This window comes from Streptomyces sp. MGP-BFMKR1, assembly GCF_057766585.1.
The window spans coordinates 7,325,827-7,441,169 of the sequence record NZ_CM173408.1 but is presented as its reverse complement, the minus strand read 5'-3'; the positions used below and the strand labels follow the sequence as shown (position 1 = coordinate 7,441,169).

The window sequence follows — 115,343 nt, the reverse complement described above, 5'->3', positions numbered from 1 at the left end:
GCTGACCGGTTCGGGCGCCGGCTGCGGGGCCGGGGCCGGTGAGCTGACCGGGGCGGGGGCCGCGTCCGCGAGCGCCGCCGCCAGACTGCGCACGGTCGGGCACTGGTAGATGTCTTTCATCGACGCCGCGGGAAGGTCCGGCCGCTTCCTGACGCGTGCACAGAAATGTGCCATCACCAGCGAGTCCGCGCCGAGATCATCGAAAAAGTGGCTGTCGAGCGGCACGCTTTCGACCTGCACGACCTCGGCCAGCAGCTCGGCGAAGATCTCCGCTATACGATTCTCCGGACTTGCCCATTCCTGTGAAGTTGTGCCGACTTCTTCCGGATCGCCGCTCGCTGATTTGGCGGGTTCTCGCGCCACATGAACTCCCTGAGAGTCAGACGCCACTAGCCGACGACTAAATACGGACCACGGTGCCTCGCGTATCTTCGGGCCGCGGAGATCAAAAGGGCACGCGACGCTTTGCCGGCTGTCGGACGGAATGGATCTTCTCCGTTCCATCGCGACCTGGCCGATGGACCTGTCGACATGGACGTTGACCTCACACTTCTACGCCCCCGGGCGCTTTCGTGATCCTTTCCGGCGCCGCGATCTTTCCCCTTCCATAAAGATCGCATCCGTATGCACCGGTCGAACTACCGCGCCCCCGAAAGAAGCGATACGGGCATTGCCGAACGCCCGACAAATCCGGTTTTCCGGCGCCCCACGCACCCCACCTCGACCGACGTTTCCGCAGGTGGCAAGCTCGCCAGAAGACGCAGCGGTCGGACCGAGAGCGGGTGCGGCCGTGCCGGGCCATGCTTCATATCCCCTCCGCGAGCCAGAACCATAAAGCACTCCAGCGGCTCCGGCAAGGCGCCACAATGCCGGCCGATCATTCCGGTTGCCGCCCCCGCGAGTGGCTTAGCCATTCACATGGAACTGATAGGCAGGTGTGCGACTTCCGCACGAGATCTATTAACTTGCTGTGCGCCATCTACGCCCCGAGCTGGCGTTATAGCCCAGGCGTCCCACCGTGCCGTATGCCGCTCAGCGCCATGACACACGATGGCCGATGTCAATCGCCCACGACAACGTGGGGCGTTTCGCCGCGTCGACATCGGAGCGCGAGATACCGGTACGCGGAAACCACAGGTCGCCACCGTCGTGCTGGACATTGCGCCCGGGTGGGGTGACGGTTGATCCGTCGGGACGCTGGGCGGATTTAGCAGTCATATCCACTGCATCGGCCATTTGTCCGCGAAAGCGCCTCGAATATCGACGGCGGTGTGCGCATTCTAACCGCTCGGTAACCTCATGCCCATGGGCTCGGACGCGGGGCTCGCGGGTCCCGTCCCGTGACCGGGAGGGATATCGTCCGGGCCGTGCGTGAGACGTCCGCACGGGGCCGCCCGCACCTGGTCAACCGGCCAGGGTGGGAACGCCGTCGCGCGACCGGCGCCCCCGGGCCCAGGGCCGCCCCGGCGCGGCTTCGCCGCCGCCGGTGTCGCCCTCCGCGCGGCACCGACGAGGCGCCCGGCGCGCCGTCACCCGCGTCGACGGCTTCCGGCCACGGCGGGAGGGGCGTTCGCGCGCCAGGCGCGGGTCACTTCGTCGGGTCGTGTCCCCAGTTCATGAGGGAGTAGCGCCACTTGGTACGCGTGACATCGCCCTTGGGGCGTTGGGCCGTGTGCCGGTGCACGTAGCCGACGACCTTCCGCATGTGGGCCAGGTCGTCGTCGCTGAGGTCGGCCTTCTTCGTGTGCAACAACTCGACGATGCGGCGCCCCGAGGCGTGGCCGACGCTCTCGCCCCCGTCGTCCGACCAGCCCACGCTCTTCGACTCGTCCGTCGCCAGCCACGCTTCGAGGTCGCCGGCCTTCATGTTGACGGCCTCGCCGAACTCGCGCCGCGTCTCCTCGCGGTCCGCGTCGCTCGCGCCGCTCACGCCCCGTCTCCCCGCTTTCGCAGGGACTGCGGCTTGTGTACGGCCCTGCGTCCGGTCTTGTCGCTCTCGACCTCGTACTGCGGTTCCTCCTCGGAGGCGGCCACGGTGCGCCCCGCCGCCTCGGTGCGCTTCGTGATCTTCTTCTTGACCTTCCCGTGGACGGACTGTCCGTGACTGTTCCAGGAGACGTGGTCTCCCTTGCCGAACTCTTGGTCTTTCGCCATGGGGCACCTCTTACGCCGCAGGCCGCAGGTCTCTTCCACTGTGCTCCGCCCCCGGCCATCCCGCCATTCGTCCCGGCCCGGCCCAACCCGGGGTGACCGCCCTGCCGCGCGGGGTCACCGTCTCGGCGCGGGGTGATCGTCTGGACGCGCGGGTGGCTGTCTCGGCGCGGGGTGACGTCCGGACGTCGCGGGTGGCTGTCTCGGCGCGCGGTGACCGTCTCGCCACGGGTGGTCGGCCGGTCGGTCCGGTCCGTCAGGGCCGCGGCTCCAAGCGGACGACGATGCCCTTGGAGGTCGGCGTGTTGCTGGTGTCGGCCACGCTGTCGAGCGGCACCAGGACGTTGGTCTCCGGGTAGTAGGCCGCGGCACAGCCGGCGGTGGTGGGGTAGGAGACGAGCCGGAAGTCCTCGGCGCGGCGTTCGGTGCCGTCCTGCCAGACGCTGACCACGTCCACCCGCGCGCCGTCGGCCAACCCGAGGGCGGCCAGGTCGGCGGGGTGAACGAGGACGATCCGGCGGGAGCCGTGGATGCCGCGGTACCGGTCGTTGGTGGTGTAGGGGACGGTGTTCCACTGGTCGTGGGAGCGCAGCGTCTGCAACAGCAGGTGCCCCTCGGGGGCACGCAGCATCGTGAAGTCGTTGCGGGTGAACTGCGCCTTGCCGCTGGGGGCGGGGAACACCCCCTCGTTGACCGGGTTGGGCAGGGCGAAGCCACCCGGTTTCCGCGCCCTGGTGTTGAAGTTCTCGAAGCCCGGGACGACCCGCGCGATGCGGTCGCGGATGTTCCCGTAGTCCGCCTCGAAGTCCTCCCAGGGCACGGGCACCCTGTCGCCGAGCGTCTGGCGAGCCAGCCGGCTCAGGATCGCGACCTCGCTGAGCAGGTGGCTGGAGACGGGCTCCAGGCGTCCGGACGACGCGTGCACCTCGCTCATGGAGTCCTCGACGGTGATGAACTGCTCCTGACCTCCCTGGCGGTCCCGCTCACTGCGGCCGAGGGTCGGCAGGATCAGGGCCGTGTCGCCGCAGACCGCGTGCGAGCGGTTGAGCTTGGTGGAGATGTGCGCGGTGAGCCGGCAGCGGCGCATCGCCTCCTCAGTGCGCTCGCTGTCGGGGGCGGCGCGTACGAAGTTGCCCGCGAGGCCGAGGAAGACCTTGACGCGGCCTTCGAGCATGGCCCGGATGGAGTCCACCGTGTCCAGGCCGTGCCGGGTGGGCGGGGTGAAGGAGAACTCGCGCTCCAGCGCGTCGAGGAAGTCCTGGGGCATCTTCTCCCAGATGCCCATGGTCCGATCGCCCTGGACGTTGCTGTGCCCGCGTACGGGGCACACGCCGGCGCCCGGCCGGCCGATGTTTCCCCGCAGGAGTTGGAAGTTGACCAGCTCGCGGATGGTGGGCACGCCGTGCTTCTGCTGGGTGAGCCCCATCGCCCAGCACACCACGATCCGCTCGCTGGCCAGCACCCGGTCCCGCAACTCCTCGATCTGCCGGCGGGTCAGGCCGGTCGCCGCCAGCACCTCCGGCCAGGAGACGGTGGCGCGCAGGTGCTCCGCGAACTCCTCGAACCCGGCGGTGCGCTGGTCGATGAAGGCGCGGTCGAGGACCGTGCCGGGCGCGGCGTCCTCGGCCTCCAGCAGGAGCAGGTTCAGGGCCTGGAAGAGGGCGAGGTCGCCGCCGAGGCGGATCTGGAGGAACTGGTCGGCGATGTTGGTGCCCCGGCCGATCACACCCCGGGGCTTCTGCGGGTTCTTGAACCGCATCAGGCCCGCCTCGGGGAGCGGGTTGACGGCCACGATCTGCCCGCCGCCGCGCTTGGTCTCCTCCAGCGCGGACAGCATGCGGGGGTGGTTGCTGCCGGGGTTCTGCCCCACGGTGAGCACCAGGTCGGCGTGGTGGATGTCGAGGAGGCTGACGTCACCCTTGCCGATCCCGAGCGTCTCGTGCAGCGCCGCGCCGCTGGACTCGTGACACATGTTGGAGCAGTCCGGCAGGTTGTTGGTGCCGAGCGCCCGCGCGAAGAGTTGGAGCACGAAGGCGGGCTCGTTGCCGGCCCGGCCCGAGGTGTAGAAGACCGCCTCGTCCGGCGAGTCCATGGCGCGCAGCTCGTCGGCCAGCAGCGACAGGGCGGCACTCCAACTGATCGGCTCGTAGTGGTCCGCGCCCGGCCGCTTCACCATGGGCTGGGTGAGCCGACCCTGTTGGTTCAGCCACCGGTCCGAGCTGCGCGCGAGTTCGCTCACCGAGTACCGGCGGAAGAACTCGGGTGTGACGCGCCGCGTGGTGGCGTCGTCGTTGGCGTGCTTGGCGCCGTTCTCGCAGTACTCGTTCGTGTGCCGTCGGCCCGGGGCGGGGTCGGGCCAGGCACACCCGGGGCAGTCGAACCCCTTGGTCTGGTTGATGTCGAGCAGGTTCAGCGCCGTACGACGGGGAGAGGTCTCCGCGAGCGAGTACTGGAGCGCGTGCGCGACGGCCGGAACGCCGGCCGCCCACGTCTTGGGCGGGGTGATCCTCGCCTGCTCGCCGCCGGGATCGTCGTTCACTGAGTCTCGCACCGCATCGGCCTTCCACTCCGCGCCCCCGGCCTCCGCGTCCTGCCGCGCGCGAAGCACCGGGGTGAATAATGGACAGAACTTACCTGAAATACCCCGTTATGCATCATCACCGTCTAGGCAGCCTCACCGTCGTTGATGCCGTCGATGCCATCGCTGTCATCGTCGTCACGGCGTCGCCGCCGGCCCCACCCCCTGGTCCCATCGGCCGACCGTGGCTCAACCCGTCGGCCAGTGCGGCACCCGCGGCGGCAGGTGGTCGGCGTCGGGCCTGACGTGGCCGCCGCTGATCGTTCCCCGCCACTGCCCGGTCTCCCGGCCCTGCCCCTCGATGTACTCCTTGAAGCGTTCGAGGTCCGCCAGCACCTGTCGCCGGACCACGCCCAGGGCGTCCCCGACCCGCTCGGTGACGCCGCGCGGCGTGAAGTCGATGCGCAGCGCGACCCGGCAGCGGGACTCCCCCAGCGCGTGGAAGTCCACCGCTCCGGTCAGCCGGGGCGTCCGCACGGTGCGCCACACCACGCGCTCGTCGGGCCGCTGCTCGGTGATCGCCGCGTCGAACTCGCGCGTCACGCCGCCGAACCTGGTCACCCAGTGCGTCATGGCCGACCGTGAGCGGTCCACCTCGCGCACGCCGCGCATGAACCGGGGGAAGCACTCGAACTGGGTCCACTGGTTGTACGCCATGTGGACCGGGACATCGACGTCGACGGCGCCCTCGATGACGCTCATACTGTCCTGCCTCCTCCGCATCGGGCCGGGGCGCGCGAGTCCGTACACGCCAGCCCAGGACACACCTGATCGCCGCCGAGTGCCCACTCCGCGCGCTTCCAACCACCCCGACGGCGGACCCCGCGCGGGCGACCCGACCGCCTCGGCGCAGCACGAAGCCGCTGGTCGCCAGGGGTGTGTCAGCGGGCCGGCGAACTCCTGCGGGCCCGCGACCGGCCCTGCGCCCAACCGGGCCACGCGCGCGGGCGCGGGTGGCCCGGGCGCGGGCGTGCCGGACACGGGCGTGCCGGACGCGGGTGTGCCGGACACGGGTGCCGGGGACAGGCGCCGGGCACGGGTGCCGGGTACGCGGGCCCGGCCGGCGCGCCGCCGGAGAGCGTGAAGGTCGTGAGGCGGGCTCGGCGCCGCGCGGGGCGGTTACGCCGCGTCGGCGGCGCGCCGCGCCGGCTCCGTGGCGCGCTCCGCCGTCGGCGTGGGCGCGGTTCGGGCCCTCGGCACCAGGGAGAGATGGCGCCTGGCGCGCGCGTGCCGTGGTGGGTGCGCGGGCGCTCCGAGCAGCCACTCCTCGTAGCGTCCCAGCGCCAGGACCAGGCACAGCAGGCCAGGCGGCAGCAAGATGGCGACGAAGACCACGACAGCTCCTCGGGACGGCGGCTCGTCCCCACCGAGTAACCCGATTCGGTCAAGTGCCACCCACGGCGGACAACCCGTGCCCATCCGTCAGCCGGACGCGGCAACAACCGCCGGTCGGGGGCGCGCCACGTACCCCCGAAAACCGGACAGGCCAGGTGGCCAACCGGACAGGCCAGGTGGCCAACCTGGCCGCCACCCTCGCCAGCCTGACCGCTGTCCTCGCCGCCCCAGCCGACGCCCCCGGCCGCCGCCCCGGCCGTCCGCTGGCGAACCCTTCCAGGCCGGTGCGGGCCTGGAAGGGTTCGAGCCCGGAAAGGTCGGGCCCGCGACAGCGCCCCGCTCCCGAGGGGCAGGCGGGCAGGGAGCAGGGGTCAGAGCTGCTGGGCTCCGGGGCGGCCGGCCCGGACCACGAACGACGCGGCGGTCTCCACCGGCGCGTCCGGCTTGGTCACGAAGGGCAGCACGCGGTAGTCGGCGCGCAGTTCGCGGTGGTTCAGCCGTACGCGGGTGTAGCCGCGCTGGGCGTTGTGCCACTTCAGGTGCGGGTTGACGCCCTCGGTCATCCAGTCGCGACCCACCTTGTCCATGGCGGCGCCGTCCTTGCCCGAGCTGATGGACGTGCCGGCGAACTCCGTGCCGACGGTGGGCGACTTCGGGTTGTCGAAGTCCAACCTGAGGTCGGAGACCACGCTGCGGTGGATGTCGCCGGTGATCACCACCGGGTTGTTCACACCCCGCTGGTAGAAGCCGGTGAGCAGCCGGTCGCGGGCGGCCGTGTAGCCGTCCCACATGTCCAGGCCGGAGGAGAGGACGTCGGGGTTGGGGTCCTGGTCGACCTGGGAGACGAGGGTCTGGTTGGCGAGCACGTTCCACGTGGCGTGGGACCGGCCGGCGCCGTTCAGCAACCAGCGCTCCTGCTGGGCACCGAGCATGGTGCGCGACTTCTCGCGCCGCTCCTTGTCGTAGCCGGGCTTGGTGCCGTCGCCGCCGACCTGGTCGTCGCGGTACGAGCGGGTGTCCAGGACGTGCAGGTCGAGGACGGAGCCGAAGTTCAGCCGCCGGTACAGGCGCATGCGGTCGCCCCGTGGCTTCTGCGGCAGGCGCAGTGGCTGGTGCTCGTAGTACGCCTGTGCCGCGCGCGCCTTGCGGGCCCGGAAGGCGGCGATGTCGTCGTCGGGGAAGCCGTCCTTGTCGACCTGGGCGGTGTCGCGGGCCCAGTTGTTCTCGATCTCGTGGTCGTCCCAGGTGACGATCCAGGCGAAGGCGGCGTGCGCGGCCTGGAGGTCGGTGTCCAGCTTGGTGAGGGCGTAGCGGTTGCGGTACTCGGCGAGGGTGTACGTCTCGCGCTGGTACGAGGGGTCCAACCGCATGTTGCGGACACCGGCGTTGGCGCCGACACCACCCTCGTAGAGGTAGTCGCCGAGGAAGGCGACGAAGTCCAGGTCCTCGTTGGCCATGTGGCGGTAGGCCGTGTAGAAGCCCTCGTACCAGCACTGGCAGGAGGCGAAGGCGAAGCTCACGTCGGAGGCCCAGCCGCCGTGGCCGTGCGGGGCGGGGGCGGTGCGGGCGCGGCCGACCGGGCTGATCGCGCCGCCGGTGCGGAAGCGGTAGAAGTACTCGCGGCCCGGGCGCAGCCCGTGGACCTCGGCGTGTACGGAGTGGGCGAGTTCGGGCACGGCCCAGGCGCGGCCGTGGCGGACGACGTGGCGGAACCGTTCGTCGGTGGCCACCTGCCACTCGACCGCGACCTTGCGCTCGGGCATGCCGCCGCGGCTGTCGACGGCCAGCGGGTCGGGTGCCAGCCGGGTCCACAGGACGAAGCCGTCGGCGGCCGGGTCGCCGGAGGCGACGCCGAGGCGGTAGGGGTCGTCCTCGTAACGCGGCGCGGCCCAGGCCGAGCCGCTGCTGAGGCCGGCGCTGAACAGGCCGAGTGCGGCGCCGGTCACGCCGGCGGCGCCGATCAGGCGGCGTCTGCTGATGTCCATGGATCAGGTCCCTTCGATGACAGGCGAGAGGTCGGCCGGAGGGGGCGTCGGAACGCACGCCACCCGCGGTTCCGGTACGGGGACTCACCCGTTCACGCGCGTGCGTCCCCACGGTTCCCCGCACCGCCGACGGACTGGCCCACGATCACGGGGGCAGGTTGCGGTGGCGGGTGGAACAGAACTCCAGCGGGCCACATAGGTGCGAACTACAGCTATCGCGGCGGCAGTTCGACCGCTATGCCCCCTTCGCCGCGCTCCCGGGGGCGACCACGCGTCTCGCTCGCGGGCCGGCCCCTCTCCGATATGGCGTCTGACCTGGCACGACGGGCCGGAACCGGGCCCGGGCTCGGGCGGGTTCCAGCCGTGACGCGTGGTGCGTCGATGCATGGGTGGGTGAGTGCGTGGGCGCACGGGTGGGTGAGTGCGTGGGCGCGTTGGTGCATGGATGCGTCGACACGGTCAACGCAGGGGGCATAGGAGAACGAGCCGTCGGCGCGTCGCTCCGTACGCGGCGTGGCGGTCACCGTGGCCCTCTTCAGCAATACCCACGGTCGCGCCGGCCGATCCGGGTCGTCCCTATTGCTCATCTTCGCGGCTCCTTTCGGCGGACCGCAGCCCGGGAGCGCCCCTTTCCCATCCGTCACAGAACACACCACCCGCCCCACAGACCCCATTGGGAACTACCGTCGGTAACTTCAGTTTCAAAAGCCGAGCACAAGTCGCACACATCCTCTCCTCATAGCGGCTCCAGTGGTCTAGATTGACCGTGCTTCGGCGGTTCGGAGGCGAGGCGGGCCAGTAACGATCTATTGGTCCCGCGCCACGAACGGCCAGCGGTCCCACCCTCGACGCGGGGCGTCGAGGTGATCCAATTCCTGAAGCCCCATCGGGCGCCGCGGGTGTGGGGAGCACCCGAGGACGTTCCGACGGGCTTCCACGCACCTCGAAGGTCTGGCGGACCAGGCGAATGCGGTTGCCGCCGGGGCGGGTTGTTCACGTAGCGCCGTGACAACGGCGACGCCATGCGCGGGAGGTGGGGGCCTCCCGTGGAGAGGAACGGTCTGAGGAGAGGCACCTCGATTCTTTGGGGACCTGGGGGGGTTCTGTGCAGCAGGGGGAATTAGTCAGCCCGTTTCCGCCGGCGCACCGGCGTCTGGGGAACGGGACCACCAACCAACCCGCGACGGAATGGGAGCAGCGGTACCGCCGTACCGTGATCACCAGCGACACCGTGACCACCGCCTTCGTGGTGGCGGCGATCGGCAATTTCTTCGGGGCCCGGGACGCGGCCAACTGGCACGAGAAATGGGGAATTCTCGCCTTCGGCACCGAACTTCTGGTGCTGGCCGCCCTCGCGGTGAGCCGGGCGTGGAATCCGGCCGTTCTCGGCCAGGGCGCCGAGGAATTCCGCCGGCTGGGGCGCGCTTTGTTCACGGCGACCGTCGTCCTGGCGCTCGGCGGAATCGCGCTCACCTCACGCAACATCAAGCTCTGGATCTTCGTCGCGGTTCCCGCGATCGCGCTCACCACCCTCACCGCGCGCTATCTGCTGCGCCTTTGGCTGCACAGGCAGCGCAAGGAGGGGCGCTGTCTGCGACCGGTGCTCGCGGCCGGGAGTCCGGCCACCGTGCGCGACCTGATCGCGCGCACCCGGAAGTTGCCGCACCTGGGCTGGCGGGTGGACGCGGTGTGTACGACCGATGGTCGCGGGCTCGACGGGGGCCACGTGGACGGCGTACCGGTCGTCGGCCGGCTGGCGGACGTCGCGGACCACGTCCACCGCGACGGCTACCGCGTCGTCGCGGTCACGCCCGACCCCCACTGGTCGCCGGACCGGCTCCAGCGGCTGGCGTGGAACCTCGAAGGCGGCGACGCCGAGATGGTCGTGGCGCCCGTGCTGATGGAGGTGGCGGGACCGAGGCTGCACGTCGACACGGTCCTCGGGCTTCCGCTGCTGCGGGTCAGCATGCCGACCTTCACGGGCGGCCGGCGCGTGGTCAAGGAGGTCGTCGACCGGCTGGGCGCCGCGGTCCTGCTGCTGCTGTTCGCGCCGCTGATGGTGCTCGTCGGGCTGCTCGTCCTGCTGGACAGCCGGGGCGGCGCGTTCTACAGCCAGCGCAGGGTGGGCAAGGACGGCCGCGAGTTCACGATCCTCAAGTTCCGCACCATGGTCGTCAGCGCCGACCGGGTGCGCGCCGAGTTGACCGAGCGCAACGAGGGCGCGGGGCTGCTGTTCAAGCTCCGCCGGGACCCGCGGGTGACCCGGGTGGGGGCCGTGCTGCGCCGCTACTCGATCGACGAGCTGCCGCAGCTCCTCAACGTCCTCACCGGCTCGATGTCGCTCGTCGGCCCGCGGCCCCCGCTACCGGAGGAATGCGCCGCGTACGGCCCGGACATCCGGCGGCGGCTGCTGGTCAAGCCCGGACTCACCGGCCTGTGGCAGATCAGCGGGCGCAGTGACCTGCCGTGGGAGGAGGCGGTCCGGCTCGACCTGCGGTACGTGGAGGACTGGTCGCTCGCGCTGGACACGGTGATCTTGTGGAAGACCCTGCGCGCGGTGCTGCACGGGCAGGGGGCCTACTGATGCGCGGGGGCCAGCCGGCCGGCGCGCGGACCGCAGGCCGCAGCGGCCTGCCTGGGGGGAGGGACGGGTCATGAGGATCAGCGTTTTCGGGCTCGGTTACGTGGGCTGCGTGTCGGCGGCGTGCCTGGCCAGCATGGGGCACGAGGTCGTCGGGGTGGACGTCAACCCGGTCAAGGTCGACCTGGTCAACGACGGCCGGGCGCCGGTGGTCGAGGAACGGATCGGCGAACTCGTCGCCGAGGTCGTACGTACCGGGGCGCTGCGCGCCACCGGCGACGTGCGCGAGGCGATCAGGGACAGCGAGGTGTCGCTGGTCTGCGTGGGCACGCCGTCGGCGCCCAACGGCAGCCTGTCCACCAGCTACCTGGAGCGGGTCACCGAGGAGATCGGCGCGGCGCTGGCCGAGCGCGGCGGCCGGCACACCGTCGTCTACCGCAGCACGATGCTCCCGGGCACCTGCCTGAACCTGCTGGTGCCGATCCTGGAGAAGCACGTCGGCGGCACCGCCGGGGTGGACTTCGGGGTGGCGGTCAACCCGGAGTTCCTGCGCGAGGGCACGAGCGTGCGCGACTTCTTCGACCCACCCAAGACCGTCATCGGCGAACTCGACCCGGCGAGCGGCGACCCGCTGCTGACGCTGTACGAGGGGTTACCCGGCGAGGTGTTCCGGGTGCCGATCCCGACGGCCGAGGCCATCAAGTACGCGGACAACGCGTTCCACGGCCTCAAGGTCGGCTTCGCGAACGAACTGGGCGCGGTGTGCCAGGCGCTCGGCGTGGACTCGCACCAGGTGATGGACGTGTTCCTGGCCGACCGCAAGCTGAACATCAGCCCCGCCTACCTGCGCCCCGGCTTCGCCTTCGGCGGCTCCTGCCTGCCCAAGGACCTGCGCAGCCTGGTCCACGCGGCGCAGCGGGCCGACGTCTCGGTGCCCATCCTGGCCCACGTGCTGCCGTCCAACTCCGCGCACCTGCAACGCGCGGTGGAGCTGGTGGAGCGCACCGGCAGGCGCCGGGTGGGCCTGTTCGGGCTGTCCTTCAAGCCCGGCACCGACGACCTGCGCGAGAGCCCGCTCGTCGAACTGGCGGAGCGACTCTTCGGCAAGGGGTACGACCTGCGGATCTACGACGCCAACGTGAGCCTGTCGCGGCTCCTCGGCGCGAACCGCGAGTACATCGAGACCCGACTGCCGCACCTGGCGCAGTTGCTCGCGGACTCCGTGGACGAGGTCCTCGAGCACGCCGAGGTGTGCCTGGTGGGGACCAGGGACCCGGCCGTCCTCGCGCGGCTGCCGCACGGCAGCGGCCCGTTGATCGATCTCATCCGCCTTCCCGACGCCGACGCGCGCCGGACCGAACCGGGGTACGTGGGCCTTGCCTGGTGACAGAACGTTGAACGACGAGACCAACGAGACCAACGAGGCCAACGAGGCCGGCGGCGTCGGCGACATGGGGCCGGGGCGGCGCGCGCTGATCCTGGTGGAGAACCTGTCGGTGCCCTTCGACCGACGGGTGTGGCAGGAGTGCACGACGCTGCGCGACGCGGGCTGGGAGGTGCACGTCATCTGCCCCCGGGGCGACAAGCGGGACACGGAGCCCGAGGCGGAGATCGACGGGGTGCGCGTCCACCGCTACCCGCTGCGCGCGGCCACCGGCGGGCCGGCCGGCTACCTCCGGGAGTACGGATCGGCGCTGTGGCACACCGCCCGGTTGGCCCGCCGGGTCGGCCCGGTCGACGTGGTGCACGCCTGCAACCCGCCCGACCTGCTGTTCCTGCCGGCCCTGTGGCTGAAGCGGCGCGGCGCGCGGTTCGTCTTCGACCAGCACGACCTGGTGCCCGAGCTGTACCTGTCCCGCTTCGGCCGCGGCGAGGACCTGCTCTACCGCGCCGTGTGCGCCCTGGAGCGGCTGACCTACCGGGCCGCTGACGTGGTGATCGCCACGAACGAGAGCTACCGGGACGTCGCGGTTCGCCGGGGCGGTCGCCGGCCGGCGGACGTCTTCGTGGTGCGCAGCGCGCCCGCCATCGAACGGTTCCAACAGGTGGCTCCCGAAGCGGAGTTGAAGCGCAGCAAGCCTTATCTGCTGTGCTACCTGGGTGTCATGGGCCCGCAGGACGGCGTGGACTACGCCCTGCGGGCGCTGGCGAAGCTGCGCGACGAGTTGGGCCGCGAGGACTGGCACGCGGTGTTCGTCGGCTCCGGCGACTCCTTCGACGCGATGGTGGAGCTGTCCCGGCGGCTCGGGCTCTCCGAGCAGGTGCGGTTCACCGGGCGGGTGCCGGACGCGGACCTGGTGCGCTACCTGTCCACCGCGGACGTGTGCCTCTCCCCCGACCCGCACAACCCGCTCAACGACGTGTCGACCATGAACAAGGTCCTGGAATACATGGCGATGGGCCGGCCCATCGTCTCGTTCGACCTGAAGGAGGCGCGGGTCTCCGCCGGGGAGGCCGCCGTCTACGCGCCCGCCAACGACGAGGCCGCGTTCGCCGGCCTCATCGCGCGGCTGCTCGACGATCCGGGTCAGCGGGAGCGGATGGGCGCGATCGGTCGGGAGCGGATCAGCGGGCGGCTCTCCTGGCGGAACTCGCAGGCGTCGCTGCTCGCCGCCTACGCCGCCGCCTGCCGTGGCCACACCCCGGTGGCGGCGGGCACGTCGGCCCGGGCGGGGAAGAGGCCGCACCGTTGAGCGAGGACACGATACGCCTGGTCACGATCGGGCGGATGCTCCAACGGCGCTGGCGCCTGCTCGCCGTCCTCACGGCGGTGGGCGCGCTCGTCGGCTACGGCGTCTCGGCGCTGTTCCCCCCGCGGTACACGGCCTCGGCATCGGTACTGCTGCCGGGGCAGTGGGAGGAGCGCGAGTTGTTGACCCAGGCGTACATCGCGACCAGTTCGACGGTGGTGGACCGCACGGCCGCCACGCTGCGCTGGGCGGGCGACGGCGGCGAGGTGCGGGACCGGGTGAGCGCCAAGGTCGCCGACGGGAACGTCATCAGGATCTCGGGCACGGCCGAGTCGCCGGAGCGCGCGCGGCAGCTCACCGACCGGCTGGCCCAGCAGTTCGTCACCTTCGCCGCGCGGGTCACCGGCGACGGCACCGACCCGAAGGCGGCGACCGGGCCCGAGGCGCTGCGGGAGCAGGTGGAGCAGACCAACCGGCGCATCACCGAGCTGTCCCAGGCGGCCGACCCGGGGCGCACCGTGGAGAGCGTGCAGGCCCGCACCTCGCTGGAGAAGCTGCGTACGGCGCTGGAGACGGCGGTGAAGAAGCTGGACGAGGCCGATCCGGCGACGCACAAGGCCGGCATGGTGGTCATGGGGCCGGCGGCCCGGCCGGCGAGCGCGGCGCCGCCCACGACGGGGCACCTCGTCGCGGGCGGGGCGGCGTTGGCCTTCCTGCTCGCGGTCGTGGGCCACCTCACCGCCGCGCGGGCCAACCGGCGGCTGCGTACCGGGGCCGACATCGCCGCGGCGCTCGGCTCGCCGCTGCTCGGCACCGTCGACGTGCCGGCCGAGCGGCCCGCGGCGGGCCGGGGCCCGGCGGGCTGGCTGCGCCGCTTCCTCGGCCTCGACACCCGGTGGGACGTGCCGACCCCGTTGGCCTCCGGGGACGAGACCAGCCGGCGGGTCCGCTACCGGCGGGTGTGCGCTCGCCTGCGATCCCAACACCCCTCGGCACGACGCCTCTTGGCCGTCGTACCGGCCGGCGACGAGGTCGCCCGGCGGGCCGCCGAGCGGCTGGCCGCCGAGACCAGGGGCGACGCCGCCACCCCGGCGGTCCGGGGGCACCCGGTGCTGCGGGTGGTGGACGTGGCGATGGCCCAGCCGATGGTGCCGGACCGCGACGCCGAGTCCGGCGCCCTGGTCGTCATCAGCGCGGGAAGTTGGACCGCGGGCGAACTCGCCGGCGTCGCCGGGGCGTGCGCGGACGGCAGGCACGAGATCGTCGGCGTCGTCGTCGCGGGCGCGGTCCGCCCCCACCCGACGCCGACGCCCGAGCGGCCGGCGGAGAACGCCACGTTGGCGCTCGCGGTGCCCGGCCAGGCGGGGGGCGCCGAGTGACCACGAGCCAGGCTGCCGAGTCGTCGGCCGCCGCACCCCTCCTTGACCTGCAAGCACTGCTGGCGGCGGTGCGCAGGCGGCGCCGCCTGTGGTGCGCCCTGGCGCTGCTGGGAATGCTGGCCGGCGCGGCCGTGGCGGTGTTGCTGCCGCCGGCGCCGGCCGCGGTGACCAAGGTGCTGGTCGCGCACCGAGAGGACCAGCCGAACGACACCGGCACGCTGATCCGTACCGACGTCGCGCTGCTCCAGACCACCCAGATCGCCGGCAGGGCCCTGCGGGCCCTCGACTCCACGGAGCGCCCCGAGGACTTCATGCGGGACTACCGGGGCACCGGCCTGACCAACAACCTGCTCCAGATCGACGTGACCGGCGACAGCGACACCCAGGCGCTGGCCCGGGCCAAGGCGCTGGCCGACGCGTTCGTCGCGGACCACGTACGGCGCGTCCAGGAGGCCGCCAAGGCCGAGGCCGCGTCCCTGCTCGCACAGCGCGACCGGATGCGGGGCGAGCTGGCCGAGGTCAACAAGGCCATCGGCAGCCGATCACCGGAGAGCGACCCCGAGGCGTCGGCCAGCGTCGAGTCGCTCTTCGCCCGCCGGTCCGAACTCAACTCGCGCATCGCCGACTTCGACCAGCGCGCCGCCGAGGCCCGTGCCGGCACGCCCCGGCTCATCTCCGGTACGCAGATCGTGGACGCCCCGCGCGTGGTGCGGCACTCCCAGCCCAGGGCCGTGCTCACCAACGCCGCGATCGGGCTCGTCCTCGGGCTCGTCCTGGGCATCGCGGTGGCCACGGTCGGCACGGTGGTGGCGGACCGCCCCGTGTTGCGCCGGGAGATCGCGGCGAACCTGGGCGCCTCGGTCATCGCGGAGGCACGCCCGGCGCCCCGCTGGCCGGCCGCCCCCTGGCGGCGCAGCCGGACCCGGGCCGCCCGGGCCCGGCTCACCGCGACCCTGGCCCGCACCGTGCGCGGCGCGGCGGAGCCGGTCTCGCTCCTGGAGCTGGGCTGCGCGCGCGACGTACGGGTGCTCGCACTGGACCTGGCCCAGGCGCTGGCGGCGGACGGGCCGCTGGTCATCGTGGACGGGCTGCCGGGCGCGGACCTCGCCACCAGCCCGGCGCTGCCGGCGGGTTCGACCGTGCTCAGCGGCGCGCGGGCCGAGGACGCGCCCGAGGCGACGCGCCGGCTCGGCGTCGGCTCGGTCTCCCCCGGCACGGCGTGGACCGACCTCCGGTACCTCGGCGGTCAGACCGTGCTCGTCGTACGGGCCGGGCACGGCAGCGCCGCGTGGCTGCACACCGTCGCGCGGCAACTCGCGGACCAGCGGGTTCCGGTGCTCGGCGTGGTGTTGATCGACCCCGACCCACGCGACCGGACCGACGGCACGCTCTGGGACGGGACGCCGACCGCGCCGCGCGGCGACGGCGAGCGACCGAGCCGGGAGAACGGCGCGGACCGGTTACGGGCGAGACGGCTGGCCCGCCAGAGCGGTGCGGGTACCGCCCACGCCGTTCAGGCGGTGGGGGAAGGCCAGCCGCAGCCGGAGTGGCCGGCGTCACCGGCCGCACGGGTCCCGGACAGCGATCAGGAGGCGCGGTAGCACATGTGTGGAATCGCAGGCACGTACCGGTGGCCGGACGGGAAGGCCGTGACCGATCGGCTCACCGACGTCCTCGCCCACCGCGGCCCGGACGGGGCCGGCCGCTACAGCCACCCCGCCGGGGACGGCGAAGTGCAGCTCGGGCACCGCCGGTTGGCCGTCATCGACCTGACCGAGACCGGTGCCCAGCCGATGGTCTCGGACGGCCTCGCCCTGACGTACAACGGCGAGCTGTACAACGCGCCCGAACTGCGGGCCGAGTTGACGGCGGCGGGGGCGCGCTTTCGCGGCACCTCCGACACCGAGGTGCTGCTCGCCGCCTGGCGGCGCTGGGGCACGGGGTGTCTGCCACGGCTGCGCGGCATGTTCGCCTTCGCGATCTTCGACGAGCGCACCGGTGACCTGGTGCTCGTCCGCGACCAGCTCGGCGTCAAGCCGCTGTTCCTGCTCCGGCGCGGCGGGGGTCTGATGTTCGCCTCCGAGCTGAAGGCGCTCAGCGCCGGGGCCGGCGGGACGCTTGAGGTGGACCACGCGGCGCTGGTGGCCTCGCTCCTCTACTACTGGGTGCCGGACTCGCGCTGCGCGTTCCGCGAGGCGGAGAAGCTGCCCCCGGGGAGCTGGCTGCGGTGCCGGGCGGACGGCCGGGTGGAGCGCGGCCGGTTCTGGGACCTGCGGGAGGTGGCCAGCGAGGGCCAGGAGCGAGCCCGTGGTGGTGAACAGCCGGACCTGGCCGCCGTCATCGAGGACTCGAACCGACGGCACCTGCTCTCCGACGTGCCGGTGGCCACGTTCCTCTCCGGCGGTCTCGACTCCAGCTACCTGACCGCGCTGGCGGCCCGCCAGCAGCCCGGGATCTCCGCCTACACCATCGGGTTCCGCGCCGCGGACGCCAGGTTCGAGGCGATGCCGGACGACCTGCGCTACGCCCGACAGGTGGCCGAGCGGTACGGCGTCGACCTGCACGAGATCGAGATCGCGCCGAACGTGCTCGACCTGCTGCCGCGCATGACGTACCACCTGGACGAGCCGATCGGCGACCCCGCCGCCATCAACACGTACCTGATCTGCTCGGCCGCCCGGGAGGCCGGGGTCAAGGTGATGCTCTCGGGGATGGGCGCCGACGAGTTGTTCGCCGGCTACCGCAAGCACCTGGCCAACGTGCTCGCGCTGCGCTACCAACGCGTCCCACGGCCCCTGCGGCGCGGGGTGTCGGCGGTCGTGGACCGGCTGCCGGTGGCCACCTCCCGCCGGGGTTTTCGGTCGGTGCGGTTCGCGAAGCGGTTCCTGTCCTTCGCGGAGCTGCCGGAGGAGACCGCGTTCCGGCGCAGCTACACCATGTACGACCAGGACGAGCTGCTGGCCCTGGTCAGCCCGGACCTGGCCGGGACGGTCGACGACGTGCTGGGCGAGCACGCGGAGGTCTACCGGGACAACGACCTGGACGACTTCGTCAACCGGATGTGCCTGGGCGACGCGCGGATGTTCCTGCCGGGCCTGAACCTCGCGTACACGGACCGTTCCAGCATGGCCGCGTCCACGGAGGTGCGGGTGCCGTACGTGGACGTCGAGGTGGTCAGGGCGGCGTTCGCGGTGCCCGGCGACCGCAAGATCGTCGGACGGCAGGGCAAGGCGGCCCTGAAGCAGGCGGCCAGCGCGACGCTGCCCCGGGAGATCGTCTACCGGCCCAAGGGCCTGTTCAGCGCCCCGCTGCGGGCGTGGATGAGCCGGGACCTGGCGCCGCTGGTGCGCGAGGTGGTGCACGACGGCCTGCTCGTGAACTCCGGTTTCCTGCGCCGTGACGCGCTGGCCCGGATGGTCGCCGATGACGCCGCCGGGCGGCGGGACTACTCCAAGCATCTGTGGCACGTGCTCTCCCTTGAGCACTGGTACCGCGCCGCGACCTCCGGCCGGAACCACGCGGCCTGACGGCGTTGACATCACGAGGAGCTCGGGTGAAACAGGTTGTGCAGAACTACAAGAGCGGCGAGTTGGCGCTGCTCGACGTGCCGGTGCCGGGGTGCAAGCCCGGCGGCGTGCTGGTGCGCAGCGCCTACTCGCTGATCTCCACCGGAACCGAGCTGATGAAGGTCTCCGAGGCCGGCATGTCGATGCTGGGCAAGGCCCGCTCCCGGCCGGACCAGGTGGCCAAGGTCGTGCAGAGCGTGGCCACCAACGGGCTGCCCGCCACCTACCGCAAGGTGATGGGCAAGCTGGACTCGTACACGCCGCTCGGCTACTCGCTGTGCGGGGTGGTCGAGCAGGTCGGCGCCGGGATCGAGGACGTCGCGGTCGGCGACCTGGTGGCCTGCGCCGGCAACGAGCACGCCCTGCACGCCGAGCTGAACTGGGTGCCGAGGAACCTCTACGCCCGGGTGCCGGACGGCCTCGCGCCACGGCACGCGGCCTTCGGCACGGTCGGGTCGATCGCGCTCCAGGGCGTGCGCCGGGGCGAACCTCAACTCGGCGACGTGGCGCTGGTCATCGGCCTCGGGCTGATCGGGCAACTGGTGGTGCAACTCCTCGCCGCCTCGGGGGTGAGCGTCGTCGGGGTCGACCCCGACCCGGTGCGCTGCGAACTCGCCACCCGGTTGGGCGCCATGACCTGCGGCGATCCGACGTCGGCGGCCGTGGCCAGCTCCGTCGCCGAGCTGACCGGCGGGCACGGCGTGGATCAGGTCTACCTGGCCGCCGGCGGCGCCAGCAACCAACCCGTGGAGCTGGCCGCCCGGTTGAGCCGGGACCGGGGCCGGGTCGTGGACATCGGCAAGTGCAGCCTGGACCTGCCGTGGAACGCGTACTACGAGAAGGAGCTGGACGTCCGGTTCTCGCGCAGCTACGGCCCCGGGCGCTACGACCCTGAGTACGAGCTGGAGGGGCGGGACTACCCGATCGGCTACGTGCGCTGGACCGAGCGGCGCAACCTGGCGTGCGTCCTGGACCTGCTGGCCCGGGGCCGGATCGACGTGGAGCCGCTGGTCTCGCACGTCGCCGACTTCGCCGACGCCGTCGAGACCTACCGACGCCTCGGGGACGGCGACCTGAAGGCCGTGGCCGTGCTGTTCCGGTACCCCGACACCCCTGACCACCCCGGCCACCCTGACCACGCCGACCACGCTGACCACCCGGACCCCGACAGCCAGGGAGCCGAGGCGGCGGTCCCGACCCTGACCGTGCCCGCCGTGCGCCGAGGCGCCGGGCCCACCAGGGCGCCGGCCCGGCCCGGCCACGCGCCGGTGCGGCTGGCGTTCGCCGGCGCGGGCAACTACGCGTCCTCGATGCTGCTGCCGCACCTGGCCCAGCGCGAGGGCGTCGAGCTGGCCCGGGTCGTCACCACGACGGCGCTGTCCGCGGCCAACGCCCAGCGCACGTTCGGCTTCGCCGAGGCCACCACCGACCTGGACGCCGTGCTCGACGACCCGACGATCGACGCGGTGTTCGTGGTCACCCGGCACAGCTCGCACGCCGAACTGACCCGCAGGGCGCTGCTCGCCGGCAAGGCCGTGTTCGTGGAGAAGCCGCTGGCGCTCACCGAGGACGAGTTGGCCGGCGTGCTCGCGGCGGTCGAGGAGTCCGGCAACGACCGGCTCCAGGTGGGCTTCAACCGCCGGTTCGCCCCGTTGCTGCGTCAGGCGCGGCAGCGCTTCGGCGCCCGGACCGGGCCGGGCAACCTGCGCTACCTGGTCAACGCGGGCCGCCTGGAACACGGCAGTTGGTACCTCCAACAGAACACCCAGGGCTCCCGGTTCGCCGGCGAGGGCGGTCACTTCATCGACACGGCGAGCTGGCTGCTCGGGGCCGACCCGCTCTCGGTGTACGCGCTCGCCGCGCCCGGCCACGAGGACGGCGGCGACCTCCAGGTCGTGCTGCGCTACCCGGGCGGGTCCACCGCCACCATCAGCTACGTCACCACCGGCCCGGCCGGCTTCCCCAAGGAGACGCTGGACGTGGTCGCGGGCGGTCGCGCGCTGCGGCTCGACGACTTCGTACGGGCCTCCGTGTACGACGGCCGTGGCAGGCGGTGGGTCAGCTCGCGGCTGCCCAAGGCCCGGGACAAGGGCCAGCGCGCCGAACTGGACGCCTTCCTCACGGCGGTGCGCACCGGCGGGCCGATGCCGGTGTCGCTTGAGTCGCTGGCCGCCACCACGGCGGCCACCCTCGCGGTGCGGACCAGCCTGGTCGGCGGCGCGCCGGTGACGCTGGCGAGGGCCCGATGACGGCGAGCCCGGGGTGGTACCTGCGGCGGCTGTCCCGGATGGGGCCGCGGGAGGTCGGCGGCCGGGTGGTCGACACGGCGCGCCGGCGGCGCTGGCGCTCGGCGCCACCCGTCGCGCCGGAGGTGTCCGGCGCCCGCTTCACCGCGACGCTGCCCGCCGGGGCGCTCGACGCGGTGCCGCCGGACGCCGCGAAGCGGCTGCTCGCCGAGGCGGACCGGCTGCTGGCCGGGCACGCCGAGTTCTTCGGGGTGCCCCGCGACGACCTCGCGGACCCCGACTGGTGGTACGACCCGAAGACCGGGCGCCGCGCCCCGTCGTGTCACGCCTTCGACGTGCCGTACCGGAGCGAGGACGCGGTCGGGGACATCAAGCAGATCTGGGAGCCGTCCCGGCACCAGTACCTGACCGTGCTCGCCGCCGCGTACGCGATCAGCGGGGACGAGCGGTACGCCGAGCGCGTCGCCGCCCACCTGCGGTCGTGGTGGGCGGCCAACCCGCCGCTGCGCGGGGCGCACTGGATCAGCGGCATCGAGCTGGGGATTCGGCTGCTCTCCTGGGTGTGGGTCCGCCGGCTGCTCGACGGCTGGTCGGGTGTGGCCGCCCTGTTCGAGGACAACCCGGTGGCGCGCCGCCAGGTCTGGCACCACCAGCGCTGGCTGGCCGCCTTTCCCAGCCGGGGGTCGTCGGCCAACAACCACGTCATCGCCGAGGCCGCCGGGCAGTCGGCGGCGGCCTGCGCGTTCGACTGGTTCCCCGACTCGGCGCGCTGGCGCGCCGACGCGCTGCGCTGTCTGGAGCGGCACCTGCGGAGCAACACCTTCGGCTCCGGCCTCAACCGCGAGTTGGCCACCGAGTACCACGGGCTCGTGCTGGAGCTGGGCCTGGCGGCGGTGGCCGAGGCGGACGCCGCCGGTGTGCCGGTCCCGCCGGCGATCCACCTGGTGCTGCTGCGGATGACCGACGCGCTCGCGGCCGTCGTGGACGACCGGCTCCGCCCGCCGCGCCAGGGGGACGCGGACGACGGGCACGGCCTGGTCGTGGACGGCGCCGGCACCGACCGCTGGGGTTCGCTGCTGGCCACCGGGGACGCCGTGTTCGGTCGGCTCGCCTGGTGGCCGACGGTGCCCGGCACGGACGTCCGCACCCCGCTGCTGGCCGCGCTGATCCGGCCGTACGCGCAGCGGGAGGCCGCGCCGGCCGCGCCCCGCCCGGCCAGCCGGCCGGCCCACTTCGCCGACGCGGGGCTGACGATCCTGCGCGGCCCGGCGGGGATCTGGTGCCGTTGTGACGGTGGTCCGCACGGCTTCCTGGCCATCGCCGCGCACGCGCACGCGGACGCGTTGGCCGTGGAGGTCCGGCAGGACGGGGTCGACGTGCTGGCCGACCCGGGCACGTACTGCTACCACGGCCAGCCCGCGTGGCGGCGGTACTTCCGGTCCACCCTCGGGCACAACACCCTGGAGCTGGGCGGCGCCGACCAGTCCGTCTCCGGGGGCCCGTTCCTGTGGACCCGGCAGGCCCGCAGCCGGGTGCTGGTCGCGGAGGCGGCCGGCGCCGCCGGGGACGGGGTGGCCCGCTGGTGCGCCGAGCACGACGGCTACCGGCCGGCGGTGCACCGCCGCCGGGTGGAACTGACCGCCGCGACGCGGGAGTTGCGGATCGTGGACGAGGTGCGCGGGCCGCGCCGGGCCGCGCGGCTGGCGTTCCACCTCGGACCGGCGATCGTCGCGGACCTGGTGGGCGACCGGGCCGAGCTGACCTGGACCCGGGACGGCGAGCACCGCTCCGCCGTCCTCGAACTGCCCGGGCACCTGCGCTGGTCGGCCCAGCGCGGCGCGGTCGAGCCGCCGTTGGGCTGGTACTCCCCCGGCTTCGGGCGCAAGGAACCCGCCACCACGCTGGTCGGCACCGGCTTCGCCGGTGGCGCCGCGCGGTCGAGCGGGTTCACCACCGTACTCAGGTTCCACGGCTGAGGGGGGCGGGTGGGGATCGCGAGGCGGCATCGGGCGTGGTCGGCGGCGCCACTGGCGTTGGCCCTGCTGGCGGCCGGCTGTGAGAGCGCGTCGGACGGCCCGGCCCGGCCGAGCGGCGCGCCGGCGCCGGCACCCTCCGTGGGCGCTGCCGGGGCCGTGGCCCGGGTGTGCGCCGAGCCGGTGGCCGGTCCGGCCGAGGCGCCGGCCGGCGCGGTGCCGGTGGACCCGGCGGTCGTCGACGACCTGGCGGCCAAGACCCGCGGCAGCCCGCCGCACACCACGTTCTGGCTGCGCCCCGGCAGGCACCGGCTCGCACCGCACCGCTACGCCCAGGTCGTCCCCAAGCGGGGGAACCGCTACCTCGGCGCGCCGGGCGCGGTGCTCGACGGGCGCGGGACCAACCAGTACGCGTTCGGCGGCGGCGCCCCCGACGTCGCCATCCGCCACCTGACCGTGCAGGGCTTCGTCGCGCCGCACAACGAGGGCGTGGTCAACCACGACTCGGCCGACGGGTGGGTGATCGAGCACGCCACCATCCAGCACAACTCCGGCGCCGGGCTGATGGCCGGCGCCCGCCAGCGGGTGCGGGCCAACTGCCTGCGGGGCAACGGGCAGTACGGCCTGAACGCGTACAAGTCCGGCGACACCATCCGCGGCCTGCTGGTCGAGGGCAACGAGATCGTGGCCAACAACACCGACGACTGGGAGCGGCGGCGGCCGGGCTGCGGCTGCACCGGGGGCGCCAAGTTCTGGGCCGTGGGCGGCGCGGACGTGCGCGGCAACTGGGTGCACGACAACCGTGGCACCGGACTGTGGGCCGACACCAACAACAACGACTTCCGCATCGAGAACAACGTGATCGAGGCCAACGACGGCGCCGCGCTGATCTACGAGACCAGCTACAACGCGGTCATCCGCGCCAACACGTTCCGGCGCAACAACTGGGTCGAGGGCCGTCGGGAGGCCGAGCGCGGCGACGACTTCCCGTACGCGACGCTGTACGTGTCCGAGTCCGGCGGCGAGCCACGGGTGCGGGCCCGCACGGACAGGATCGAGATCCACCGGAACGTGCTGGAGAACAACTGGTCCGGGATCACCCTGTGGGAGAACGCCGACCGGTTCTGCAACAGCCCGGCCAACACCTCCACCGGTGACTGCACGCTGCTGGTGCCGCGCCCGGAGCGCTGCGCGCGGCCAGCGATCGCCACCGCTCCGCTGTACGCCGACTGCCGGTGGAAGACCCAGCGGGTGGACGTCCACCACAACCGCTTCGTCGCGGACGCCTCCGTCGCCGGCTGCGCGGACGCGTGCCAGCGGATGGCGGTGCTGGCCAACTACGGCAGCTACCCGGACTGGTCGCCGTACCGGGGCACCCGGGTGGCCACGGCCGTCACCCACCGGCAGCGCAACCGCTGGCACGACAACGTCTACCTGGGCCCCTGGAAGTTCACGGCCCACGACCCGAGCCGGGTGCTCGACTTCGGGCAGTGGCGGGGCGCGCCGTACCGGCAGGACGCGGGCAGCACCCTGGACCACGAGGGCGGTGACCGCGATGGACGGTGACCCGCGACGCGGCGGCCCGCCGGGCCAGGCGCAGGCAAGGAGCCAGGCGCAGGCGGTGGGCCAGCCGGAGGCGGCCGGCGCGCGGAGCGACGGCTTGGTGGGCCCGGCGGGCGCGCCGAGGATCGTCGGCGTCGTGTGGGGGCTGCTGGTCCTCAACACGCTCGGCTCCGCCGGGGCGAAGACCATCGTCCCGCTGCCCCGTTCCCTCATCCAGATGGTCACCATGGGCGCGTTGGTCACCGCGTTCGCGCTGGCGCTCGCGCTCAACCCGCGGCTGCGCATCCGGCCCAGCGCCTTCCTGCTGCTGCTCACCCTGCTGCTGGTGCCGAGCGTGATCTCCAGCCTGCAGTTGGAGTCCGGGTTCGGCGCGCTGTTCCGGTGCACCAGGCTGGCCCTGTTCCTCGGCACGCTGTGGCTGCTCAGCCGCTGGTGGAACGGGAGCCTGACGTTCGTACGCGGCCACATCCGGCTGTACTTCGCGGTGCTCGGCTCCGCCGCCGCCGGCCTGCTCATCTCGCCGGGCGCGGCCATGCCCGAGCTGTACGGCGGGCGGCTGGTCGGCGCGCTGTGGCCGCTGACCCCGCCGCAGATCGGCCAGTACGCGGCGGTGGTCGTCGGGCTCACCGTGCTGCTGGTCATCGGCCGGCAGGCCGACCGGCTCAGCGCGGCGGTGATCATCGTGCCGTCGCTGGTCCTGCTCGCGCTGACGCACACCCGCACGGCCACCCTCGGCCTGCTCATCGGGTTGCTGCTGGCGATCGGCTCGCTCGTGCTGACCAGCGCCGCCGCCCGCCGGTTCTTCGTCTGGGCGGTGCTGTGCGCCGTGGTCGCCGCGGTGGGGTTCGCCTCCGCGCTACGGGCGTGGTTCCTGCGCGGGCAGAGCCAGGAGAACTTCTCCAACCTCACCGGTCGGGCCAAGGTCTGGGACGCGTTGCTCGCGGCGCCCCGCTCGACCGCGGAGAAGCTGTTCGGCACGGGCCTGAGCGACAAGTCCTTCGGCGGGCTGCCGATCGACAACAGTTGGCTGGCCGTCTACCACGAACAGGGCCTGACGGGCATCGCGCTGGTGGCGGCGCTCCTCCTGGTGCTCGGCGGCGTCGCGCTGCTGCGGCCACCGTCGCTGCCGAGGGCCTGCGCGATCTTCCTGATCAGCTACTGCGCGATCTCCTCGTACACCGAGGCCGGCCTCGGCGACGCCTCGCCGTACCTGCTGCACCTGGCCGTGGCCGCCTCGCTGCTGGCGGCCCCCGGCACCGACACCGCCCCGCCCCGCCGGGCGCCGGCGATCCCCCGACGGCGCGTCCCGCGCTGGGCCCAGGAACGAAGGTGAGGTGACCATGCGCGTCCTCGTGGTGCACAACCGCTACGCGTCGGCGCAGCCGAGCGGCGAGAACAGGGTCGTCGACCAGGAGGTGGGGCTGCTGCGCGCGGCCGGCCACCGGGTCGAGCTGTTCGAGCGGCGCAGCGACGACATCGCCGCCCGCTCGCTGCTCGGCAAGGCCACCATCCCGCTCCTGGTGCCGTGGAACCCGGCGGTGCGCACCGAGTTGGCCGCCCGCCTGCGCGCCACCCGCCCCGACGTGGTGCACGTGCACAACGTCTTCCCGCTGCTGTCCCCCGCGGTCCTCGCCGCCTGCGCGGACGCGGGCGTGCCCACTGTCGCGACGCTGCACAACTACACCCAGGTCTGCCCGCCCGGCACGCTGCGGCGGGACGGCCGGCTGTGCGCCGACTGCGTCGGCACCACGGCGGCGCTGCCCGCCGTCCGGCACGGCTGCTACCGGAACTCGCGGCTGGCGACGGTGCCGCTCGCGGTGAGCCTGGCGGTCAACCGGCGCCGCTGGTGGTCGGGCGTGCGGCGGTTCCTGTGCATCTCGGCGGCGCAACGCGAGGTCCTGGTGCGGTCCAGCATGCCGGCCGAGCGGCTGGTGGTCAAGCACAACTTCGTGCCCGACCCCGGCGCCCGCCGCGTGGGCGCCGGCGAGCACGTGCTCTTCCTGGGCCGGCTCGCGGAGGCCAAGGGGGTGCGGCTGCTCATGGCCGCGTGGGACGAGATCGCGGCGAGCGGCGGGGTCGGCGTGCCGCTGGTGCTCGCCGGCACCGGACCGCTGGAGGCGGAGGTGAGCGCGTGGGCCGAGGGCCGGGACGACGTGCGGTACGTGGGCCTGTACGACCAGGACCAGTGCCAGCGGGCCATCGCCCGGTCGGTCGCCGTGCTGGCCCCCTCGATGTCCCTGGAGACGTTCGGCCTGGTGGTGGTGGAGGCGATGGCGGCCGGCGTGCCGCCGATCGCCGCCGGCCACGGCGCCTTCGTCGAACTCGTCGAGGACGGGGTGACCGGGCTGCTGCACGAGCCCGGCGACGCCGCCTCGCTCGCGGACCGGGTGCGCCGGATCGCGGCCGATCCGGCCCGCAACCAGGAGCTGGGCCGGGCGGCCCGGCTCCGCTACGAACAGGGCTTCAGCCCGATCGTCGGGCTGCGGCGGCTTGAGGAGGAGTACCGCTCCGCGATCGCGGAGTGGCCCGGCGGCGGGGTGGGCCCGCCGCCGGTGGCGAACGACAGCACTGGCTCGCGGCGGGAGCGCCCGCGCGAGCAGGGATGGGGGCAGTAGATGACACGATGCCGACTCTGCGGCTCGGCGGCGCTGGCCAGCGTCGTCGACCTGGGGGCGACCCCGCCGTGCGAGAGCTTTCTCGCCGCGGACCAACTGGACCGGATGGAGCCGGCCTACCCGCTGCACCTGCGGGTGTGCACCGACTGCTGGCTGGCGCAGCTCCCGCCGCTGATCACGCCGGAGGAGACGTTCAGCGAGTACGCGTACTTCTCCTCGTACTCGACCTCCTGGGTGGAGCACGCGCGCGCCTTCGTCGCCGACGCCACCGGGCGCCTTGGGCTCGGGCCCGGGTCCTTCGTGGTGGAGGTCGCGAGCAACGACGGGTACCTGCTGCGGCACGTGGTGGAGCGGGGTATCCGCTGCCTGGGCGTCGAGCCGTCGGTGAACGTGGGGGCCGCGGCGCGGGAGGCGGGCGTGCCCACCCTCACCGCGTTCCTGGACCCGGCCACCGGCGCCGACGTGCGCGCCGAGCACGGCCCGGCCGACCTGGTGGTGGCCAACAACGTGTACGCGCACATCCCCGACGTGGTCGGCTTCACCCAGGGGCTGCGCGCCCTGGTCGCCGACGACGGCTGGGTCTGTGTCGAGGTGCAGCACCTGCTGACGCTGATCGAGGAGAACCAGTACGACACGATCTACCACGAGCACTTCCAGTACTACACGGTCGCCTCCGCGGCCCGCGCCCTGGCCAGTGGCGGACTCGCGCTCGTGGACGTCGAGACGCTGCCCACGCACGGCGGCTCCGTCCGGCTGTGGGCCCGACCGACCGAGGTGGCCGGCGAGCCCTCGCGGCGGGTGGTGGACGTGCTGGCCCGGGAGAAGGCCGCCGGGTTGCGGGAGCTGTCCGGGTACGCCGAGTTCTCCGCCCGCGTCGCCAAGGTCCGTCGGGACCTGCTGCGGTTCCTGATCGAGGCGGCCGAGCGCGGCCAGACGGTGGTCGGCTACGGCGCCCCCGGCAAGGGCAACACCCTGCTCAACCACTGCGGCATCCGGCCCGACCTGCTCGCGTACACGGTGGACCGCAACCCGTACAAGCACGGCAGGTTCACCCCGGGCACCCGCGTCCCGATCCTGCCGCCCGAGCAACTGGCCGTCGACCGGCCCGACTTCGTGCTCGTCCTGCCGTGGAACCTGCGGGACGAGCTGGTCGAGCAACTGTCCTTCGTACACGCCTGGGGCGGCCGGCTGGTCTTCCCCATTCCGGAACTGAGCATTGTCGAGGTGGGGCCGTGAAGGTCGTCCTGTTCTGCGGTGGCTACGGGCTGCGGATGCGCAGCGGTGCCGCTGACGACGTGCCCAAGCCGATGGCGATGGTCGGCCCCCGGCCGCTGATCTGGCACGTCATGCGCTACTACGCGTACTACGGGCACACCGAGTTCGTCCTGTGCCTCGGGTACGGGGCCCACCACATCAAGGACTTCTTCCTCCACTACGAGGAGACCACGTCCAACGACTTCGTCCTGCGCGACGGGCGGACCGAGCTGCTGTCCACCGACATCGCCGACTGGACGATCACCTTCGTCCAGACCGGCATCGAGTCGCCGATCGGCGAGCGGCTGCGCCGGGTGCGGCACCACCTGGACGGCGACGAGATGTTCCTCGCCAACTACGCCGACGTGCTCACCGACGCCTCGCTGCCCGAGATGATCGACGCGTTCGCGCGGCGGGACGCCGGGGCCTCGATGATGGTGGTGCCGCCGCAGTCCTCGTTCCACTGCGTGGACCTGGGCGAGGACGGCCTGGTCGGGGGCATCACCGCGGTCAGTGACATGCCGCTGTGGGAGAACGGCGGCTACTTCGTGCTCCGCCAGGAGGTCTTCGACCACCTCCCCGAGGGCGGCGACCTGGTCGCCGACGGCTGCGCCCAACTGGCCAAGCGCGGCCGGCTGGTGGCCTACCAGCACCGGGGCTTCTGGAAGCCGACCGACACGGTCAAGGAGCGGGCCGCGCTGGACGCCGCCTACGCGCAGGGCGACCGCCCGTGGGCCGTGTGGGAGCGGGGCGCCGCGCCGGCGAACTCGGGAGCGCGCGCGTGATCCGGCTCGGCGGCGGGCCGCTGGACCGGGTCGTCGCGGTGGGCGCGCACTGCGACGACATCGCCATCGGCGCCGGCGGCACCCTGTTGACGCTGTGCCGGGCGCGGCCCGGCCTGCGGGTCGACGCGCTGGTGCTCTCCGGCGGCGGCAGCGAGCGCGAGCGGGAGGAGCGGGCCGCGCTCGCCGCCTGCTGCCCCGGCGCCGACCTGCGGCTGACCGTGGACAAGCTGCCGGACGGCCGCCTCCCGGCCCACTGGGAGCAGGCCAAGGCCGCGGTCGAGGAGCTGCGCGAGCGCACCGAGCCCGACCTGGTCCTCGCGCCGCGCACCGCCGACGCCCACCAGGACCACCGCGGCCTGGCGAAGCTGATGACCACCGCCTTCCGCGACCACCTGGTGCTCGGCTACGAGATCGTCAAGTGGGACGGCGACCTCGGCAGCATGACGGCCTACCAGCCGCTGACGCCGGAGGTCGCCGAGGACAAGGCGCGGCTGCTCCAGGAGCACTACCCCTCGCAGCGGCACCGGCCCTGGTACGACCGGGAGGCGTTCCTGGGCCTGGCCCGCATCCGGGGCATCGAATGCCACGCGCGCTACGCCGAGGCGTTCGCCGTCACCAAACTCACTCTCGACCTGGGGGAACGAACGTGCGCGTACTGCTGACCGGACACCAGGGCTACCTGGGCACCGTCATGGCCCCGGTGCTCACCGGCGCCGGACACGACGTCGTCGGCCTCGACGCCGGCCTGTTCGCCGACTGTGTGCTCGGCCCGGCCCCCGCGGACCCGCCGGGGTACCGCGTCGACCTGCGGGACGTCACGGCTGACCACCTGGTCGGCGTGGACGCCGTGATCCACCTGGCCGCGCTCTCCAACGACCCGCTGGGTGCCCTCGCCCCCGACCTCACCTACGACATCAACCACCACGCGTCCGTGCGCCTGGCCAGGCTGGCCCGCGACGCCGGGGTGCGGCGCTTCCTGTACGCCTCCACCTGCTCGGTCTACGGCGCCGCCGGCGGCGGGGACCTGGTGACCGAGGACGCCCCGCTGCGCCCGGTGACGCCGTACGCCGAGTCCAAGGTGCGGGTGGAGGACGACCTGCACGCGCTGGCCGACGACGACTTCAGCCCCGTCTTCCTGCGCAACGCCACCGCCTTCGGCTACTCCCCCCGGCTGCGCGCCGACATCGTGCTGAACAACCTGGTGGGCCACGCGCTGCTGTCCGGCGAGGTGTTGGTGCTCTCCGACGGCACCCCCTGGCGCCCGCTGGTGCACGCCGCCGACATCGCCCGGGCCTTCGCGGCGGCGCTGACCGCGCCGCGCGACGCGGTGCACGACCGGGCGTTCAACATCGGCAGCGAGCCGAACAACGTCACGGTCGCCGAGATCGCGGAGCAGGTCGCCGAGGCGGTGGCCGGCTCACGCGTGGTGATCACCGGCGAGACGGGCGCCGACCCGCGCTCCTACCGGGTGGACTTCTCCCGGTTCCGCGCCGCGATACCCGGCTTCGACTGCGAGTGGCCGGTCAAGCGCGGCGCGCTCGAACTCGCCGACGCCTACCGGGCCCACGGGCTGACCCGGGACTCCTTCGAGCGGCGCTTCACCCGGCTCGCCGTGCTGCGCGCGGCGTCCGAGGCCGGTGCCGTGGACGAGACCCTGCGGTGGCGGTCGTGAACGAGCCGGGCAAGGAGATGTACGCGCTGGTGGAGCGGTTGTACCCGCTGTGCCGGAGCATCACGGGGGACGGCGTGCGCGCCACCCTGGACATCGTCGGCGAGTACCTGCCGCTCCAGGTGCACGAGGTGCCGACCGGGACGCCGGTGCTCGACTGGACGGTGCCACGGGAGTGGAACATCCGGGACGCCTACGTCGCCGACGCCGCCGGCGACCGGGTCATCGACTTCGCCGCCTCCAACCTGCACGTGCTCGGCTACAGCGTCCCGGTCGCCAGGACCATGCCGCTGGCCGAGCTCCGCGCCCACCTGCACACCCTGCCCGACCAGCCGGCCCTGGTCCCGTACCGCACCAGCTACTACGCGCCGACGTGGGGGTTCTGCCTGGCCCAGGAGGTCCTGGACGCGCTGCCGGAGGGCGACTACGAGGTGCGCGTCGACTCCACGCTCGCCGACGGCCACCTCACCTACGCCGAGCACGTGGTGCCCGGGCAGGTGCCCGACGAGGTGATCGTCTCCTGCCACGTCTGCCACCCGTCGCTGGCCAACGACAACCTGGCCGGCATCGCGGTGGCGACGTTCCTGGCCCGGGCGCTCGCGGAGCGAAGCCCGTACTACACCTACCGGTTCATCTACGCGCCCGGCACCATCGGGGCGATCACCTGGCTGGCCCGCAACGCGGAGCGGATCGACCGGGTCAGGCACGGGCTCGTGCTGGCCTGCGCGGGCGACTCCGGCTCGCTGACGTACAAGCGGAGCAGGCGCGGCGACGCGGAGATCGACCGGGTGCTGGAGCACGTGCTGACCACCTCCCAACGCCCGCACGGGATCCGGGAGTTCACCCCGTACGGCTACGACGAGCGGCAGTACTGCTCCCCCGGGTTCGACCTGGGCGTGGGCTCGCTCACCCGGACCCCGTACGCGGGCTACCCCGAGTACCACACCTCGGCGGACAACCTCGACCTCGTCTCCCCGGACGCGATGGCGGACACGCTCGCCGTCTGCCGCGAGGCGTTCGCCGTGCTCGACCGCAACCGGCGCTACCGCAACCTCAGCCCCTACGGCGAGCCGCAGTTGGGCCGGCGCGGGCTGTACGACGCGCTCGGTGGCAGAAGCGACACCAAGCAGGCGCAGATGGCCATGCTCTGGGTGCTCAGCCTCTCCGACGGCGAGCACGGCCTGCTGGACGTCGCCGAGCGGGCGGGGCTGCCGTTCGACACCGTCGCCGCCGCGGCCGACGCCCTGCGGGACGCCGGGCTGATCACGACGTGACACCGATGACGACCGAGGGCGAGGGCACCACGCCACCGAAGGCCCCGCCGGGCGAGGCCGGGCGGAGCGCCAAACGGGCCATGGTCGGCCGGCTGTCCTGGGGCCTGGCCGACCAGGCGGCCTCCAGCGTGTCCAACTTCGCGGTGGGCGTCTACGTGGCCCGCTCGCTCGGGCTGACCGCCTTCGGCGTGTTCAGCCTGGCCTGGGTGACCTACGGCGTGGTGCTCAGCGTCTCCCGCGGCCTGGCCACCGACCCCCTCGTGGTGCGCTTCAGCGGTGTGCCGGTGGCGTCCTGGCGCGTCGCGGTGGCCCGTTCGTCGGGTACCGCGCTCGGCGTCGGCGCGGCCGTCGGCGCGGTGTGCGTGGTCCTCGGGCTCGCCCTGGGTGGCCGGGTGGGGTTCGCCTTCGCCGGTCTGGGCGTCGTGCTGCCGGGGCTGTTGTTGCAGGACGCCTGGCGGTTCTCGTTCTTCGCCGCGGGCGACGGCCGCAAGGCGTTCGTGAACGACGTCGTGTGGGGCGTCGCCCTCGTGCCGGCCATGGTGGTCGCGGCCCGCGTGGGCAGCGTGACCGCCTACGTGCTCGCCTGGGGCGCCTCCGCCACGGTGGCCGCGGCGTACGGCTGCTACCAGTCCGGCATCCGGCCCCGGATGACCGGGGCCCGCGAGTGGCTGCGCGACCACCGCGACCTCGGCTACCGGTACCTGGCCGAGAACGTCGGCGTCAGCGGCGCGAGCCAACTGCGGGCGTACGGGCTCGGCGCGATCGTCGGCGTCGGCGCGGTGGGGGTCATCCGGGGCGCCGAGCTGCTGCTCGGCCCGTTCCTCGCCGTGCTGATGGGGCTCTCGCTGGTCACCGTCGCGGAGGCGGCACGAGTGCTGCGGCGGGCCCCGGAGCGCCTGGGCAGGTTCTGCCTCGCGCTGGGCGGCGGGCAGGCCGTCGCCGCGCTGCTGTGGGGCGCGGCGCTGCTCCTCGTACCCGACCGGCCCGGCGAGCTGGTGCTCGGCGACGTCTGGGACTCCGCGTCGGCGATCATCTGGCCGGTCACCCTCGGCGTCGCGGGCGCCGGTCTCGGCACCGGCGCGGCGGCCGGACTGCGCGCGCTCGCCGCGGCCCGGCGCAGCCTGCGCTGCCAACTGTTCGCCTCCGCCTGCTACGTCACCGGCGGGCTCGGCGGCGCGGTCGTGGCCGGCACGGCCGGCTCGGCCTGGGGCGTCGCCGCAGCCGCCGCGTGCGGCTCCGCCGCGTGGTGGCTGCAGTTGCGCTCCGCCCTGCGCGAGCGCCACCAGAACACCCTTCGTGAAGTGAGGACGTCATGACTGTCTCTGGCCGCACTCCCCGGCTGAGCATCGGCCTGCCCGTGTACAACGGCGAGGAGTACCTCGCGGAGTCGCTGGACGCCCTGCTCGGCCAGACCTACGAGGACTTCGAACTGGTCATCACCGACAACGCCTCGACCGACGGAACGCGCGACATCTGCCGCGCGTACGCCGCGCGGGACTCGCGCGTCCGCTACCTCCGGCTGCCCCGCAACATCGGCGCCGCGCCGAACCACAACCACGTGTTCACCCAGTGCCGCGGCGAGCTGTTCAAGTGGGCCTCGCACGACGACCTGTACGCCCGTGACCTGCTGCGGCGCTGTGTGGAGGCGCTGGACGAGCGGCCGGAGGTGATCCTCGCCCACGCCGACCAGGCGGTCATCGACGGCGACGGCAAGGTGAAGGTCCCGTACGCGTACACGCTCGACACCGCCTCGCCGCGCGCGCCCGAGCGCTTCCGCAGCATGCTCTTCGAGCCCGGCGGCGACGACTTCTACGGGGTGATCCGGGCCGACGTGCTGCGCCGGGTGAAGCCGCACGACAGCTACCACCACGCGGACCGCACGTTCGTCGCCGAGATCGGCCTGCACGGGCCGTTCCACCAGGTGCCGGAGCTGCTGTACTTCCGCCGCGACCACCCCACGCGCGCCGAGCGGGCGAACCCCTCCAAGCGCTCCCGGTGCGTCAACCTGGACCCGCGCCGCGCGGGGCCGTTGCACCCGACGCCCCGGCTGCTCGCCGAGTACGTCGGCGGCTTCGTCTCGGCGATCCGGCGGGCGCCGCTGTCCTCGGCCGACCGGCGCGCGTGCTACGGCCACCTGGCCGCGTGGATGGCCAGCCGGGCCCGGCCGGGCGCGGGCGAGCGGGTCGAGGACCGGGCCCCGGTCGACCCGGCCGAGCTCACGGTCTCCGTCGACGCGCTCGTCGCCGGCCGCGACGGGGGCCGGGCATGACGTCCGCGAGGCGGACTCCGGTGCGTGTCGGGCTGTTCGGCCTGCTCGGCTCCGGCAACGTCGGCAACGACGGCTCGCTCGAAGCGGTGCTCGGCTACCTCACCGCCGAGCACCCGGGGGCGGTCGTGGACGCGATGTGCGGCGGAGCCGATGACGTCGCGCTCCGCTACCGGATTCCCGCCACGCGGCTGAACTGGTACCGCGGCGAGTACCGGACCGCGTCCCGCGCGGGCGCCATCGCCGCCAAGGGGGTGGGCAAACTCGTCGACGCCGCCCGCACCGCCGGTTGGGTGCGCCGGCACGACGTGGTCATCGTGCCGGGCACGGGCGTCCTGGAGACCACGCTGCCGCTGCGGCCGTGGGGCTTCCCGTACTCGCTGTTCCTGCTCTGCGCGGCCGGCCGGCTGCTCGGCACCCGGGTCGCGCTGGTCAGCGTCGGCGCCGGCCGGATCGGCAACCGGCCGACCCGGGCCCTGGTGCGCTGGTCGGCGCGGCTCGCCGGCTACCGGTCGTACCGGGACGCCATGTCCCGCGACGCGATGCGGGCGACGGGCGTGGACACCGCGCGCGACGGCGTCTACGAGGACCTCGTGTTCGCCCTCCCGACGCCGGCGGCGGGCCTCGCGTCGGGGCCGTCGGGGCCGTCGGGGCCGCCCGGCACCGTGTGCGTCGGCGTCATGGCGTTCCACGGCGGCAACGACGACCGCGCCAGGGCCGAGGAGATCCACCGCCGCTACCTCGACGGGACGACCGCGTTCGTGCGCGCCCTGGTCGCGGACGGCAGGCCGGTCCGGCTGCTCACCGGCGACGAGGTCGACCGGCCGGTGGTCGCCGCGATCCTCGACGCGGTGGACTCACCCCTGGTCACCGCGGCCGAGACGGCCTCGCTCGCCGACCTGATGAAGGAGATGGCGGTCGCCGACGCCGTGGTGGCGACCCGCTACCACAACCTGATCTGCGCGCTGAAGGTCGGCACACCGACGCTCGCGCTCAGCTACTCGGGCAAGAGCGACGCGCTCATGGCCCGGATGGGTCTCGGCACCTACTGCCACCCCGCCCGCGACGTTGACGCCGGCCGGCTGCTCGCACAGTTCCGGGCGCTTGAGCGGCGGTCGGCCGAGCTACGGCGGACCCTCGCCGAACGGAACGTGGCCGCCGCCCGGCGCGTCGAGCGCCAGTTCGCCGCCCTGACCGAGTCCCTGTTCCCGGCGACCGACCACGCCCCTGCCACGCGGGAGACCCCATGAAAGCGACCGAGGTCCCGGAGATCACCGGCGCCTACCTCTTCGAACCGACGCCCCACGCCGACGAACGCGGCTTCTTCTGCCGCACCTTCGACGCCGACGTGGTCCGCTCGGTGGGCCTGGACCCGAACGCGTTCGTCCAGGACAGCCTGTCGCGCTCGGTCCGGGGCGTGCTGCGCGGCCTGCACCTGCGCTCGGGCGCCGGCGAGGCGAAGCTGGTGCGCTGCTCGTACGGGAGGATCTTCGACGTCGTCGTGGACCTGCGGCCCGGCTCGCCCACCTACCTGGGCCGGGGCCTGTTCGAGCTGTCCGACGCCACCCAGACCACGCTGTACGTGCCGGCGGGCTGCGCGCACGGCTTCCAGGCGCTGACCGACGTCGCCGACGTCTCGTACCGGATCGACCGCCCGCACGACCCGGCCGAGGACGTGACCATCGCCCACGACGACCCGCGGCTCGCCATCCCCTGGCCGCTGCCGGCCACGTCGATGTCCGCGCGGGACCGGCGGGCGCCGAGCCTGGCCGAGGCCCTGACCCACGAGGAGGGTTGAGGCGCCGTGACACCTCCAGCCGAAGAGTTCCCGCTGCCCCGGTCGCGTGAGGCCAACGAGCGGCTGCACGCCCTGGTCCCCGGCGGCGCGCACACCTACGCCAAGGGCGACGACCAGTACCCCGCGGACCTGGCCCCGATCATCAGCCACGGTCGCGGCGCCCACGTGTGGGACGTCGACGGCAACCGCTACCTCGAGTACGGCTCGGGACTGCGGTCGGTCAGCCTCGGTCACGCCCACCCGCGCGTGGTCGAGGCGGTGCGGCGGGAACTGGACCGAGGCAGCAACTTCGTCCGCCCGTCCATCGTGGAGGTGGAGGCCGCGGAGCGCTTCCTGGCCACGGTGAGGACCGCCGAGATGGTGAAGTTCGCGAAGAACGGCTCCGACGCCACCACCGCCGCCGTGCGGCTGGCCCGTGCCGTCACCGGGCGCCCGCTGGTGGCCGTCTGCGACGCGCACCCGTTCTTCTCGGTCGACGACTGGTTCATCGGCACCACACCGATGTCCGCCGGCGTGCCGGCCGCGACCACCGAACTCACCGTGACCTTCCCGTACGCGGACCTGGCGGCCACCGAGGAGATGCTCGCCCGCCACCAGGGGCAGGTCGCCTGCCTGATCCTCGAACCCGCCAGTCAGACCGAACCCCCGCCCGGTTACCTCGCCGGGCTGCGCGCGCTGGCCGACCGGCACGGCTGCGTCCTGGTCTTCGACGAGATGATCACTGGTTTCCGCTGGTCCGAGGCGGGCGCCCAGGGCCTGTACGGCGTCGTGCCCGACCTGTCCACCTTCGGCAAGGCGCTGGGCAACGGGTTCGCCGTCGCCGCGCTGGCCGGGCGCCGCGCACTCATGGAACGGGGCGGGCTGCGCCACCCCGGCGAGCGGGTGTTCCTGCTGTCCACCACGCACGGCGCGGAGACGCACGCGTTGGCCGCCGCGATGGCCGTGCTCACCACCTACGTCGAGGAGGGCGTCACCGCGCGACTGCACGCCATCGGCGAGCGGTTGGCCGCCGGCGTCCGGGACGCGGCGGCCGGCGCGGGCGTCGGTGACCACCTTCTCGTCCGGGGCCGGGCCAGCAACCTGGTCTTCGCCACCCTCGGCACGGACCTGCGGCCCTCGCAGGAGTACCGCACCCTGTTCCTGCGCCAACTCATCGCGGGCGGGGTGCTGGCCCCGTCGTTCGTGGTGAGCAGCGCGCTCAGCGACGCCGACGTCGACCGCACCGTGGACGTGGTGGCCCAGGCGTGCGCGGTGTACCGGAAGGCGGTGGACGCCGGCGACCCCACGCCCTGGCTGGCCGGGCGGCCGGTGAAGCCGGTCTTCCGCCGGCTGGTCTGAGGCGCGGTGACGCCCGTCAACCGTGCCCGCGCCGGGCGGCGTCGGCCGCCCGGTCGACCAGCCACGCCGTCGCCGGCACCACCGCGAGCGCCGCGCACCAGCCGCCGAGCACGTCGGTCGGGTAGTGCGCGCCCAGCGCGACCTGCGCCCACCCCATCGCGGCACCGGCGACCAGCGTCAGGGTGAGGGTGAGGAGGGTGCCGGCCGTCGCGCCGAGCCGGAGCCGGCCGGCCACGAGCAGCGCCACCACGAGGGCGAAGGCGGTACAGAAGGCGGTGTGCCCGCTCGGGTAGGACAGGTTGTCACCGTGGATGGTGCGCCCCACCAGCGGCTTGAGCAGCCGCGTCGTCGCCACGGCCAGCCCGACGCCGACCACCACGAGCACCGCCGCGCGCGGCCACCGCAGCACCAGACAGCCCGCCACGGCGAGGCCGACCAGCGTGGCCGCCCCGGCGGGCTCCCCCCAGAAGTCGACGGCCAGCGCGACGGACCGCCACCGGGGTCGCACGTCCTCCGCCGCCACCGAGAACCGCGCGTCCACCCAGCCTGGCCCGCCGTCGCCCGCGTACCAGACGCCGATGACGACGACGACCAGCGCGGCGACGGCCGCGATCAGCCCGAGCCGCGCGCGGAGCGCTACGGGCAGCACCGCGGGCGCCGGCCGGCCGACGCGTTCAGGATCATCCAACAGTCGCACGCCGTCAGCCTTTCAGTTGCCGACCCCGCGTGCCGACCCCGCGCCGCACGCGTAACGGCACCGGCCCGCCGGGATGACGCTCCCCGACGGGCCGGTGCGCTGGTGCCCGAGGTGTTACCGGGCATGGGGCGAGCGGGTGTTACCGGGTGCGGTAGGCGTCGTAGACGGCCTGGCTCACCGTGTTGCCCTGCTTGTCACTGGCGTTCGCCTTGAACGAGACGCTCTTGCCAGCGCCCGGGTTCTTCACGGTCACCTTGCCACCGCTGACGGCCAGCTTCTTCCAGTGCGCGCCCTTGTCGTAACTGACGTACACCGCCAGCGACTTGAGGTTCTTACCGGCGGCCGAGCCCTGCACCGTGACCGGGACCTTGACCGTCGCCCCCGCCTTGGCGGTGCTGTCGAGGGCCAGGGTGGGCGTGAAGCGCACCACCGAGGTCGGCAGCTTCACCTCACCGGTGCTCTTCTTCGAGGAGAAGGTCCAGTCGCCGGTGACCTTGGTGGAGACGTTGGCGACCCCACTGCGGGTGACCGAGGTGCTGAGCTTGTAGGTGGCCGCTCCGGCCGGCACCGTGAACGCCTCGGCACCGGTGAGCGGGTCAGTGTTGCTGCCGACCTTCTTGCCGTTGCGGTAGAGGGTGGTCCGCGCCGTGTCGTGCGTCGTGTAGCCGCTGTTGTTCCTGCCGTCGGCGAAGAGCGGAAGGACGCCGTACAGGTCGTTGCCCTCGCGGAAGATACCCTCGTTCGCGCTCACCTTGGGCCCGAACACCCCGACATTGAGCTGCTGGGTGTAGGACTTGCCCGGGGTCAGCCGGAGTTCGGCGGTGCTGTAGACGGCCTCGTAGTCGTCCTCGGCGTTGTACTGGTCGAGGTTCACCTCCCACCGCGGCCCCTTGCCGTTGACGTAGAGGGTTGCGGTGTGCGGCAGCTTGGTGGGGATGCCGACCGCCCACGTACTCGAGTTGCCGATGAGGGGGAAGGTGAGCAGGGCGCCGGTCTTCTTCGGAGCCGGGGCGCCCAGCCTGGCGGTGATCTTGGCGAGGTCGGCGGGCTTGGCGTGCCGGACGAACCCGGTCGGCGCCTTGGTGACGGAACCGCCGTAGGCCACGTGGTACGTGGGGCCGTTCTCCCCCGCTGGAAGCTGTTGGTGAACTTCTGGGTCAGCTCGCCAGCCGGGACGGCCGGGCCGAGGTGGGCGGTCCTGAACTTCGCGAAGGACTCCAGCAGGTAGCCGTAGCCGAAGGACACCTTCTCCCCGGTGACGCCGATCTCCGCGTAGGCGAGCAGCGAGGTGGTATCCCGTGCCGGAACGCTCACGTCAACGGGCTTGGTGGTGCGCGCGTCGAGGGTCACCGTGGTGTTCTTGTCGACGACCAGCTTGGGCTGGTTGATCCAGTCGATGCTCTCGTCGCTGCCGCTGATCGAGCCGGTGAGCAGGTAGCGGCCCTTGGGAACCCGGACCTTGCCGTCCTTGCTGGTCTCGTCGACACCGAAGGTCTGGCCAGCGCCGAGGCCGCTGATCCCGTCCAGCGCGCTGCTGAAGGACTGCGCGGGCTTGCCGTCCCGACCGACGTGCTTGAGGGTCACGTCGTACGACTCGACCTCGCGCTCCACGGCGGCGGCGGTGCGCACGGTCTGCCCACCGCCTGTCGCGGTCACCCGCGCGCTGTACGAGCCGTCAACGGTGCCACCCAGCCGGGTGTCGACGGTGACGGAGGTGGTCGCCGTGCCGCCCGCTGGGATCGTGAGCTGCTTGTCCTTGGCGGTGAAGAAGCCGGCGGGAGCGGGCTTCTCGTCGGGACCCGTACCGGTCAGCGCCACGTCCACGGTGACCGGCTTGTCGCCCAGGTTGCGGTAGGTCAGCTTCCTGGCCTGCGGCTTGTCGTCGTGGTGCGGCCACTGCTGCTTGCCGAAGGAGAGCGAGGCCGGCTCGGCGACCACCGTCTGCGTGATGGCCTGGCGCAGGTCGATGCGGCCGGTGCCCTGTTCGAAGGCGGTGTACTTGCCGGGGGTCGTGGAAGCGACCAGCGTGGCCTTGATCCGCTCACCGCTCCAGTCCGGGTGCTGCTGGGCCAGGATCGCCGCGGCACCCGCGGCGTGCGGGGCGGACATGGAGGTGCCGGAGATCGCCACGTAGCCGTCGGCGACCGGAGTGCCTCCCTCGGCGATCTGGCTGCCGGGCGCCGCCGCGGCGCCGATGTCCACACCGGGCGCGGTCACATCGGGCTTGATGGCACCGTCCCCCACCCGGGGGCCCCGACTGGAGAAGCTGGCCAGCTCGTCCTTCTTGTCGACGGCGCCCACGGTCAGCGCGGCGTCCGCGCTGCCCGGAGAGCCGACGGTACCGGCGCCGAACTCGCCCTCGTTGCCCGCCGAGATGGCGAAGAGCACGCCCTGCTCGGCCGAGAGCTTGTTGACCGCGGTCTCCAGCGGGTCGAGGCCGGGCGCGTCCGTCCCACCGAGGCTGAGGTTGACCACGTCGGCCTTCTCGGCCGCCGCCCACTCCAGGCCCGCGACGATGCCCGAATCCTCGCCGAACCCCTCGTCGTTCAGTACCTTGCCGTCAAGGATCTTCGCACCGGAGGCGACGCCCCGGTACTTGCCGCCGGACTTCGCGCCGGTACCGGCCGCGGTGGAGGCCACGTGGGTGCCGTGACCCACCCGGTCCTTGGTGTCGACGGCGTCGGTGAAGTTCTTCTCGGCGACCTGCTGCCCGACCAGGTCCGGGTGCGTCTGGTCGACACCGGTGTCCAGCACGGCGATTTTGGTGCCCTTGCCGTCGAAGCCGGCCTTCCACGCCGCGGGCGCGCCGATCTGCGGCACGCTCTTGTCCAGCGTGGCCTTACGGATACCGTCCAGCCACACCTTCGCCACCCCGGGGGCGGCCGTTCGGTGCGTGGCGCCGCGGGGCACGTCGGTCAGCGCCTCCCAGGCGGCCGAGGCGTGCTCGGGCGAGGCCGTCACCGCGTCGGCGCCCAGCACCGGAAGCGAACGCCGCACCTTCGTGCCCTCGGCGGCCCGGAGCTTCGCCTTGGCGGCGGGCCGCTCGCCCTGGTAGGCCACGATGAGCCGCACCCCGGCACGCTGACTGGCCACGTACTCCGGCCGGCTCAGCGTCGTCACGTCGAACAGCCGCTTGTCCACCGTGCCCCGGGAGATCAGGCGACGCGCGTCACGCGGGATCACGTACGCGTGCCCGCCCCGCCGCTCCACCTGAACGGGTACGTGCTCGCGCCCCTCGGCCGGCCGGATGGCGACCGGGTTGCCCTTGGCGTCGACCGCGACCCGGTCACCGGTGACGAGGGTGACCCAGGTGCGGGCACCACCGGCCCCGCGCTCCTGCCCCGTCCGCTTGCCGTCTGTCGTGGCGGCGGATCCTTCCCGCGCCACAGCGGTCGGGGTGGTCAACCCCGCCGCGAGCGCGGTGGCGGCAACGACGGCCACCCCCGCGCCCCACACAGCTCTTCTTCCTGTACGCAACTTTCCCCCCAATGAGGACAGCTCACGAGAAGGGCCCCACAGGCCCCTCACATCGAGTGCGTGCACAGGCGAGTATGTGCCGGATCGCGGCACCCACCCGCGAGTGTGGCGGAAAAGCCAAGTGCGCCTGAAAGAAAAGGACTTGAAAGCGTTGGTGGGCATCTGGTGTGTTGCCGCCGTGTGGCGTTGCGGGGGGTCGGATTCCGGTACGGCCAGGTCAGGGGCGGTATGGCGCACCCTGCTCCCTCAGCGGGACATGCGGGAATCCCCGGCCGGCCGCCGCTGGCCCGGCCACATGTCGTCGTACGCGGCGTCGAAGAACCGCACCTGCGGCCCGCGCAGCGCGGACGCGTCGGCCAGCTCGCCCCGGGCCGCCTCGGCGAGGTGGGTCGCGTAGCGATAGGCGGCACCCCGCAGGGGCTCGCTCCTGGCCGACAGGTCGATCTCCGCCTGCGCGAGCCACAGGTCGTCGACGAGTCGGTCGAGCGCGGGGGTGGCCGCGCTGGCGCCGGCGGGCGGGGACGTGAACGCCGTCTTCTCCACCTGCCACGCGATGCTCAGAAACCGCAGGATCACGTTCTTCAGCTCCGCGCGGTGCGCGGCTGCCTCCTGGATCTCCACCTGCCGGTTGCTCGCCCGAGACACCAGGTACTGGCCGAACAGCGACCCACCCGCGCCCAGCACCACACCCGCCAGGGACAACAGCGCCGGCCCCAGATTTCCCCAAGATCCCATGGCACGAGTCTGCCAACTCGCCACGGGGACCGACCGAACCAGCCGCCCGCACCACCCGCCGGCGGACCGGGCGCGGCTCGACGGACGGAAATCGGTTGTGCGCCGGCCCGCGCAGCGGTTTCCATGGGCGTGGCAAGGGGCACCGGCACGGCGTCGGGCCCTCCGAAGAGGTGGTGTTGTATGCCCAGGGCGTCGCGGAACGGATCTCGCGTACGAGGACGGTCCGCACCGGTGACGTCTGGACCCGGCCGACGCGTTCGGCCCGGTCGAGGCTGACCGGCTCCGCACGGACTCCCCTACGCGAGCGGCGTACCTCGCGGCGGCCAACCCGGCCGCCCCTGGACCGCGTTCGCGACGTGCCGCACCTCGGCGCGCGCGACACGCTCCGCACGTGACGCACACTGCCAGGAGTCCCCTCGCATGACCCGACCCAGCAAGCGGGAGCGCGCCGCACACGGCCGCTCCCGGAACGCCACCTCGTTCCGTTGTCTCCACTGCGGCCTCGACATCTCCATGAGCGCCGTGGGCACCAACCATCGCAACCACTGCCCGCACTGCCTGTGGAGCCGACACCTCGACACCACCCCGGGCGACCGGGCCGCCGACTGCGGCGCCCGGATGGAGCCGCTGGCCATCACCGTGCGCGGTGACGGCGAGTGGGTGATCATCCACCGGTGCACCGGCTGCGGCGTGCTGCACGCCAACCGCACGGCGGGCGACGACAACGCCCTGCCGCTGACCCGGCTCGCCGTACGCCCACTGGCCCAGCCGCCGTTCCCCTTCGAGCGGCTGGCCGGCCTGTGAGCCGCTGACCGCGCGACGGGCCCGGCGACCCCACCCAGGGGCCGCCGGGCCCTTTTCCGTCGCGTTCGGCCGCCCCGTCGCGCCGTACGGGGGCAGGAGCGACCCACGGGCATCGTTCAGCGGGGAGACGCCTCGATCGCGAATCCGTGGCGCTCGCCGTCGGCGAGGAACGAGGCGAGCGCGCCGCCCTGTTCGGCCACGGCGGTACGGTCGGCGCGGGAGAAGGCGCGCAACGGGGTGACCGTGACCGTGCCGTCCCGGACGCTCCACGTGGCGGCGACCCGGCCGTCCACCAGGACGAAGCGGGCGCCGGTGACGGACAGGCCGCGGTGGGCGTCGTCGATGATCCGGCCACGGTCCTGGTAGCCGAGGACGGCGTTGTCGAAGGCGGGCAGGAACCGCACCGGCGCGGGCGTCTCGGGGTCGGGGCGTGGCGCGCCGGGGAGGTCGAGCAGTTCCCGGCCGCGCTCGTCGCGGAAGGTGACCAGCTCGTCCCGCAGGGCCGCGAGGGCGGTCGGCAGCCCGGCCAGGCCGCACCAGGCGCGCACGTCGGCGGAGGCGGCGGGCCCGAACGCGGCCAGGTAGCGCCGCACCAGCGCCTGGCCGACCGGGTCCGAGCCGGTGCGCGGCAGCGGGTCCACCTCGCGGCCGAGCCAGGACGCGAGCGGCGCGTTGCGCACCCCCGCCCGGACGCGCCACAGCCCGCGCGGCGGCATCTGCACCACCGGGACGAGCGCGGCGATGACCACCTCGCCGAGCGCCCGTGGGCCCGGCTCGGGCCACCGTTCGGCCAGCGCCCGGCCGAGGTCGGCCATCGAACGCGGCCCGCCGTCGGCCAACAGGGCGCGGCCCGCCGCCGCGAGCTCGTCGAGGTCCACTCCGGCGAGTTCGCGACGGTAGGCCCCGACGGACCGTTGCCGGAGCATGGCGTCGTGCCGCGCCCGCCAGGCCAGTGCGTCGTCCGCGGTGACCAGGTGCACCGTGCGGCGCATGAGGTGGGTGCGTACCACGCGTCGCTCGGTCAGCAGGTCCGAGAGCGTGTGCGGGTCGAACGCGCGCAGCCGGGACCACAGCCCGACGAAGGGTTCCTGCGGCTCCTGGGCCTGGAGGCCGCCCAGGTGCGCGACGGCGTCGACGGCCGGCAGGTCGGCGCGGTCGAGGAGCAACTGTCGGGCGAGCGTGGCGCGGTTGAGCGCCCGGGTGTCCAACACGGTCATCGCGGCCCCTCCACCGCCCGCACGTCACCGCTGCCCCCGGCCGCCACCGGGCGCGGCCCGGCGGCCGTGCGCGCGGCGGGGCCGCCGGCCCGGCCGCCGGCCCGGCGGGAGCGGGGCGCGGCGGTCGGGGTGACGGGTTCTTCCTGGTTGTTCTCGTCGTGATGCACGGCCCCACGATGGCAGGCCATGAGGACAGGATGTGTCCGCTGTGGTCGCGTGATCGCGGGAGGTGCGGCGGGCCCCCGGGGCCGTGGCGCGCGGAGCCTGCCGCTCGTACGGGGGCGGCCGTGGCCCTGCCTGCCAGGCTCCCCCGGGTCGCACGCGCGCTGCCCGTACGCGCGATCCGGGAGGTGGCTACGCGTCGATGCGCGACCGGTCCAACGTCGCCGCCGAGCCGGCGATGAACTCCTTGCGCGGCGCCACGTCGTTGCCCATCAGCAGGTCGAAGACGCGCTCCGCGGCGTCCAGGTCGGAGAGGTTGATCCGGCGCAGGGTGCGGCGGCGCGGGTCCATCGTGGTCGCCGCCAGTTGGTCGGCGTCCATCTCGCCGAGCCCCTTGTAGCGCTGGATCGAGTCCTTGTACCGGACGCCCTGGCGTCGCAACTCCGCGAGCGTGTCGCGCAGTTCGCGGTCGGAGTAGGTGTAGACGTACCTGTCCCGGCCCTTCCCGGGCTGGGTGATCTCGACGCGGTGCAGCGGCGGGACCGCGGCGAAGACCCGGCCGGCCTCGACCATCGGCCGCATGCAGCGGTGGAACAGCGTGAGCAGCAGGCAGCGGATGTGGGAGCCGTCCACGTCGGCGTCCGGTCATCATGATGATCTTGCCGTAACGGGCCTGGTCCAGATCGAAGGTGCGGCCCGAGCCCGCACCGATGACCTGGATGATCGCGCCGCACTCGGCGTTGCGCAGCATGTCGGCCGCCGACGAGCGCCGCACGTTCAGGATCTTGCCCCGGATCGGCAGCAACGCCTGGAACTCGGAGTCGCGGGCGAGCTTGGCCGTCCCCAGGGCGGAGTCACCCTCGACGATGAGCAGTTCGCCGCGGTCGACGTCACCGCTGCGACAGTCGGCGAGCTTGGCCGGCAGCGCGGAGGACTGGAGGGCGGTCTTCCGGCGCTGGACCTCCCTGTGCTGGCGGGCCGCGACACGCGTGCGGGCGGCGGCGACGACCTTGTCCAGCACGGCGCGGGCCTGGGCCGAGGTGTCGCGCCTGGTGGACGCGAGGAACGCCGCCAGCTCCCTCGCGACCACCTGGTGCACGACGCGGCGGGCGGCCGGCGTGCCGAGCACCTCCTTGGTCTGGCCCTCGAACTGCGGCTCGGCCAGCCGCACGGTCACCACGGCGGTGAGGCCCTCAAGGGCGTCGTCCCTGACGACGTCGGCCTCGGCGACCCGCAGCAGCTTCCTGGCGCGCAGGGCCTCGTTCATCGTCCGGGTGACGGCCCGCTCGAAGCCGGCGACGTGGGTGCCGCCCTTGGGCGTGGCGATGACGTTGACGAAGGACTTCACGGTCGTGTCGTAGCCGGTGCCCCAGCACAGGGCCACGTCCACGCCGAGTTCGCGGCTGACCTCGGCGGGCGTCGAGCGGCCGTGCTCGTCCAGGACCGGGACGGTCTCTCGGAACGTGCCCCGGCCGGTGAGGCGGAGCACGTCGCACAGGGGCCTGTCGCCGGTGAGGTACGCGCAGAACTCGCCGATCCCACCCTCGAAGCGGAAGGACTCCTCGCCCTTGCCGCCGTCCGGGCCGAGGCCGTACGCGTCCCGGACGACGAGGGTCAGGCCCGGCACCAGGAAGGCCGTCTGGCGGGCCCGTTGGTGCAGCGCGTCGAGGCGGAGCCGGGCGTCCGGCGGGAAGATCTGCGGGTCGGCCCAGAAACGCACCCGGGTGCCCGTGCGCGACGCGGGGATCTCGGCCGTTCGGCGCAGGCCCGGGGCCGGGGTGAAGGGGGCGCCGGGCCCCGGGCCGGCGTACCTGCCGGGGGTGCCGCGGTGGAAACTCATGGCGTGGGTGTGGCCGTGCCGGTCGATCTCGATGTCGAGCCGCGCGGAGAGGGCGTTGACCACGCAGGCACCGACGCCGTGCAGGCCGCCGGAGGCCGCGTAGGAGCCGCCGCCGAACTTCCCGCCGGCGTGCAGCCGGGTGTAGGCGATCTCGACGCCGGACAGGCCGGTGCGGGGCTCGACGTCGACGGGGATGCCACGGCCGTTGTCGGTGACCTCGACCGAGCCGTCCTCGTGCAGGACGACCTCGACGCGGTCGCAGTACCCGCCCAGGGCCTCGTCCACGGAGTTGTCGATGATCTCCCACAGGCAGTGCGTCAGGCCCCGACTGTCGCTGGAGCCGACGTACATGCCGGGGCGTTTGCGCACGGCCTCAAGTCCTTCCAGGACCATGAGGTGCCGTGCGGTGTAGTCGGAGCCGTCTTGTGGTGGGTTGGCCGTGGGTGCGGAGTTGGGCGCGGGTGCGGATTTGGGCGCGGGTGTGGCGGGGGACGTGCGCACGCGGTGCTCTCCTCGGCGGCGGTCGCGGGGGCGGGGCCCCGGGCCCGGGGGGCCCGGGGAGCGTCAGATGTCGAGGAAGCGGACGTCCTTGGCGTTGCGCTGGATGAAGTGGCGGCGCGCCTCGACGTCCTCGCCCATCAGGACGGAGAACAGGTCATCGGCGAAGGCCGCGTCGTCCAGGGTGACCTGGCCCAGGACCCGGTGGTCGGGGTCCATGGTGGTCACGCGCAACTCCTCGGCGTTCATCTCGCCCAGGCCCTTGAAGCGCTGGATGGAGTCGTCCCTGACCCGGCGGCCGGCCTGCCGGCCCCGTTCGATGAGGACGTCGCGTTCGCGGTCGGAGTAGGCGTACTCCACGTGCTCCCGGCTCCACTTGATCTTGTAGAGCGGGGGGCGGGAGAGGTAGACGTGGCCCCCTTCGATCAGCGGTCGCATGAAGCGGAAGAGGAAGGTGAGCAGCAACGTGTTGATGTGCTGGCCGTCGACGTCGGCGTCCGCCATCAAGATGATCTTGTGGTAGCGGAGCCTGGTGATGTCGAAGTCCTCGTGCACGCCCACGCCGAACGCGGAGATGATCGCCTGCACCTCCTGGTTGTGCAGGATCCTGTCGATCCGGGCCTTCTCGACGTTGAGGATCTTGCCGCGGATGGGCAGGATCGCCTGGTACCGCGGGTCACGGCCGGACTTGGCCGAGCCGCCGGCGGAGTCACCCTCGACGATGAAGATCTCGCACCGCGCCGGGTCGTTGGACTGGCAGTCGCTCAACTTGCCCGGCAGCGACGCCGTCTCAAGCAGGCCCTTGCGGCGGGTCAGGTCGCGCGCCCTGCGGGCCGCGACCCGGGCGGTCGCCGCCTGGAGGGCCTTGCGCACGATGTCGGCCGCCTCGTTCGGATTGCGGTCAAACCAGTCGGTCAGCCGCTCGTGCACCACCTTCTGCACGAAGGTCTTCGCCTCGGTGTTGCCGAGCTTGGTCTTGGTCTGGCCCTCGAACTGCGGCTCGCCCAACTTGACCGAGATGATCGCGGTCAGACCCTCGCGGATGTCCTCACCGGCGAGGTTGTCGTCCTTCTCGCGCAGCAGCCTCCGCTCCCGCGCGTAGCGGTTGACGACGGTGGTCAACGCCGTGCGGAAGCCCTCCTCGTGGGTGCCGCCCTCGTGGGTGTGGATGGCGTTGGCGTACGAGTAGACGCTGTCGGTGTACTGGGTGTTCCACTGCATCGCGACCTCGACCGACAGCAGGCGCTCGGGGTCCTCGGCGCCGACGGAGATCACCGAGGGGTGCACCGGCTCCCCCTTGCGGGCGCCCAGGTGGGCGACGAAGTCGGTGATGCCGCCGGCGTAGCGGTACGCGACCGTCTTGGCCGCCCGCTCCGCGACGGCGTCCGAGCCGACCTCGTCGGGCGCGGCCGTCGCGCGCGCGGAGGGACGTTCGTCGGTCAGGGTCAGGGTGAGCCTTCGGTTGAGGAACGCCATCTCCTGGAAGCGCCTGGCCAGCGTCTCGAAGGAGAAGTGGGTGGTCTCGAAGATCGCGCCGTCCGCCCAGAACGTCAGCGACGTGCCGGTCCGGGAGGTGGTCTCGTGGCGGACGAGCGGTCCGGCGGGGGCGCCGTTCGCGTAGTCCTGCGTCCACCGGTGGCCCTCGGTCCAGATCTCCACCGCCAGCCGGGTCGACAGGGCGTTGACCACGGACAGGCCCACGCCGTGCAGGCCGCCGGAGACCGCGTACCCCCCGCCGCCGAACTTCCCACCCGCGTGCAGCACGGTCAGCACCACCTCGACGGCCGGCCGCCGCTCCACCGGATGCGTGCCCACGGGGATGCCCCGGCCGTTGTCGACCACCCGCACGCCACCGTCGGCCAGGATCGTCACGTCGATCCGGTCGGCCACCCCGGCCAGCGCCTCGTCCACGGAGTTGTCCACCAACTCCTGCACGAGGTGGTGCAGTCCCCGCTCCCCCGTGGAGCCGATGTACATCCCGGGCCGCTTGCGCACGGCGTCGAGGCCGTCCAGGACGGTGATCGCGTTGGCGTCGTACGCCGCGACCCCGGCCTGGCCGAGCCGCTCAGCTCCGGTGGCGTTGGCGTCGGCGCCGGTACGGGTGTCGTAAGTGGTCACAGATGCTCTCTTTCGGGCATGACAGACCGCGCTCTGGCACCGCGGTGCGGGAGAGCGGTCAAAGACCTGGCGGAAACGGAACACGGCAACACGAAGAGGCCCCACGAGCCCTGCGAACTCGGGACCAGTCACCGTCGGAACGGCCTTCACGATACCGAAGATGCCACCCACACCCGGACCGAGAAGGCGGCCATGCGGCCTTGTAGCCCGCTTTCTCTCCGGCGCCCCATCCCCCCTGCGCCGAGCCCGCGAAGACGCGACAGAGAGGCGCACAGCGGCTTTCCTGGTGCCTTGTCGCGCCGGGCTCAAGACGCTTTCTTCCGGCCGGCCCGGCGAGCGCGTCCCCGTACCGCGTGCCGCCGGGCCGCCGGCACGCGGCGGCGGCAACCCGGCTCGGCGCGGGGTCGGGGGCGCCGCTCAGCGGGCGGGGTCGGGGGCGGGGGCGCCACTCGACGGCTGGGCGTCCGGGGTCGCGTCAGAAGGAGCCCCTGCCCCGAGAAAGTGACCCGCGGGTCCCGGAGCGCCTCGCGAAGGTGCTCGACCACGCCCGCGCCGAACACCCGAGCATCGGCTTCCGCAGCGCGGAGGAGTTCGGCCAGGCCCCGGTGGAAGCCCGGGAGCAGGCGGCCAGGACCCCTCCCGAGCGCGGGGACCTAGCATCGGCGGGCATCGACCGGGAGGAGACAGGAGGAGACAGGGTGACGGCGATCCCGGCAAACCAGGTCAGCCTGCTGCCACGGGGGTTCGGCAGCCTGAGCCGCACGGCACCCGTGGCCCCGCCGGACACGCTCTTCGTGCTGGGCGCGAACGGCGGCATGCGGGTGGCGCCCGACGCGTACTTCAGGCTGCTGTTCGGGCGCAACGAGCCCGAGGTCCACGTCTGTGTCGGCCCGACCGACGCGCTCGTCAGCCGACGACAGGGGCTGATCGTCCGCGAGTCCGCCCACTGGGTGCTGCACAACACCGGCAGGCTACCCATCCTCTTCCCCGGCTCGCGGCTGGTCCTCGGCGGCGACCAGGCACACCTGCCGACCGGGTACACCCCCTTGTTCGTGGTCTCCTCACGCCACCAACACCTGCTGGAGGTCCGCGTCACCGCACCGGGCCAACCACCCGGCCCACGGGACGGGCCCGAGCGGTACGAGGAGGAGACCCGCGCCGACATCCGGAGGCTGAGCCCGGAGGAGAGGCTGGTACTCGTCTGCCTCGCGCAGCGCTACCTACGACACGGGCCCCACCCACAACCGTTGACCTGGGCCCAGGTGGGCGACGAGCTGAGCCGGCTGCGACCGGCGGAGCGGTGGAGCCCCAAGCGCGCCGCGCACATCGTCGCCACCGTCCGCAGACGGCTCAGCGGGGAGAACGGCGTCCCCGGCCTCCTGGAGGACGAGGTCCCCCAGCCGGTCGGCAACGCGCTCAACCACCACCTCATCACCGACCTGCTGACCACCACGACCATCGCCAGTGCGGACCTGCGCCTGCTACGCCCCTGACCCACCCCGCCCGGGTACGGGCACCGGCGCCACGGGCCGGCCGCGCGCGCCTCAGCCCACCGGCACGCCGCGCTCCGCCAACTCGTCCGCGCACTCCTTCGGCACGATCCCGTCGGTGAACACCAGCCTCCGCTGCGTCGGAGTCGCCGACGGATCGAGCGCCTCGCGCCGCTCTCGCGCGGCCTCTGCCCGCGCCCGCGCGACGTCCTCGGCGATCTTCTGACAGTCGACGGCCGCCGTGCCGCCACCCGGCGCGGGCTCCCTGGTCGGCGACGTTGAGCCCGAGGGCCGCTCGGCGTCGAGCACGACGGTGGCACCGAGGCCCACCAGGCACACCACGAACCACGCCACGGCCGCCCACCAACGAAGTCTCATCAGCGGGCCATTGTGGCAGGGGGCAGGGGGCAGGGCGCGGCCCGGCACGGCGGTGGTGCGGGGGCGGCGGCGACGTACGACGGGACGCAGTGTCCCACCCTGACGCGGTCACCCCCTGGCTCGCCGGCAGCCCCGGCCGCCGCTGTCGCCCTCAGCTACGCTCACTGATCGCGGAGCAGCCCGCCCGGACGGGCCTGACCTCCGCACCCTCCGCGCCGCCCGTACCACAGCCCCGCACCCACCCGCACCAGCGCACCGCACCCCCGCCAGCAGCACCGTTCGGTTGCCCTGCGATGGATCACCCACGTGACCCTCCGGTAGCGTCGGGATATGAGCCATCCGCATCCCGAACTCAAAGCCGCTCCACCGCTGCCCAAAGGGGGGCTGAGGATCGTCGCTCTGGGCGGTCTCGGTGAGATCGGCCGCAACATGACCGTCTTCGAGCACGCCGGCAAGCTTCTGATCGTCGACTGTGGCGTGCTGTTCCCCGAAGAGAACCAGCCCGGGGTGGACGTGATCCTTCCCGACTTCACCTCGATCCGGGACCGCCTGGACGACATCGTGGCCGTGGTGCTGACCCACGGCCACGAGGACCACATCGGCGGCGTGCCGTACCTGCTGCGGGAGCGGGCGGACATCCCCGTGGTCGGCTCCAAGCTGACGCTCGCGTTCCTGGAGGCCAAGCTCAAGGAGCACGGCATCCGGCCCCGTACGGTACGGGTGCGCGAGGGTGACCGGCGCGGCTTCGGCCCCTTCGACTGCGAGTTCGTCGCGGTCAACCACTCCATCCCGGACGGCCTGGCGGTGGCGATCCGTACCGGCGCCGGCATGGTGCTGCACACCGGCGACTTCAAGATGGACCAGTTCCCGCTGGACGACCGGATCACCGACCTGCGCGCCTTCGCCCGACTGGGCGAGGAGGGCGTCGACCTCTTCCTCACCGACTCCACCAACGCCGAGGTGCCCGGCTTCACGACCTCCGAACGCGATCTGAACCCGGCGATCGAGCAGGTCCTGCGCACCGCCCCGCGGCGGGTCATCGTCTCCAGCTTCGCCAGCCACGTCCACCGCATCCAGCAGGTGCTGGACGCCGCCCACCAGCACGGCCGCAAGGTCGCCTTCGTGGGCCGGTCCATGGTCCGCAACATGGGCATCGCCCGCGAACTCGGCTACCTCCGGGTCCCGCCCGGTCTGGTGGTGAGCACCAAGGAACTGGAGTCCCTGCCGGACCACCAGATCACCCTGGTGTGCACCGGGTCCCAGGGTGAGCCGATGGCCGCGCTCTCCCGCATGGCCAACCGCGACCACATGATCCGCATCGGCGAGGGGGACACCGTCCTGCTCGCCAGTTCCCTGATCCCCGGCAACGAGACCGCCATCTACCGGGTGATCAACGGGCTGACCCGGTGGGGCGCGCACGTCGTCCACAAGGGCAACGCCAAGGTGCACGTTTCGGGACACGCCAGCGCGGGCGAGCTGGTGTACTGCTACAACATCGTCAAGCCGCGGCACGTGATGCCCGTGCACGGCGAGTGGAAGCACCTGCGGGCCAACGCCGACCTGGCCATCCGTACCGGCGTCGCGCCCGACCGCGTCGTCATCGCGGAGGACGGCGTCGTGGTCGACCTGGTCAACGGCCGCGCCTCGATCACCGGCAAGGTGCCCGCCGGCAACGTGTACGTGGACGGCATGACGGTCGGCGGCGCCACCGAGGCGTCCCTCAAGGACCGGGTCACCCTCGCGGCGGAGGGCGTGGTCACCGTCGTGGCCATCGTCGACGCCGACACAGGCGCCCTCACCGAGCCGCCCGACTTCCTGGCCCGTGGCTTCGTCCACGACGACGCCACCTTCGAGCCGGTCATCCCCGTGATCGAGAAGACCCTGGCCAAGGCGGCCGAGGAGGGCGTCGGAGACGCGCACCAGCTCGAACAGCTCGTCGCCCGTGCCGTGGCCAACTGGGCCTTCCGCACCTACCGCCGCAAGCCGCTGATCATCCCCGTCATCATCGACGCCTGACGGGCCCGCACCCGCACCGGCGACGACGCCAGAGCCGATCCGGCCCCGAGCCCTGGCGCGCGCCGTGCGGCTGCCACCCGCCGCTGTCGAGCGCGGGCGCGCCCCGGGGCGCGGGCAGGGGCCGGAGCCCCCGCACCGCGCTGCCGGTTGCCTCAGTGAGCCGAAGGGCGCTTGCGGTCCGGTTCCAGCCGGAAGTCGGGACAGTCGCGGTTCTGGCACGCGCCCGGGCCCCAGGCGGGAACGAACGCGCCCAGGGTCTTGCGGCGGTGGACCGCGGCCGGCACGGACTCCTTGCAGGTCGGGCACTCGTACGCTTCGGTCTCGCGCTTCGCTTTGACCATGTTTTTACGGTATCTCCGTACTGGCGGGTCGGGAAGTTCACCGCTCCCCCGCCCGCCCTCGGGTGGAGTGGTCGCACCGTCCCGGCCCGGTGGCCCGGCCGCCGGCGCCGGGTCCGCCACCGGCCGTACGCGGGGCGCCTGGGGCCGCTCGGCGGCTGCGTCGGCGTCCTGTTCGTCAGGTTCCCGCGAAGGATCTGACGGAGGCCCCGGCGGGGGCGGCCTTCGGACGCTGAGCACCACGGCCCCGGCCAGCACGACGACGATGACGGCGAGGCTGACCGGGGAGGGGATCTCCGGGATGTCGGGGCTGATCAGCTTGTGGGACGCCTGGAGGATGAGCTTGACCCCGATGAAGGCGAGGATGATCGCCAGGCCCTTGCTCAGGTAGTGGAAGCGGTCCAGGAGGCCGGCGAGCATGAAGTAGAGGGCCCGCAGCCCGAGGATGGCGAACGCGTTGCTGGTGTAGACGATGAACGCGTCGTCGCTGACCGCGAGGACGGCCGGCACGCTGTCGACGGCGAAGATCAGGTCGGCGGCCTCGATCGCCGCCACCACCGCCAGTAGCGGCGTCGCCATCCGCTTGCCGGCCTCCCTGACGAAGAACCTCGCCCCCGCGTACTCGTCCCGCACCGGCATCACCTTGCGGAGCATCCGCACGGCGAAGCTCCGGCCCGGGTCGAAGCTCTCCTCCTCGTCCCTGAGGAGCTTGTACGTGCTGTAGAAGAGAACAGCGGCGAAGGCGAACAGCACGGCGGTGAAGCGGCTGACCACGGCCACGCCGAGGGAGAGGAAGATCCCGCGGAAGACGAGCGCGCCGATGACGCCGAAGAACAGCACCCGGTGCTGGTAGGCGCGGGGCACCCGGAAGTACGCGAAGATCACGGCGAAGACGAACAGGTTGTCCACCGACAGGCTCTTCTCCAGCAGCCACGCCGTCGTGTACTCGGTGCCCGCGGTGGTGCCGAGGACGAGGAAGACGACCGCGCCGAAGACCAGGGCGAGCCCCACCCACAGGCCGCTCCAGGCGGCGGCCTCCCGGAAGCCGATGACGTGCGCGGTGCGGTGGGACAGCAGGTCCACCGCCAACGACACCACCACCGTCGCGGCGAACGCCCCCCACAACCAGAGCGGGACATCAAGCACGGCGAACACCCTCACCTCGACCCGCGCGCATCGCGCCGACCCTTGTAAAGAAGTGTCCGCCATGACGCCCGCAAGGGCACGCGGAACGGGTGCGGCCGGTGCGACCGGCCGGTGCCACCGCCGATGCCCAGACCGGCACCGCCGCCCACCCCGTGGCCGACCGCCCCCACCACGGCGGCCGGCACGCGCCGCACCCCCGGAGGCCGGCACACGCCGCACCCCCGAAGACCGGCACGGTGATCCGCCCTCCTCGGGACGCGGCGGCGCGCGTCCGATCCCGGCGCCGGGGCGCCGGTCCGCGCCGTTGACAGCCCTGGGGGCGCGGACGAGTATCCGTCTCGATCCGCAGACTCAGAGGGGGGTACCACTGTGTCCAGATCTCCTGACGGCAGACCGGGCGGCGCCACGCCGCGCCGCCGCACCGTCCTCCTCGGCCTCACGGCCGGGGCCGCCACCGCGTTGACCACCGGCCTGCCACTGGCCCGCGCCGCGGACGCGCCGTACGAGCCCGTCCTGTACTGGAGCAAGATCCTTGAGGGCGCCGTCAAGGCCACCGGCGGGGCCCCGGGGCCCGCGGCGAGGGCGGCGGCGATCATGCACCTGGCGATGTACGACGCGGCGAACTCGCTCGTCCCCATCGGCCGCCCCTACCTGGCGAAGCAGCCGGTGCTGGGAACCGCCTCGCTCAACGCGGCCATCGCCACCGCCGCGTACACCGCCCTGCGCGCCCTTTACCCCTCCGGTTCCTTCGACGGGAACTACGGCTTCGCCCTGTCCCAGGACACCAGTTCCCAGACGGAGAAGGACAAGGGCGCCGCCGTGGGCCGAGGCGCGGCCCAGGCACTGGTCCAGGCCCGCGCGAACGACGGGGAGGCCACCACGGTGACCTACACCCCCGACGGCGTCCCCGGGTCCTGGCGCGCCACCGCTCCGGGCCCGGCCGTGACCCCGCACTGGGGCCGGGTGAAGCCCTTCGGCGAGTCCACTCCCGGGCAGTTCCGGCCCGGCCCACCAGGCGGCTTCACCACCTACCAGGACCTCCTGCGCAGCAGCCAGTACGCCGAACAACTCCACGAGGTACGGGTCTTCGGAGGACACTCCAGTACGCCCCTGACGACGGTGGTACGCACCCCGGAGCAGAGCGACATCGGCAGGTTCTGGGCCAACGACCTCGACGGCACCTACAAGCCCACCTCACAGCTCTACCAGCACGCCCGCATCATCGCCCGCAAGCAGGCGCTGACGCCCACCCAGAACGTGCGGCTCTTCGCCGTCCTGTCGATCGCCCTCGCGGACGCGGCGGTCGCCGCCTGGGACGCCAAGTACGACACGCCGATCGACCTGTGGCGGCCGGTGTCCGCCATCAACCTCGCCGACAGCGACGGCAACCCGGCCACCACACCCGACCCGGCCTGGCGCCCGCTCTCCTCCGACCTGGACGGCTCCAGCTACACGCCCGCCTTCCCCGCCTACGTGTCGGGCCACGCCACCTTCGCCGGCGCCTGGGGCGGCGTCCTGCGGACCTACTTCGCGACCGACGCCATCGCCTTCAGCGCGACCACCGACGGCGGCACCGCCACCCGACGGTTCAACACGCTCTCGGCCGCCACGAACGAAAACGCCATCAGCCGCATCTACCTCGGCGTCCACTACCGGTGGGACGCCGAACAGGGCCTGGCCACCGGCGAGAACGTCGCCCGCAACGTCACCGACACCTACCTCTGACCCCACCCCAGCCACTCACCCACTCACCCACTCACCCACTCACCCAGCGTCGGGGCGTGGGCATGCTCCCGCTGCTCCCCGGCCTCCGGTCTCCGGTCTCAACCGTGCGGGGGTCTTCTCCGCCGCCCGGGCGCGTGCCGTAGCATCCAGCGCCGGGTGGGTGGGTTGATGTCCGCCGGGTGGGTTGGTGTCGGTGGCCAGTCGGTGACCCTGCCACCCAGACCGGGCACCGCACTCCGCCGTCAGGGACCAGGTGCCGGCACCAGGTGTCCACGCGCACGCGCGCGAACGGGATCAGGGGGGACAACGGTCGTGAACGCTTCCGGGAGCGTGCGGCAGGCGTCGGAGGAGGAAGAGTCGGCGCGGGCCGGGCGGAACCGCCCCGCGAGGGCCAGCGCCTACTGCGCGCTCGCCGCCATCGGCGCGCTCGGCAACCTCGCCGGGCCCGCGGGCTGGCTCAACCCCGGCATCTTCGTCGGCATGGGGTTCCTGTGCGCGCTGGTGGCTGTCATCGCGGGCCACCTGGGGCGCTTCCGTGGGCGCAGACTGGGCGGGGAGGGCCGCAGGCTGGCGTTGGCCGGGCTGGTGACCGGCTGGGTGGTCCTGCTGGTGTGCCTCGTACTGCTGTTGGCGGTCGTCGGCGTGATCGCGGGCCTCACCCTCCTCGTCGACAGCGCGTGAGCGGCCGGGCCCGACCACTCCTGCGAGCAGGTCCGGCCGCCGAGTTCGTCGCGTACGGCATCGGTCAGGACCGGACGGCCACCGCGTCCACCTCGAACAGCATCCCCGGCAGCGCGAGGGAGGCGACGCCGCTCAACGTCTGGGCCGGCAGCCGGTCGCCGAACCGGGCGTGCACCACCTTGCCGAGAACCTCCAGCTTGTCCAGGTCGTGGTCGACGATGAACGTACCGAGGCGCACCACGTGCTCGTACCCGAGCCCGACCCCCTCCAACGCCGACCGCAGCCGGTCGAAGGCCAACTCCACCTGCGCGGCGAAGTCCCCGGGCACCGGAGCCCCCGTGGCGTCCGAGGCATACTGCCCACCGATGAAGACGAGTTCGCCGGGCGCCGACACGGCATGGCTGTACCCGAACGGCGCCGGGTCGTGGAGGGTGTCCGGGTTGGTGATGCTGCGCTGATCAGTGCTCATGCCTGCTCGAACATCCGCTCAGTCCTGTCCATTCCGCGAGGCTGGGTGGCGGTGTGACCGTCCGGCAGCTCTGGGGGCGTGTGCCGGCGAACGACTCGGTGTCGGATGCGGGCTCGTTCCCGGGCGTGCGAGGCGAGCATGGGTGTGTCGAAGGCCGTGCCCTTCCTGAGCCCGCGTGTCGAGACAACCTCGTCCGACTCCCCGCGCGACCGCCTCCACGCCACACTGGCCGGCCACAGGTCCCAACTCTCCAATCTGTACGGCTTGGATGTGTGGAACGGTAGGACTGGGCGTGGCATGCGAGGGAGGGAGGCCGAGTGGTGAGGGGCAAGAAGGTGTGGGGGGTAGGCGCGGCGGCGTTCCTCGTCGGCGCTGGGGCGATGGTCGCGGCGACGGTCCTGGTGGGCGACGATGCGAAGGTGACGGTCCAGCCGGGGTCCGCAACGAACGCGGGCGACATGCCGCGGACCCGTGAGGGACTCATCGCCGCCTGGACAGCCGAACTGAAGAAGGCGGGCAAGGAGAAGCCGGACGGCTGGAAGACGCTGACCACGGCAGAGATACGCGACCGGTACCTGTCGCAGTACTTCATCAACGCGCCAGACGCCGAGGACATCGACCCGGGCATGGCCAGGCGGGACTGACTCGGGCAGCAGCTAAGACGTCGTCTCATTTGGAGTGCTGGGTAGTCTGCACCGTGTGGTGATGGTCGAGCGCATGGTGCCGGACGAGTTGTGGGAGCTGTTTCAGCGAGTGGTCCCACCTGCTCCATCGCGGCCGCAGGGCGGCGGCCGGCGCCGGTACGGGGATCGCGAGGTACTGGCCGCGATCATCTTTGTGGCCACGACGGGCTGCACCTGGCGGCAGTTGCCGCCGGTCTTCGGTCCGTCGGGGCCGACCGCACACCGGCGCTTCAGCGAGTGGACCGCCGCCCGGGTCTGGGCGAAGCTGCACCGCCTTATCCTCGACCAGCTGGGCTCGCGCGGAGACCTGGACTGGTCGCGCTGCGCGATCGACTCGGTGAACATGAGGGCCCTGAAAGGGGGGACCTGACAGGCCCGAATCCTGTGGACCGGGGCAAGAAGGACTCGAAGATCCACTTGATCACCGAGCGGACCGGTTTACCCCTCTCGATCGGGATCTCCGGCGCGAACCTGCACGACAGCCAGGCGCTCGAGCCGCTCGTGCGTGGCATCCCGCCGATCCGCTCCCGCCGCGGCCCGCGCAGGCGACGGCCCGCCAAGCTGCATGCGGACAAGGGCTACGACTACGACCACCTGCGCCGATGGCTACGTAAGCTAGGCATCCGGCACCGCATCGCCCGCAAGGGCATCGAGTCCTCCACCCGGCTGGGCCGGCATCGCTGGACGATCGAGCGCACGATGTCCTGGCTGGGCGGCTGCCGCCGTTTGCACCGCCGCTACGAACGCAAGGCCGAGCACTTCCTCGCCTTCACCGCCATCGCATGCAGCCTCATCTGCTACCGCAGACTGGCCAAATGAGATGACGTCTAAGAGGCCCCACGGTCGCCGAAACCGGCCATAGGGCCTCTCCCCCTGCGTGCCGGTCTACGCGTTGATCTCGTCGATCACGGCTACGGCCTCGTCGCCGTGCTCGGGCCCGAACAGATCATCGTTCTCGCGGGCGTCGTCCTCGCTCTCGTAGTGCGAGTTCTCGCTGATGATCTGACCCCTGGTAGTGAAGATCGGTCCCCCGGACGCGCCCTGGCCCATATCGCAGTCGATCTTGACCCGGTCATCGAGCGGGTTCCAGTCGAACGCGTCCTCGGCGTTCCCCGTGCAGAAGAAGTGGGTGAAGCCGTCCATGTCGGTGCGCTGGTAGCCCTCACCAGGGAACCCCGAGCTGATGACGCTGTCGAAGTCCGACCCGGCGCCGAACCGATAGCCCAGCGCCCCGACATCGGCCGTCAGGGACGTGTAGCCGGCCGGCACGCTCACGTTGAACGCTCCCAGATCCGCGTCCTCGTAGTCGCTGTCCTCGGTCCACTCCTCCGGGGCGACCTTCTTCGTGGCGACCCACTTACCCCACGGCGCGTCATATCCCTCGGGTACCTGGCCGTCGACCGGCTCCACAGCGACGGCTGGTGTCACGGTGACATTCAGCCCGCCCACCTGATCGTCACCGGTGAGAGGGATGGTGTACGGCTGATCGACCTGGCTTTCGCCCGGGGCGACACAGTGAAGAACCTGTACGACTTCCCCTATCCAGGGTGTCTGGTCCACTACGAGGCGCCGGAGATCTCCCGCAACGTGCTGGCGACTGGCAGGGCCGTCCCGTCCCCCAGCGCCGATGTGTACGCCCTCGGGGCGTCGCTGCTCATCTCCGCCACGGGCAAGAGGGCCATGGTCTACCCGGACGACGCGGAACGACCGGTGCAACGTCAGGCCGTAGTGGACAACAAGCGGCGTCCGTTCGATCTGCCCGCACCGTTCGGGCCAATGATCGACGCCATGCTCAGCTATGAACCGTACGACCGCCCCCCGCTGTCGCACGTCGCGGCTGAGTTCCGGCGAGCGGCCAAGGAAGCCAAGCGCGACCACTGACGTCACGCCGAAGCAACGAAACAGCCCCGGCCCGAAATGGGCCGGGGCTCGCTTGGTTGTTTGGTTAGAGCAGGGCGCGGAATGGGTCCCGCAGAACCCCGAGAAGGTGTCGGCACGCTGGCGGACGGCTCGCAATCGGCTGCACCTGCCGGAGGACTTCCGGCTGCACGACTGGCGGGCCTCGAAATCACGAACGATCTCGACAACCACGAGAACCCCGTAGAGGTCTCCGCTAACGCCCGGCACCACCCGCCCGGCTACACCATGAGCCGCTATGGCAGGCGTCGCGCCGAGGGAGCCAAGAAGCTGGCTGCGTCCAGTGCCTCTCGAATCGGCATTGCAACCCTGGTCTGACTGGGAAGTCTCTGGGCTGTTGGTCACGTGGTTGGTCACGCCGCAGCCTGAGAAAGCAAAACCCCAGATCAACTGGGGTCTTAGCTGGTGTCCGAGGGGGGATTTCGACCATTGCCCCACGGATCAGCCCGATCCGGACGGAGTTGCCTCTCTCATAGACGCGGGGTGACCGGGACATATCCAGCCTGGCCGCGTAGCTGGCTGAACGCCCAGACGTTAACTAGGTGGCGGGCCGGGCGCCCGGCCCGCCACATGGGCGTCCGAGCGCGTGATCGACGCCCGGGGGCGGGGCGGCGGTGACCCTGGTGGCCCATCCGGTAGGGCTCACCAGGTGATGTCGGGCGCTGCGTAGGAGTGGCATCGGCTTGGCCGCCGCCGCCCGGAGGGAAGCGATGCCTCGTGCGTCCTCAGAGCCCGACCGGTCGGCGGGCTCCGCCCAGGGCCCGGGCCGGAGGGTGCGCGGCGTCCGACGGCCGCGCCGGCCGCCGGAACCCCGGCGACACCGGACGGCCCCGGCCGGCACCGCCGGGCAGACGACTGGGCAGCACGCGCCGGCGTCCGCAGCAGGAGTCCCGTTATCACCCTTCCGCGATCTGGGAGCGATGCCCGTGTCCGCACGCGACGGCCGCAAGAACGTCAATCTCTCTTTCGCGGGCCGTCGGCCTGCCTTTCCCTACAGAACGAGCGCGGGTACAGCACAGGTGAAGTCAAGGGACGAGGAGAACCTCGGCACCCTGAAAGAAAAGCCGCCCTATGCGGCCATGACCCAGCACCACATCGTGCCGTGGAACGCCATCAGGGACGCCTGGCAGAGAACCATCTCGTCGTTCTACTGTGACGACGACACACCCATCCCCCGATATCTCCAGAAGTTCCTCACATTCCTGGAGAACGAGGTGCAGGCGCTGGATTTCGAACCCGCGCTGCGGAACGGCGGAAAGGAGGTGAAGGATCTCCTCAGGGCTCTGCGCCAGAAGACGGTGTACCACGACGAGGGCGGCCCGTACTTCAAGGAGGAGGTGGAGGTCCTGCGCCAGATGATGTGCTGGAGCTCCGGAAACCTCATCGTGGGCCCCGGCAGCCCGGGCGAGGGCTATTCCTACGGCACGTCGACCGAGTACGCGTTCCGGGTGGACGATCCTTCCGACGAGATGGAGCCTGACCTTGGGGAACGCGCCCTCGACCCGCGTCTCAGACGGGAGTTCAAGAGCGTCAGAACAGCCGTCAAGGCGATCAGCGCAGGGGCCGTCGGGCTGGATCACCTGAGCCAGTTCTACCAGTCCATGCAGGTCCTCTCCAGCCACCGCACGAGGAAACTGCCCCAGGCCGTGCGGGACAGCGACTGGCGGAAGATCAACCCGGATGAGCTGTTCGTCCCGTCCGTTGGCTCAAATCTGATGACCGGGCCAGCCAAGAGCCGGGCGATCTTCGGAAGGCTGAAGAACAACAGCGGTCGAATCCTGAGAGAGGTGACCGGCAGGGCGACCGGCCAGGAGGCGGCGCTGCCGGACATCGGCTCGGCCACGGTGCCCACCCTGGACGGCAGTATCACCATCGACGGCACGAAGATCACGCTCGATGTGGTCTCCGAGGACGCCTTCCACGTCCGGCGCCGCGGCACCGCCACCGGAATCCGCGTGGACGCGCTGCTGAAGTGGGCCGCCGGCCGCTGGGGCCAGAGCCCGGAGGTGCCGCCCTTCGTCCGCGGCCTCGAACTGCGGCGGCTGACCGTCACAGCCGAGGGCGTGCGTGGCGGCGAGATCTGGCAGTTCGCTATCGCGACGCGGACCGACCTGGCCGGGGTGGCTACCGAGACGGTCCTGTACCTGGAGTACGTGAAGGGCAAGGGCTTCAGTCTCGGTGCGCTCGTCGCATGCCGGGACACCGCTGACCAGGAGAGCCCCCCGTTGTACTTCTGCGGTGATTTCTCCAAGGCCGGCGCGGACTGGCAGCTGCGGGCGGCGGGCGGCCCGTACGACGTCGACCGCCTCGCCCGCGCGCTGGGCATCGCGCTCAGCGAGCTGCCGGCCGAAGTGGCGGCGCTGCTCCCCAGGAGTGTCGCGGTGGAGATCAGGTGCTCCTTCACCTCGGCCGGCGGTGCCATGACCGTCGCCGCGACGGCCGGCAAGCTCCATGTGGTCATCGCCTCGCTCAGCGGCTGACCGGCCGGTCCTCCGGCCGCGCGGCGGCGTCGGCCGGCCGGCGTGTCACCGCGGGACGGTCCGCAGGGCGCCCATACCGAGGGGTTGCCAGTCCAGGGCCAGCTGGTAGCCGGGCGGGGAGCCGTCCGCTCTTAAGGACCGGAGGCTGCGGGCGGAGGCAGTCAGGGTGATGACATGGCCGACGGGGACGGGCAGGGTCATGTGGTTCTCGTGCCGCGTGACCAGCTTCTGGGTGTGCAGGACCTGCTCCTGATGGGTGAGCTGGAGTTCCACGGTGGCGATGGCGTCGCTGTCGGCTTCGATGCTCAGATGGATCAGGCCGTCGGTGCTGCTCGTGAAGCGTGCCGTGTGGCGTTCCGTCCGGTGGTCGTCACGGGTGTAGCCCGGCACGGGGCCGGCACCGTTGTACGGCCAGTCCATGACGGTGACCGGGCCGAGCGCGGACAGGGTGGCCACCTGGCTGAGCAGGGGCTCCCGTACGGCGAGGTAGGTGACCAGGGTGATCGTGAGGTCTCCGGGGTGGACGGTGGCGGTCAGGACCGCGGCGCTGTCCTGGTGGAGCGGGCCGAGGGGGGCGCTCAACGCTGTCGGGCCGGGTTTGGTGGTGCGGGGACCGTTGGGGGTGGTGTGGGTGAGGGTGTAGTCGGCGACCTTGTGCTTGCCGTCGGTGGTGACCTGCCAGGTGAGGGTGGTGGACTCGCCCGCCTTCAGGAGCCACTGCGTGGGCTGCAGGTTGCCGAGGGCGAAGGTTCCGTCGAGCTTGGCCAGCGCGGGCAGAGCGCGGGTGCGGGGGCCGTTCTCCTTGGGGTGGTATTCGTGGACGGTGCACGGTGCGTTGCCCGCCACGGCGTTGACGGTGATGCCGGTGATCTGGAACCCGACCGTCTTCACGGCGTTGCCGTCGGGGTCTTTCGCTTCGATGCCGATCTCGATGTGGTTCCGGGACGGGTTGCGCTTGTAGGCGCGCCAGACGCGGGAGTCGTAGGAGGTGACCCCGAGGGCGCCGGCGTCCTGGTCGGTGAGGTCCTGCTGTGCGCTGCCGCGAGGAAGCTGGAGGGCGACGCGGGTCAGGCGCGACTCTCCCGAGGTCTTCTTCTGGCCCTTGAGGGCAAGGCTCTGGGTGCTGTTGGTACGGAACTGGGCGGGTTCGGTGTGGTAATCGAGCTCAGGGCCCTGGCTGCTCATTCGCGCTCACCCGCCGTGGGCACCGGTACCCAGAGGGAACCAGGTCAGGGTGCTGAGGGCCTTCTCGGCACCGGCGGCGATGTGGTACGTGAGGGAGGTTCCCTTGGGCACGGGCAGCTGGAGGTGGGTCTCCGTTCCGACGGTGGCGTTGTCGAGGTGGTGGACGGTGGAGCCGAGCTTGAGTTCGGCCCTGACCGTGCCGCCTTCGGTGGCCAGGGAGACGGCGATGAATCCGTCGGTCTCCGCTTGCCGTCTGGTGCCGCCCTTGGCTCGGTAGAGCAGCTTGACCGGGGCACCGAGGACGTTGACGGTGCCCTTGACGGCCAGAGAGCCGGCGCGGATGTCACCCTGGCGGGCCATGGCCCAGGTCAGGGCCCGGTCGGTGCCGTGGATGAGGGCGAAGGCCACGACCGCGTCGGTGACGGGTTTCTCCGGAGTGAAGGAGCAACTGTTGTGGGCGCCGTAGGCAGGGGTGATGCTCTTCCCGGTCGAATCGGGTTCGTCGGACCTGACCAGGACGTAGCCCGGGGCCTGCGGGCCGGTCCAGGTCAGTCTCACCTGCTTGCCGCGCTCGGGGTTGAGGGGCTGGGCCTGGAAGCCGGTCAGGGGGACGGTGCCGGCCGGCAGTTGGACGAGGTGGTGCCGGCTGGTGAGGCGCGTGGTATCGCCGGTGCCGGTCGCGAGCTCCGCGGTGACGGTGAGTTCGCGGGTGGCCGGCGCGCCGTAAGGGCGCAGGCCGGTGAGGGTGACGGTCAGGTCTTCCTCGGCCGGGGACGAGGCGTCGGGGGCGGGACGGACCTCGACGGTGCCGGGCTCGGGATGGCGGGTCAGCCAGCCGGGGCCGGTCGCGCGCACGGTGCGGATGTCGCGGGCCAGGCCCTCGGGCAGGTGCAGTGTCAACAGCCGGCAGGGCCGCGGGGCCTGGATGCGAATGCGCAGGTCGGCGGGTTCACCGGTGGGCACGGCGGCAGGGTGGACGGTCACCGCGGCGCCGGTTGCGGTGGTGCTCATGGTGTGGCCGTTTCGTCGGGCATACGGGCGGGGGCCGGGGGCGGTGTGTCGCCGGCGGTCGCGGTGAGATGGCCGTGGCGGGCGTCCGGGGCGGCCGGTTCCAGACGGGACTCGCTGACGCCGCGTGTGAGGTCGTACAGGTGCCAGGGAGATGCCGGCGGCGGGCTGTCCTCCAGGGTGGCGAAGGCCCAGTGCCCGGCGGCCCCGGGCGCGGGCAGCGTGAGCCGTCCGGACTGGTCGGTGGAAGCGGCGGGGTCGAGCCGGGTGCGGCACAGCGCCGGGCCCAGGGGGACGGACAGCCTCATCCGGTCGAGGGTGCGCTGCACGGCCGGCGGAGGCACGCGGAAGGCGGTGGCGGGCAGGATGTCGGTGTGGGCGGTCAGCGCCAGGCGGGGGTCGAGCAGGGCGGTGAGGTAGGCGGCGTCGCCGGGGCCGACGCACAGCGAGCGCGGTACGGCCGGCACGGCCAGGTTCCGGCCGGTGCCGATCGTGACGGCGTAGGAGCCGGGTTCCCGCACCGGATGGACGGTGTGGAAGGTCCCGTAGGAGGTGCGGCCCGGGGCGGGGTCGGCGGCCGCGTTCGTGTAGTAGCCGACCAGGCCGTCGGCGGCGTCGGGTCCGGTGCCCAGCCGGACGGGCCAGCGGCGGCCGGGCCCGGCGGGGTCGGTGGTCTCGTCGGTGGCGAAGACGCCGCCCCAGCCCTCGGCGGCGGTGCCCCAGGTGGGGTCGGCGCGCGGCGGGCCGTCCAGTTCGAGGTGGACGCGCAGCCTGACCAGGGCCAGCGGGTGGCCGGCGGCCAGTGAGGTGCCGACCGGGGGCCGCGGGGTGCTGTGCAGCAGGCTGGCGTCGATGGCGGCGGCGAGCGCGGCCAGCCGTAGCGGTTTGCCGGTGGGGGCGGCGCGGCCGTCGGCGATGGCGTCGGCCTCGACGTCCAGCAGCGCCTGGGCGAAGCCGGCCGGCATCGGGTAGGAGGCGGAGAACGCCGGATCGAAGACGGCGGCGGGGTCCATCAGAGACGAGCCCGGCAGTGGGCGCCAGGTCACCGCGTGCTTCCCCGGCGGTCCGATGCGGGCCAGCTCGCCCAGGGCCTGCCCTCGGGGCCCGTACAGCGCGAGGGTGAAGGCACCGGGGTCGCCGGTGTGGCGGGCCAGCAGCCAGCCACCGATCGGGGTGGCGGCGGTGAGCAGGGGGTCGGAGGAGACGTCCACCTCCTCGTCGGGGCCGCCGGGGACGCTGGTGTGGGCCAGCGGTGTCAGCAGCAGGCGGGCGGGCTGGCGCAGCCGGGGCGGCAGTTCGGTGAACCGTTGGCCGTGGTCCTCGCAGACGGCATAGCGGGGGGTGACGCTGCGGGCCCGGTAGGGACGGTCGGTCAGGTGCTTGTTCCCCTCGCGCGTCACCACGGTGACCGCCTGCCCGAACGTGTCGACGATCGCCGTGTGGACCAGGGCGAAGTGCTCGGCCTGTACCGGCTGGTGACACGAGTGTTCCGGGGCCGGCCACAGGTCGTTGCGGTAGGCGCCCAGCAGGGGCGCCAACGCGGCGGGCAGGGGCGCCCTGGCGGAGCCCGGGACGCGGCGGGAGAGGGCGGCGCGCAGCCCGGTGAGGGTCTGGGACTGGAGGTCCCAGCCGTCGGCCCGGGTGCGCAGTTCCTCCAGACGCGGGTCCTTCCCGCCGTCGCTGGCCGGGAAGGTGCGCTGGTGGGCGTCGACGCGACCGCGCAGCGCGAACCCGGGCAGCGGGGTCAGCCAGGAGCGGCCCGTGTGGTGGAACGACAGGTCCTTGTCGGCGCAGTGGCGGCGTACGGCACGGCGCGTCCCGTCGTCGTCGCGCAGCCGGCGGGACGCGCCGTCGAACTCCCACAGCTCGGTCCGGTGCAGGCTCAACTGACGGGGTCTCTCGTACGGGAGGGGGTGGCAGTGGGCCGTCCACACCAGCGCGACCGGCGTCCAGGGCTGCTGCCAGGTGCGGCACGCGTCCGGCCAGACGCCGGCCGGCACGTGCACCAGCGCCGGGTCGTCGAGGCCGGCGCCGTCCCCCAGCCGGTGCTCCCGGCGCCGGAAGACGGCCAGCGCGTGCAGCAGGTACAGCTCCTTGGCCAGAGCGACTGCGGCGGTCTGGTGGTCCTTGGCCGGGAGGAGCTTCGCCGCGTCCGTCCAGCGGGTGGGTAGCGGCGGGGGGTCCGGAGCGGTCACGTCCAGGGAATAGGCGGTATCGGCGGCCTTGCGCTTGGCTCGCACCGTGGTGGTGATGAGCTGGCCGGGGGTGCGCACCGGCAGGGGTGTGCCGCGGCGCACCTCGCCGGTGGGTTGGCCGGTGCCGCGCAGCAGCACCGCCGGGTCGCCGGGGCTGTGGTAGGGGTCGGTGGGCGCGGGCACGGCGTCCCAGCCGCGGGGGAGGGCCTTGCGCAGCGCGGCCAGGGCGTCGGCGACGGAGGCGCGGGCGGCGGGCAGTCGGTCCAGCATCGTCTTCAGTCGGTGGGCGGAGGTGCCGGCGGTGGCCGGGTCCAGTTCCTTGGCGACCTGGCCGACGAATCCGTCGGGCGCGCGCGAGGTCTCCTTCCCCAGGCCGTGGAGCCACCACAGGTCGGCGACATGACGGCGGGCGGCGGTGATGTCGGACAGCGCCTGGTCCAAGGCGGCCTGGGTGGTGTTCAGCGCGGCCAGCAAGGGCCGCCACGTGCTGTACTGGCCGTCGGTGGGGGGCGGGCCCGCGGTGGCGCTGCCGTGGGTGACGTGCCACCGCAGCCCACTGGGGGACGGGGTGAACCAGGCCTGGTGCAGCGCCGCCCACAGCACGGTGCGCTGTGCCTGCGCACCGCCGACGGCTCGGTCCATGGCGGGCATCTGGCCGGTGTGGAAGGCGTGCAGCAACTCGGCGGTGCGGCGGTTGTCCGGGGCGTCCTCCGGCGCCGGAGGGGCGGGCAGCGTCTGCTCGACCAGGGCGGCCAGCGCGTCGGAGGTGTCGTGCCCCAGAGCGGTCTTGACGAACTGGCGCGGGTCGCCGGGGCGGCGCGGGGTGGTGGGGATGCCCGCCGCGGGGTCCCAGTACAGACCCATGACGAGGCCGTGATAGACGGTGCGGGTCTCCGGGGTCAGGTCCGTTGGGGTACGCCAGTTCAGCCGTCCCGCGCTCAGCTTCGGCCAGTCCGCACGGGCCGCGTGGGCGGTGTCGCCGTAGAAGTCCAGCAGCGCCGGCAGGTCCGCGCACGGCTCGTCGTCGGCATGCGTGTGCCAGCCGATGACCAGGTAGCTCAGATGCCCCTTGGCCAGGCTGCCGTTGCCTCCGGTGCCACTGCGCAGGGGGTCCTGGAGGGAGAAGACGTCGCGGCAGTAGGGCTGGTAGACCGCGAAGGTGGGCAGGTCCGCGCCCAGGCCCAGGGCGGTCAGCCGGGTTCTGCCGGAGGCGTTGTCCGGCTGGAAGGACGAGGCGGTCAGGTCCAGGGCGCGGCCCATCCACAGTTTCTTGCGGACCGGGGAAGTGGCCTTGCGGTGGTCGCTGCTGGTGTAGTCGCTCTCCACCAGCCACCCGGCGGCGTCCGGCGGGTCCTTCGGCGGGCGCCCGTCGGGATGGTGGTAGCGCAGCACGAGCCACCGGTTGGGCGCCGGGGGGAACGCGACCTCCGCCTCCGGTCCGGCCTGGGCGTCCACCCGGCCGCGCCCGAGCGCTTCGGGCAGCCGCCAGTGCAGGTGGGCGCCGACGTCCCGGGCGCTGTCCAGCACGGTCTCCTCCAGTGAGTCCTGCTGGGGGTCGGCGAACTCCCTGCTGTAGTCGAGCCATCCCCGGTAGTGCGGCCAGGCCCGGCCGGCCGCACAGGTGGCCTTGTTGACCAGCAGCGCGTCGGTGCGCACGGGGACGACGACCAGGGGCGTGGCGGTCGGGGACATCGGCATGGCGGTACGTTCCTCCGGCGGTGGCGCGTCGGCGCGCGGGGCGGCCGGCGAGCGGTCATGGGACAGGGACGAAGACCAGTCGGCCGGCGCCGTTGACCAACTGCAGCGCCAGGGAAGCGGGGGTCAGGGTGTGGGTGACGTGCGGCGCCAGCGCGTCGGTCAGCCACCGGGTCAGGCAGGCGCCCTGCTTGCGGTGGACGTGCAGCACCCGGGTGCCGGCGTCCCGCAGGCAACTGTCCAGGCCGGTCGCCTTCCCGCCCGGCAGCGGCTGGCCCTGCTTGGTGTCGCCGGTGTCGTGCGGGGCTCTGAGGAACACGGTGCCGCCGTCCTCGGCGGAGTCGATGCCGAGGGTCAGGCCGTGGGGCGCCTCCCGCACGATCACCTGCACCGGCGTCTGGTGGAACAGGGCCAGCAGCACGTCCGGCTGGGGACGGGCCACGATCACCGGCGGCAGCCAGTCGTCGGAGGCGGTGGTGATGTCGACGATGAGATCGGGCCAGGCGCTGACCAGCGGGGACCGCAGCAGCATGCCCACGACCGGGCCGTCGTCCTCGTCCTCGGCGCGCAGGGCCTCGGCCAGCAGGGCGTCCAGGCAGTCGTCCAGCCCGGTGACGGTCCCCACGCGGCGGGCGCCGGCGTCCAGCATCGCCAGCCACTGCGCGTCGATGTGGAAGAAGCGGGCGGTGTGCTCGGGCAGCATCCACTCGTGCGGCACCAAGTGATCCAGGGGCAGCGATTCCAGCCGGTACGGCGCCGCGGTCCACACCGGTCGCCGGGCGCTGCGAGCGGCCAGGTCCGCCAGACTCGCGCGGACCTCCGCCGCGATGTCCGTGGCGGGGCCTGCGTCGGCCCGTCCGGCCAGCGCCGCGGTGACGTCCGCCGGGCCGACGCCTCCCGGCCCGCCCGGGTCGCCGATGCCGGGCGACGCGTCCGCTGCCGCGTCGGTGGCCTCCTGTCGGGGTTTGGCCAGCCCCCGGGTGATCCGTTCGGTCAGGTCGTGGCGGCTGAGCAGGGTGAGGAACTGCTGCCGCGCCGCGCCCCGCGAGTCGCCGTTCTCATCGGTCGCCACGTCCGGCCCCGAGCCCCGCAGGGCCGCGTGCAGCAGGGCGTGCCCCTGGGCGCGGTACTCCTGGAGCGCCTGCAGACGGGACGGGTCGGCCAGCGCCAGCATCTTCCCCAGGGTGTAGGCACAGGCGTAGGACACGTCCCACATTCCCTGCTCGGCCAGGAACACCAGTGCACTGTCGGCGTGCCGGTAGGCGCGGGCCGGGAGCGCGGCCGGCGGCGCGGGCGTCAGTGGGCCGCGGTACCAGGCAGGTGCCCGCTCGCCGGTGGGCAGCAGGTGGGCCACCGGCACGTATCCGGCCTCCAGCCGCTCGTGGACGCATCCGTCGGTCCCCGCGCCGGGCAGCCGCAGCAGGTGCCCTGCCTCGTAGGTGGCCCGGGCCAGCCGCTCGGCCAGTGCGTGGAACCCGGCGCCGGCTCGCGGCCCCCCGCCAGGGGTGTGGGTGAAGGACCACGACCAGAGCACGGCCATCCGGACCAAGGCGGTGTCGTCCGGCACCTTCTGTGAGCCGCCGAGGAACTCGTATCCGGTGTGGCCCTCCAGGGAGACCAGGAGCGCGGTGTACCGGCCGGCCGCGCCCGGCAGGCGGTTGCCCACCAGCACGCCGTAGCGGCCGGGTTCCCAGCCGCCTTCCCGGACGTCTCGCCGGTCCACCTCCCGTACGTGCGCCAGCCAGGGCAGCTCCTGGCGGGACGGCAACAGGGCGCGCAGCGCCGGCCAGCGAAGGTCGGCGGTCTGGCAGGCGCTGGTGTCGGTCTTCGTCAGCGTGCCGCCCAGGTTGGGGAACAGCACCCCGGCCGGCGGCGTCCCGACCAAGCTCCCGGCGGTGCGTGCGGTGCACACGTGACCCGAGTCCAGCCGGACCTCGTCATCGCGCACCAGCAACAGCACGGTCCACGGCGTGTCGCCGCCGGCGACGTTCCGGCTCCAGGGCAGCAGCGGGTCGGCCGTGGCCAGGTGCGGCACGACGAGGGAGAAGTCCCCGTTCGCGCCCGGCGGCGGGTGCACGGCGGCGACGTCGTCGGGCGCCAGCGAGAAGCGCGGGGCGGCTACCTCCACCCGCACCGTCCGCTTCGCGGCGAGGGTCTGTTTCCAGCCGCCCGAGTCGCTCAGCTCCTGCCGTGCGGTCAGGGCGTACGTGCCGGCTGTCAAGGCGGGCGTGTGGCGGCTGACGAGGGTGACGGTCAGCGGCAGCGGGCACGAGGAGGACACCGCCATCTCAGCACACCCCCGCCGGCACCAGCAGCGGATCGGCGGCGAGGACCGAGTGTAGCCGGGTGGTGTAGGCCGCCAGGTCCGGCAGCGGCCCGTCCGCCAGCGCCGCGGGGGCCAGGCCGCACGCGCGCCACTGCGCGACCGTCGCCGCGCGCTGCGCGTCGGTCACCCGCAGCACCGCGGCGGTGCTCCCGATGGCGCCGGTGGCCGGCGGGCTGCCCCAGGCCGGGCGCGGCAGCCCGTGGAGCCCGGCGGGGCCGCCCTCCTCGTCCAGGTGCGTCTTCTCCATCGGCCCGAGCGGTTCCACGCGCTGCCCAGCCGGCGACTCCAGTCGCGCCCCGACCATCCGGCCGGGCAGCACTTCGCCGCCGCCGCGCGGGTCCGGGGACGTGGCCGCGCCCAGCCGCGGCCCGAAAAGGCCCGCCGGCAGCCCGGCGGTCTCCGGCCGTACGTCCCAGGCTTTCAGCGAATGGTGGACCTGCTGGTTCGTGCCAGAGGTCAGAGACAGGAAGCAGGGAGCCGACACGCCGTCCTTGTCCATCGGCCGCACGCTGATCGTGCCGGGCGCCCCTGCCAGGGACTCATGGCTGGAGGCACCGGTCGTGCCGTACACCTGCGGGCAGGGCACCGGCGTGCGCACCACGAACGCGAAGCCGGCCGGCGACACCCGCCGTGGAGCGCCGTCCGCCGCCTGCTCCGACAGCAGACCGCCGGTGATCTCCACCTGAGGCCGTCCCCCGCCGAGCAGGTCCCGGTCGACGTCGGGCCACGGCAACGGCTCCCGGCGCGGGGGCGCGGGTTCCCCGAACCGCACGACGACATCGGGCACCACCGGCAGGTGCAGGTGGGCGACGCCCCCCGTGGGCGGCCCCCACAGCTCCAGGTCGACCGCGATCTCGGTGCGGCCGACCACATCGATGTCCACGCCGGCCCGCAGCCCCATGCGGACCGAGAAGGCGAACGGCGCCCACTGCACGGCGGTGTCCAGCAGGGCGTCCAACCACGCCCGCACCGACGACGAGGTGTACTCCACCCGCAGGCGCCCGCCCGCCATCACCATCGACGGTGTCAGGGCCGCGTAGCACTCGCCCCGGACCGACACCGCCCCGGTCGACCAGCGCACGCCCATGCGGTCGGCCACCGGGTAGTGGGCGGGCTTGGCGTAGGCGGGGTGATAGCCGCCCACGGTCGCCACGAAGTCCCCCGCGTGCCGCGAGGGCGGCATCCACACCGACAGCGCGAGCTCCCCCTCCAGCCGGCAGTCCGGGTGCCCCAGGAACGACCGCGCCCCGTCCAGCGCTCCGCGCACCGCCACCTCGCCGGTGGAGGACCGGTAGACACCCTGCAGCGCCACGCACACGCCCGCGTACGGCTTCTTCGGCGGGAGCGAGGCGTTCACCGAGCCCAACAGCGACACCGTCACATCGCCGGGGACGGCCTGCACCGCCACCACCAGCCGTGCCTGGAGGGCCTTGAACAGTTCCAGATCCGCCCCGGCCGCCAGCCACACGGACCCCGCCGCCGGACGGATCCGGTCCCCCAGGGTCTGCAGCACCTTGGCCGGACCGTCCTTGACCGGCAGCTTCTTCGGGTCGTCCAGCCCCGCCACCAGCGGGTGCCCGGGCACCTCCTTGGCCGATCGCGGCAGCCCCAGATCGGAGTTGTAGCCGAATCCGGCGATCATTCCGGTCAACAGCACCGGCCCCAGCGGCACCCGCAGGCCCGACACCTGGCCGATCACGAACACCGACGACTGCCCGTCCGGCATCTGCGCGTACATGCCGGCCGCGCCGAACGCGATCTGCGGAGTGCTCACCGCCACCAGCCCACCGACCGCCAGCACCGCCGGGGAAGGAGGCGGCCGGAGCCGCACCAGCGCACCGGCCACCGCCACCGGACCGGCCGCGTACGACAGCCCCAGCCCCTCCAGCGCTCCCTCGACCGCGCCACCGGACAGGGCGACTCCCAGCGCCAGCCCTCTGGCTTCGAGGACCACGCCGCTCACGTCCACGGCGGCGTCCAGGAGTGTCCACAGCCGGTCGCCCCGCAGTAGGACACCGACCCGGTGCAGCCGCAGCGGACCGGCCGCCCACTCCAGCTCCACCCAGCCCGACGCCTGCCCGTCCGCTGTCGGCAGCGTCTCCCCGGCCTTTTGTGGAAGGGCCACCCACACGTCCACCGCCTTGCCGCGGGGCAGTAGTTCCAGGGCCACCCCGGCCAGCCCACGGTAGGCCAGCACCCCCTCCGCGGTGGGCACCGGGCGCCGGCCGACCGACGCCACCCCCACCGCGTCCACCAGCCGTTTCGCCACCTCCACGCCGGCCGGCGCCTGGGTGCCGCGGACCGCCACCGCCGCACCCACCAGCCGGCCCACACCCGGCGGCACCAGCTTCCCGATCACCGGTACGTCCGCCAGCCCCGCCGTGACATCGGCCTGCAACACCAGCAGCGACACGCGTTTCCCGCCGCTGTGGGCCGATGCCTCGCCGGCGCCTGACGCGGGCTCCGCCGCGGGAACCCGCCTCACCGGCGCGGCCCGGCGATGGGCAGGAAGCCGTCCTCGGCCTTCTTGGCGAAGGCGGCCAGCTTCCACGCATCGGCGTCTTTGGTGACCGTGCACGGGTACTCCCCGCCGCCGACGTACACGAGCAGCACCTTCGGTTCCGCCTTGCCCTGCTGCGCCCGCTGATGGCCGGAGAGCACCGGCCCGGGCTCGCCTTTCATCTCCGGGGGCAGTGCGCTGGGGGCGGATGCCATGGAGTGCTGGTGCGTGTTCCAGACGCACCAATGCGGCTTGCCGTTCTTCTTCCCGGTCAGGAACAGATAGTCCGATGAGGACACCGGACACGCCCCGGTCGGCGCGAACTGCTGCTTCGCCAGCGCATCCGTCAGTTCGGTGTACTTCTCCTCGGCGTCCACCTTCCCGTTGTCGTCCGGGTGGAACACCAGCCGGCTCAAGACGGGGGCGGACGGCTCGGGTCCCGGCGTCTCAGGGACGGACCATTTGAGAAAAACGACCGTCTTTCCGAGTGTGTAGGAATCCACGACCCCGGAGTCCAGTTTCCCCGCGAGATGACGCCACGGGGTGAAGCCTTTGTATGCCTGCGAATTCTTGAACGACTGGTGGTGCCATTCGTCGTGGTCGTCTTTCCACTTGGTCACCGCCCGTCCGGATCCCGGGTCCTGGAGCAGGAGGCGCAGATCCTGCCGGTAGAGCAGGTAAATATAGGGCACCTCGCGTTCCCCGAGGCGCCGGGCGAACAGCGCGGTCGGCATTTCCACACCCGCCACTGGCACCGACCTCACTTCAGTCCATGGTCACCGTCGAATCCGCCGGCCCGGCGCGGTCCCCGGAGCCTGGCCGTGCCGCCACGATGCAGCACGCCCGGGCGGACTGCAATGCCAGAACGCCGAACGGGGGAAACGGACGGCCAGTCGGCGCATTCTCGCGGCGGTCGTCCTGCACGGCGGGGACGCTGATGGAGAATGCGGCCCGCCGCGGCGGGCGACCGCCGGGAGCGGCGCCCGCCCGTACCCGGAAGGAATCGGTTGGATGAAGAAACTCTCCTACGTCATGTGCGCCAGTGCGTCTCCCGAGCCCGGACGCATGCTGGGCGTGACGGTCGAAACCGAACGTAAAAAAGGAGAAGACGGTCGCCAGACTCTAACGGTTACGGGATATTCCCGTCACTCGGACGAGTACAAGCTCCGAGCATGGTATGTGGATGCCTATTATCCGGTCGTCGACTCCGCAAACCAGCTCCTGTACTACAAGCAGAGCGACTCGACGCTTTCCGAATACAAGGTCGGAGGCACCTCTCTCCAGGAATTCCCCGATGTTCGGACCGCCTATCTGTACAGGGACGAGGAGCAGATCCTCTACTGCGGACACCGGTCAGACAGGAAGATCATGCTGTGGGGCAAGCCGGTGAACGGGGTGCGCCATGGACAGAAGAAGGCCGTCGAGTACACGATCAGTTCCTCAAGTCAGTGGCGGGGCGGGGTGGTAAGCCTCGTCGTGGTCCCCTCCAGCAGCGGTTCCAAGAAGATGGTCTACGCCCTGGACGAGGGAGATTCCCAGCAGAATAAACGTACGCTCTGCATCCAGACTCTCGGTGAGACGCTCCCGGAGCTTGACACGCCAGATGCCGTGCCACACGTCGAACTTCCCCACCACATCTGCCGACTGGCGGCGGACGCCAAAGGCAAATACGTCGTGGCCGCCAGTCCCTGGGGAATTTACCGCTTCGTAGCCGGCAGCAAAGAAAAGACGACGATCAGCCCTGGAGGCACCGTGTGGTCGTGGCCCATGCTGTGGGAGGACGGAGGCACCGTATGGTGCTGCTGGGTCCGCGAGGATAAAGACAAGAAGAACTTCTACCTGGAAGTCCGGAACATCAAGTCGCCGACGACCGCACCCAAGAGCATCCCTTTCGACAACGCCAGTGGCGTTCCCCAGTGGGAGCATTGGAGTACGGGGTTCGAATTGTTCTCGCTGGTCGTCGATTCCGCGAAAGGAGACGTCTGGGCCATGGGGGCGGTGTTCAAGGATGGTTGGAAAGGGGCGGCCTTCCGGTTCGACGTGAAAGCGGCCAAGAGCGAGGGGGCGTGGATCGACGACGGCGGGGCCGTCTCATCCGGCTACCACGTGTTCGATCGTTTCCCGGTGGGCTTCACGAGCTGATCTGCAGAATGTTTGGCCGGCCGGGCGCCGAGGAACCGCGTGGCGGGGCTTTCGCGGCCAGCAGGCCCCCGGCGGCATGCCGCCGCACCTGAGCCGGGGCCCGGCGCCCCGGGCCCCGCCGCTGAACACTGCGGCGAAGCCGATGGCCTCGGCGGCCTGGATCGTCGCCAAGGCCGCCGCCCTCACGGACCCGGCATCGGACACGGCCACAGTCGCCTACGACCACTCGGTGACGGCGATACGGCCACCGGCACATAGCTACGGCCCATCGCCGCCCCGGGTGGGTGTTGCCACCCGGGGCAGCACCCACTCACGCTGGCGCGCCACCGCCACGCGTTGATGGTGCTCGTCGCAGCTCTAAACAAGGGCCGCCAAGGTGCGCTCCTCCATGAACATCACGCACCTTGGCGTACGCGCTCACGGGCACTGTCGCCTCCCGCCGGGTCCTCAGCGTCCCGCCGTTTACCGAGGACAAGCCCATCAGTGGAAGTAGAAGTCGACGACGCCCTTCTGGCTGCTGCTGTTGACGATCACCGTGTTCTTCCCCGATGGCGTTGGCCTACGTTCCCCACCCGCGACCCAGGACAGAGATTCAGGGGCGATGTACCCCGATTGCATCGTCACCTTGATGTCCTTCATGGCTACTTTCGGATTCGGCGGCCACTTTTCCACGGGCACCCCCCGATCCTCGGTGCAAACGATCACACCGTCTGCCGGCCCTTGCTCAGCGGTACGAGTGACGGTGAAGTCCAACTCCGGGTACCCCACAAAGCCTTCCTTGTACCGATAGCCGTCACCATCCCGCCCGAGGTACTCCACGTAACCGGTGACTTCCAACCCCGGGTCAGCGACTTTACTCGGGCCGTTGACATAGCGGCCGGCGATGAAAGCCCACGGCCACAAGTAGTATTTCTGGGTGGCTGACCAGTAGTAGACGACGGGTTGCAGTGCGCCACCAGAGAGCCCGTTCCACACGCAGATGAAAATCGACCTGTCTGCGGGATACTCGGGTACGACCCACGTGGTGTGCAGGGACTGAATGTGCTCCAGGGGCGCTGTGGGGGTGTAGCCGTCGAACTCGACTGCGGAGACGAACCCGTGCTGCTGGCGGAGCACCTGAGCGTGCGTGAAAGGGTCCGTTGCAGCAGCATCTTCAGGAGAGACAGGACCGAGGTCCTCGACGACCGAGTCGGTGGCGAGGTCGAGTTTCTGCAAGTGCCCGTCGATGACCTTGACGGTTTCACCTCTGCTCAGATGAATGACGTGGGAGGCGGGAATCTCGCCATGGGGCGTGTACTCGCTGGGAGTTTGAGCCATATCACCAAATGTACGCGAATGCATCCTGGAAGTGATTCAACCTCCGCTGCGGTGGGTCGCTCGTCATAGGCAGTTCATAGGGGAGCATGATAGTCACAGCGGCTGACACGAGTTATGAAATGATGAGCACACGAAGGGGAGCCTCCATGTCACAGCATGCGCTGTCTGCCCGGTCGCTCGTCCACGACTTCGCCGTCGATGGGCTCGTTGAAGCAGTTGACCATTTCCCAGGTGGTCAGGGTTACGGAGTGGGCAAAAGTGAGAGTGCGGGCCGCGCACCTCAGGACTGGTGTAGGCCAAGCTCCAGTGACCACCGTCGACACGCGCCGCCGTGACCCCACTCCCCGCCGCGCTGGCCACCGGCGCCCCGGGGTCTGCCGCCCCGTTCGCCGCCCAACCCCCGGGACGCAACATCACCCGCTGATGTCCGCAGGCGAGCGGCGCTTCGATGGCTTCAGCAGCTCACCTACATGGCGTTTCGATGCTACAAAACCTTTAAAACATGCCACTTGGCCGATATTGACAACCTCTTCACGGCGCTCCGCTAGCTTGGCTGCCAACCGTCAACCGTGGTCGCAAAAGGGCCCAGAGGGGATAAGCCGTGACTGTTCTCATCGCCGGTGGAGCCGGTTACATCGGAAGCACCGTCGCTTCGGCGTGTCTGGACGCGGGGGTGACTCCGGTGATCCTCGACAGCCTTGTCACGGGCCGCAGGGAGTTCACAGATGGCCGGATCTTCTACGAGGGCGACATTTCGGATGACGCCGTGGTCGACAGGGTCTTCTCGGAGCACCCGGACATCTCTGCGGTGGTGCACTGTGCGGCGCTGATCGTGGTGCCGGAGTCGGTGGCGGACCCGATCGGCTACTACGAGGCGAACGTGGGGAAGAGCCTGGACTTCGTCCGCCACCTCCATCGCAACGGTTGTGATCGCCTCATCTTCAGCAGCTCGGCCTCCGTCTATCAGGCCGAGGACGGCTCCCCCGTCACCGAGGACTCGCCGCTGGCACCGCAGAGCCCCTATGCGCGGACCAAGGCCGTGTGCGAGGAAATGTTCGCCGACATCGCCGCGGCCGGGAAGATGCGGGTGCTGTCGCTGCGGTACTTCAACCCGGTCGGCTCCGATCCCCTGCTGCGGACCGGTCTCCAACTCAAGCGGCCCAGCCACGCGCTGGGCAAGCTCATCCAGGCCCACCAGGAGGGCACGGCCTTCCCGGTCACCGGCGTGAACTACCCGACCCGTGATGGAACGGGCATCCGCGACTACGTGCACGTCTGGGATCTCGCCGCAGCCCACATCGCGGCGATCGAGCTGTTCGACTCCATTCTCACCGCGTCAAAGCCATCGATCGCGATCAACCTGGGCACAGGCGCCGGCACCACCGTCCGCGAGCTGTGCGCGGCGTTCAACAACGTCGTGAGCACTCCCCTGGCGACGATCGACACCGACCCTCGCCCCGGCGACGTAGCCGGCGGGTACACCACGAGCGACCGCGCTCAGAGTTTGCTGGGGTGGACGCCGAAACTGACCCTGGAGGAGGGAATCCAGTCCGCACTGGACTGGATTCCCGTACGTGACAAGCTGCTGAAGGACTGAGTCCGCGCCTGGCCCCCGCGGGGGCGTCAGTGCAGTCTGGCTTCGAGGTCGAGCAGGTGTCGCATGGCTGGAGTGAGCCACGCGGTGTCCCAACGGTGCTGGGCCGGGGCGTTCTGGTAGGCGTGGTGAGGGATGTGGAGTGCGTCCAGGAGCTGGTGGCCGGCGGTCCAGTCGGCTGCCAGCGTGCCGATACCGCCGAGCGCGATGCGGTGGGTTCCGCGTAGGGCATGGGCGTGACGGCGCAGGTTGTGCCGTACGTCGTACTCATCGAGTTGCTCGGTGCTGCCGGCAGCCTGCACGAGCTGCGGGTGCGGTGGCCGGTCGCTGAGGAGTGAGGCGTCCCAGACGCTGGCGGCGGTGAAGAGGCGCGGGTGCCGCGACAGCAGGTTCAGGGCTGCGAAGCCTCCCTTGCTGAACCCCAGCAGGTGCAGGTGCACCGGTAGGCGAGGCTGCGCGCCGAGGAGGGCGAGGGCGGTCGGCACGACGACGTGCACGAGGTGGTCCTCCTGCCGGCGGTCGGCGCGACTGGCGTGGTTGACGAGCCAGGGCGAATCGCTGAAGGTCGGCGCGGCGAAGGCGGTTCCCTCGCGCAGGTGGCCAGGGAGCCGTCCGATCTGTTCGAGGCTGTAGCCGTATTTCCGCCCTTCGCCCCTCTCCACGGGCAGGGCGAATACGATCCTCCGCACGGGTTTATCGGGCAGGGTCAGGGTGATCCGGGTGCCGGGCCGTTGGAACGGGCTGCGCAGGGCAACGGTGATGCTGTCTGCGAAGAGGGCGGGGGCACCGAGATCCACTCGGTGATGCGTGGCGACTAGTTCAGGCCCGGAGGGTGGCGACGGCATCGGCGTAGGTCTCCCAGTTGTCGCAGTTGAACCGGAGTTCGATCGGCAGGAGAGGCACGGCCCTCAGTTCGTTGCCCGCGGCGATCCAGCGACGCACCGCGTCGATGAGGTAGAGCTCGCCGTTCGGCCGCGGCGGGCATGCGCGCAGAGCTTCGAAGATGAATGGTGTAAGCACCCAGCGGGCGGCACACGCGTGCACCCATCGGGCACCGGTGTGGTCCAGGCGGGCGCTGTCGAAGCCGACGTGGTATGGGCTGGGCACCGTTCGGGGTGGGTCCGCCGCGCCCAGGATGGTCTCGTGTGGGGGGACGTCGTCCGCCGGGAACACACGGGTCAGGACAGTGCACTGTGACGCCTCGCCGTGGGTGAGGCGTCGCAACGGCGCTTGGTCGCCGGCGGCTGGGCGGATCAGGTTGTCGCCGAAGGCGAGGACGAACGGCTGTCCCCGCGTCCACGGCTCGGCGCCGAGGACGGGTGCTCCGGGCCCGGCACCGTCATCCTGGACCCGGTAGGAGAAGTCCATCCCGTACGCCGTGCCGCTGCCGAAGTAGGCGGGGACCTGGCTCTTGTCCGAGGCGATCACGAAAAGGATGTCGGAGATCTCGCACGCACGCAGTTCGTGGACGAGGTGCTCCAGGATCGGTATCCGTGCGACGGGCAGCATCTCTTTGGGGACGACGCGGGTGATGGGTGCCATCTTGGTCCCCTTGCCGCCGGCGGCCACGACCGCCCTGCTGATCGCGTGCGTCATGGGTCCTCCGCCTTCGTCAGGTATTCGGTTTCTCGGCCGGGTTGTTGAGCCAGTGGAGCCAGGTGCCGTAGACGTCGCAGTAGGCCACGGTGCTCGAATGGATGCTTGCGCCCTTGTCGTACGCGGCCGTGACCACGCGGGGGATGTTGTGGCCGAAGTGGCCGATCGAGATCTCGTAGAGCGGGCGCTGCTGGCTCAGCTCGGCGAGCATTTCGGCGAGGCGTTCCCGGCCGCCCGGTGAGCCGAAGATCTGGTAGATCGACCACGAGAAGACGAGGCACAGATGGTGGTCGGGCACGGCCTGGGCGACGACCTCGGCGAGGCGATCCTCGGCTCGGCCAGCCAGGATCGTCGGCGGGGTTCGTGCCGCCAGGGCCAGGGCGCTGTTCAGGGTTCGCAACCGTGTTGGCTGCTCGGGCCAGGTGAGGCTGACCAGCCACTCGGTTGCCTCAGGGTCGGTGAGGTCTACCGGGCTGACCTCGATCCCGACCGGCGGGACGAACTGCGCGACGTTCAGGGACAGCGGCGGCCTCCCGCTCTTGATCTCGCAGGTGATGACCGTGCCTGGGTCGCTGTTGGGCAGGATGAGGCGGTGTCCGCCGTAGTCGTAGGTGTAGCGGTCCCAGAGCAGGTTCAAGCCGGCGCTGGCGCCCACGTCCACGACCTGGATGGGGCGGTTGTCGAGCTGCTGCTGGAGTGCGGCGAAAGCAGGCACGAGGACGGCACAACGGTTGACCTCGTTGGTTTGGACGGATCGTGTCGCGATGGTTCTTCGGATCTGCTCGGCGTTGCGTCGGCAGAAGTCGGTGAGCAAGGCGTCGGCGCTGGCTTCAGGCAGTTTTTCGTAGCCGGTGAAGTAGCTGACGAGTGGGTGTCGAGCACCGCGGCGGATGATGTGGTGGATGGCTCCGAGCAGCATGTTGGGGGCCGGCTGGCCCGGGCGTGTGTCGGCCGCGAGGTCGAGCAGCTCGGGAGTACGGGCCACTGAGCGGCACAGGGTCTCGTAGAGCGGGGACTTGCCGGCGGCCTGTTGGTCGGCGAAACGCTCGAAGGCGGTTGCGAGTTCGGCGTGCTCCATAATGGGAGACCCTTCAGATGATCTTGTAGTCGCAGTCGGCGAGCTGCTGAACGGCGCCCAAGCTCTGCCCTCGGCGGCTCCACCACTTTTCGGCTTCGACGGACATGGCGGTCCGGGCCCTGGCGGCGACGGTTGCGACCTCGTCGCGGGGGACCACCACGGCACCGTCCTCGTCGCCCACCACAACGTCTCCCGGCGCGATGCGGACGCCGTCGATGAGCACCGGGACGTTGACCGCGCCGCCATGACGGTCGGCGGGGTAGTCGTAGTTGAGCGGGGTGGCGCCGCGGGCGACCGTCGGAAACGCGATGCGGCGCAGCTCGGCGACGTCTCGGACCATGCCGTCGACCAGGACGCCGGTGATGCCTCGGCTCTGCATGTGCGTCGCGGTCACGCCTCCGAAGCAGGACCGTTCCTTGCCGCCGCCAGCCGCGACCACGACGATGTCACCGGGTTGCGCGAGGTCGATCGCCGCGCGTCGGACCGTCACGTCCGGGCCCAGGGCTGTGACGGCGCTCCCGCACAGGACGAGGCCGGAGGTCTGGAGCTTCAGGCAGTACGAAAGGGCGCCGGTCTTACCGAGCGCGTCCACGATCGACGCGACCGGGAGGCGGGACAGTGCGGCGATCTCGCTCCGGGTGGGGCGGATGATCTCGGTGTGGATCTCGCGTACGGACACGGTGGGACCTTTCGTCTACGGGGTCTGCGGGCTCTGCGGGAGGCCGGAAAGCTCACGAAGCGGTGCCAGGTCCTGCGCCATGAGGTCATGGGGCGACACGACGGCCGCGGTGCTGTACGAGGTCGTCGCCAGCACGGCGCGCGTGGTCCGGCACACCAGGTGGGCGATGGATTGCATCAGGGCTGCCTGCCCGAAATGGTCGGTCTTCGGCAGCGTGAAGGAGCACTGCGCGTCGCTGGACTGGGCTGGTCCATCTCGGTGGAGGAGGAACAGTCGGGCGCCTGCTGCCGCGGCGGCGCTGATGGCCTCCCGAGTCGTCCTGCTGGCCGAGTCGTAGGCGAGGAGGAAGACCACGTCGTTGGGAGAGGCGCTGCTCAGTTGGTAGCGGACGCCGTAGGCGGGGTCAGGGTGGTCGTTGAACATCGCGCTCATGTCGGCGAGCGAGGGGTCGCGCATGATGAGCGGGGGTTGCACGCCCTCGACGCCGAGTGGAGCGTCCCAGCTCAGATTGTGAGCGAAGTGCTCACCGGCGAGGGCGAGTGGGCCGCCGTCGGGGCACAGCACGTAAGTGCAACGTCTGCTGCGGATCGTGTCGGCGATAGCTCGGGTTGCCTCGTGAAGGAAGCCCCCCAGTAGAGCGGTGTCCACCGAGGCCAGGGCGCGCAGATGACGCTCCTGGCTGGTGGGCAGCGACTCCGCCCGGGGCCCGAGCGCGGCAACCGTCAGGGTCAGCGCGGTCAGCATGGCGTCCTCGCTAACCTGCTGGTCGGTCGTCCCGGTCGCCCAGACCATGCCGTCTACCGGTTCCATCTGCGTCCCGTCGCCGCCCACCAGGGCCAGCACCGGCACGCGGTTGTCCTGGCAGAGCCGAACAGCCTCGACGACATTGGTCGACCGGCCGCTGACGCTGGCCACGACGACCAACCCCACCTGGTCGATGTCCTGGGCCAACGACTGCGCGAAGAGAGACCGGTAGTCCTGCCGCTGGGCGCCGTAGGCCATGGTCGCCGTGCTCATCATCGAGTCGTTCACCGGCTGCCCGGTGTGGAGCGGGAGCTGGAGAAGCACTGAGCGGGCGATCGCCGAGGAGCCACCGTTCCCGAAGGCGCGGATCTGCGTGCCCCCAGCGGTGGCCCTTTGCAGCACTTCGACGGCTTCGGCGCCGCGGGTGAGCATCCGTCGGGTAGCGGCAGCCACCTCGGTCACGTACGCGCGGGCAAAGTCGCCGTACACAGCGGACATCATCGTCCCTCCTTCAGCTCGCAACGGGTCGGGGGAACAGCAGCCAGGGCTCCACCACGGGCGGGAATTCCGTGCGGAACGGGCGACGGCGGATCGAGTCGAACGCGGCGGGCAGACCCTGGCAGACGAGCCGGCAGTCGAGCGGCCGGTCACCGCGCGTCGCGTCCGCCTTCCCCGCACGAATGTGCTCGTCGGACAAGCCGAACCTGCGCGCGATCATCAAGGCCAACCGATACTTGGTGAAGCCCTGTGACGCGCTCCAGTGGATGACCGATGCCGTGCACTGCCCGTGTAGGAGCGCCTCGGCAAGCCGGCGGCACACCTCGGCGGCTTCGTCCGCGTGCGTGGGGTAGCGAACGCAGACGTCGTCCAGCTCCAGCCGCGCCCCCAAGCTCACCTGACGCGCGATGTCGGTCAGGTTCGTCTCGGCGGCGAACTGCACAGGCCCGTACAGCATGGGCAGCCGCAGGACCGCAGCGTCCGGACACGCAGCCAGCACCGCTTGCTCGGCCAGCAGCTTCCAGCGCCCGTAGACGTTGAGGGGCTTCGGACGGTCGTTGGGCCGGTAGGGCGCCGCCTGCCCGTCGAACACGTAGTCGCTGGAGATGTGCAGGAGACGGGCCCCGTACCGACGAGCGCCCTCCGCGATCAGCCGGGCCGTGACGACGTTCCGGCCCCGGGCCTGGTCCGGTGTACTCGCCCAGGCCACGGGCCGGCGCTCGCCGACACAGTTGACGACGACGTCCGGCCGGTCCCGGTCAAGCAGACGCTCAATGTCACCGGCCGATGTGACGTCGACCCTGACGAGCCCGTTGCTGCTGCGACTGAAGCCGGTGCCCGTCACGCTCGTATCGGCGAACGTGTGCAGCACGCTGCGCCCGAGTAGCCCGGAAGCGCCGAAGATCACTGCTCGCATCACTCACCTCCGTGAAGTTCCGCGGGGTGAACAGCCAAGCGCGGCCGGACTCGTGATCGCGAGAGGTCTCCGGGGTGTACGCGGTGCACGCACCAACTCGGTTTAAGCACACCGGGCTTAGGGCCTGGTGTACGTACACCAAGCACCTTTTGTCCTGTCAGTTAGGAAGGCTCGGCGCGGTGGTACCTTCCGGCCAGGACCCCGCCGGACTTGGAGTGCCCATGGAGCCAGCCGCGTTCGACGCACCGCCGGCCACCGTGCTCGCTGCTCTCTTACAGCAGTTGGGGATGCGGCCTGAGCAACTCGTCGCTCGCATCAACGAGAGGCGGTCCCGCCGTGGTTCCTCTCCCCTCAGCCTGAAGGCTGCCTATCCCTGGCTACGCGAGAACCCCTCCTACCCGCAGCCTGACAACCAGTCGGACGCCTTGGCTGTCCTCACGGCGAAAGCCGGGCGCCCCATCACCGCGTCCGACGTCGGCTGGGACTCGCCGCGCCCTCGTCACCGCCATCGCCACCTCGACGCGCCCGGTGACGCGCCCCTCCAGGGGCTGCTCCACGAGATCAGCCAAGGAGACATCATGGACCGCCGGAACCTACTCGTACTCACCGGAGCAGCAGCCACCGCGCCCGCTCTCGCGCTCCTGCTCGGCCCGGCAGCGCAGGCCACCACGACGTCGGGCGGCACACGCCTGAACGAGAAGCTCGTCGGCTCGATCGAGAGCGCTGTTCGAGACCTGCGGGAGATGGACGATTCCACCGGTAGCGCCAGCGGTGACCTCGCCTGGGGCCTCGGCATCTGGCAGAGCACCTCCCGGGTGCTCGCGCAGGTGCGCGACCACGGTCCTCTTGCCGACCGACTCCAGACCTCCTATATCGAGCTCAGCGAACAGGTCGGCTGGATGCTCTTCGACGCCGGCCGCCATCCCCAGGCGCAGCGCGTCTATCACACAGGGATGCGGCTAGCTCGTGAGGCCGGCACATCGCTGACCGCTCGTCACGCGACGTCCAACCTCGTCGCCTCCGCCGCGTACCAGGCCGCATGGCTCGGCCACCACAATGACGCCGTCGCGCTGCTCGACATCGCTGCGCGGACGCCGGAGCTGCCGCCCGTCGTCGCCGCGGTGATCGCCGATCGGCGTGTCTACGCCGCGGGCCGGCGACGCGACCCGGACGCGATTCTCCGGTACCGCGACGAGGCTCTGCTCCACCTCGCGACTCGTGACGAGCGCACTCCGTGGTGGGCGACCTGGTTGACGAAGAACTCCGTGGACGCCGCCACCGGCCGAGCCTGGCTCGCCTGCGAGCAACCGTCGAAGGCCGTGCCCTTTCTGAGCCGGCGCGTCGAAACGACCTCGTCCGACTACCCACGCGACCGCCTCCTCGCCGTGCTCGATCTGGCCGACACCGTCCACAAGTGCGGGCACGGCGACAGGGCACGGGAACTGCTCGACCAGGCCGGAGAGCTCATCGGCACCGTCAGCTCCCAACGCATGCTCCACCGGTACGAAGCCCTGTCGTCCGCCACCGCAGCGTGACGGCCCGGCAGTGAACGGGAACGTGTTCGGTTGGCTCCATGGGTAGGCATCAGCGTTCGCGATCGTCGAGTTCGAGGAGCATGGTGTCGTAGTAAGGGGCGTCCTCCCATGGCTGGGCCTTGCCGATCCGCCGATAGCCCCATGCCATGTACGCGGACCGGGCGGGAGCCGCTTCGGGCTCAGGCCGCACCGTCAAGGTCACCCGCTCCGCGCTGAGCCCCTCCAGCAGGCGTGCGTGCAGGCCGGCTGCGATGCCGCGCCGCCGCCATGCCTTGCGCACGGCTAGCTCGATGATCACCCACGTCCGATCGCCAGTCTCTCGGGCGAATTCGGCCGAGAGTTCCACCTCCAGCACGTTCTTCCACCAGCGGGTGTCCGGGGCCAGGAGGTAGCCGTACGCGAAGCCGACGACCTCCTCGTCGTCACGGGCGAGCACCAGACGCATTCCGGGGCGTTGGCAGTGCACTTGATAGTGCTCAATGAAGATCGCGACGTCGCTCGGCTCCTCGCGGTATGGCGGTTCTGCGTACACCTCCTCGTACGCGGCGATGAAGGCGTCTAGGGCTGTCACGGCTTCTCCGCCCTCGTACCGGTCGTACGTCAGCATCCCTTCGCTCCCGTGTGCTCCAGGAGGTGTTGGGCCGTCTCCTTCGAACCAGAGGCGCCACATTCGCGCAGGAGGCCGGCCACCTGCTTGATCCTGCGCGTCACCCGCCCCGACTCCACTTCGCTCAGGTAGTCCAGGCTCTCCACGGCGTGGGCGGCGCCTTCATCGGCCTGGCCCGCTGCCACCAGGCTGCGAGCGAGGGTGAGGCGGTATAGCGCCTTGTTGCGCCCGTACACGCGTTGGTTCTGCTGGGCGAGCGCGGCTTTGAGGAAGGAGACGGCCGCGCTGTGGTGCCCGCTCTCGGCATAGGCCAAGCCTTGGGCGAACGAGATCTCGGCGGCACCGTGAAAGGCCGTCCAGTCCGGTGAGCGCCGGTCAGTGCGCTCCGCCAGACGCATGGCTTCGCTCAGTTTCGACTGGGCCGCCTTCGCGTCGGGTATGAGGGACAGGGCTCGCGCTTCTCTCGTCGCCAGCAGCGATTGAAGCCGCGGCGAGTCGAAGCGTGAGGCCCGCTCCCTGGCAGCCCTCGCGTAGTCGAGCCCATCGCGTGGTTGCCCCGCGTGGCTCGCCTGCAGGCTCAGGGCGGCGAAGACCAGCGTCTCCAGGCTCGCATCACCCAGCATGGAGGCCGTCGTTAAGGCGTCACCCCAGTAGCTGCGGGCGGCCTCCTGATCGTCGGCGTCGTAGAACAGCCAAGCGCAGTGCTCGGCTGCTTCGCCGGAGAGAAGCCGCAGTTGGCGGCCGATGGTGTCCGGGTAGTTGGAGTTGTTGATGACGCGGCGAATGCGACGTAGGTGGCGCACGGCGAGGGATCTGACGTCTCCGCCGCCGTACGCGTTGTCGAGCTCGTACAAGGAGCGCAGCCCGGCGCGGAGTTCCTGGATGTGGGCCGTACCGATCGCCCCGGTGCGGCTCGTCTGAGGTAGGGGGCGCATGGCCGTGGGCAAGCCAGCGGTTGCCGCCACGCCCACGGAATCGGTGAGAAACGCACGTCGTTCCACACTCATGCCTCTCTCGGTGGGGAGCACTGCCCCCACACTGACACCGGGTGGCGGCCCAGGAAAGCCGAGCTCAGACGGGCATACTCCCAGCAGGGCATGCAGAACGCGCCACGCCCGAGGCCGTGGAGTGGGCGGGTTCGGTTGGCGCCAGCGTCGGGCCTGACGATCGGTGAGGGTGACGGGTTCGCCCAGCATGTCTGCCGTGGCCGCGAAGGCGCGTAGGAAGTCCGCTGGCCGCTCAAGCCCGTGCACTCGGCACGCTTGTTCAAACAGAGTTGGGTGAGTCACTTCGCCACCTCCGGTGATGCGACGCACACCGACGGTAGCGCCACGCGAAGTCCGGCAGGCGCAAAGTCCGGCGAAAAGTCCGCTTGAGAGTCCGGCACCGGCGGGTCCTGCGGAGTTAGCTCCTTTGTGAGCGAGGGAGCGAAGCTGATGAGTCATCCAGCCAAGATCGCCAAGTCGATGAGGCGCCTGGGTCTGATTTCGGCCGCAACCGGCAGGCCGTCCTACACGCAAACGATGCCTCGCGAGGGGCAGTCGGCGGCCGTTGCGCGCCACATGGTGCGGATCGCACTGGATACCTGGCACCTGGGGCAACTCGCCGAAGCCGGGGAACTGATCGTCTCCGAGCTCGTGGCCAACGCGGCACGACATGCTCGCGGCGACAGCATCCGGGTGACGGTTACTCGCCTCTCGGACCACCGCGTGCGCGTCGCTGTCGTGGACCTGTCGCGCAAGTGGCCTCAACGTCGGGCACCCGATCTCGCTGATCCGCACGGTCGAGGGTTGCTCCTGATCGAGGGTGTCTCGGTCGAGTGGGGTTGCGATCCCCTGCCGTGGGGGAAGCGGGTCTGGGCCGATCTGCCGGATGCGGTGTGAGGCCGGTGGCTGTGCCCCGAGGCACCCGCCCTGCGACGGAGCGACCGCCGTCACGCGCACGTCGCCAACTGGGGTCGCGAGGCCGGCATGGATGACCGCGTCTACCACGCCATCTACGCCGTGTTGCTGTCGGCTCTCATCGTGGTCCTCACCCTGGGGTATCACCGATGAACTTCCGCGCTGGCCTGGCCGATACCCCCTCCGGTCGGGCAGGGCGGGAGGCGTGTGATCGCCGCCCCCGGGGCGAGAGCACGCTGCGGGTGCCCGTCCGCCCCGAGACGGGCACCCGCGCCAGCGGCTGCCTCGGTTGGAGCCGATGCCGGCCGAGGCAGTCAAATCCCGAGGTTGCCTACCCCCTCATACGGCCGCCTCCCGCTACATCACCACGTTCCTGCCCGACGAGAAGAAGACGGAGTGAGCAGTGGTTGACAACCAAGGCGGGCGCCGTTGGATCGACCTCGGTCGGCTCCTGTCCGGGCACACGCAGGCCCGGCGACCTGCGCCAAGCGAGGCACGGGCCTACCGGCCGCCTCGCACTGAGACCTGGGCCTATCGAGAAATGGCCGTCTGGGAAGCCACCGAGGCGGGTTTCGCTCCTGATGCCCTGTATCCCGGCCGAGTGAAGGCCCCGTGGTCGATGACGTGCCGGTCGTGCGAGACCCCGCACGTCTTGTCACTCGCCGCGATCCGCCGTGGTGTCCGGTGCAAGTGCCGGTCTCTCAACGAGGCTTTGCCCGTGCTGCCGCTCGACCGCGATCCCGAGCCGGCCCCATCGGAGACCGATGGTACGGCGAGACCCCAGGAGCAGGCCCACCCGCGTTGGTGAGCCTGCAGCGCCGCCGACCGGTCCCACACAGCCGCTGCCGTCAGCGGACTCCTGTCACCGCCACTCCGCTTGCCAGATTCACTCGTGGACTCCTTGGCTATGTCGATCAATTCACTTTACCCGTCCATTCAGATCCTTCCGTGGGACGCATCACCCGCGAGCGCCCGAAGTTACTTCTCCGAGCGGCTGGCAGACCCAGACCTTCTCGAATCGAGCGTCACGCTCGTTATCGACTCGTCCGTGCATGCCCTGTGCGTGCCCGTGGGCGGAGCTCGCCGCAGCGGGTTTCTCGCGATGACGAGCGTCTTCACGGGCTTGGCAGTCAAATCCGCCCTAACCAGCTGCAATGGATTCCCGCAGGTACGGTTCCGATGGTCAACGAAACCCAAGGTATGCCACCAAGTCACGTGGGGCGAAGACGTTCCTGCCTGGAACGACGAAATCCGTGGACGGATGTACGGCTATTCGAGTCAGGCCGTGGATGACTATCTCGCAAGGCTCGTCATGAGATGCGAACCTGAGTCAAATCCACCGCCAGGACACGCACTCCCTTCGCGGCCCATAAATGGCACCACCCACGCTAAGTGGAAAAATGAATTGAAAAACCCGCAAGAGCACTATTCCCCTCTTCCTGGTTTTACGGTGTCGTGGTAGCGACCCAATTTCGACCAACCGGGAAGGCCCCTGCCATGGTGAGAACTCCATTCGCAGGCACGCTCTCGCTGCCGCTCGGGGTGGCATTCGATTCCGTCGCGTTGTGCGGTACGTGCGGCGGTAGACAAACACGACACAACCGGCATCGCCGCGGCACCCGTCGGCATCGCGCGTTCTGGGGAGGTCGACGTTGACCCCGCAGGGACCCGCCCCCTCGTGGGTGGTGTGGCGCTGGACATCTGACACCCCCGACGCAGCGGCACAGGCACGCGCCGCCCTGCGCTGCGCCCTCGACCAGCTCGGCTACGACGACGAGACCGTCGACAACGCGGTACTGGTCGCCTCCGAGGTCGTCACGAACGCCGTCAGGCACGCCACAGGGCCCTACGCGTCGAGCATGTCTTTTCGAACATCAGAGAGTTTTGTCGACTGCTGCCGGTGGGCTGGTTCCCGTCGACCGCGGCCTTGGTGATGTTGGTGCGAGACCTGAGCAGCGAGGCGACATGCACGGAACTCTGCATGACGATGACCGGCTCGGCACGTCTGAGCTACGGGGGTTGGCCAGGCACAGGGAGCACAGTTCCGGCCCCCCGTTTCCAGCTGGTGTTCCTACACCAGGCAGCGGGTGGTCTTCTCTGACGTGCAGTGGTTCTCCTCGGGACACTTCGGGCGGACGGCGGAGGCTGATCAGCCTGGGGGCTTCCCCCGGGAAGAAGACCTGTGGGCGTCAGATCGAACACCACTACGTGGCCCCTAGCCGTAGTTCACTCCCGAGTACGCCGCCATACGCGTCGACCACGTTTGGCACTCCGGTGATCGCTACCGGCCCTCGCGCGGGTACGCCAGCGTGCAGATCGCTGGCCCCGGCCCACTGGGCGTCAGCAGTCAGCCACACCCGGACGACCATTCACTCGAATGGACGAGTACGGTCGCGCGCCAGGTGGCCAGAAGACAATCTGTAAGCGACTGGCTCGGTGGGCTCCTGCAGGAAGGCACCGGACACCCGTTGACTGAGAAAGAGCCGACCAGGCTGGCGCAGTCATTCGTGCCGGAGGTTTCACAGAGATGGGGCCCCACGAACGTTCCTGGCTTCTTCTCCCATGCAGGCACCTTCGACAGTTCGGTGTCCGGTGGTGTCGACCCACATACGGGCCTGTGCAACGTGCGGAGAGATTGGGGCATCTCGTGGGCAATTCAAATCACGGCCCGCCCTTGCCGCTGGCGCTGGCCTACTCCCCGTCGAACTCGATTGATGTGGGATTCGGTAAAGGGTTCTCGCTGAAACTCACCACCTACGACATTGCTAACAAACTGTTGACATTGTCGTAGGCGAGCAATGCAAGAAACAAGAGAGCAACTCAAACGTAAGACTGCAAGCGCCGCCGGGTTCCACGGCGGGAGCAGGTCGGCGGTATGCCGCGTACCCAAGCGTAACCTTCGGGTTCTCGCGGGTGTTCGCGGCGAATGACGCCTGGGGAACATCCCCGCAATATTGGGGCGGCCCCGCGACCTTCACCCCGCCCCGTCTTTCCTGTCCGCTTATGGAAACCGGACGGTTCATCGGCAGATCCAGCAGCCGGCCGAAGCGGCGCCGGCAAGACTCCAGCACCTGCCGAGGAAAAGGAGCAGACAATGGCAACGAGCAGCGCGCATGGAGAGGGATCGACGAAAGGTGTTCTCAGCCAATTCGGGGTGCCGTATGTGCCGTACTGGCACCCGGGCCACAGCGAACTGCCGTCCGGCGGCCGGGCCCTCCTGGACTGGAACCCGAACCAAGGTCAGGACCAAGACGGCGTCTTCCACCGCTCACGGGTTCCGCTGCGCCCGCGCCGTCAGGATGCGCGGCTCAAAGCCCACCCGAATGCGCGGGCCGGCGAGGGACAGGTGATGTCGTGTGCCGAATTTTGGGGCACCGGGGAAAACCCTCCGCAGGGTGTCGCTTCGTCCCGCTACTACGCCTTCGGGTACTGGCAGTATGTGCAGATCCTGGTCTTCTGGGCCGGGACGGCCGGTGGTGGCCTGATCTGCCCGCCCAACGGGCATGTCACCGACGCCGCCCACCGCAACGGGGTAAAGGTCTACGGCAGCGTCTTCTTTCCGACCCCGAGCCACGGCGGCAAAGAGGCGTGGGTGCGCGACTTCACGACCAAGACGAAAAACGGCACCTACCCAGTGGTCGACAAGCTGGTCGAAGTCGCCCAGTACTTCGGCTTCGACGGCTGGTTCATCAACTACGAGACGCTCACCCGGGGCGATCCAGCAGTGCGCGATGCACTGGCCTATGGCCGCGCGCGCACCACACCCGACACAGCGGGGTCCGTTGACTTTACCTGGTACGAGATGCAACAGCGCGACCTGAACAATCACAACGCGCAGTTCCTGCAAAACGGCTCCCAGCGGGTGTGCGACTCGCTCTTCGTGGACTACTACTGGTACGACACCAACCTGACCAATTCGAAAAACAAGGCGGGGGAGATCAAACGCAGCGTCTACGACCTGCACTTCGGACTGGAACTGGTAGAGGAGAAGAATTGGGACGAGCGTTTGACCCTGCTGTTCACCAAGGACAACACGCACCGCGGCTCCCTGGCCTTGTACAAGGCCCACACCGTTTCCACGCCATCAAAGGGATGTAGCGACACAGAGTGGACACAAGGCTTCTATCGCAAGGAAGCCGACTTCTGGGTCGGTACCAACCACGACCCCTCCCACAGCCCGAACAGCGGCTTCCCCGGCATCGCCCGCTACATCGCCGAAGCCCGCCCCCAGCAGGAACTTCCGTTCGTCACCCACTTCAACACCGGCCACGGACACAGCTACCACCACGCCGGGGCTGTAGTGCGCCACGGCGGCTGGGCCAACCTCGCGCTGCAGGACGTGCTGCCGACCTACCGATGGCTCACCGGCGCCGACGCCGGCGGCGCCCTGGGCGCCTCTCTGTCCTTCCGCGACGCCTGGGAGGGCGGCTCGTGCCTCATGCTGGACACCACCCATCTGGTCCCGGGCAGCTCAGCATGGACACGGCTGTACCAGCTCTACCTGCCCACTACGGACCGCACTCGCATCACCGTGCGCGCCAAGACGCCGCCCTTCTGGGAGAACGGCAACGGCGGCGCCCTGGAGGCGCTGGTCGCAACCGACGCCGCCCCCAAGAAACTCCTTGCCGTCCCCCTGACCCGGCAAAGCGAGGACCAGGCCGGCTGGACCACCTACACCGCCACGCTGCCCGAGAACACCTACTGGCAGCCGCTGGTCCAGCTCGGCCTGCGCCTGACCACTGGCCCTTATCCGGTGCTGCGCCCGCTGCTGGTAGGACAAATCGCCGTGCACGACGAGGAGTTCGCCACGCCGCCGGCCCCCACCGCTCTGGAATTCCAACCGCCCGAGCGAACCATCACCGGTGGTGTCTCCGTACGCCTGGCCTGGGAGCCACCCGCCGACGAGTCCGCCGTCCATCACTACGAAATCTACGAGACCGGCGGCGGCGCGAGCGGAACCTTTCTGGGCGCCAGTCTCAACCCCGTCTTCTTCCTTCCGCAGCTGACCGCACGCGACCGGGCCGCCACCCAAATCGCCGTCACCGCCGTGGGGCACGACGGCACTCACTCACCGAACGCCACCGCCGACATCACCTGGTAACCCAGCCACCGGCCGTCCGCACCCGGGGCAACCTCCGTCGCTGGCACGGCGATCACCCACACCTTCATGGCGCAGGCCAGTCCCCTCCTCATCAGATGATCGCGGGCATCGCCCGGTTGGCCTGCGATGATGGAGGAGCCGTCGCCACCCCCGCATGTCAGACCGGCGGGATCGTGGAGGAGGCTGGGGACACCCTCAAGGGCCACGTGCAAACCCTGCTGCGGCTTCGGGCCCCAGACCGGGACCGAACAACCCGCGGGCCCGGCTGCCACGACGGTATTCGCGGCAGCGTCATGCCGTCCTCGGTGGCGCTTCACCAGCCGCCGGAACTCGGGGCGCTACTCCATTCGAGCGAGCCCCCGGCGAATTCGTAGGGTGACCGGCACCAGCTCCAAGCCTCTGATGGCAACTGTCGTCTCGCTGGTGCACCAGCGGCGCGAGCAAGGCCGTAGAGCGACGCCATGACGTCGGGTGACGGCTGTCCGCGTCCCCACCGACCGCGCCCTTCCCTCCTACCGCCCAGCGCTCGTCACTCCTGCGAGACCGTGTCTACGGTGAAGGAGTTGGGCCTGCCCGGACGCCACGCTCCATTGGGCATGAGCCGGGACCATGGCCGCGCTCGTCACAAGGCGCGAGATTCGCCCGCGCAAGGACAGACATCGACAGGCGAGGAAAATCATGGAACTTTACTCCACCGTGCGCGCGGGCGACTGGCTCCCGTCCGACCAGAGCTTCCTGCGGGACTGGCTGGACGAACGCATCGCGCGGGTCGAGGAGAACGCCCGGCTGGGCAAGACGGAGGACCTCAAACCCTCGGTCGCCGCCCTCCGCGACCTGATCGACAACGACCCGAAGATCCACATGCTCTTCCACGACATGCTAGGGCAGTTGTCCCACCGCGAAACGCCGACCGGCTACCCCCAGGTGCGGACCGTCGACCAACTGCTCCTGCTGTTCGACGAGGCCATCCAGAGCGCTCCCGAGTTCAACAAGTCCGGACTCGTCGGCTTCCCGATCAACGCCATCCTCAACTGGGCGATGGGCACCCAGGCCGGCTTCGCCGCGTTTCTGGACAACGACGTCAACGAGGCTTTCAAGGGCATGCTCGACGAGTGGAGCGCGTTCCTGGCGAGCCCCGCGTCGACGTATGTGCTCGACAAGCGGAAGAACCACTGGTTCAGCGACGAGGCCCTCGCCGCGATGCCGGACTTCGCGAAGACCTTCGTGTGCAAGCCCGAGTCCGAGCACTACGGCTTCACGTCCTGGGACGACTTCTTCACGCGCAGGCTTCGCAGCGGCGTACGCCCCGTCGACACGGGCCCGAAGACGGTCACCAGCGCTGCCGAGTCCGTCCCCTACCGGCTGTCCCGTAACGTTCAGTTGCGCGACACGTTCTGGCTCAAGGGCCAGCCGTACGCCCTCACCTACCTACTCGACTCCGTACACAAGAGCACGGCCGAACCGGAGCCCGACGACTTCGTCGGAGGCACCGTCTACCAGGCGTTCCTCAGCGCCCTCAACTATCACCGGTGGCACAGCCCCGTCGACGGCGAGGTCAAGGCCGTCCGCAACATCCCCGGCACGTACTACTCCCAGACGCCCGCCGCCCTGTGCGATGTCGCCGCCCCCGACCTGTCGCAGGGATACATAGCACATCTCGCCGCCCGCGCGGTGATCTACATCCAGGCCACGAAACCGGCCGTCGGCATGATGGCCTTCGTCGCCATCGGCATGGGCGAGGTTTCGTCCTGCGAGGTGACCGCGAAGGTCGGCCAGCAGGTCAAACGGGGTGACCCGCTCGGATCATTCCACTACGGCGGCTCCACCCACTGCCTGGTCTTCAAGCCGGGCGTGGACCTGGACTTCGTCCCCACGAAGTACCCCGGCGACTCCAACGTCCTCGTCAACGCCGCGGTCGCGAAACTGAAGAACTGATCCGCCTCCCACTGCGCCGCGGCCCGATCACTGTCCGCGAGAACCTGACCAACTGGTGCGGAGTCATGCACAGTCCTGAACTGACGCAGGAAGCGGCCCGCGAAGTGTTTGCCCCGCAGGTCAAAGCCCCTTCGCGGCCAATTACAGGATCGCCACGCACCCCCATGTTGCGTCATGGCGAGCCGTCGACCGTCGGTCTGACGGATATCCGGGCTGCTGGACTCAAATCGACAAATGACTGAACCCACGACATGGGTGAAGGCACCCATAGCAGCGGATGCCTCGACCGGCCGGGTGTTCTCCCAACTCCTGAACGAGAACCTGCGGATCAATCTCGAATTTGGTGAAGCGGGCGAGAGGGTCTCTCGGTCGGGAGACCAGGCTGACCTCATGGAGTTGCGCCTCCGAAATGACCGCCCTTGGATACGCCACAACGGACTCACCATCGGCGTGAGAGCAATCATGGCACCCGCAGACGTTGCACGTCCCCTCGCTACTGCGCTGCACTGTGACGGAGTAGCGCGTGTCGAGTAGGTGCTCGCATGTGTCGATGTCCTCTCCACACAGGGAACAGCACCGTGTCGCGGTGAATCCGGGAGACAGGCCCTGTCTGTCATGCATGAGCGATAGGGGACAAACATGCCAGTAGACGCTCTCCGAGTACTCAAGCTTGCACCCGAACACGCCGCCTACCAAGGCAGCGACGTTATGGGCATGGCGGTGAGCAACTTCGCAGAGGTTGGTGTCTTCGAGGAAGTTGTAGGCGTCGACCGCGCGTGCGAGTGCCTTGCGTGCCACTGTTTCCAACTCATGCCAAGGGTCTGCACGACGTAGTGGGCTCGGCGGCAGCGGAAGATGGTTCGCCATGTCCGTGTACTGCGGATGATTCCACCCGACCCGGCGCAGGCTGAGAAAGCTCGTGAGCGGCGGAGATGGGCGGGCATGCTCGCGAATGGTGTCGCGCAGTCGGTGCTCGGCCTGCGACCACACACGGTCTAGGAACTCTCGTTGCGCCTTTTTTGTGCGGAGCCCGCGTCGGAGAACGGCGTCGGATGTGCCCTGCCATGACGGGAGGTGCTCCAGAGGCAGTCCCCAAGTAAGAGAGGCATTACGGCACCACTGACCATACAAACGCATGGACTGCCGTAATGCCTCTACGCCGTCCCGGTGCATCATGGCCTCTCACACTGGACCCGCGGCTGGAGGAAGCGGCACGCCGTAACGGATGGCAAGGCCACAGAATCTCATTCGGCGGTGCCCTCAGGCCCGGATGGGTCCACAGGAAGCAGTTGTCCGGTAGCCGGGTCAGATACGGCGGTCTGAAGGAGACCCTCAACGTCTGCTAGCCGGCCGGTGACTTCCAAACCTCGAATGACCGTCTCCTCGTCGGTGCGGACAATCTCCGCGACCTTGACCGTCACACGGACCTCGCCAACCTGCTCCGGGGGAAGATCGGCACCGAGTGCGGACCTCGCCCGCTGCCATGTGGTCACAGCGATGTTCTTGATCAGGTCGGCGGTGAGGGTGGAGACGACAGCCACGCACACCGTAGTCACCACGACCGCAGCACTGAACTCGCTGAAGTATCGACGCCCCTCGCGGGGAACGGCGAAGTCGATATCGACATCACGGTGGCGCAGCGTCTTGACGATTCCGGCCGCGTCATCCCGGTACACAGCCACGCCATCGACGCTTGCGTCAGGGAGCAGGTAGACGCGAGCACTTGCGGGAGCGTCCAACACCGCCGCAGGCAGGTCAGCGGCAGAGATCCTCCAAGGCAACACAACATCCTGCGGCCCATCGGTGGCAACCACGGGCAGCACCCCCTCAAGCAGTGATGATTATCGGCCTGAGCCTAGCCTCGCCACCCTCGCTGCGGGTGGCTCGCGACTGGCCCGCCACTGGCTCGCCACCAAGCTGACCTGCGGAAACGCGAGGCTCGTCAGCACACGGCGAACGAATGTGCAGCGACAGGAGCTGCAGACCACCAACTGGCTCAACAAAGCCGCATCCGCGGCAGAGGCAAGTCGCCAGTTCTCCATAACTACACGTCAGCACGAGCCCGACCTTGGCCATAGGCGCCACACCGCCCATGGAGCGCTCCACCAGTTCGAACCCCCGCACGTCGCCCTCACTGCCGTCGACGCTCTGGTTCCCCGACTCGGACGAGCCCAACGCCGCCCCCATTCCAGGCGCCGTGTTGCCGGCCTGGGCCCTGGACAAGATCCGTACGGAGTTCGTCGGGTGTCCCACCAGCGCCCCCGCGCCGCTGTTGAAGATCGCCATCCGCGACGCGATGTCAGGCATGGACGCCCGCATCCCGACCGCGACGCTTCCCTGCGAGGCGGACGAGGGCGAGCCGAAGCCGTCGGCCCTTCTCCTCGCCGAGCTGCACCCCGACGCGCTTCCCGCTCCCACCGAGGCGCTGCCGACCGGTGGCGTGGAGACGCTCGGTTCGGTGGAGGACGGTTGGCCAGGCTTCTTCCACCGTGCCCATCGGCTCCTGCCCGGCGACGGACTCATGCTGCTGGCCACCCGCCAGCGCCGGGACGTCGGCCGCCTCAGCGATCCCCTCGGCACGCTGGTTGCCACCGCCCGCACCGCGGGCTTTCGCTACCTCCAGCACATCGTGGTCGTCTACGCCCACCTGTCCGGCGACCAACTCGTGCCCTCGCTGCCACCAGATGCGTACCGCAGTGTGGCGCACTGCGACCTGGTCGCCCTGTCCGCCATTGACCACCCATAACCCCGACCGGAGGAGACCTCGTAGTGCCCGCACCCTTTTCGGTCTGGAACACCGCCCCCACCTCCGCAGCGGCGCAACGCAAAGGACGCTACGCGCCCGGCTCATCCGCCCACCCCGCCAAGATGCTCCCCAAGATCGCAGCCCATGCCATCGCTGCCTACACCCGTCCCGGCGACCTGGTTCTCGATCCGATGTGCGGCATCGGCACCACGCTGGTGGAAGCCATCCACCTGGGCCGCAACGCCCTCGGGGTCGAGTACGAACCCCGGTGGGCCGCCCTCGCCCGTATCAACGCCGCTGCGGCTGCGCGCGCGGCGGGCGCCGGTTTCGGCTCCGTGCGCTGCGGCGACGCCCGCGACCTCACCCGCCTCATCCCGTTCGAGCACCACGGGAAGGTGGACCTCGTCATCACCTCGCCTCCGTACGGGAACTCGGTGCACGGGCACGTGCGCTCCACGCGGGAGACGGGCGAACGCGGAGTCGTCAAACGGTGTGACCGCTACAGCCACGATCCGTCCAACCTCGCCCACGTCTCCACCGACCGGCTCCTCAACGCCTTCGCCGAGATCCTGACCCAATGCCGAGTCGTCCTGCGGCCTGGGGGAACCGTGGTCGTCACGACCCGCCCGTGGCGCGAGCGGGGTGAACTCATCGACTTGCCGTCCGCCGTGATCGCTGCCGGCCGGGCGGCAGGGCTCGCGCCCACCGAGCGCTGTGTCGCGCTCCTGGCCGGCATCCGCGACGGTCGCCTGATCCCTCGCTCATCCTTCTTCCAAATGAAGTACGTACGCGATGCCCGCCGCCAAGGCATCCCGCTGGCGGTCATCCAGCACGAGGACGTCCTCGTCTTCACCCGGCCCGACAGGGCACTGCCGGAACACGGCAGTCAACAAGGGCAGAGCCACTCGTCCAGGGAGGCCGACGATTCGCGCCCCGCGTACCTGCACTCAGCGAAACCGTGATGGGCATCGTTGATCTGCCGCGCGGTCGCGATGGCGGCGACGGGGGCCTGCTCCAGCGCCATCCATCGCCGCCACCAGGCTTTGAGGTCGTGCTCCCCGAGAGCGATCCCGTGCTCACCTTGTCGGCCGCCGCTGTCCTGGTGCGCATCCTGCGTCGCCACGCCGAGCGAACTGGCCCTTCAGGCAGAGTCGAGCTATCGATGGACACCCACGACGACCACCAATCGAAAGGCCACGGCGGTGGAACACGATGACCTCCCCCTTCCCTGGCTGCGCGCCGCAAGCACTCCTGCCCCTCCCACAGGCCCGACAGCACCTACCCACGGGATGCGGTTCGCCTTCTGCGGACGCGTATCCACCGAAGACCACCAGGACCCCGAAGCCTCCCGCCTGTGGCAGTTGAACCGCGCTCAAGCGCTCATCAGTTCCACAGGCGGCACGATCGTCGACGAGTACTTCGACATTGGGCACAGTCGCGCCCTGCCCTGGAAGCGCCGGCCTCGCGCATCGGCACTGCTGACCGCGCTCGCCAACCCCGACCGAGGGTTCGGTGCAGTGGTCATCGGCGAGCCCCAGCGCGCCTTTTACGGCAGCCAGTTCGGCAACACCTTCCCCCTCTTCGTCCACTACGGCGTTCCCTTGTGGGTCCCGGAGGTCGGCGGCCCCATCGACCCGGACAACGAGGCCCACGACCTGATCATGTCCGTCTTCGGCGGCATGTCCAAGGGCGAGCGCAACCGCATCAAGGTCCGCGTGCACTCCGCCATGTCCGCCCTCGCTCTGATGGAGGGACGCTACCTCGGCGGGCGCCCGCCCTACGGGTACCGGCTCAAGGACCTGGGGCCCCACCCCCATCCCGCCAAGGCCGCAGACGGCAAACGTCTGTACGGGCTGGAACCCGACCCAACCACGGCCCCAGTCGTGACCCGCATCTTCACCGACTACCTCAAGGGGCTCGGGCTGTTCGCCGTCGCCGAAAGATTGACCCGCGACACCATCCCCTGCCCTTCCGCCCACGATCGGACCCGCAACCCCCACCGCAGCGGCGTCGCGTGGTCCAAAAGCGCCGTCCGCGCGATCCTGACCAACCCCCGCTACACCGGCCGCAACGTCTGGAACCGGCAACACAAACACGAAACCCTGGCCGACATCGAAGACGTCACCCTCGGCTACGCCACCACCATGCGCTGGAACAGCCAAGACAAGTGGATCGTCTCCAAAAAGATCGTCCACACCCCCTTGGTCAGCGACGACACCTTCGCCCGAGCCCAGAGCATCCTGGCCACACGCAACCGCACCGGCCCCGCTCACGGCGTCAAGCGCACCCGCAATTCCTACGTGCTACGAGGCCTGATCAAGCACGCCGCATGCATGCGCAAGATGCAAGGCCACTGGGCACACGAAGAGGCGTACTACCGCTGCCGCTACGCCCAGGAATACGCGCTAGCCAACAACGTCTCCCACCCGCGCAACGTCTACCTGCGCGAGAGCTGGGTCCTCGACCCGCTCGACGCCTGGCTGACCACCGTCTTCAAACCCCACCGCCTCGACGACACCATCGACGCCATGGCCGCCAGCACAACCCCGAAGCACCACACCGAGGCGGATGCCGCCCGCGCGAAGATCGCCGACTGCGACGCCAAGCTCGCCACCCACCGTGCCGCCCTCGAAGCCGGGGCCGACCCCACCGTCGTCACCCAATGGATCGCCGAAACCCAAGCACACCGGGCACGAGCGGCAGCCGAGCTGGGTCGCACCGTCACAGCCCAGGGAGGCCGCATGACTCGAGAGGACATCGCCGAGCTGGTCCGCGCCGCCGGCGAACTCACGGAGGTCATTCGGCAAGCCGATCCCGCAGACAAGGCCGAGATCTACAAGCAGCTCGGGCTACGACTCACCTACGACTCCGGGAAACACAAAGTGCTGGTCGAGATCGATCTCAACCAGCACTCTCTGGGCTCCCGTGGGCTACCAGTCGGTGTCCGAGGGGGGACTTGAACCCCCACGCCCGATAAAGGGCACTAGCACCTCAAGCTAGCGCGTCTGCCATTCCGCCACCCGGACCAGGTGTGCTCCGCGGTTCCCCGCGGCGACATGGATAACGATACCAAGGATTCGCAGTGCGTTTCACCTGCGTATCCGCACCTCACGAGGGGTCCCGGAGGCATGTCAGCCAACGGCCGCAGAGCGATGGGGCGCGCACGCAGGGTGACGGCTTCTTCGGGTCGGCGGAGCGGTTTCGGCGACCGCGGCCCGGGTACCTCGTCGGACTCGCGTCCCGCTCGTGACGTGCCGTGATGGGTGACAATGCGGGAGGCAGGGCCGGCGCGTACGCGGGTTGGCCGACGGTATCGCGACGACCAGGATGGATCGACACCATGGGACGGGTCACCGAGCGACGGCGCGTGGTACGCATCCGTGGCGGCAAGGTCAGTACGCGGCCCGACACGCTCGTGGCCGAGGAGCCGCTGGAGATCCGGCTGAACGGCAAGCCGCTCGCGATCACGATGCGCACCCCGGGGGACGACTTCGCGCTGGCCGCCGGGTTCCTGGTGAGCGAGGGTGTGCTCGCGCGCGACAGCGACCTGGCCACCATCGCGTACTGCGCGGGGGCGGTCGCCGCGCCACGGGACGAGCCGACCGACGAGCTGGTCGACGGGCCTCCAGGCGGGTTGGGGGTCGCGGCGGGCGGGGGTGGCGGGGTGGCTGCCGGGTGGACGACCGCGCCGCTGCCCGCCGCCGTCGGGCGACGGGCCGGCGGGGTGGGGCGGGGTGGCGCGGGGCTGCCCGTGATCGACACGCGGGGCGACGCCGGAAGCGCCCCGGGTGGCGCCGGGGCCCGGGGCGCCAACACGTACAACGTGGTCGACGTGCACCTCGCGCCAGGTGTGCCGCTGCCTGACATCGGGTTGGAACGCAACGTGTACACCACCTCGTCGTGTGGGTTGTGCGGGAAGGCCAGCCTGGAGGCGGTGCGCACGACCGCGCGCTGGCCCGTGGGTGATCCGGCCACGCCGGTCGTCCTCTCCCCCGACGTGCTGGCCGCGCTGCCGGATCGGTTGCGCGCGGCGCAGCGCGTGTTCGAGCGCACGGGTGGGCTGCACGCCGCCGCGCTGTTCACGGCGGAGGGCGAACTGCTGGACGTACGGGAGGACGTGGGCCGGCACAACGCCGTGGACAAGCTCGTCGGCCGCGCCCTCCAGCAGGGGCGGCTGCCGCTGTCCTCCAGCGTGTTGCTGGTGTCGGGGCGGGCGTCCTTCGAGCTGGCACAGAAGGCGGTGATGGCCGGTATTCCGGTGCTCGCCGCGGTATCGGCGCCCTCGTCGCTGGCGGTCGACCTGGCCGAGGAGACGGGGCTGACCCTGATCGGCTTCCTGCGGGGCGCGGACATGAACGTGTACGCGGGCGCGGAGCGGGTGAGCTGGGAGGAGTAGTCGGGTCGGCGCCGGGGTGAGGCGGGCGTGGCCGGGGGCGCACTCGGCGGGCGAGGCGTCACTGTTCGCGAAGCGGCCCGGACCCCCGTTGCCGCTACGCGGGCGTCGCCTGCGGGGTGGGCGTACGGAGCGGTTTGAGCGCCCCGGACCAGGCGATGACCTCGTCCAGCAGCTCGTTCAACGTCGTTTCCTGGTGGGGACCAGGGGTGATGACGCCCGGCTCGGACGGGTCGGTGATCTCGAAGTCGGTGAAGGCCGAGAGGGCGACCTGGGTGCGCACGGTGGCGACCTGGAGTTCGGTCATGGTCAGCCGCAGGTGTTCCACGGCGCGGGTGCCGCCGTGTACGCCGTGGCTGACGAAACCGGCCGCCTTGTTGTTCCACTCCGCGTACAGGAAGTCGATCGCGTTCTTCAACGCGCCGGGGAAGGAGTGGTTGTACTCCGGGGTGACGAAGACGAACCCGTCGTACGAGTCGATGGCCCGTGCCCACCGCATGGTGTGTGGGTGGCGGTAGTCACCGAACAGGGCCGGGAGCGGCTCGTCCAGGACGGGGAGCGCGTGGTCCGCCAAGTCCACGGTCTCGAAGGTCACCTCTCCGCGGGTGACGGCCGCGTGCCGGGCGGCGACCTGGGCGACCCAGTCGGCCGCGACGGCCGTCCTGCGGGTCGACCGGGTGCTGCCGATGATGATGGCGATCCTGAGCATGGGTCTCTCCTCGACTCGACGTCCAGGCGCAATGACGTACCGCGGTGCTGTGCGCCTCAGCACGAGTTAAAGTACAACGGTCGTGGTAATTAGTAAAACGCTCACTGCAAAAAACCTGGAGGGCCCAGCGTGACCAGTCAGAACGCCGCAGCCGGACGTCCTCGAGGCAGGTCGGCGGACAAGCGGAAGGCGATCCTCGGCGGTGCGCTGACCGTCTTCGCCCGGGACGGCTACGCCCGGGCCAGCATCGACGCCATCGCCGCCGAAGCCGGGGTCTCCACGCGCACCATCTACAACCACTTCGGGGACAAGGCCGAGCTGTTCCAGGCCACCATCCGGGAGAGCGCCACGCTGGCCGCCGAAGCCCAGCTCGCCATCATCGACCGGCACCTGCGCAAGGTCACCGACCTGGAGGCCGATCTCCTCGATTTCGGCCGGGAGTTCACCGCCCCGATGACCGGTACGCACGCGGCGCACTTCGCGCTCGTACGTCAGATCCACGCCGACGCCGGGCACATCCCGCAGGCGGCCATCGACGTCTGGCAGGAGACCGGCCCGCTGCGGGTCCGCCGCGCGCTCGCCGCGCACCTGCGTCAATGGTCGGAGCAGGGGCTGCTCCGCACCGCCGATCCCGACCGGGCGGCCATCCACCTCATGCTGCTGATCTCCGCCGCGGACCCCGCCCGGCCAGGCTTCGGCACACCCACACAGGAGGACGTCGACGACAGGATCGCCGCCGGCATCCATGTCTTCCTCAACGGGTACCGGCGCTGACCCCTCGGACCCGCTGCCCGTCAGCTCCGATGCGGGCTGACCTGCTCCCGGGCCGTTCGGAGGGGGCCCGATCGTCAGCGGACGCCGTACGCCAGCTCAGCGGGGGGGCTGCCAGGTGGCGGACCGCGCGGCGGCGTGCGGGCCGTACCGCCGTGACGAGCACGCCAGCAGCGCCCGCCCGTTCCGCCCACCCGCTGGGCAGCGGCGGAGCCGCGTTCGCGACCCGCGCCGGCGCGGCACCGGGTGCGCGTTGTCCGGGCACGGCAACGACGGGCGCCGCGTCACGGCGCGCCAGCTCCTGCCCCACACCCGCGGCCTGGCCCAGCTACGCCCGGTACCCGATGCTGTTTCCTACGGGGCACTCGGCGCGCGGCTACCACGCGCACCGCTACCGGCGGTTCGCTCCCGCGCGCCTCCTGGCCGGCGTTCCGCTACACGCTCCTGACTTCCCACCGGGCACCAACTGGCGTGCGTACGGTCGGGTTGGCCCGGCGCCATCGGGTGACGAGCCGCCGCCCGCGACACGCCCGGGCCCGCCCCTGCCCCGGTCACGCCCCCGGAGGTGCCCGGCGCTGCGCCGGCGTGGCGGGCGCCGGGGTGGCGAGACGTGGCCGACTCGGCGTCAGTTCGTGGGCGGGGAACGGGATGCCGGGTGGCAGCGGGTGCGGCCGGCAGAGGGGGCGGGTGAGGCTGGCGTGGGGCGTGGGGTGGCGCCGCCTCGCGCCCTCGACCATGTGTTCTTGGTTCCCCTGAGCGAGTGAAGCCCGCGCGGCGCGCGGTTCTTGTGGCGGTAGTCGGGAGAGAAGTAACTTCTGCGCAGCGCACATGGGACGTGGGATGTCTTGATGTCCAGATGCCTTCGAAGGGCAGGTCCGAGTATGGCGTCAGAACTTCACGCAGACCCCGCTAGAGGCGGTAGATCTCAGCAATCCCCATCCACTCAGCCCCCGCACGAGGCGCGCCCAACCCACACCTCGCCAGCCCACACCTCGTACGACACCACCCCAGCCACCACCTCGTACGACACCACCGGTGCGTACGACTCGACCGACCCGTGCGACACCGACGGGCGCCGGCGCGGCGGCGTTCGCCGGAGCGCGCCTCGCCACGGCGGGCGCGTGCGCCGCGCACGTCTGCGCCGCGCGCGCCGTACGACGCTGTGGGCCTTTCTGCTGCTGGCCCTGCTGCCCGCTCCGGTGCGGGCCGTGGTGGCGGGGCAGGAAGCGGCGGTGGCGGCTCGGCCGGGCATCGAGCAGCAGGTGCTCTTCAAGGCACCTGAGGACGGCGACTACGCCTGTTTCCGGATTCCCGCCCTCGTCGAGACCCGGGACAAGACCGTGCTGGCGTTCGCCGAGGGACGAGTGGACAACTGCGGCGACGCGGGCGACATAGACCTCGTACTGAAGCGCTCCTTCGACGGCGGGCGCACCTGGTCCAAGCTCCAGGTCATCGACGAGGGCGCGGGCGACACGCACGGCAATCCGGCGCCGGTCGTGGACCGCGAGACCGGCCGCGTCCTGCTGGCCAGCACGTACAACAAGGGGCGGGCCGACGCGGGGAACTGTGAGGTCCCCTGCGACCGCAGGCCGCACCTGCAACACAGCGACGACGACGGGGCGACGTGGTCGACGCCGCGCGACATCAGCGGCGAAATCCGCGATCCGCGCTGGGACGCGTGGTACGCCACCGGCCCTGTGCACGGCATCCAACTCACCCGCGGCAAGCACGCGGGTCGGCTGGTGTTCGGCGTCAACGCGGAGAGCTACGGGACCGACCGCATCACCGAGAACCACGCCGCGCTGGTGCTGAGTGACGACGGCGGCGACTCGTGGCGGCTCGGTGCGCGGGACACGTGGCCGCTGGCCCCCGACGGGACGTTCCGGCAGAAGCCGTCCGAACTGACGCTGGTGGAGCGGGTGGACGGTGGCATCTACGTCAACGGGCGCGAGCAGGAGGGCAAGGACCTCGGCCATCGGGACGCCGCGGTGAGCCAGGACGGTGGGGAGAGCTTCCAGGCGCCGTTCCGCGCGCTGCCCGACCTGTACACGCCGATGGTGCAGGGCGCGGTGATCCGGCTGCCCAGCGCGGGCCGGCGCGGCCCCGGCCGGCTACTGCTGTCCGCGCCGGCCGACCCGGACCGGCGGCGCACGATGATGATCCGCTCCTCCTACGACGAGGGCCGCACCTGGGAGAGCGTGGACCGGGGCGCGGTGGTGACCACCGACTGGTCCGGCTACTCCGACCTGGTCGCCCTGTCGGACGGCCAGGTCGGGCTGGCGTACGAGGGCGGGGCCGTGGACGCCCGCGACGAGATCCGCTTCGCGCGCCTGACCGAGGACTGGCTCGGGCCGCGCCGCGGGCCCGACCCGACGACGGCGGACGGCGGGCGCGGCGCGCGGCCGGCCGCGGTGCTGGGCGGGGCGCGAACGGGCGACGGGCGGTTCGGACGGGCGGTGGAGTTCGACGGCGTCGACGACGCGGTGCGGCTGCCGTTCCGCGAGACGCTGCCGCTTCGGGAGCGGGACTTCACCGTCAGCCTGTGGTTCCGGTACGAGGCCACCGGCGGCGAGCAACCCTTCCTGTGGATGGGCGGGGTCGGCAACAAGTCTCCCCAGGTGGCGGTGCGCGGCGAGCCGGGCAGCGACCGGATCACCGCGTCCATACTGACGGTGGCGGGCGCGGCACCGCCGACCACGACGACGGTGCGTGCCCCGGGCGCGTACAACGACGGCCGCTGGCACCACCTGGCCCTGCGTCGCGGCGGCGGCGAACTCACCCTCTTCGTGGACGGCACGCCGACCGCGGTGGGCGCCCCGGCCGGTTCGGTCAGCCGCAACTCGGTCTTCGGCGTGCACGTCGGACAGAAGGTGGACAGCCGCTCCCACCTGACGGGCGCGCTGGACGAGGTGCTGGTCGTCGACCGCGCCCTGCCGGACGCCGACATCGAGCGGTTGGGTTCCACGTCGGCGCAGGGCATCGCCGGTAACGGCGCGGTGCTGTGGCTGCCGCTGGATCGCGTACGCCAGCCCTGACGCGGTACGCACGCGTCGGCCCCGGTCGCCCACGGGCGGCCGGGGCCGACGCGTGTTCGCCGACGGCCCGGCCCCCTCAAAGGGTCGGCCCCCTCGGAGGGTCGGCCCCCTCGGAGGGTCGGCCCGCGCTCGGCCGGCCCGGGGGCCGGAACCTCGGGCCGAGGCGCGCGGACCGTTCGGCGGCGGGCCGGGGGGCGTGCGCGGCCCGTGCGCCGGGGGTCCTAGGCCGACGGGGCGCGGACCGCGTCGCTCGGCCGGGGCGTCGGGGCGGTGGTGCCTGGGGTGGGGGGCGGTGCCGGGGTGTGCGGGGCGCGGGCCGCGTACCGCCTGGCCAGGACCGCGCAGACCATGAGCTGCATCTGGTGGAAGAGCATGAGCGGCAGCACCGCGAACCCCGCGTCCGCGCCGAACAGCACGCTCGCCATGGGCAACCCCGCCGCCAGGCTCTTCTTCGAGCCGGCGAAGGTGATCGCCACCCGGTCGGCGTACGGGAAGCCGAGGCGGCGCGCGCCGTACGAGGTCAGGGTGAGCATCGTGGCGAGCAGCGCCGCCTCCACGCCCAGCAGGGCGAGCAGCCGCGCCCAGGTGACCTGCTGCCACACGCCGTCGGCCATGCCGTGGCTGAAGGCGGTGTAGACGACCAGCAGGATCGAGCCCCGGTCGGCGTACCCGAGCACGCGCCGGTGGCGGGCGACGAAGCCGCCGACCCAGCGGCGCAGCAGTTGTCCGGCCAGGAACGGCACCAGCAGGTGGAGCGCGATGGACAGCAGCGAGCCGACCGAGAACCCGCCGCTCGCGCCGAGCAGCAGCCCGGTCAGTACCGGCGTGACGACCACGCCGACCAGGCTGGAGAAGGAGCCCGCGACGATGGCCGCGGCCACGTTGCCACGGGCCACCGAGGTGAAGGCGATGGAGGACTGGATGGTGGAGGGCACCAGGCACAGGAAGAGCAGTCCGGTGTGGAGCTGGGGCGTCAGCACCAGCGGGACCAGCGCCCCGGCGGCCAGGCCGAGCGCCGGGAAGAGCACGAAGGTGCAGGCGAGGACGGACAGGTGGAGCCGCCAGTGGGCGAGCCCCGCCGTCGTCTCGCGGGCCGAGAGTCGGGCGCCGTAGAGGAAGAACAGGCCGGCGACGGCGACCGTGGTGGTGTCGTCCGCGACCACGGCCGCCTGCCCGGTGACCGGCAGCAGGGCGGCCAGCCCGACGGTGGCCACCAGCGCCAGGAGGAACCCGTCGAGCGGCAGCCAGCCGGGCATCGCGAGGGCGGGGCGGCGCATGGGCTCCCTTTCCGTTCGGAACTCTCCCCGACCGAGTCGGCCGGTACCCGGCCACCCTGCCGCAGCGTTCGCTCATCGGGAAAGGCGCACACCGTTCTCACTGTCATCACGGTCCGCGATGACGGGCTACGGTGGCGGCATGTTCGACCCGGCGCAGTTGCGCACCTTCCGTACGGTCGCCCAGACCCTGAGCTTCACGCAGGCCGCGCAGCGGCTCGGGCTGCGTCAGTCGACGGTCAGCCAGCAGGTGCGCAAGCTGGAGGCGGCGGCCGGCCGGCAACTCTTCCTCCGTGACACGCACAGCGTGGAGTTGACCGAGGACGGCGAGGCGATGTTGGGGTTCGCCCGCACGATCCTGGAGGCGAACGAGCGCGCGGCGCGTTGGTTCGCGGGCGCCAGGCCGCGCGGGCGGCTCCGGTTCGGGGCCTCCGAGGACTTCGTCCTGACCCAGCTCCCGGAGATCCTGGAGGGCTTCCGGCGCGACCATCCGCGCGTTGACCTGGAGCTGACCGTGGAGTTGTCCGGGACGCTGCACGCGTTGCTTGAGGCCGGGCGGTTGGACCTCGTCCTGGCCAAGCGCTCGCCCGACCGGCCCGGCGGCCAGCTCGTGTGGCGGGACCGACTGGTCTGGATCGGCAGCGACCGGCTACGGATCGAGCCGGACCGGCCGCTGCCGCTGATCCTGTTCCCGCCACCGGGCCTCACCCGGGCCCGCGCCCTTGAGGTGTTGGAGCGGCACGGCCGGGCCTGGCGGATCGCGTGCACCAGCGGCAGCCTGAACGGGCTGGTCGCCGCGGCCCGGGCCGGGCTCGGCGTCATGGCGCACACCCGGGGCATGATCCCGCCCGGCCTGGTCCGGGTGCCGGACCGGGTGGGCCTGCCCGACCTGGGTGCGGTGGAGTTCGCGTTGCTGCGCGGCGCGGGCGCGGGCGCCGCGCACGGCGGCGCGGACGCGTTGGCCGCGGCGCTCCTCGCGGCCGGGGACCGGCTGCACCGGGGCGGCTGACCGGGGGCGCGCCCGTGCCCCGGCCGAACCCGCGGGGGGTGCGGGGTCCGGCCGGGGGGCTGTGCGGGATGTCCCGGGGCGCGCTACCGCTTGACGATCCGGTCGTACGCCACCCGCGACCACAGGTAGCCGACCGCGGTGAGGCCGACGCACCAGGCGAGGGCGATGAGGCCGCTGTCGCCGATCCCGGTGCCGAGCAGCAGCCCGCGCAGCGTCTCGATGACGGGCGTGAACGGCTGGTAGTCGGCGAACCAGCGCACGCCGGTGGGCATCGACTCCGGGGGCACGATGGCGCTGCCGATGAACGGGAGGAACTGGAGCGGCATGGGCGCGTTGCTCGCGGTCTCGACGCTCTTGGACACCAGGCCCATGGCGGCGGCCAGCCAGGACAGCGCCAGCGTCACCAGGGCGAGCAGGCCGATGACGGCGATCCACTCGGCGGGGTTGGCGTTCGGCCGGAAGCCGATGGCCAGCGCGACGCCGACGACGAGCGCGATGCTGACCATGGTCTGGATCGCGCTGCCCACCACGTGCCCGGTCAGGATGGAGCCGCGCGTGATGGCCATGGTGCGGAACCGGCTCACGATGCCCTCGGTCATGTCGACGCACACGCCGACCGCGGTGACCAGGGACCCGGACGTGGCCGCCATCAGGATGATGCCGGGCGCCACGTAGTCGATGTAGTCGCCGCTGCCCGTCGGCGCGTCCGCGATGCCGGTGCCCAGGGCGTCGCCGAAGACGTAGTTGAACAGCAGCAGCATCATCACCGGCATGCCGACGACCGCGAACGTCATGGACGGGTAGCGCACGGCGTGCCGCAGGTTGCGCCGCAGCATGGTCATCGAGTCGGCGACGGCGTGGGAAGCAGTGCTCATGACGCGCTCCGGCTGGTGGTGGGGTTGGCGGGGCTGGTGAGGGTCAGGAAGACGTCGTCGAGGTCGGGGGTGTGCACGGTGAGCGTGTCGGCCTCCAGCGCGGCGCCGTCCAGGATGTCGAGCACGGCCCGCAGCGTCGAGACGCTGCCGTCGCTGGGAATGCGCAGGGTGCGGCTGTCGGTGTCGCGTACGGCCGTCTCGAAGAGTTCGGCGGCGAGTTGGAAGCGGTGCGGCTCGGCGAAGGAGAGTTGGATGTGGCCGCCCGGGATGCGGCGCTTGAGCTCCTCGGCGGTGCCCTCGGCGATCAGCGTGCCACGGTCCAGGACCGCGATGCGGTCGGCGAGTTGGTCGGCCTCCTCCAGGTACTGCGTGGTGAGGAAGATGGTGACGCCGTCCTCGGCGACCAGTTCGCGGATGATGTCCCACATGGTGCGGCGGCTGCGCGGGTCGAGGCCGGTGGTCGGCTCGTCGAGGAAGATGATGCGCGGATCGCCGACCAGCGTCATCGCCAGGTCGAGCTTGCGTCGCATGCCACCCGAGAAGGTGGCGACCGACCTGCGGGCCGCGTCGGCCAGGTCGAAGCGGCGCAGTAACGCGGCGGTTCGGCGGCGGCCCTCGGCGCGGCCGAGGTGGTGCAGGTCGGCCATCAGGAACATGTTCTCCTCGGCGGTCAACAGGTTGTCCACCGCCGCGAACTGGCCGGTGACGCCGATGGCGGCGCGTACGCCGTCCGGCTCGCGCGCCAGGTCACAGCCGGCGACCCGGGCCTCACCGGCGTCCGCGGCGATCAGCGTGGACAGGATCTCCACGGTCGTGGTCTTGCCGGCACCGTTCGGCCCGAGCAGCGCGAAGATGGTTCCCTCGGCGATGCGCAGGTCAATGCCGTCGAGCACCAGCTTGTCGCCGTATGACTTGCGCAACCCGGCCGCGGATATCGCCGCTGCCGTGGGGGCGACACGCGACGCCCCGGTATGAGTGGCGGGCATGAGCCTCTTCTTCCTTGGTTGTGGGTGTGGTGGTGGGTGGGTGGGTGTGGTGGTGGGTGCTGCCGTCGTGGGTGTGCTGGTGGTGCTGGGTGGGTGGGGTGGCTGGTGGGGCGGTTGGTGGAATGGGGTGCCGTCGCGGGCAGGGGTGGTCGGCGTTGCGGCGGGTGTGGGTGGGCGGCGCGTACCGGCGGGCGGTCGTACGGGGGCGCGGGCGAGGCCGGTGCGCGGCGCGTCTGGCGCTAACTTCCCTGAGATACGGGCTGGTTGGGCGGGCCGGCGGCGCTGCCGCGCTCGCTTCGTGCGCCTACGTCGTGCGTCCGCGCCGCGAGTCCGTGGCGTACGGCTGCGGCGTTGGCTGGTGTGGCTGCTTGGCTACGCCGGCTTGCTCGTGGCGCGTTGCCTGTCTGAGGCGCGCCACTCTGCCGGGCGCGCGGGCGTGGCTGACCTGGCCGCGGCGGGTGGTCGCGGGCACGGGCGGCGGGTGCGACGGGGCGAGGCGGGTGAGGCCGAGGCGTACGGGGCCGCGTCCGGGGCCGTGGCGGCGTCGAGGGAGCGGGGCACGGTACGCGGCGGGTGGCGCCCGCCTGGGAGTGCGGCCGGGACGGTGAACTACGGGGTGGGGTTGGGAACTTGGGTGGTTGGCGGGGCGGGGGTGGGTCAGGAGCGGTGGAGCAGGATGTCGCCGAGTCGGGTGCGGGCGCGTACCTGGACGGTCTCGTCCGTGGCGCGCGGTTCCTCGGTCGGGGTCAGGGTGTTGCGTACCGCTCCCAGCCCCGAGTGGGCGTCGACCCAGACGGCGACGGCTTCCCGGACGCCGACCTCCAGGTCGCCGGTGCCGGTCTGGAGCGTGACCGTGCCGCGCGCGACCTCGCCGACCCGAATGCCGCTGTGGGCGGATCTGGCGTCGACCCCGGCGTGGGCGACGCCGATGGAGATCCGGCCGTTGGAGGAGTTGACCCGTAGGTCGCCGCCGGCCTCGCCGATGGTCGTCTCGCCGTGCAGGTTCTTGATCGTGGCCGCGCCGCCCAGCGTCCCGGCGGTGACCCGGCCGGCGCCGTTGATCTCGGTGTCGCCGACCACGCGGTCCACGGTGATGTCGCCGAGCCCGGTCCTGAGGTGGGCGCGTTCGGCCTCGCCGACCCGGATGTCGCCGACCGAGACCTTGAGGTCGCAGTGTCCGAACCGGCCCTCGCAGATGACGTCCCCGACGGCCATGCCGCCTTGCACGTGCGAGCCCGCGGGCAGCTCGATGGTCACGTCCAGGGTCCCGGTGCGGCCGAAGAGGGAGCGCCGCTTGGGGCCCTTGACCAGCAGGGTGCCGTTCGCGTAGGTGACCTTGGTCTGTTGGGCGGCCCGGACGTCGTTCTCCTCGGCGCCGTTGTCCGGCAGCACCTCGACGACCGTCACGGCGCGCTTGCCGGCCGTGACGCGGGTGTCGCCGAAGTCGCCTTCGATGGTCACGGAGATGGGTTCGGGCGTGTCGAACTCAGGCATGGCGGTCCCGTCCTGGGTTTGGGTGATGGCTGGTGTGCTGGTCGCGGCCTTGCGGGGCGGCCTGATGCTGGTGCGGTGCGGGGCTGGGCTGGGCTGGGCTGGGCTGGTGGCGCGGCGGGCGCGCGGGGCGCGGCGGGCGCGCGGGGTGCGGCGGGCGCGCGGGATAGGCGGGCCGTGTGCCGGCGGCTAGCGCACCCAGCCGGTGTAGCTCTGGCCGCCGCGGCGGCGACCACGGTTCGGGGTGCGCCCGCCGGCGTCGGGCTCCAGGGCGGTGGCCGCCGCCCGCACCAGCCAGGCGTTGACCGAGAGCCCCTCGTGGCTCGCGGCGTCCTCGATCCGGGTCTTGAGGTGCGCGGGCAACCGGAAGTTGATCCGGGCCGTGCCGCCGTCCTCACCCTCCGGCGCGGGCGGCGACGGGGGCGTCGGCGCGCCGCTCGGCGCGTCCTCGCGCTCCCGCGCCTGCTCGTACACCTCCTGCTCCGGCGGCGCCGTCACCACGAACTCCGGGTCGAGCCCGCGCAGCCGCACGTCGACCGAGCCCGGCGCCAGCTCGCGGGTGATCTCGTCCACCGCGGCGGACAGCGCGTTCAGCAGGGTGAGCCGGGCGGCCGACTCCAGCGGAGCGGTGAGCCGCTCGGCCAGTGCGCGGGCTTCGTCGCCGCCCGCTGCCGCGGCCACCGCCAGTTCGTGTCGGAGGTTGTCGACGTACGGTGCGAGGTCCATGGCGCCATCATGGCGCCAATGTGGCGCCATGACAAGCCCGAGCGTGCGCCACGGGCGCCACCACAGCGCCACAGCGACGCCGTGTCCCACGTCGCGCCCACGCCGAGCCGGCTCGGCCGGGCCCGTCGGCAGGCCACTCCGACCGGCCACTCCGACCGTCCGACGACCCGCCTCGCCGACGGAAAGGACGGAAACGACAGAAAGCGAGTGCGCGGGTGTAGAGCCCGGGTGCCTCGTTCGGAAAGATTCGGTGCAGAATCCGGCCACAAAGATCGCGCCACCGCCCCGATGTCCGCCCAAGGGGTTACGAATAGGCCCGTCTCACCGCGTTGACCAGCGGCGATGCCATCGCCATCGCATACGGAGCGCCACCGCCTGACGCCCTCGGGATCGGGTACGGTCGCGGCGCTGCGTGGAGCCCGAGGAGTGAGTAGTTGCGCGAGTTCACCGTCCCACCCTTGGCGACGGCGCCGCAGGTCGGAGGGCTGGCGGACGTCGTGTTCGACCATGCCGCCGACGACCCGGGGCGGGTGACGTTCGCGCGCAAGGTCGACGACCGCTGGCAGGACGTGACCTCGGGTGAGTTCCGCGACGAGGTGATGGCCCTGGCCAAGGGGCTGCTCGTGCGGGGCGTACGGTTCGGCGACCGGGTCGGCATCATGTGCCGCACGCGCTACGAGTGGACCCTGTTCGACTTCGCGCTGTGGTCGATCGGCGCCCAGTCCGTACCGCTGTACCCCAGCTCGTCCGCCGAGCAGGTGCTGTGGACGCTGCACGACGCCGAGGTCCGGGCGTGCGTGGTCGAGCACGAGGACCACGCCATGACCGTCGGCTCCGTCATCGACCGGCTGCCCCGGCTCACCCAGCTCTGGCAACTGGACGCCGGGGCGCTGGCGGACCTGCTCGCCAGCGGGCGGGACCTGGACGACGACGTGGTGCACCGGCACCGGCTGGCGCTGACCCCCGACTCGACCGCGACGATCATCTACACCTCGGGCACGACGGGCCGCCCCAAGGGCTGCGTACTGACCCACGCCAACTTCATGGCGGAAGCCGACAACATCGTCGCGCGCTACGAGTCGGTGTTCCACTCCCGGCCCGGCGACGAGGCGAGCACCCTGCTGTTCCTGCCGCTGGCCCACGTCTTCGGGCGGATGGTGCAGGTCGCCGCCGTGCGGTGCCGGGTGAAGCTGGGCCACCAGCCGGAGCTGTCCGCCGCCGCCCTGCTGCCGGACCTGCGCGCCTTCCGGCCCACGTTCATCCTGGCGGTTCCCCACATCTTCGAGCGGGTCTTCGCCGCGGCCCGACGCAGCGCCGAGGCGGCGGGCAGGGCGGGCCCCTTCGACAAGGCGTTCGAGGTGGCGGTGCGGTACGCCGAGGCGGCCGAACGCAAGGCGTTCGGTGCCGGCGGCGGCCCCGGCGCCGCCCTGCGCGTCCAGCACCAGCTCTACGACAAGCTCGTCTACGGCAAGCTGCGCGAGGCCATGGGCGGGCGCATCCGACACGCCATGTCGGGCGGCTCGGCGATGGAACGGCGGCTCGGGCTGTTCTTCGCGGGCGCCGGCATCACCATCTTCGAGGGGTACGGCCTGACCGAGTCCACGGCGGCGGCCACCGCGAACCCCCCGGAGCGCCCCCGCTTCGGCACCGTCGGCCAGCCCATCCCCGGCACCACGGTGCGTCTCGCCGACGACGGCGAGGTGCTGGTGCGCGGCGGGCAGGTCTTCGCCGGCTACCTCGGCGACCCGAAGGCGACCGCCGCCGCGCTGCGCGACGGCTGGCTGGCCACCGGCGACATCGGCGCCCTCGACGAGGACGGCTACCTCACCATCACCGGCCGCAAGAAGGAGGTCCTGGTGACCTCCGGCGGGAAGACCGTCTCGCCCATGGCCCTGGAGGAGCGGGTGCGGGGCCATCCGCTGGTCGCGCAGTGCATCGTGGTCGGCAACGACCGCCCGTTCGTCGCCGCGCTGGTCACCCTCGACCCGGACGCGGTCGCGCACTGGCTCCAGATGCGCGACAAGCCCCGCCTGCCGCCGGCCGAGCTGGTCCGCGACCCCGACCTGGAGGCCGAGATCCGGCGGGCCGTGGTGGCGGCCAACACGCTGGTCTCCCACCCCGAGTCGATCCGTACGTTCCGGATACTGGCCGCCCAGTTCAGCGAGGAACAGGGGCTCCTCACGCCGTCCCTCAAGCTCAGGCGGAAGGCCATCGAGCAGGCGTACGCCAGCGAGGTCGAGGCGCTCTACCGCACCTGACGTACGCGCCCCGCGCGCGGGCGCGCAGCGGGTCGGGGCGCGCGGCGGGCCGAGGGGCGCGCCGGCGGGGGGCGGGAATCCGGCCACGGTGGGAATGCGATCACCGGGCCTCGCGTTGACGCTGGAGTACGACGACCCCCAACGTAAGGATCGATTGCTCGTGAGCAAGGTCCCCTCCATCACCCTGAACACCGGCGCCGCGCTGCCGCAGCTTGGCTTCGGCGTGTGGCAGGTCGGTAACGACGAGGCCACCGCCGCGGTGAGCACGGCCCTTGAGGCCGGCTACCGCAGCGTGGACACGGCCGCCGCGTACGGCAACGAAGAGGGCACGGGCAAGGCGGTCGCCGAGTCGGGCATTCCCCGCGAGGAACTGTTCATCACGACGAAGGTCTGGAACACCGACCAGGGGTACGACGCGGCGCTGCGCGCCTTCGACTCCTCGCTCAGCAAGCTCGGCCTCGACTACGTGGACCTGTATCTGATCCACTGGCCCGCCCCCGCCCGGGACGCCTACGTGGACACGTACAAGGCGCTGGAGAAGATCCACGCCGAGGGCCGCGCCAAGGCGATCGGCGTGTCCAACTTCCACCCCGCGCACCTG

86 protein-coding genes, 1 tRNA gene and 2 pseudogenes (2 of these 89 only partly in view) are annotated in these 115,343 nt (G+C 71.4%); 47 read left to right on the top strand and 42 right to left on the bottom strand.

Going from position 1 to position 115,343, the window contains the following annotated elements; translation table 11 throughout:
* The 7 genes from AC3CHW_RS29925 to AC3CHW_RS29895 form a co-directional block, all read right to left on the bottom strand.
* Positions 1 to 363: the 5' portion of a Pls/PosA family non-ribosomal peptide synthetase gene (locus AC3CHW_RS29925; protein WP_488468537.1), read on the bottom strand. The gene continues 2,256 nt to the left of window position 1, outside the view; 363 of the gene's 2,619 nt are visible here — the first part of the coding sequence; it begins with the start codon at positions 361 to 363; its stop codon lies beyond the left edge, outside the window.
* Positions 364 to 1,588: 1,225 nt separating this feature from the next.
* Positions 1,589 to 1,930, bottom strand: a complete 342-nt coding sequence (locus AC3CHW_RS29920; RefSeq protein WP_398610511.1) for a DUF3140 domain-containing protein — start codon at positions 1,928 to 1,930, stop codon at positions 1,589 to 1,591.
* Positions 1,927 to 2,154 carry a hypervirulence associated TUDOR domain-containing protein gene (locus AC3CHW_RS29915; RefSeq protein WP_398610512.1) on the bottom strand — a complete coding sequence of 76 codons (228 nt, stop codon included), beginning with the start codon at positions 2,152 to 2,154 and terminating at the stop codon, positions 1,927 to 1,929. Before AC3CHW_RS29915 ends, AC3CHW_RS29920 begins: the two co-directional genes overlap by 4 nt.
* Before the next feature lie 253 nt (positions 2,155 to 2,407).
* A complete protein-coding gene (locus AC3CHW_RS29910; RefSeq protein ID WP_488468536.1) occupies positions 2,408 to 4,702 on the bottom strand; it encodes an FdhF/YdeP family oxidoreductase in 2,295 nt (764 codons plus the stop codon).
* Positions 4,703 to 4,918: 216 nt separating this feature from the next.
* A complete protein-coding gene (locus AC3CHW_RS29905; RefSeq protein ID WP_187085827.1) occupies positions 4,919 to 5,431 on the bottom strand; it encodes an SRPBCC family protein in 513 nt (170 codons plus the stop codon).
* A gap of 417 nt (positions 5,432 to 5,848) precedes the next feature.
* Complete coding sequence (locus AC3CHW_RS29900; protein ID WP_398610514.1) at positions 5,849 to 6,064, bottom strand: hypothetical protein; 216 nt, start codon at positions 6,062 to 6,064, stop codon at positions 5,849 to 5,851.
* Between the two features lie 371 nt (positions 6,065 to 6,435).
* On the bottom strand, positions 6,436 to 8,049 hold the full coding sequence (locus AC3CHW_RS29895; protein WP_488468535.1) for an alkaline phosphatase D family protein: 1,614 nt from the start codon (positions 8,047 to 8,049) through the stop codon (positions 6,436 to 6,438).
* 1,105 nt (positions 8,050 to 9,154) lie between these two features.
* Between AC3CHW_RS29895 and AC3CHW_RS29890 the strand changes: the two genes are divergently transcribed.
* From AC3CHW_RS29890 to AC3CHW_RS29790, 21 genes are all read left to right on the top strand, one after another.
* Positions 9,155 to 10,633 (top strand): sugar transferase, encoded by a 1,479-nt coding sequence (locus AC3CHW_RS29890; protein WP_488468534.1) that lies wholly within the window; start codon positions 9,155 to 9,157, stop codon positions 10,631 to 10,633.
* A 70-nt stretch (positions 10,634 to 10,703) separates the two neighbouring features.
* Positions 10,704 to 12,017, top strand: a complete 1,314-nt coding sequence (locus AC3CHW_RS29885; protein ID WP_398610517.1) for a nucleotide sugar dehydrogenase — start codon at positions 10,704 to 10,706, stop codon at positions 12,015 to 12,017.
* Positions 12,007 to 13,323, top strand: a complete 1,317-nt coding sequence (locus tag AC3CHW_RS29880; protein ID WP_488468533.1) for a glycosyltransferase family 4 protein — start codon at positions 12,007 to 12,009, stop codon at positions 13,321 to 13,323. The genes AC3CHW_RS29885 and AC3CHW_RS29880 overlap by 11 nt, the downstream gene beginning before the upstream one ends.
* A complete protein-coding gene (locus AC3CHW_RS29875; RefSeq protein WP_488468532.1) occupies positions 13,320 to 14,699 on the top strand; it encodes a Wzz/FepE/Etk N-terminal domain-containing protein in 1,380 nt (459 codons plus the stop codon). The genes AC3CHW_RS29880 and AC3CHW_RS29875 overlap by 4 nt, the downstream gene beginning before the upstream one ends.
* Entirely contained in the window at positions 14,696 to 16,300 is a 1,605-nt protein-coding gene (locus tag AC3CHW_RS29870) for a Wzz/FepE/Etk N-terminal domain-containing protein (protein ID WP_488468531.1), read from the top strand. The genes AC3CHW_RS29875 and AC3CHW_RS29870 overlap by 4 nt, the downstream gene beginning before the upstream one ends.
* Positions 16,301 to 16,303: 3 nt before the next feature.
* On the top strand, positions 16,304 to 18,226 hold the full coding sequence (asnB, locus tag AC3CHW_RS29865) for an asparagine synthase (glutamine-hydrolyzing) (protein WP_488468530.1): 1,923 nt from the start codon (positions 16,304 to 16,306) through the stop codon (positions 18,224 to 18,226).
* A gap of 26 nt (positions 18,227 to 18,252) precedes the next feature.
* Complete coding sequence (locus AC3CHW_RS29860; RefSeq protein ID WP_488468529.1) at positions 18,253 to 20,514, top strand: bi-domain-containing oxidoreductase; 2,262 nt, start codon at positions 18,253 to 18,255, stop codon at positions 20,512 to 20,514.
* Positions 20,511 to 22,487 carry an alginate lyase family protein gene (locus tag AC3CHW_RS29855; RefSeq protein WP_488468528.1) on the top strand — a complete coding sequence of 659 codons (1,977 nt, stop codon included), beginning with the start codon at positions 20,511 to 20,513 and terminating at the stop codon, positions 22,485 to 22,487. Before AC3CHW_RS29860 ends, AC3CHW_RS29855 begins: the two co-directional genes overlap by 4 nt.
* 9 nt (positions 22,488 to 22,496) lie before the next feature.
* The gene (locus tag AC3CHW_RS29850; protein WP_488468527.1) at positions 22,497 to 24,050 is read left to right on the top strand and encodes a right-handed parallel beta-helix repeat-containing protein; all 1,554 of its coding nucleotides are present in this window, start codon (positions 22,497 to 22,499) and stop codon (positions 24,048 to 24,050) included.
* Positions 24,040 to 25,380, top strand: coding sequence for an O-antigen ligase domain-containing protein (locus tag AC3CHW_RS29845; RefSeq protein ID WP_488471210.1), 1,341 nt, complete (start codon positions 24,040 to 24,042; stop codon positions 25,378 to 25,380). Before AC3CHW_RS29850 ends, AC3CHW_RS29845 begins: the two co-directional genes overlap by 11 nt.
* A 7-nt stretch (positions 25,381 to 25,387) precedes the next feature.
* Entirely contained in the window at positions 25,388 to 26,662 is a 1,275-nt protein-coding gene (locus AC3CHW_RS29840) for a glycosyltransferase (protein ID WP_488468526.1), read from the top strand.
* Positions 26,663 to 27,898, top strand: coding sequence for a class I SAM-dependent methyltransferase (locus AC3CHW_RS29835; protein ID WP_488468525.1), 1,236 nt, complete (start codon positions 26,663 to 26,665; stop codon positions 27,896 to 27,898).
* Positions 27,895 to 28,701: a glycosyltransferase family protein gene (locus tag AC3CHW_RS29830; RefSeq protein ID WP_488468524.1), complete on the top strand. Its 807-nt coding sequence runs from the start codon at positions 27,895 to 27,897 to the stop codon at positions 28,699 to 28,701. Before AC3CHW_RS29835 ends, AC3CHW_RS29830 begins: the two co-directional genes overlap by 4 nt.
* On the top strand, positions 28,698 to 29,363 hold the full coding sequence (locus tag AC3CHW_RS29825; RefSeq protein WP_488468523.1) for a PIG-L deacetylase family protein: 666 nt from the start codon (positions 28,698 to 28,700) through the stop codon (positions 29,361 to 29,363). Before AC3CHW_RS29830 ends, AC3CHW_RS29825 begins: the two co-directional genes overlap by 4 nt.
* Positions 29,348 to 30,373 (top strand): NAD-dependent epimerase/dehydratase family protein, encoded by a 1,026-nt coding sequence (locus AC3CHW_RS29820; RefSeq protein WP_488468522.1) that lies wholly within the window; start codon positions 29,348 to 29,350, stop codon positions 30,371 to 30,373. Before AC3CHW_RS29825 ends, AC3CHW_RS29820 begins: the two co-directional genes overlap by 16 nt.
* 17 nt (positions 30,374 to 30,390) lie before the next feature.
* Positions 30,391 to 31,644: a DUF4910 domain-containing protein gene (locus AC3CHW_RS29815; RefSeq protein ID WP_488471209.1), complete on the top strand. Its 1,254-nt coding sequence runs from the start codon at positions 30,391 to 30,393 to the stop codon at positions 31,642 to 31,644.
* Positions 31,645 to 31,649: 5 nt separating this feature from the next.
* A complete protein-coding gene (locus tag AC3CHW_RS29810; RefSeq protein ID WP_488468521.1) occupies positions 31,650 to 32,960 on the top strand; it encodes a hypothetical protein in 1,311 nt (436 codons plus the stop codon).
* On the top strand, positions 32,957 to 33,913 hold the full coding sequence (locus AC3CHW_RS29805) for a glycosyltransferase family 2 protein (RefSeq protein ID WP_488468520.1): 957 nt from the start codon (positions 32,957 to 32,959) through the stop codon (positions 33,911 to 33,913). Before AC3CHW_RS29810 ends, AC3CHW_RS29805 begins: the two co-directional genes overlap by 4 nt.
* Positions 33,910 to 35,160, top strand: coding sequence for a polysaccharide pyruvyl transferase family protein (locus AC3CHW_RS29800; protein WP_488468519.1), 1,251 nt, complete (start codon positions 33,910 to 33,912; stop codon positions 35,158 to 35,160). The genes AC3CHW_RS29805 and AC3CHW_RS29800 overlap by 4 nt, the downstream gene beginning before the upstream one ends.
* Complete coding sequence (locus AC3CHW_RS29795; RefSeq protein ID WP_398610533.1) at positions 35,157 to 35,708, top strand: dTDP-4-dehydrorhamnose 3,5-epimerase family protein; 552 nt, start codon at positions 35,157 to 35,159, stop codon at positions 35,706 to 35,708. The genes AC3CHW_RS29800 and AC3CHW_RS29795 overlap by 4 nt, the downstream gene beginning before the upstream one ends.
* 6 nt (positions 35,709 to 35,714) lie before the next feature.
* A complete protein-coding gene (locus AC3CHW_RS29790) occupies positions 35,715 to 37,046 on the top strand; it encodes a glutamate-1-semialdehyde 2,1-aminomutase (protein WP_488468518.1) in 1,332 nt (443 codons plus the stop codon).
* 16 nt (positions 37,047 to 37,062) lie between these two features.
* On the opposite strand, the gene AC3CHW_RS29785 is transcribed toward AC3CHW_RS29790, so the two are convergent.
* From AC3CHW_RS29785 to AC3CHW_RS29770, 4 genes are all read right to left on the bottom strand, one after another.
* Positions 37,063 to 37,743, bottom strand: coding sequence for a phosphatase PAP2 family protein (locus AC3CHW_RS29785; protein ID WP_488468517.1), 681 nt, complete (start codon positions 37,741 to 37,743; stop codon positions 37,063 to 37,065).
* 139 nt (positions 37,744 to 37,882) lie between these two features.
* Positions 37,883 to 38,617: a hypothetical protein gene (locus AC3CHW_RS29780; RefSeq protein WP_488468516.1), complete on the bottom strand. Its 735-nt coding sequence runs from the start codon at positions 38,615 to 38,617 to the stop codon at positions 37,883 to 37,885.
* A complete protein-coding gene (locus tag AC3CHW_RS29775; protein ID WP_488468515.1) occupies positions 38,614 to 41,130 on the bottom strand; it encodes a S8 family serine peptidase in 2,517 nt (838 codons plus the stop codon). Before AC3CHW_RS29775 ends, AC3CHW_RS29780 begins: the two co-directional genes overlap by 4 nt.
* 336 nt (positions 41,131 to 41,466) lie before the next feature.
* The gene (locus tag AC3CHW_RS29770; protein WP_488468514.1) at positions 41,467 to 41,955 is read right to left on the bottom strand and encodes a hypothetical protein; all 489 of its coding nucleotides are present in this window, start codon (positions 41,953 to 41,955) and stop codon (positions 41,467 to 41,469) included.
* Between the two features lie 420 nt (positions 41,956 to 42,375).
* On the opposite strand from AC3CHW_RS29770, the gene AC3CHW_RS29765 reads away from it, so the two are divergent.
* Positions 42,376 to 42,759, top strand: coding sequence for an RNHCP domain-containing protein (locus AC3CHW_RS29765; protein WP_488468513.1), 384 nt, complete (start codon positions 42,376 to 42,378; stop codon positions 42,757 to 42,759).
* Positions 42,760 to 42,875: 116 nt separating this feature from the next.
* Here AC3CHW_RS29765 and AC3CHW_RS29760 read toward each other — a convergent pair whose 3' ends face one another.
* The 4 genes and pseudogenes from AC3CHW_RS29760 to gyrB all read right to left on the bottom strand — a co-directional run bounded on the left by AC3CHW_RS29760 (position 42,876) and on the right by gyrB (position 48,594).
* The gene (locus AC3CHW_RS29760) at positions 42,876 to 43,976 is read right to left on the bottom strand and encodes a winged helix DNA-binding domain-containing protein (RefSeq protein WP_398610538.1); all 1,101 of its coding nucleotides are present in this window, start codon (positions 43,974 to 43,976) and stop codon (positions 42,876 to 42,878) included.
* Positions 43,973 to 44,143: a hypothetical protein gene (locus AC3CHW_RS29755; protein ID WP_488468512.1), complete on the bottom strand. Its 171-nt coding sequence runs from the start codon at positions 44,141 to 44,143 to the stop codon at positions 43,973 to 43,975. Before AC3CHW_RS29755 ends, AC3CHW_RS29760 begins: the two co-directional genes overlap by 4 nt.
* Before the next feature lie 187 nt (positions 44,144 to 44,330).
* Positions 44,331 to 46,479, bottom strand: a pseudogene (locus tag AC3CHW_RS29750) (DNA gyrase/topoisomerase IV subunit B).
* Positions 46,480 to 46,542: 63 nt separating this feature from the next.
* Positions 46,543 to 48,594: a DNA topoisomerase (ATP-hydrolyzing) subunit B gene (gene gyrB / locus AC3CHW_RS29745; protein ID WP_488468511.1), complete on the bottom strand. Its 2,052-nt coding sequence runs from the start codon at positions 48,592 to 48,594 to the stop codon at positions 46,543 to 46,545.
* A 533-nt stretch (positions 48,595 to 49,127) separates the two neighbouring features.
* Here gyrB and AC3CHW_RS29740 point away from each other — a divergent pair.
* Positions 49,128 to 50,087, top strand: a complete 960-nt coding sequence (locus tag AC3CHW_RS29740; RefSeq protein ID WP_488468510.1) for an FHA domain-containing protein — start codon at positions 49,128 to 49,130, stop codon at positions 50,085 to 50,087.
* A gap of 51 nt (positions 50,088 to 50,138) precedes the next feature.
* Here AC3CHW_RS29740 and AC3CHW_RS29735 read toward each other — a convergent pair whose 3' ends face one another.
* Positions 50,139 to 50,462: a hypothetical protein gene (locus tag AC3CHW_RS29735; RefSeq protein WP_488468509.1), complete on the bottom strand. Its 324-nt coding sequence runs from the start codon at positions 50,460 to 50,462 to the stop codon at positions 50,139 to 50,141.
* 330 nt (positions 50,463 to 50,792) lie between these two features.
* Between AC3CHW_RS29735 and AC3CHW_RS29730 the strand changes: the two genes are divergently transcribed.
* Positions 50,793 to 52,478, top strand: coding sequence for a ribonuclease J (locus tag AC3CHW_RS29730; protein ID WP_488468508.1), 1,686 nt, complete (start codon positions 50,793 to 50,795; stop codon positions 52,476 to 52,478).
* Positions 52,479 to 53,004: 526 nt separating this feature from the next.
* Here the strand turns inward: AC3CHW_RS29730 and AC3CHW_RS29725 are convergent.
* Positions 53,005 to 53,962: pseudogene (locus AC3CHW_RS29725) on the bottom strand (TerC family protein); the annotation flags it as partial.
* A gap of 369 nt (positions 53,963 to 54,331) precedes the next feature.
* Here AC3CHW_RS29725 and AC3CHW_RS29720 point away from each other — a divergent pair.
* Both AC3CHW_RS29720 and AC3CHW_RS29715 read left to right on the top strand, forming a co-directional pair.
* Positions 54,332 to 55,687, top strand: coding sequence for a vanadium-dependent haloperoxidase (locus tag AC3CHW_RS29720; protein ID WP_488468507.1), 1,356 nt, complete (start codon positions 54,332 to 54,334; stop codon positions 55,685 to 55,687).
* A gap of 312 nt (positions 55,688 to 55,999) precedes the next feature.
* Positions 56,000 to 56,368 (top strand): DUF4190 domain-containing protein, encoded by a 369-nt coding sequence (locus AC3CHW_RS29715; protein WP_488468506.1) that lies wholly within the window; start codon positions 56,000 to 56,002, stop codon positions 56,366 to 56,368.
* Between the two features lie 64 nt (positions 56,369 to 56,432).
* On the opposite strand, the gene AC3CHW_RS29710 is transcribed toward AC3CHW_RS29715, so the two are convergent.
* Positions 56,433 to 56,837 (bottom strand): RidA family protein, encoded by a 405-nt coding sequence (locus AC3CHW_RS29710; RefSeq protein ID WP_176160779.1) that lies wholly within the window; start codon positions 56,835 to 56,837, stop codon positions 56,433 to 56,435.
* Positions 56,838 to 57,157: 320 nt separating this feature from the next.
* On the opposite strand from AC3CHW_RS29710, the gene AC3CHW_RS29705 reads away from it, so the two are divergent.
* Together AC3CHW_RS29705 and AC3CHW_RS29700 are read left to right on the top strand one after the other, a co-directional pair.
* Positions 57,158 to 57,481, top strand: a complete 324-nt coding sequence (locus AC3CHW_RS29705; protein WP_488468505.1) for a hypothetical protein — start codon at positions 57,158 to 57,160, stop codon at positions 57,479 to 57,481.
* A gap of 61 nt (positions 57,482 to 57,542) precedes the next feature.
* Positions 57,543 to 58,339 (top strand): IS5 family transposase gene (locus AC3CHW_RS29700; RefSeq protein ID WP_488471208.1). Its coding sequence is split into 2 segments (ribosomal slippage): positions 57,543 to 57,878 and positions 57,881 to 58,339, totalling 795 coding nucleotides; the frame shifts between segments, so codons are not numbered across the junction.
* A 66-nt stretch (positions 58,340 to 58,405) separates the two neighbouring features.
* Here AC3CHW_RS29700 and AC3CHW_RS29695 read toward each other — a convergent pair.
* Complete coding sequence (locus AC3CHW_RS29695) at positions 58,406 to 58,948, bottom strand: trypsin-like serine peptidase (protein ID WP_488468504.1); 543 nt, start codon at positions 58,946 to 58,948, stop codon at positions 58,406 to 58,408.
* 87 nt (positions 58,949 to 59,035) lie between these two features.
* Between AC3CHW_RS29695 and AC3CHW_RS29690 the strand changes: the two genes are divergently transcribed.
* Together AC3CHW_RS29690 and AC3CHW_RS29685 are read left to right on the top strand one after the other, a co-directional pair.
* Positions 59,036 to 59,401 (top strand): hypothetical protein, encoded by a 366-nt coding sequence (locus AC3CHW_RS29690; protein ID WP_488468503.1) that lies wholly within the window; start codon positions 59,036 to 59,038, stop codon positions 59,399 to 59,401.
* Between the two features lie 962 nt (positions 59,402 to 60,363).
* Positions 60,364 to 61,917, top strand: coding sequence for a hypothetical protein (locus AC3CHW_RS29685; protein WP_488468502.1), 1,554 nt, complete (start codon positions 60,364 to 60,366; stop codon positions 61,915 to 61,917).
* A gap of 45 nt (positions 61,918 to 61,962) precedes the next feature.
* Here AC3CHW_RS29685 and AC3CHW_RS29680 read toward each other — a convergent pair whose 3' ends face one another.
* The 6 genes from AC3CHW_RS29680 to AC3CHW_RS29655 form a co-directional block, all read right to left on the bottom strand.
* Entirely contained in the window at positions 61,963 to 63,102 is a 1,140-nt protein-coding gene (locus AC3CHW_RS29680; RefSeq protein WP_488468501.1) for a hypothetical protein, read from the bottom strand.
* A gap of 6 nt (positions 63,103 to 63,108) precedes the next feature.
* Complete coding sequence (locus AC3CHW_RS29675; protein ID WP_488468500.1) at positions 63,109 to 64,113, bottom strand: hypothetical protein; 1,005 nt, start codon at positions 64,111 to 64,113, stop codon at positions 63,109 to 63,111.
* Positions 64,110 to 68,003 carry a hypothetical protein gene (locus AC3CHW_RS29670; RefSeq protein ID WP_488468499.1) on the bottom strand — a complete coding sequence of 1,298 codons (3,894 nt, stop codon included), beginning with the start codon at positions 68,001 to 68,003 and terminating at the stop codon, positions 64,110 to 64,112. Before AC3CHW_RS29670 ends, AC3CHW_RS29675 begins: the two co-directional genes overlap by 4 nt.
* Before the next feature lie 55 nt (positions 68,004 to 68,058).
* On the bottom strand, positions 68,059 to 70,287 hold the full coding sequence (locus AC3CHW_RS29665; RefSeq protein WP_488468498.1) for a hypothetical protein: 2,229 nt from the start codon (positions 70,285 to 70,287) through the stop codon (positions 68,059 to 68,061).
* Position 70,288: 1 nt separating this feature from the next.
* Positions 70,289 to 72,739: a DUF6603 domain-containing protein gene (locus AC3CHW_RS29660; protein ID WP_398610554.1), complete on the bottom strand. Its 2,451-nt coding sequence runs from the start codon at positions 72,737 to 72,739 to the stop codon at positions 70,289 to 70,291.
* A 68-nt stretch (positions 72,740 to 72,807) separates the two neighbouring features.
* Positions 72,808 to 73,560, bottom strand: a complete 753-nt coding sequence (locus AC3CHW_RS29655; protein WP_488468497.1) for a hypothetical protein — start codon at positions 73,558 to 73,560, stop codon at positions 72,808 to 72,810.
* Between the two features lie 277 nt (positions 73,561 to 73,837).
* Between AC3CHW_RS29655 and AC3CHW_RS29650 the strand changes: the two genes are divergently transcribed.
* On the top strand, positions 73,838 to 74,968 hold the full coding sequence (locus tag AC3CHW_RS29650) for a hypothetical protein (RefSeq protein ID WP_398610556.1): 1,131 nt from the start codon (positions 73,838 to 73,840) through the stop codon (positions 74,966 to 74,968).
* Between the two features lie 480 nt (positions 74,969 to 75,448).
* Here AC3CHW_RS29650 and AC3CHW_RS29645 read toward each other — a convergent pair whose 3' ends face one another.
* Complete coding sequence (locus AC3CHW_RS29645) at positions 75,449 to 76,285, bottom strand: hypothetical protein (RefSeq protein WP_398610557.1); 837 nt, start codon at positions 76,283 to 76,285, stop codon at positions 75,449 to 75,451.
* A 601-nt stretch (positions 76,286 to 76,886) separates the two neighbouring features.
* Between AC3CHW_RS29645 and galE the strand changes: the two genes are divergently transcribed.
* A complete protein-coding gene (gene galE, locus AC3CHW_RS29640; RefSeq protein ID WP_398610558.1) occupies positions 76,887 to 77,882 on the top strand; it encodes a UDP-glucose 4-epimerase GalE in 996 nt (331 codons plus the stop codon).
* Between the two features lie 26 nt (positions 77,883 to 77,908).
* Here the strand turns inward: galE and AC3CHW_RS29635 are convergent, their stop codons facing one another.
* The 6 genes from AC3CHW_RS29635 to AC3CHW_RS29610 form a co-directional block, all read right to left on the bottom strand.
* On the bottom strand, positions 77,909 to 78,568 hold the full coding sequence (locus tag AC3CHW_RS29635; RefSeq protein ID WP_398610559.1) for an alpha/beta hydrolase: 660 nt from the start codon (positions 78,566 to 78,568) through the stop codon (positions 77,909 to 77,911).
* A gap of 130 nt (positions 78,569 to 78,698) precedes the next feature.
* Positions 78,699 to 79,475, bottom strand: coding sequence for a sugar phosphate nucleotidyltransferase (locus tag AC3CHW_RS29630; RefSeq protein ID WP_398610560.1), 777 nt, complete (start codon positions 79,473 to 79,475; stop codon positions 78,699 to 78,701).
* Positions 79,476 to 79,491: 16 nt separating this feature from the next.
* Positions 79,492 to 80,553, bottom strand: a complete 1,062-nt coding sequence (locus AC3CHW_RS29625; RefSeq protein ID WP_488468496.1) for a DUF2332 domain-containing protein — start codon at positions 80,551 to 80,553, stop codon at positions 79,492 to 79,494.
* A gap of 13 nt (positions 80,554 to 80,566) precedes the next feature.
* Positions 80,567 to 81,232 (bottom strand): RraA family protein, encoded by a 666-nt coding sequence (locus tag AC3CHW_RS29620; RefSeq protein WP_488468495.1) that lies wholly within the window; start codon positions 81,230 to 81,232, stop codon positions 80,567 to 80,569.
* A gap of 15 nt (positions 81,233 to 81,247) precedes the next feature.
* A complete protein-coding gene (locus tag AC3CHW_RS29615) occupies positions 81,248 to 82,477 on the bottom strand; it encodes an SIS domain-containing protein (RefSeq protein WP_488468494.1) in 1,230 nt (409 codons plus the stop codon).
* A gap of 10 nt (positions 82,478 to 82,487) precedes the next feature.
* Positions 82,488 to 83,390: a dTDP-4-dehydrorhamnose reductase family protein gene (locus AC3CHW_RS29610; RefSeq protein ID WP_488468493.1), complete on the bottom strand. Its 903-nt coding sequence runs from the start codon at positions 83,388 to 83,390 to the stop codon at positions 82,488 to 82,490.
* A 221-nt stretch (positions 83,391 to 83,611) separates the two neighbouring features.
* Here AC3CHW_RS29610 and AC3CHW_RS29605 point away from each other — a divergent pair, with 221 nt between their 5' ends.
* Positions 83,612 to 84,925 (top strand): NsdA family TPR-like regulatory protein, encoded by a 1,314-nt coding sequence (locus AC3CHW_RS29605; RefSeq protein ID WP_359329537.1) that lies wholly within the window; start codon positions 83,612 to 83,614, stop codon positions 84,923 to 84,925.
* Between the two features lie 49 nt (positions 84,926 to 84,974).
* Here AC3CHW_RS29605 and AC3CHW_RS29600 read toward each other — a convergent pair whose 3' ends face one another.
* Both AC3CHW_RS29600 and AC3CHW_RS29595 read right to left on the bottom strand, forming a co-directional pair.
* Positions 84,975 to 85,532 carry a GNAT family N-acetyltransferase gene (locus AC3CHW_RS29600; RefSeq protein WP_488468492.1) on the bottom strand — a complete coding sequence of 186 codons (558 nt, stop codon included), beginning with the start codon at positions 85,530 to 85,532 and terminating at the stop codon, positions 84,975 to 84,977.
* Positions 85,526 to 86,728: an NsdA family TPR-like regulatory protein gene (locus AC3CHW_RS29595; protein WP_488468491.1), complete on the bottom strand. Its 1,203-nt coding sequence runs from the start codon at positions 86,726 to 86,728 to the stop codon at positions 85,526 to 85,528. The genes AC3CHW_RS29600 and AC3CHW_RS29595 overlap by 7 nt, the downstream gene beginning before the upstream one ends.
* A gap of 240 nt (positions 86,729 to 86,968) precedes the next feature.
* Between AC3CHW_RS29595 and AC3CHW_RS29590 the strand changes: the two genes are divergently transcribed.
* From AC3CHW_RS29590 to AC3CHW_RS29570, 5 genes are all read left to right on the top strand, one after another.
* Positions 86,969 to 87,415, top strand: coding sequence for an ATP-binding protein (locus tag AC3CHW_RS29590; RefSeq protein ID WP_359321933.1), 447 nt, complete (start codon positions 86,969 to 86,971; stop codon positions 87,413 to 87,415).
* A gap of 925 nt (positions 87,416 to 88,340) precedes the next feature.
* Positions 88,341 to 88,895 carry a DUF6302 family protein gene (locus AC3CHW_RS29585; RefSeq protein WP_488468490.1) on the top strand — a complete coding sequence of 185 codons (555 nt, stop codon included), beginning with the start codon at positions 88,341 to 88,343 and terminating at the stop codon, positions 88,893 to 88,895.
* Between the two features lie 220 nt (positions 88,896 to 89,115).
* Entirely contained in the window at positions 89,116 to 89,367 is a 252-nt protein-coding gene (locus AC3CHW_RS29580) for an ATP-binding protein (RefSeq protein WP_488471207.1), read from the top strand.
* A 1,160-nt stretch (positions 89,368 to 90,527) separates the two neighbouring features.
* Positions 90,528 to 92,534 (top strand): endo-beta-N-acetylglucosaminidase, encoded by a 2,007-nt coding sequence (locus tag AC3CHW_RS29575; protein WP_488468489.1) that lies wholly within the window; start codon positions 90,528 to 90,530, stop codon positions 92,532 to 92,534.
* Positions 92,535 to 93,212: 678 nt separating this feature from the next.
* Positions 93,213 to 94,469, top strand: a complete 1,257-nt coding sequence (locus tag AC3CHW_RS29570; RefSeq protein ID WP_488468488.1) for a phophatidylserine decarboxylase associated domain-containing protein — start codon at positions 93,213 to 93,215, stop codon at positions 94,467 to 94,469.
* Between the two features lie 1,244 nt (positions 94,470 to 95,713).
* On the opposite strand, the gene AC3CHW_RS29565 is transcribed toward AC3CHW_RS29570, so the two are convergent.
* The gene (locus AC3CHW_RS29565; RefSeq protein ID WP_398610595.1) at positions 95,714 to 96,283 is read right to left on the bottom strand and encodes a hypothetical protein; all 570 of its coding nucleotides are present in this window, start codon (positions 96,281 to 96,283) and stop codon (positions 95,714 to 95,716) included.
* A 278-nt stretch (positions 96,284 to 96,561) separates the two neighbouring features.
* On the opposite strand from AC3CHW_RS29565, the gene AC3CHW_RS29560 reads away from it, so the two are divergent.
* The 3 genes from AC3CHW_RS29560 to AC3CHW_RS29550 all read left to right on the top strand — a co-directional run bounded on the left by AC3CHW_RS29560 (position 96,562) and on the right by AC3CHW_RS29550 (position 100,175).
* Positions 96,562 to 97,215: a hypothetical protein gene (locus tag AC3CHW_RS29560; protein ID WP_398610596.1), complete on the top strand. Its 654-nt coding sequence runs from the start codon at positions 96,562 to 96,564 to the stop codon at positions 97,213 to 97,215.
* Between the two features lie 23 nt (positions 97,216 to 97,238).
* On the top strand, positions 97,239 to 98,177 hold the full coding sequence (locus tag AC3CHW_RS29555; protein ID WP_488468487.1) for a TRM11 family SAM-dependent methyltransferase: 939 nt from the start codon (positions 97,239 to 97,241) through the stop codon (positions 98,175 to 98,177).
* 327 nt (positions 98,178 to 98,504) lie between these two features.
* Positions 98,505 to 100,175, top strand: a complete 1,671-nt coding sequence (locus AC3CHW_RS29550; protein ID WP_398610598.1) for a recombinase family protein — start codon at positions 98,505 to 98,507, stop codon at positions 100,173 to 100,175.
* Here the strand turns inward: AC3CHW_RS29550 and AC3CHW_RS29545 are convergent.
* A tRNA-Leu gene (locus tag AC3CHW_RS29545) sits at positions 100,157 to 100,241 on the bottom strand. The two genes, AC3CHW_RS29550 and AC3CHW_RS29545, sit on opposite strands and share 19 nt — an antisense overlap.
* Before the next feature lie 314 nt (positions 100,242 to 100,555).
* On the opposite strand from AC3CHW_RS29545, the gene fdhD reads away from it, so the two are divergent.
* Complete coding sequence (gene fdhD / locus AC3CHW_RS29540; RefSeq protein ID WP_488468486.1) at positions 100,556 to 101,611, top strand: formate dehydrogenase accessory sulfurtransferase FdhD; 1,056 nt, start codon at positions 100,556 to 100,558, stop codon at positions 101,609 to 101,611.
* Positions 101,612 to 101,705: 94 nt separating this feature from the next.
* On the opposite strand, the gene AC3CHW_RS29535 is transcribed toward fdhD, so the two are convergent.
* Complete coding sequence (locus AC3CHW_RS29535) at positions 101,706 to 102,317, bottom strand: NADPH-dependent FMN reductase (protein ID WP_488468485.1); 612 nt, start codon at positions 102,315 to 102,317, stop codon at positions 101,706 to 101,708.
* A gap of 129 nt (positions 102,318 to 102,446) precedes the next feature.
* Here AC3CHW_RS29535 and AC3CHW_RS29530 point away from each other — a divergent pair, with 129 nt between their 5' ends.
* Together AC3CHW_RS29530 and AC3CHW_RS29525 are read left to right on the top strand one after the other, a co-directional pair.
* Entirely contained in the window at positions 102,447 to 103,091 is a 645-nt protein-coding gene (locus AC3CHW_RS29530) for a TetR/AcrR family transcriptional regulator (protein ID WP_488468484.1), read from the top strand.
* Between the two features lie 1,118 nt (positions 103,092 to 104,209).
* Positions 104,210 to 106,123 carry an exo-alpha-sialidase gene (locus AC3CHW_RS29525; protein WP_488468483.1) on the top strand — a complete coding sequence of 638 codons (1,914 nt, stop codon included), beginning with the start codon at positions 104,210 to 104,212 and terminating at the stop codon, positions 106,121 to 106,123.
* A 221-nt stretch (positions 106,124 to 106,344) separates the two neighbouring features.
* Here the strand turns inward: AC3CHW_RS29525 and AC3CHW_RS29520 are convergent, their stop codons facing one another.
* Positions 106,345 to 107,400 (bottom strand): bile acid:sodium symporter family protein, encoded by a 1,056-nt coding sequence (locus tag AC3CHW_RS29520; protein ID WP_488468482.1) that lies wholly within the window; start codon positions 107,398 to 107,400, stop codon positions 106,345 to 106,347.
* 139 nt (positions 107,401 to 107,539) lie between these two features.
* Between AC3CHW_RS29520 and AC3CHW_RS29515 the strand changes: the two genes are divergently transcribed.
* The gene (locus AC3CHW_RS29515) at positions 107,540 to 108,406 is read left to right on the top strand and encodes a LysR family transcriptional regulator (protein ID WP_488471206.1); all 867 of its coding nucleotides are present in this window, start codon (positions 107,540 to 107,542) and stop codon (positions 108,404 to 108,406) included.
* A gap of 83 nt (positions 108,407 to 108,489) precedes the next feature.
* Here the strand turns inward: AC3CHW_RS29515 and AC3CHW_RS29510 are convergent, their stop codons facing one another.
* The 4 genes from AC3CHW_RS29510 to AC3CHW_RS29495 all read right to left on the bottom strand — a co-directional run bounded on the left by AC3CHW_RS29510 (position 108,490) and on the right by AC3CHW_RS29495 (position 112,484).
* The gene (locus AC3CHW_RS29510; protein ID WP_488468481.1) at positions 108,490 to 109,281 is read right to left on the bottom strand and encodes an ABC transporter permease; all 792 of its coding nucleotides are present in this window, start codon (positions 109,279 to 109,281) and stop codon (positions 108,490 to 108,492) included.
* Complete coding sequence (locus tag AC3CHW_RS29505; protein ID WP_488468480.1) at positions 109,278 to 110,267, bottom strand: ATP-binding cassette domain-containing protein; 990 nt, start codon at positions 110,265 to 110,267, stop codon at positions 109,278 to 109,280. Before AC3CHW_RS29505 ends, AC3CHW_RS29510 begins: the two co-directional genes overlap by 4 nt.
* Before the next feature lie 657 nt (positions 110,268 to 110,924).
* Entirely contained in the window at positions 110,925 to 111,761 is an 837-nt protein-coding gene (locus AC3CHW_RS29500) for a DUF4097 family beta strand repeat-containing protein (RefSeq protein ID WP_488468479.1), read from the bottom strand.
* Between the two features lie 186 nt (positions 111,762 to 111,947).
* Complete coding sequence (locus tag AC3CHW_RS29495) at positions 111,948 to 112,484, bottom strand: hypothetical protein (protein WP_488468478.1); 537 nt, start codon at positions 112,482 to 112,484, stop codon at positions 111,948 to 111,950.
* Positions 112,485 to 112,918: 434 nt separating this feature from the next.
* Here AC3CHW_RS29495 and AC3CHW_RS29490 point away from each other — a divergent pair, with 434 nt between their 5' ends.
* A complete protein-coding gene (locus AC3CHW_RS29490) occupies positions 112,919 to 114,742 on the top strand; it encodes an AMP-dependent synthetase/ligase (RefSeq protein ID WP_398610608.1) in 1,824 nt (607 codons plus the stop codon).
* Between the two features lie 160 nt (positions 114,743 to 114,902).
* Positions 114,903 to 115,343, top strand: partial view of an aldo/keto reductase gene (locus AC3CHW_RS29485; RefSeq protein WP_398610609.1) — the 5' portion only. It continues 393 nt past the right edge of the window; 441 of the gene's 834 nt are visible here — the first part of the coding sequence; its start codon is at positions 114,903 to 114,905; its stop codon lies off the right edge, out of view.

Excerpts from the sequence above, each read along its gene's own strand:
- AC3CHW_RS29655 (WP_488468497.1), bottom strand. The coding sequence starts at position 73,560 with ATGCCGACCGCGCTGTTCGCCCGGCGCCTCGGGGAACGCGAGGTGCCC.
- AC3CHW_RS29670 (WP_488468499.1), bottom strand. The coding sequence starts at position 68,003 with ATGCCGATGTCCCCGACCGCCACGCCCCTGGTCGTCGTCCCCGTGCGC.
- AC3CHW_RS29810 (WP_488468521.1), top strand. The coding sequence starts at position 31,650 with ATGACGACCGAGGGCGAGGGCACCACGCCACCGAAGGCCCCGCCGGGC.
- AC3CHW_RS29760 (WP_398610538.1), bottom strand. The coding sequence starts at position 43,976 with ATGACCGTGTTGGACACCCGGGCGCTCAACCGCGCCACGCTCGCCCGA.
- AC3CHW_RS29665 (WP_488468498.1), bottom strand. The coding sequence starts at position 70,287 with ATGGCGGTGTCCTCCTCGTGCCCGCTGCCGCTGACCGTCACCCTCGTC.
- AC3CHW_RS29520 (WP_488468482.1), bottom strand. The coding sequence starts at position 107,400 with ATGCGCCGCCCCGCCCTCGCGATGCCCGGCTGGCTGCCGCTCGACGGG.
- AC3CHW_RS29770 (WP_488468514.1), bottom strand. The coding sequence starts at position 41,955 with ATGGGATCTTGGGGAAATCTGGGGCCGGCGCTGTTGTCCCTGGCGGGT.
- AC3CHW_RS29605 (WP_359329537.1), top strand. The coding sequence starts at position 83,612 with ATGGAGCCAGCCGCGTTCGACGCACCGCCGGCCACCGTGCTCGCTGCT.
- AC3CHW_RS29615 (WP_488468494.1), bottom strand. The coding sequence starts at position 82,477 with ATGATGTCCGCTGTGTACGGCGACTTTGCCCGCGCGTACGTGACCGAG.
- AC3CHW_RS29845 (WP_488471210.1), top strand. The coding sequence starts at position 24,040 with ATGGACGGTGACCCGCGACGCGGCGGCCCGCCGGGCCAGGCGCAGGCA.
- AC3CHW_RS29595 (WP_488468491.1), bottom strand. The coding sequence starts at position 86,728 with ATGCTGGGCGAACCCGTCACCCTCACCGATCGTCAGGCCCGACGCTGG.
- AC3CHW_RS29905 (WP_187085827.1), bottom strand. The coding sequence starts at position 5,431 with ATGAGCGTCATCGAGGGCGCCGTCGACGTCGATGTCCCGGTCCACATG.
- AC3CHW_RS29650 (WP_398610556.1), top strand. The coding sequence starts at position 73,838 with ATGAAGAAACTCTCCTACGTCATGTGCGCCAGTGCGTCTCCCGAGCCC.
- AC3CHW_RS29710 (WP_176160779.1), bottom strand. The coding sequence starts at position 56,837 with ATGAGCACTGATCAGCGCAGCATCACCAACCCGGACACCCTCCACGAC.
- AC3CHW_RS29590 (WP_359321933.1), top strand. The coding sequence starts at position 86,969 with ATGAGTCATCCAGCCAAGATCGCCAAGTCGATGAGGCGCCTGGGTCTG.
- AC3CHW_RS29840 (WP_488468526.1), top strand. The coding sequence starts at position 25,388 with ATGCGCGTCCTCGTGGTGCACAACCGCTACGCGTCGGCGCAGCCGAGC.
- fdhD (WP_488468486.1), top strand. The coding sequence starts at position 100,556 with ATGGGACGGGTCACCGAGCGACGGCGCGTGGTACGCATCCGTGGCGGC.
- AC3CHW_RS29735 (WP_488468509.1), bottom strand. The coding sequence starts at position 50,462 with ATGAGACTTCGTTGGTGGGCGGCCGTGGCGTGGTTCGTGGTGTGCCTG.
- AC3CHW_RS29610 (WP_488468493.1), bottom strand. The coding sequence starts at position 83,390 with ATGCGAGCAGTGATCTTCGGCGCTTCCGGGCTACTCGGGCGCAGCGTG.
- AC3CHW_RS29510 (WP_488468481.1), bottom strand. The coding sequence starts at position 109,281 with ATGAGCACTGCTTCCCACGCCGTCGCCGACTCGATGACCATGCTGCGG.
- AC3CHW_RS29805 (WP_488468520.1), top strand. The coding sequence starts at position 32,957 with ATGACTGTCTCTGGCCGCACTCCCCGGCTGAGCATCGGCCTGCCCGTG.
- AC3CHW_RS29765 (WP_488468513.1), top strand. The coding sequence starts at position 42,376 with ATGACCCGACCCAGCAAGCGGGAGCGCGCCGCACACGGCCGCTCCCGG.
- AC3CHW_RS29675 (WP_488468500.1), bottom strand. The coding sequence starts at position 64,113 with ATGAGCACCACCGCAACCGGCGCCGCGGTGACCGTCCACCCTGCCGCC.
- AC3CHW_RS29625 (WP_488468496.1), bottom strand. The coding sequence starts at position 80,553 with ATGGAGCACGCCGAACTCGCAACCGCCTTCGAGCGTTTCGCCGACCAA.
- AC3CHW_RS29645 (WP_398610557.1), bottom strand. The coding sequence starts at position 76,285 with ATGGCTCAAACTCCCAGCGAGTACACGCCCCATGGCGAGATTCCCGCC.
- AC3CHW_RS29835 (WP_488468525.1), top strand. The coding sequence starts at position 26,663 with ATGACACGATGCCGACTCTGCGGCTCGGCGGCGCTGGCCAGCGTCGTC.
- AC3CHW_RS29600 (WP_488468492.1), bottom strand. The coding sequence starts at position 85,532 with ATGCTGACGTACGACCGGTACGAGGGCGGAGAAGCCGTGACAGCCCTA.
- AC3CHW_RS29575 (WP_488468489.1), top strand. The coding sequence starts at position 90,528 with ATGGCAACGAGCAGCGCGCATGGAGAGGGATCGACGAAAGGTGTTCTC.
- AC3CHW_RS29885 (WP_398610517.1), top strand. The coding sequence starts at position 10,704 with ATGAGGATCAGCGTTTTCGGGCTCGGTTACGTGGGCTGCGTGTCGGCG.
- AC3CHW_RS29495 (WP_488468478.1), bottom strand. The coding sequence starts at position 112,484 with ATGGACCTCGCACCGTACGTCGACAACCTCCGACACGAACTGGCGGTG.
- AC3CHW_RS29855 (WP_488468528.1), top strand. The coding sequence starts at position 20,511 with ATGACGGCGAGCCCGGGGTGGTACCTGCGGCGGCTGTCCCGGATGGGG.
- AC3CHW_RS29505 (WP_488468480.1), bottom strand. The coding sequence starts at position 110,267 with ATGCCCGCCACTCATACCGGGGCGTCGCGTGTCGCCCCCACGGCAGCG.
- AC3CHW_RS29570 (WP_488468488.1), top strand. The coding sequence starts at position 93,213 with ATGGAACTTTACTCCACCGTGCGCGCGGGCGACTGGCTCCCGTCCGAC.
- AC3CHW_RS29680 (WP_488468501.1), bottom strand. The coding sequence starts at position 63,102 with ATGAGCAGCCAGGGCCCTGAGCTCGATTACCACACCGAACCCGCCCAG.
- AC3CHW_RS29630 (WP_398610560.1), bottom strand. The coding sequence starts at position 79,475 with ATGACGCACGCGATCAGCAGGGCGGTCGTGGCCGCCGGCGGCAAGGGG.
- AC3CHW_RS29815 (WP_488471209.1), top strand. The coding sequence starts at position 30,391 with ATGTACGCGCTGGTGGAGCGGTTGTACCCGCTGTGCCGGAGCATCACG.
- AC3CHW_RS29915 (WP_398610512.1), bottom strand. The coding sequence starts at position 2,154 with ATGGCGAAAGACCAAGAGTTCGGCAAGGGAGACCACGTCTCCTGGAAC.
- AC3CHW_RS29730 (WP_488468508.1), top strand. The coding sequence starts at position 50,793 with ATGAGCCATCCGCATCCCGAACTCAAAGCCGCTCCACCGCTGCCCAAA.
- AC3CHW_RS29500 (WP_488468479.1), bottom strand. The coding sequence starts at position 111,761 with ATGCCTGAGTTCGACACGCCCGAACCCATCTCCGTGACCATCGAAGGC.
- asnB (WP_488468530.1), top strand. The coding sequence starts at position 16,304 with ATGTGTGGAATCGCAGGCACGTACCGGTGGCCGGACGGGAAGGCCGTG.
- AC3CHW_RS29800 (WP_488468519.1), top strand. The coding sequence starts at position 33,910 with ATGACGTCCGCGAGGCGGACTCCGGTGCGTGTCGGGCTGTTCGGCCTG.
- AC3CHW_RS29550 (WP_398610598.1), top strand. The coding sequence starts at position 98,505 with ATGCGGTTCGCCTTCTGCGGACGCGTATCCACCGAAGACCACCAGGAC.
- AC3CHW_RS29795 (WP_398610533.1), top strand. The coding sequence starts at position 35,157 with ATGAAAGCGACCGAGGTCCCGGAGATCACCGGCGCCTACCTCTTCGAA.
- AC3CHW_RS29515 (WP_488471206.1), top strand. The coding sequence starts at position 107,540 with ATGTTCGACCCGGCGCAGTTGCGCACCTTCCGTACGGTCGCCCAGACC.
- AC3CHW_RS29585 (WP_488468490.1), top strand. The coding sequence starts at position 88,341 with ATGTCGATCAATTCACTTTACCCGTCCATTCAGATCCTTCCGTGGGAC.
- AC3CHW_RS29560 (WP_398610596.1), top strand. The coding sequence starts at position 96,562 with ATGGAGCGCTCCACCAGTTCGAACCCCCGCACGTCGCCCTCACTGCCG.
- AC3CHW_RS29895 (WP_488468535.1), bottom strand. The coding sequence starts at position 8,049 with ATGGACATCAGCAGACGCCGCCTGATCGGCGCCGCCGGCGTGACCGGC.
- AC3CHW_RS29535 (WP_488468485.1), bottom strand. The coding sequence starts at position 102,317 with ATGCTCAGGATCGCCATCATCATCGGCAGCACCCGGTCGACCCGCAGG.